The organism is Pseudomonas poae (genome assembly GCA_028869255.1).
GTDB classification, from domain to species: Bacteria; Pseudomonadota; Gammaproteobacteria; order Pseudomonadales; family Pseudomonadaceae; genus Aquipseudomonas; species Aquipseudomonas poae_C.
Genome location: CP110972.1, coordinates 4,891,696 through 5,005,707, shown reverse-complemented (window position 1 = coordinate 5,005,707; position 114,012 = coordinate 4,891,696). Strand labels below are relative to the sequence as shown.

Here is a 114,012-nt window from a genome sequence, read left to right as displayed (position 1 = left end):
AATTGATAAAGCACTTCTGCACTGACACGCTTTGAATCAAAGGGAATGTATGAGCCGGATTCTGAAGAAACACAGTGATGTGATGGACGAAGTCATTGCGCTATTGCGTGAAGGTGCAGTGGCTATTTTGCCGACTGATAATGTTTATGGATTGGTCACCAATGGCCAGATACAGGCGTCGGTAGAGCGCATCTACCGTTTGAAAGGGCGTGATAGTTCCAAACCGCTTTGTTATTACACAACGCCTGAAAGGGCCGCACAGTGGGGAAAGCTCGACGACCGGGCCCTCAGCATCATCAAGCTATGGCCGGGAGCGGTCAGTTTGATTGTGCCCAAACAGCCAACAGTGCCTGACTACATCACGCGCGGCATGGATTCAGTGCTGCTGGTTTGCATCGACGCCTTTGTCGAAGAGCTTGCCCGGCGCGCGGATTTCCCCCTCGTGGCGACTTCCGCGAACATTTCCAACGAACCTGCAATCACCGATTTCGAGAGCGCCCGTGAGCAATTCGAGGGCAAGGTCGACCTTATTCTGGACGGTGGCGTTTCCAGGGAAGGGCTCTCCAGCACCATCGTCAACCTGTCCGTGGTGCCGCCCTTTATTCAGCGACAAGGCCCTGTCTCGGCAGACAGTCTGAAAAAAATAATACCTGAACTTGTACAACCGTGACCTAGAGCTATTCAACGAGGGGATAACCATGGAACTCATCGCGCCAACAATTTTTGACAATGAGCTGATCGATTACTTTGCCGACAATGGAGTGACTTCCGTGTACGGCAAATTGCCCGTTGATTTTATGGGCGGTGGGCATGAAACCGCGATGTTGCGCAATGTCGGTTGGAAGGAGCTGAAGGAACATATCCAGCACTGCCAGAAATACGGCATGGACTTCAACTATGTGATGAACTCCACCTGCATGGGGCTTTCGGAATTTGATAATGATGCGCGGCGGCGGATCTTCAATTTCTTTGACTTGGTGTCGGAAGCCGGTGTGCGCTCGGTAACGGTCAGCAATCCCAATTTGCTGCAGATGATCAAGACCAATCATGAACATTTGAAGGTCAAGGTGTCCGCCTGTTGTTACGTCAAGTCAGTCGGCGAAGTGAAATATTGGGAAGACCTGGGTGCAGACATTATTGTTCTCGACCCGCTGCAAGTGAACCGGGACTTCAAGACACTCAAGGGTATTGCGCGGGTGGCGAAGGCCGAGCTGGAACTGATCGTCAACAACAACTGCTTCCAGTACTGCCCAGAGATTTACAACCATCAGAACTTTCTGTCGCATTCCTCGCACCATTCGCTCAAAAACTCGATTGAGCAGGATTACAGCTACAACTGGTGCAGCCGTGAACGATTGCGCGAGCCGGCAAACTTTCTGATCGCCGACTGGATCCGCCCGGAAGACGTGACGCATTACGAGCAAATCGGCTACAAGCGCTTCAAATTCACCGATCGAAATACCCCGGTCGAGTTTCTGAAGAAGCGCGCCGCAGCCTATCACGCGCGTCATTACGACGGAAATCTTCTGGATTTGATCCAACATTTTGCTTATCGGGATTCAGTCGAGGCCGATGCGTACTTGAGCAACATTCATATCGACAATCGCAAACTCGATGATTATCTGAAAATCTTCCTGCGCTCGGAGTGCAAGGCCAAGGATTGCGGCGACAAATGTCGGTATTGCTTTGATTACGCGACCGATGCGATCACCCGTGATGTAGCGTTCTGCGAAGCGCATGTCAGCGAGAAAATCCAAATCAATGATCAGAAAAACGCCAGGGATTATGTGATGAACAATAAACCCGTCACCTATATCCCGGCGGTGCAGCTTTGATCGCCGCTCATGTCTAGAACGTTCACATCGTTTAATCCGGCCGACGCCAATTCAGTGGTTGCCCGGTTTCGGGCAACCACTGTCGGTGAGCTTGATCAACGGGTTACAGCCTGCCGGGTGGCAGCGCAGGTCTGGAGCGGCCTTGAGTTGTCCCGGCGCGTTGAGCAACTGGCACAGTTGCCGGCAGCACTTGTGGCTGCCAGGGAGCGCCTCGCCCGTACCCTCTCAATGGAAATGGGCAAGGCGTTTTTCGAGGCCCTGGAGGAAATTGACGACGCCGTCGAGGAGTGCACTTATCTGCTCAACCGCGCGCCTTCTGTTCTGGGTGAGCAACCGTTGCCGCGCACAGCGGATGGCGAACATGTCGCGGTATGGCAGGGGCTGGGAACAGTTGCGGTGATCACGCCGTGGAATTATCCGGTGGAGATCGCGCTCTGGGGCATTGTCGGCGCGCTGTTGGCGGGCAATGCGGTGCTCTACAAACCGTCCGAGGTCACGCCGCTGACCGGTCAGTTGCTGTATGAACTGTTGCTGTTACTGGACTTGCCGCCAGGTCTGTTGGGGCTGGTGCAGGGCGATGGGCGGGAGGGGCAGATGCTGGTGGAGTCAGGCGTCGATGCCGTGTGGTTCGTCGGCAGCGAACAAGCCGGGCAGGACATTTACTGTCGGGCGGCCAAGACCATGAAGAAGTGCCTCTTGGAGTTGGGCGGAAGCAGTCCGACACTGCTGTTTGCCGATTTCGAGGTCAGTGACGAGTTGATTGACCTGCTGCTGGCTTCGCGTTTCACCAATGCCGGGCAGGTTTGTTCGGCCATGAAACGGTTGTACATCGAGCAGCCGATATTTGATGCGGTTGTTCGGCGTCTGAGTCAGCGACTGCAGAAAATTCGCGTGGCCGAGCCCTTTGCGATTGATTGTGGAATGGGGCCGTTGGCGTCAAGCAGCGCTTTTGACAGGCTGCAAGAACAAGTGAATCAGGCGCTGGCTTCAGGGGCCACAAGCCCACAGATCGAGGCCTGGCGCAGTACCGTCTCGCCTTTTTTCCACCCATGCTGTTGCTCGACGTCACTCCCACTATGTCGGTGGTGCATGAGGAAGTTTTCGGTCCTGTTTTACCCGTGATTCCGTTTTGCGGCGAAGAAGAGGCCATTCGGCTCGCCAATGCGAGTCGTTATGGCTTGTCCGCGTCGATCTTCTGTGCCGATGCCGCCAAGGCGGGTCGGGTCGCGGCACGGATTGACGCCGGCCGAGTGCTGGTCAATGCGCGAAAATCCGCCGGTATTGCTTACCCCGTCGAAGGGTTCAAATGCTCGGGGTTAGGCCGCCATCAGGGTGACTGGTTGCTGCTGGAAATGGCCCGCATGAAGTACATCAAGTTTGGACATGGCCCAGGCCCTGTAAATAATGACCGCTCTTAAAAGGCGAAGCAGGTAAATGAACACTATCATGGCGACCTATTCGCCCTTGGATTTTGAACCCTCCAGCGGTATCGGTGCGCACCTGGTTGGGCGTGACGGGCATGCCTGTCTTGATTTGATTTCCGGGGTTGGCGTGAACGGTTTGGGGCATGGTCATCCCAAGTTGGTGCCGGCATTGCAAGCGCAGGTGGCCAGGCTGATGCATTGTTCGAACTTGTATCGGATTGGCGAGCAGCATGAGTTGGCTGCGCGATTGTCCGAACTGTCCGGCGCGTCGGGAGTATTCTTCTGCAATTCCGGTTGCGAAGCGAACGAGGCGGCGATCAAGCTTGCTCGTTTGCATGGGCACAACCGAGGCATTGCCACCCCGAAAATTATCGTCATGGACGGTGCGTTTCACGGGCGCACCCTGGCGACCGTGGCGGCCACGGCCAGCCCCAAGGTTCGGGCAGGGTTTGCCCCATTGCCCGAAGGGTTTGTCCGCGTTCCCTACAACGACATTCCGGCCCTTGAGGCGTTGGACGATACCGAGTGTGTGGCGGTGTTGGTCGAACCTGTGCAGGGCGAAGGTGGCGTCAACCTGCCCGATACCGGATACCTGACGGCATTGCGTGAAGTCTGCAGCCGCAAGGGCTGGTTGCTGATGCTCGACGAGGTCCAGACCGGAGTCGGTCGAACCGGACGATGGTTCGCCCACCAGCATTCGCCCATTCGGCCCGACGTCATGACCATCGCCAAGGGGCTGGGCTCCGGCGTCCCCATCGGCGCGTGCCTCGCCTGGGGGGATGCGGCACATACATTCACCCCCGGTAGCCATGGCTCGACCTTCGGTGGCAATCCGCTGGCTTGCCGTGCCGGGCTGGAAACCCTGGCCATTATCGAAGCTGACGGCCTCTTGGAGCATGCACTGGAGCTGGGCGCATTTATCGTGCAGCAACTGCGCGACAAACTGGCAGACCTGCCCCAGGTCGTCCAAATACGAGGCTTGGGGCTGATGATCGGGATCACGCTCGATCGCCCCTGCCAGCCTCTGGTGGCTGAAGCGCTGCGCGAAGGCCTGTTGATAAATGTCACGGCCGAGCGCGTGGTGCGATTGCTGCCGCCGTTGGTGCTGAATCGCGAAGAGGCCACTGCGGGGATTGCAACGTTGACGCACTTGATCCGTAATCGGATACAGGACAGTGAGGGCGATTCTCGTGCTGCTGCTAGTATAGGAACGCCTGCAAACGACGGCCGGTAGTCAGTGGTTTACGATGTCGAATCCATCTCCAAGTTTTTTAGTCTTGCCATCTAAGGAATGATCTTGAACGAGCTAGAACTGTTCATCCCCGGCCCCACCTGGATAAGGCCCGAGATTCGCAAAGCCGGGAGTTACCCGGAGTTTGGTCATCGCGACACACAAGCAGTCGAGATTATCTCGAATATCCTGGACAACCTCAGGATCATTGCGCAGTTACCCGAGGGCTATCAGGCGGCACTGGTCAATGGCAGTGGCAGCAATGCCATGGAATGTGCCGTGCGTTCGCTGATCGCCGAGACGGATCGGGTGTTGTGCGTGTGCGTTGGCGCATTTGGCGAGCTTTTCCACACGCTTGCCACGGGCTTCAATGAACAGGTCGAGCGCCTGGATTTCGAGCCGGGTGCGGGTATCGACCTGCAAGTCCTTGAGCGTACCTTGGCCAAGGGCAATTTCGATGTGGTGACATTGACCCACAACGAAAGCTCAACCGGGGTTGCGACCAATATTGTTCGTGCCTGTGAGCTGATTAACGGGCAAGGGGCGCTGGCGATTGTTGACGGCGTGAGTATTTTTGCCGGTGCGCCCTCCGGGATCGCACAGGCACTTCCAGCGGCGTACGTCACGGCTACGCAAAAATGCCTGGCACTGCCTCCCGGCTTCGGGATTGTGTTCGTCAATGAGGCTGCCCTGGCCAAGGCTCACACTATAAAGAACAGGGTGTATACCCTGGATCTTTTGCGACATGTTGATATGGCGCGTCAAGGGCAGACCTTGACCACGCCCAACTGCACGCTGCTCAACCAGATGCACGCTCAACTTGACTACATCGTCCATCAAGAAGGGGTGCAGGCACGCTTTGCGCGGCATCGCCAACAGCGTGATCATGTACGGGGCTGGGTGCAGGCGCGACCTGAGCGTTTCAGGTTGTTCGCGGCACAAGCCGATGCGTCGCCATCGCTGACCTCGCTGTATGTCGATTCGCACGTTGACCTGTCACGCACCAAATCGCGGATGCGTGAAGCCGGTTATTTGATTGATACCGGCTACAGCAAGCTGAACAAGCGCCTGATGGCTGAAAGTGGACAGGTCATGATGCGGATTCCCCATATGGGGGATATCAGCCACTTGATGCTGGAGCGCTTTCTCGAGGTTCTAGATGAAATTACCGGCGAGTTTTCTCGCTAGACCGTCAGCTCGGCGGCGGGTAGTGCGTTTTGCTGTTTAGACGCCGCTTGCGCACAGTCCGTCATGCCTATGGGGCTTGCATGAAGCCTAGCGGGCGCGATGTTGCCAGGGCTGTCGGGTTTCGAGGTCAACATATTCGCGCTGCCGAATAATGCTTGGCAAGTCTTCTCGTCCAGATGAATAGTCAGGGCGATGGCTTGCTCGACACCTATACGCAATGCGGGCCCGAAGGGAACCATCGAGATGCCGGTTTTTCTCATCATCCGTTCCACGCCCACCGTGGTGACTGTGAGCAGTCGCTGGGCATTGCGGCGTAAAGCAAACCTGACGACTTCCCTGATTGCCTGCAACGTGATCTGCGAGAAGGTCGAATTGCCAGGATTTTGAGCGCGAACGACAAACCGGCTGAGTTCAAGGGTGCGGCTGTCCTGGGGCGCCGGCGCGCCATGCAGCAGGTCAGGAAATGTGTCTTTGAGCATGTAAGGACCGACAGTCTCCAGGATCCGCCAACAACCGATGACCTCACCCGCCGAGGGGGTGCTGATCAGCAGGTAATACGGATTTAGATCGTCGAACGCGTCCACTTCCCAACGATCCGAAACCACGACGTCCCACTGCTTCTTATCTTTGAATATTTGCGCCCTTAATTGGTGCATGCCGTTGAGAAGTGCAGCGCTTAGATGTTCGCGTCGAACAATGTCGATAACCATTTGATCATTCCATGATTGGGGGGTAATTATCCATTGGACCCCAATGCTGTACCACTATCAGTTCTAATAGCCAGTTCGCGACTGGATAAAATATTGACGCCATTAATTTATAGAGGGCGCAGTATTGGTGCAAATACTTGTCTATACCGTAAATCGATTTTTATCGAGTTTATAGTGGGTGAGGGTCGGTTGTTTAAATAGAATCATTATTATTTAAGTTGCTCAGGCCTTTTCAATATTGGGCTTGTGGCGGTTGGCGTGATCTATTAGCATTATTTTTGAATGTCGGGAGTGTTATGGAATAGGGAGGTTCGAGTGTTTACATTAGGCGATACGTGGGTGTTAAGTAGTGATGGCGGTGTCAGTAGTTGGTTTTCCCAACTTCAAAAAATAACCTCGGATCGTGGTTTTGACAAAGTTCTTTTCGGACTTGCACAACGCAATCATCAAGATCATGGCGCAGTATTGATAGTTGATAATTATCCTGTCCAATGGCGCGCTGACTATGACTCGGCCAAGTACACTACGATTGATCCAGTGGTGGCCGACAGTGCGCAACATTGTACGCCATTGGTCTGGGCCGACAGTATGTATAAGAATTCGGTACAACAGGCCTTCAGAGAAGAAGCGTATTCATATGGGCTTATCCATGGTGTGTCAATCCCCATGCACGGACCGCGTGGAGAGTTTGGTGTTTTCAGTCTCAGCCTGGATGCTGAAACGCCGGCAAGTGCGCGTTCCCATATTGCCCAGGAAATGTCTAATCTGGTTTTTATAAAAGATATCGTACTGCAAAGCGCGACCGCCTTTGCCTTCGACTCAGCAACCCCTAACATGCCGAGTTTGACCTCGCAGGAAAAAGATATTTTGCGGTGGTGTTACAACGGAAAAACCAGTTGGGAGATATCTGTAATATTTGGCTGTTCAGAAGCCAATATTAATTTCCATATTGGTAAAATAACCCGGAAGTTAGGCGTCAGTTCGCGCCGGGCGGCCGTTTTATTGGCTATCAATGCCGGGCTAATACTTCCCTAGTTGCAAGAAACCCCTGGCCGGAAGTCTTTTTTCAGCGTTTGGTTATTCGTGTATAGCGATCAAGGCTTTACCCGCCGCGCATCCAGGCTGTTTACGCCAGGTGTTTGGCCTAGTCCTGGGTCATGCCCAGGTAGGTGTACAGCGCATGGAAGTTTTCAGTGACATCGCCGCCGAAGTACGCCGGGTCATCCGAGTTCACCGGTGCAGGCGCTGGGTGGGATTCTTGGGCCTGCGATGGAGCGCATGGCCGAGGTCATCGGCGTGCCCCAGGCGCTGGCCGCGCAATCGGTGGTGGCTGCCTCGGCGCTGGCCACCCAAGGCCATGCGGGCTTATATCTCGACGGACGCAGTTATCCTCTGTCGCTGTACCTGATCACGGTGGCTGCGTCCGGTGATCGCAAGACTGCTGCGGATCGATTTGCATTGCTGCCAGCACGGCAATGGGAGCGTGAGCAGTGGCAGCGCTACCGCGAACAACTCGCCCGGTACCGTGTCGCGCAGCGACAGGCGCAACGTATCAACCCTGCCGAACCCGACTCCGCAAGCGGCGCGACGCTCGAAGCGGAACCCTCTGCACCCCGGCTGATCACCACGGACCCGACTATCGAGGCCCTCCTCGGACACCTGGCGGCTTGTGACTGAGCTGGGCTTCAATGTGGTCCGCTGGAAAACCGTGCTCGTTGAGTACGGTGCTTGCAATATGACGCAAGCCATGTCCAGTCTGTCGTCCTTCGTAACCAAGGCGCCTTAGCGCCATCAGAAAAACGGTATCGCTGCGAGGCTTGGTTCGATCGCTTCGACCAGGGAACAGCAATGAGTGCGGGAAGCTCTTCCAGGGAGACATGGGCGTAGTTCTCGGCCTTTCCCGATGAGAGAAATTTATGAACCCCCTCTAAGGGGTTGTTCATCGCCCTGCCGGTTACGCGAGCCAGGTCGTAAATGTCTTTGCAGTATGCCCTCACGCGACTCATCTGCTCGAGGATTTCCTGACGTTCGAGCCCTCTCAAAAGCTCCATCCACTCCATCGACATGATGGAGACATAAGGACGTTTTCCGACAAGAGGGAACACGTGACGCTCCAAGGCTCCAAGGACTCTTTTTGCTGTGCCGACATCCCAGCCAGCCAAGCGAGACGTATGCCATTCACGAGCCAACGCTTCAAAGGTTTCGTTTGTTGCTGCTACCTCCGCAGCTTTTCTAGCTTTCTTGGCGGCTATCGGATTTTTGCCTTCTGCTGCATCCGATCTCAATTCGGCAGCTTTTTGCCGAGCAAAGGCGCCGCTGACTTCTGGGTACCCGCCAAGCCCGAGCCACGACCATTTGCCGTCGGGCTTTTTATAGCGCAACTCCCATGATTTCTGCCCGTTAGGCTTACTCTGAAATACAGCCCCGAGCTTTCTAGCTCGCGGTAGGCCCCCGCTTCGGGAGCGAGATTGACTAGTGCGGTATCGGAGAGAGGGCGGCGTTTAATATCGCTGCGTTTGATCCGTGTATGCCTCCAGTTCAATTTTTATTGAAGCATACAGGGGGCATACAGGATGTGAAGGATGTGGGTGGATCAGTTTGGATGTCCAGACACAAGAAAGCCCGCACTAGGCGGGCTTCTTGAGGTGATTCATAGACTGCTGTAGACATCTATGGATCGGTACTTGGTGGCTACACAGGGACTTGAACCCCGGACCCCAGCATTATGAATGCTATGCTCTAACCAACTGAGCTATGTAGCCAAGTGGCGCGCATTATTCGCGTAGAACGGGAATGCGTCAAGCGTTTATTTTGAATTTTTATCTACGCTTTCAACTGTTTAACCGAAAACGCCGGGCCGGGCGACGAGTGGCGGGTGATTTGCTTGGGGTGTGGCGCGGCCTTGCCACAGGTTTTCTTGACGCGCAGGCGTGGGTGCCTGGCAATGTGAGGGACTGCCGGAGTCTTCTGGGGGGAGGTCGCAGCGGCGCTGCTGGTGATCTTCCTGGTGTGTACCGCAAAGCGTTGATCAAGTTGGGCAGATATCCCTGCCGCCCAACGCGTGGTGGTTGTTACGGGTAGGTCGAGTTCTGGGTGACGCGCTTGAGCTGTTCGCGCGCCCGCGACAGGCGTGAACGAACGGTACCGATGGGTATGTCCAGTACGTCGGCAGTGTCCTGGTAGCTGCCGTCGGTTTCCAGCGAGGCGTACAGCGTCCTGCGCATTTCTGCTGGCAGGTGGTCGATGGCCGTCAGGGTTTTTTCCAGTCGGCGATTGACCTCGAACGCCCAATCCAGATTGCTGCTTTCCTCCTGCCCATGCCACAGCGATTCATCGAATTCGCAATGCACCGGTTTGGCATAAAGGCGGCGGAAGTGGTTGCGGACCAAGTTCTGCGCGATGCCGCACATCCAGGTGCTGAGGCTTGCCTGGCCGCTGAAGCGCTCCCTGTTGCGCCAGGCCTCCAGGTACGTCAGTTGCAGGATGTCGTCTGCGTCTTCGTGGTTGAGTACGCGTTTATGAATAAATCGGCGGAGTTTTTTCTGCTGGTCGTCCGTCAGTTCGAGCATGAATTGAGGCGAGCCGCCAACGAGGTGCGCTAAAGCATCAATAGGGATATTCACGATTTTTTCCTCAGGGTAGACGCTGTCGAAATGGTTTCGACGAGAACCCCTTTAGCACCGGCTGTGCCAACCTGAAAAATCATGCAAGTACTTGATTTATATAAGTATATATATTGAATTGAAGCGTTTTTGCGCAGCTATTTGCAAAAGGCTTGAAAGGACCGTGCCGGTATTGTCAAAAAAGCCTTAGAGCTGATTTCGATGGAACCGCATGGCGTGTGCTTGCCACATAGGGAAACAAACCTCCTGTCCCGGCACGCCCATGAAAGTCGAATCCAACCATGATCTGCACAAAGTCCATAGTCTGGAGCAGCCTGTTTCCGAGCAGGTATCCCAAGCTAAAGCGCACGTTGGCGCACCGGGTATTGATGCACTCGCCGAGATTTTCAGCCAGGAAGTAGCCTCCTCCAGCAAAGCCCTGAGCCAGCGTTCGATAGGGTTGCGAGTGACGCCCACCGAGCAGCTCGCGCAAATCTATGATCAGTTGGGCCACCCAGCCCAGGTGAGCCTGGCAGCCATCACTCGCCAAGTCAGGCAGCATTTGTTGCAACAGCCCAGCGTCGAGAAGTTAGTGGACCTCACCGGCGGTGACCCGGCACGGACCTATGTGGTACTGCGCCAGATTACCGCTCAGGCCGAAGCGGAGGTGCGCAAGACCGAGGCCGCGCTGGCGCGTGATGCCCTGGCCAAGCTGGAGCTTCGTTATAAGCGGGAAATCCAGGCCGGCCTCAATATTGCCCTGGCGTTGCAGGCCAGCAGTGATGACCCGCAGGAGCGCCAGGCGGTGCGCGCGCTGTATTACGCCAACGTGGTCGTGCGCCAATCCCTGGCAAACATGATGCAATCGCTCTTGGGCATGTATGGCGGCGAGCAGTTCTCTATGGGGCTCAACATCATGCGTCGGGCCTTGGCAGACGACATCGCGGCCTATGCGTCGTCGCTTCCGACAGCCAAGTTGCGCACGCTGCTTCTGGGGTTGCAAAGCTGTGGCCAGTTGGGGGGCGTGTTGTCCAGTTGCCATACCTTGATCGAGCGTCTCAAGGTTGAGCACGATGCCGTTGCGCTGTTGCAGCGTCTGCTCGGTTACGCGGGTAACGGCATCGCATCGTCCGAGGTGCAGCGGCTTGCGGATGAGTTGGCCGGTGACCAGATGGCCAGCCAATTGGCTTCCCTCAATGCGGTTTACCCGGTGCTCAAAAATCTGCCGATGGCCTTGTGGCGTGATACCCGTGGGCGCCAGGAGGGCTTGCATAACTTCTTGCTGGTGATGGATGAATTCACCCGCCTGGAGAAGGGCCCGGCCCGGTTTGGCAATGAGCCTGGGGTTGCGGTGTGACCGTCCTGGCAACCCTCAACCGCTGGCTGCTCAAGATTGCACAGCGTGCCGAAGTCCTCGGCGCGGTGGTGGTCCTGGCCATTGTGTTTATTTTTATCGTGCCGTTGCCCACCTGGTTGGTGGATATCCTGATCGCGCTCAACATCTGCATCTCCTGCCTGTTGATCGTGCTGGCGCTGTACCTGCCGGGGCCGTTGGCGTTCTCGTCGTTCCCGTCGATTTTACTGTTGACCACCATGTTCCGCCTGGCACTGTCGATCGCTACCACGCGCCTTATCCTGCTGGAACAGGACGCCGGCGACATCGTTGAGGCGTTCGGTAATTTTGTCGTGGGTGGCAACCTGGCGGTGGGGTTGGTGATCTTCATGATCCTGACCCTGGTTAACTTCCTGGTGATTACCAAGGGCTCGGAGCGCGTTGCCGAAGTGGCGGCGCGTTTCAGCCTCGACGCGATGCCCGGCAAACAGATGTCCATCGACAGTGACCTGCGGGCCGGGCTGATCGACGGCCTGCAGGCCCGTGACAAACGGGACCAGTTGTCCCGCGAGAGCCAGTTGTTCGGGGCCATGGACGGGGCAATGAAGTTCGTCAAAGGTGATGCCATCGCCGGTTTGGTGATCGTGGTGATCAACCTGCTGGGTGGCTTTTCCACCGGCATGTTCCAGCACGGCATGAGCGCAGCCGATTCCATGGCGCTGTACTCGGTGCTGACCATCGGCGACGGCCTGATTGCCCAGATACCCGCGCTGCTGATCTCCCTGACCGCCGGCATGATCATCACTCGCGTGGCGCCGGACGGACGTAAGGGCGCCACCAACATGGGGGCTGAAATCGCCCGGCAGATGACCAGTGAACCCAAGAGCTGGATGATTGCGTCGGTGGGGATGCTGGCTTTTGCCGCATTGCCTGGCATGCCCACGCTGGTCTTCATCCTTATTTCGTTGACCACCGGCACCCTGGGCTTTTACCTCATGCGTCAACGTCAACGGCGCGAAGCGCCGCCCCCTGACGCTACCCAGGCTGTGCGCCCGGAAGAAAACGGTGAGGAAGACCTGCGCGGGTTCGATCCGTCGCGGCCCTATCTGTTGCAGTTTTCCCCCGTGTTGCGCGGCACTCCTGAGGTGATTGAGCTGGTTCAGGGGATTCGCCAGACCCGCAACGCGCTGGTCGCCAATATTGGTCTGACGTTACCGCCGTTCGAGGTCGAGCTGGACGACACGCTGGCGGATGATGAAATGCGCTTCTGCGTGCATGAGGTGCCGATGGTCAAGGCCTCGGTTGTGGCGCGTGTGGCCGTGGAGCGTAAAGCCTTGGCAGAGGTGCCTGAGCGCGCGGTGCCGGGTTTGGCCGAGCGCGATGAGCAGGACTGGGTGTGGTTGGAACCCGATGACCCTTTGCTGGATGATCCACAGTTGGAGCGCTTCAGTGCGACGCGTTTGATCATTGATCGCCTGAAACACGCCATGATGCTTACGGGCCCGCAGTTTCTGGGGATCCAGGAGAGCAAGTCGATCCTCGGTTGGCTTGAGCACAATCAGCCTGAACTGGTACAGGAACTTCAGCGGATTATGCCGCTGTCGCGCTTTTCGGCGGTGCTGCAACGCCTGGCGTCTGAAGGCGTGCCGTTGCGTGCGGTGAGGTTGATTGTGGAGTCGTTGATTGAGTACGGCCAGCATGAGCGTGAGCCGGACGCCTTGGCGGACTACGCGCGTATCGCCCTCAAATCGCAGATTTTCCACCAATACAGTGAGGCTGACGGCCTGCATGCCTGGCTGTTGTCACCGCAGACCGAAAACGTTTTGCGCGAGTCGTTGCGCCAGACCCAGACGGGGGTGTTTTTCGCCCTTGGCAACGAGAGCAGCGCATCGCTGATCCACTTGCTTAACCAGGCCTTTACCGTGCGCCCTAAAAGCAAAAGCGTGATGTTGGTCGCGCAGGATTTGCGCAGCCCCCTGCGTACTCTGCTGCTCGAGGAGTTCAACCACGTGCCGGTGATGTCCTTTGCCGAATTGGGGAGCACCTCGAAGGTGAAGGTACTGGGACGCTTTGACCTTGGCCAGGACGATCTGATGCGCGGGGAGGTGGCATGAGTACTCGGCCATTTTCAACCTGCGCGATGGCGCTGTGATGTTTGAACTGCGCGTGCTGGAAGGTCTGCATCAGGGGGCGGCATTGCCGCTGTTTGGTGAACAGTGGAGCATCGGTGCTCACCGTGACGCGGACCTTGTTCTGACCGATCCGGGCGTCGCCGAGCATCATGCGCGGCTGCGGCTTGACGGTTCGAACTGGTCCGTACAGGCCGAGGCAGGACTGTTGCAAGGGGCTGATGGACAGGTGCTGGCACAGATTTCGAGCCTGGCGCTGGATGAATCGTTCTGCGTGGGGGCCATCCGTCTGTGTGTCACCTTGGCAAATCAGCCCTGGCCCGAGGCGCCTGCTCCCACCCCTTTGCCCCAGGTTGCGCCCCGTGAGGCGCCGCAGACGTTGCGTTTGTCGTCCATCCCGCATTTTCAGCAGAAGCGACTGATCAGTGTAGTGCTGGCGGTGACGTTAATCATCACGGTGGTGGGCATTGTCTCCACCGGGGAGCGCGATGCCCAGGCATCCCTGATGCCCGCCGTGCCACAGAAAGTCGAACTGGTCTCGCCATTCGAGGTTCGCGAGCAATTGCTCAAGATGCTCAACGAGCGTGAATTGAGCCAGCGCGTCAGTTTGCAGGTGATCAATGGCCAGATTGCGCTCAACGGCGACGTTTCCCAGGACGACGTGGAGCTGGTGGCGCGCATGCTCAACCAATTCGGTGAAAAGTTCGACAGCGTTGTGCCGGTGATCAGCCGTGTGCGCCTGCGCGACACAGAATTGCCGCTCAAGATTGTGCAGATTGTCGGTGGGCTCAGCGGTCATGTGGTGCTGGAGGATGGCAGTCGAATATTTGTAGGCGACGAAGTGGATGGCTTGCGCCTGGTGTTGATTGACAACGCCAAGGTGGTTTTTGATGGTGCGCAGCGTTATGAGGTGCGCTGGTGAGTACGGACTTGCAAGCGCGTCTCGATGCCTGGCAGCGGCATCACTCCCAAGCGTTGGCCGGCTTTGCGCCGGTGACGATGCGAGGGCGCATCCAGCGCGTCAACGGTATGTTGCTGCAATGTCGGTTGCCCCAGGCACGCATAGGCGACTTGTGCCAGGTGGAGAAAGGCCCGGGTGATTACATGCTCGCCGAGATCATTGGTTTCGATCACCAGGATGCCGTGCTCAGTGCCCTTGGCAACCTGGAAGGTGTACGGGTGGGTGCTGGCGTGGAGCGCTTGGGAATGTCGCATCGAGTACAGGTCAGCGACCAATTGCTGGGGCAGGTACTGGATGGTTTTGGCCGCTCGATTACCGGCGACGGCCCTGGCGCTTTTGCCGAGGCTGATTCGCCGCAGGCAAGCGCTGTGTTGTGTGAAGCGCCCTTGCCCACCGATAGGCCGAGGATCAACCGCGCGCTGGCCACGGGTGTGCGTTCGATCGATGGCTTGCTGACATTGGGTGAAGGCCAGCGTGTGGGGCTGTTTGCCGGCGCGGGTTGCGGCAAGACCACGTTGTTGGCGGAGATCGCCCGCAATGTGGACTGCGACGTGATTGTGTTCGGTCTGATCGGCGAGCGGGGCCGGGAACTGCGCGAATTCCTTGATCACGAGCTGGATGATGAACTGCGTGCCAAAGCCGTGTTGGTCTGTGCCACGTCGGACCGCTCGAGTATGGAGCGGGCACGCGCGGCCTTTACGGCGACTGCGTTGGCCGAGGGGTTCAGGCGCAAGGGGAAGCGGGTGCTGCTGTTGATCGACTCCCTGACACGTTTCGCCCGGGCCCAGCGTGAAATCGGCCTTGCCGCCGGCGAGCCACTGGGGCGCGGTGGCCTGCCGCCCTCGGTGTATAGCCTGCTGCCGCGCTTGGTTGAGCGCGCCGGGCTGACCCGCGAAGGTGTGATCACGGCGATCTACACGGTGCTGATCGAACAGGACTCCATGAGCGACCCGGTGGCCGACGAAGTGCGCTCGCTGCTCGATGGCCATATTGTGCTGTCGCGCAAATTGGCTGAGCGTGGGCACTATCCCGCGGTGGATGTATTGGCCAGCCTTTCACGGATTCTGAGCAACGTTGCCGAGCCTGCGGATATCCAGGCCGGTACGGCGTTACGCCGTTTGCTGTCGGCCTACCAGCAGATCGAGCTGATGCTCAAGCTGGGGGAGTATCAGCCCGGCAGCGATCCCCTGACCGACCTGGCGGTAGACAGCCGAGGGGCGGTCGACGGTTTCCTGCGCCAGGACTTGCGTGAACCTACGCCGATGTCGACCACCCTGGAGCATCTCAAGGAGCTGACGGCCTATGTCCCATTCTGATGGGCTGTTCGGTGAAATCGAAACCTTGCGGCGCCTGCGCAGGCATCGGGCCGAGCGTGCCGAACGCGCGTTGCGCGAGGCAACGCGTGCCCGGCAAACCTTGCTGGTACATATCGAGCAGGCCCTGGCGTCGCTTGAGCAGACCCGCCTGGAAGAGGCGCGCCAATCGGCGCAATTGCTCAGTCAGCACCAAGGGCAGGTGCTCACCCTGAAAGACCTGAAATCGTGGGGGCAACAGGAGCTCTCTTTATCTGCAAGCACCCGGCGTGACGAAGGCCAGTTGCAGACCCTGTACGGACAGCGAGAGGAGAAAGAAATCCAGATTGGCAGCGCCCGCAAGCATGCGACCGAGTGTTTGCGCCAAGTGGAAAAACTTCAGGAATTGTCCAATTTGCTAGCTCAGGATCAGATATGAAACAGGTTTCAAATAGCCCTCCCGAGCGTCCACGGTTGCGTGACTCAAGGGAGCAGCGCGAACCGAACATGACGGCCATGGTGCCACTGGAGCAAGGCCGACTGTTCGCTCACCTGCTTGCAGACGATTCGGGAGAAGGCAGTTATGGCGCCTCTCGAGTGGACGTCAGGGCCTTGGTCGGTGCCGCCGGGGTCGAGGCGTTGGTCGAGCAATTGGTGCCTCGCATACAGATGAGCCCGCAGTGGCCGCTTCAGGCCGTGTTGTACTTGCCTCGACTCGGGCGGATCAACGCCACGGTGCGTCGTGAACAAGGCGCCTGGAGCATCGACCTGGAAGCGGATGATGCCGCAACGGGTCGCTGGCTCACTGGCGTACGGCAACAATGTCAGGACCGAGTCGCGGGGGCACTGGGCCAGCCGGTCAGGCTGAATCTGTCCAAAGTCGATGTGGCATGAAGGCGCCTTTTCTGACCTTGCCCCGGGTCAAGAGCTCCACCGTTGCTGCTCGCCTGAGGTTGGGGCGGGGGTTGCGTCTGCCGTTTCAGGTTGCCGGGCAGAACGGTGAATTGCTGCTCGAACCCGAGCGTGCTCCCGCCAGTGTAGAGGTGATGTGCTTCGAAACCGCGTGCGGTGTGCTGGCGCTCGCTGAAGCGGGGCCGCTGCTGAGCCTGATGGGCGAATGCCCGGTGCCTTTGGCTCAGGCCGGCAACGATCCGGATTCCTGGTTCTGGGCGTTGTTCCATCACCACCTGAGCGATCAGGTGCGGGCGCTGTTTGGCTATATGCGATTAGTGACGACCGAGCGCCCTGCAGGTTTCGGCTGCCGGTTGAGCGTGACCTTGGGCGCGTCCCGGGTCCTGGGCTATCTGTGGCTGGCGCCCGAGAGTTTTCTGATGATGTGCGAGGCCGCGCCATGGCGCTCTATCGCCGAGCCGGTGCCCGCCCTGTTTCAGCTGACGATTGCCGTGCCCCTAGGGCGCCTGCGATTGCCGATCGCGCAAGTGCGCACGCTGCGCGCCGGTGATGTGCTGATGCTCGAACACGCGTTTTTTCAATCCGAGGGCAGCGGCTACGTACAAGTTGGCAAGCAGCGACTGCACGGCTGCATTGACGATGATATCGGGCCGTTGCGCCTGACCCTTACTGCTATGGAGGACATGACTGTGGACGAGGAATTTTCGGCGCCTTATTACGCTGAACACGAGGAAGACCAGCCGGTGGTCGACGTATTTGGGCATGAGCCGTTCGATGAGTTGAGCATGGCGTTGAGCGTGCGCTGTGGAACGCTGAACCTGACGCTGGGCGAGCTACGCAATCTTGCTGCCGGTTCGGTCCTGGGCGTGACAGGTTACGCGCCGGGCATGGCCGGCCTTTATTACGGCGACCGGCCCATTGGGCAGGGGCAGTTGGTTGAAGTGGACGGGCGCTTGGGCCTTCAGATGTCCAGAGTGACGTTTTCCCGATGAGCTTCCAGGGGATAGATCCGTTCGTACTTGCACTTTTCCTTGGGGCGTTGTCGCTGATGCCCATGGCGTTGATCGTGTGTACGTCCTTTTTGAAGATTGTCATTGTGCTGATGATCACCCGTAACGCCATTGGGGTGCAGCAGGTACCGCCAAGTATGGCCATCAACGGCATCGCGCTGGCGGCGACGCTGTTTATCATGGCCCCGGTGGGTTATGAAATGGCCGAGAGCGTCAAGACCTCGCCACTGGACTTGAGCAGTGTGCAAATGGCTCTGCAGACGGCAGGGGAGGCCATCAAGCCGTTGCGTGCATTCATGTTGCGCAATATCGACCCGGATGTGCTGACGCACTTGCTGGAGAACACCGCACGCCTGTGGCCGGCAAAAATGGCGCAAGAGGTTCAGCGTGAAGACTTGATCCTGCTGGTTCCGGCCTTTGTCCTGTCACAACTGCAAGCGGGGTTCGAGATCGGCTTTTTGATCTATGTCCCATTCATCGTGATCGATCTGATTGTCTCCAACCTGCTGCTGGCATTGGGCATGCAGATGGTCTCGCCGATGACGATTTCCCTGCCGCTCAAACTGCTGTTGTTCGTGATGGTTTCCGGGTGGTCGCGGCTGCTCGACAGCTTGTTCTTTTCCTATCTTTGAGTGGCGTATGGAACCTATCGTGCTGTTCAAGCAGGGCATGTTGCTGGTCGTGGTGTTATCGGCGCCGCCGCTGATTGTGGCGGTAATCGTAGGCGTACTGACGTCACTGATACAGGCGTTGGTTCAGGTACAGGACCAGACGTTGCCATTTGGTATCAAGCTGGTGGCAGTGGGTATCACGCTGATCATGACCGGTCGCTGGATCGGCGTGGAGTTGATTCAACTGATCAATCTGACCTTTGACATGATTGCCCGTTCGGCCCTGAACTGAGGTTTACCCTTTGCTGCAGTATCTGGAGTACTTGCCGAGCCTGCTGGTCGCCATGGCGCGAATTTATCCGTGCGCCTTTCTGGTAGCAGCATTCTGTTTTCAACATATACGCGGCATGCCCCGCCACACCATTGTGATGGCCTTGGCGTTGATACCGGCGCCGGGCATTTATGCAACGTTCGCTACCGAGGAGTTTTCCACGCTCATGCTCAGCGCGCTGGTGCTCAAGGAGGCGACCCTGGGCGTGTTGCTGGGGGTGTTGCTGGCGATGCCGTTCTGGATGTTCGAGGCGGTGGGGGCGTTGCTGGATAACCAGCGCGGGGCCTTGGCCGGTGGCCAGCTCAACCCGTCACTCGGTCCGGATGCGACGCCCATCGGGCATATGTTCAAGGAACTGGCGATTTTTCTGCTGATTGCCACTCTGGGGCTTGGCGCGCTGACCCAAGTGATCTGGGACAGTTACCTGATCTGGCCGCCTACCGTGTGGTTTCCGCTTCCCCAGCCCAATGGGTTCGGTGCGTTTCTCGATTTGCTCGGCGACACGTTCGTGCACATGATGCTCTACGCCGCGCCGTTTATCGCGGTGCTGCTGTTACTGGAGTTCGGGATTGCGTTGCTGGGGCTGTATAGCCCGCAGCTGCAGGTGAGTACGCTGGCCCCGCCGGTCAAGTGCCTGGCGGGTATTGGTATTTTGCTGCTGTATTTTGCCTTGTTGCAGGACCTGATTGTCGGGCGGATGGGGCTGCTGGGCGATCTGAAACATACGCTTGGGCTGATGTTCAAGGCGCCCATGCCATGAGTGATTCCGGCGAAAAAAAGCATCCGGCCAGTGCCAAGAAACTGCGTGATCAACGCAAGAAAGGCCAGGTTTCCCAGAGCCAGGACGTCGGTAAGTTATTGGTGTTGACCGCCATCAGCGAAATTGCCCTGTTCACGGCCGACACTAGCATGCAGCGCTTCCAGCAATTGATGGTGTTACCGATGTCGCGGTTCGGCCAGCCATTCGTGCGCGCCTTGGAAGAGGTGTTGATGGAGGCCTTCGTGCTGTTCTTTTCATTCGCCTTGTTGATGGTCGGGGTGGCGATTACGGTAAAGCTGATCAGCAGCTGGCTTCAGATCGGGCTGCTCTTTGCACCGGAAGCCCTCAAGCTGGATTTCAATCGCCTCAACCCGCTCAATCAAGCCAAGCAGATGTTCTCTGCTCAGTCGCTGATGAACCTGCTGATGGGGGTCGCCAAGGCGCTGTTGCTGAGCCTGATTCTGTATGTGGTGATCACCCCGTCACTGAACGGTCTGATCAACCTGGCCAACAGCGACCTGCAAAGCTACATCCTGGCGCTGATCGCCGTGTTCCGTCATTTGCTGCATGTGTGTCTGGGCCTGCTGCTGGTGCTGGCGTTGATCGACCTGACCTTGCAGAAGTATTTCTTTGCCAAGCGCATGCGCATGACCCAGGTCGAGGTCGTCAAGGAGTACAAGGACATGGAAGGCGACCCCCACGTCAAGGGGCAACGGCGCCAGCTGGCGCACCAAATGGCCCAGGAAGAGCCCAAGGTCAAGCTGCCCAAGCTGGAGGAGGCGGACATGTTAGTCATCAACCCGACGCACTTTGCCGTTGCCTTGTATTACCGGCCAGGCAAGACCCCACTGCCGTTATTGGTCGACAAGGGAACCGATGCACAAGCCCGGCAATTGATCGTACGTGCTAAGGCCGCGGATGTACCGGTCATCCAATGTGTGTGGTTGGCCCGTACGCTGTATCAGAACAAATTGGGGGCGAGTATTCCTCGCGAAACATTGCAGGCTGTGGCAGTTATCTATCGAACCTTGCGCGAGCTGGATGATGCAGCCAAGCGCGAAACCCTTGAGTTGCCGGAGCTTGATAAACCCTGATCAGCGAATGACCCGCTCATCCAGTGCTTCAAGGTTAGCCAGCGACAACATCCGGCTGATTGTCTGATTCAATACCGTACGTTGCGCAGGCAGTGCATGCCAGATCACCAGTGCATCCTGGGCATCGAGATAGACAAAGCAGCCGTCGAATGCGATGGACTGCTCAAAGCGGCGCTCCAGTATCCGTTGCACCTGCCCGGCTTGTAGCGCCTTACGGGCTATGTGCAGGCTCAGACCCTGGTCGGCGCCGGCGCTCATGGCGCACAGTTCGATTCCCGGGCACAACTGCAGGTGAGCGGCCTCTGCGCTCACCAGGCTGTCCAGGAACGCCTGGCGATTCACCTCGTCGTCAGGCGGTCCCATGGCGTTCATCGTTCCAGCGACACCGTCTGATGGTCCGAACGTTCCCCGGACGGGCCGGGTTCGACGCGCATCTGCTCAGGCCACCAGACCACCATTTTGTCCGCACTCGATTGTGGGCGTGTGCAGGAATCGCCCTTGCAGGTGGGGGTGCAGGCGGTAACGAGCAGCGTCGCGCCGATCAGGGTAGCGCTCAATAGTCGGTATTTCATGGCGTGGTCTTCTGGGCGGGAGGGAGGAGAGACGGACGTGATACACCGATGTGTTCATCCTTCACCACGGGGCGCATAGCGATGAACACTTCCGCTTCTTCACCGGGTTTGAGCCAGGCGCGCGGCCAGACGCTGACCGCCAGGGTCTGCGAGTTGCTGCATTCCTTTTCATCGATGCGCACATTGCGTTTGAACTGGTTGCGCAGCACCACCACCGCCACATTGAAATCCGCGCCGGCGTACCACTGGCTGCGTTCGGTGTTGAGTGCCAGCAGGCTGCGGGTGGAGCACAAGGTGTCCAGCCCCAGCGGCATCGGTGCGGCCTTGAAGCCATTGGGCACTTGCCCGCTGACCAGGTGAGCCAGGGTGCTGGTGATGTCGCTGCGCTTGATCACCGGCGGGTGTGCGGCCATGCGGCGTGCCAAGGGTTTGAGGGCGGCCTGCAGTTCGGCCTGGTCCTCTTGGGGCAGGTAGCGTGAAGGGTCGGACTGATCGCCGATGACCCGTGGGGTCAGGATGAACAGGCGTTCACGGCGATTGTTCTGGCGTTCGGTCGAGGAGAATAAAGCTTTGCCCAGCAATGGAATGTCCCCCAGCAGGGGAACCTTGCTTTGCTTGTCTTTGCTGTCGGTCACATGGAACCCGCCGACCACTAGCGAGCGTTTTTCCGCCATCACCGCCTGGGTGCTGACCTTGCCGCGGCGCACATCCAGGCCGTCGAGCAGCGGGTTGGATTCGTCGAAATTGCCATCTTCAATATCCACCACCAAATCGATCTGGTGGCTGCCACGGCTGGTGATGACCCTTGGCACCACTTGAAAGCTGGTACCGACGGTGACGGGCAAAATGGTCGCATTTTCGATACCGGCCCTGAGGTACTGAGTGCGATTGAAGTCGATGACTGCCGGCTGGTTTTCCAGGGTCAGCACCGAGGGGTTGGAGACCATAGTGGCCAGGCCTTTGGCTTCCAGGGCGCGGATATCGGCATAAAAACGCTCGCGGTTGCCAATGGCCAGCTGTGATGAGGTGCCGGGCGCGACATTGGCACCACCGAAGAAACGGCTGTTTTGAAAGCCCCAGTTGATCCCGAACTCGCGCAGCTGCGTGCGTTCGATATCGAGGATGATCGCGTCGATCTCCACCAGCCTGCGCGCGACGTCAAGTTGGGTAATCAACTCGCGGTACATCGCCTGGCGCTCCGGCAAGTCGTAAATCAGCACCGCGTTGTTGCGCACGTCGGCCTCGACGCGAATTCGACTGGTTGAAGTCGGCGCACGCGGGGTGAGCGTTGCCCCCGTTGTCAGTTGCCCGGAGTTCGCCGCAGTACCGAGCATTTGCTCCAGCAGCGGGTTGTTCAGGCGGGGCATGTTCGGACCCACCATGGCCGCTTGTGACTGGGCGGCCGAAGAAGGCCTCACGCTTGAAATGGCAGAGGGCGAGCGCGGTTCCAGCAACCCGCGCAGCATCGTGGCGATGCCCGGGATGGTCAGCTTTTCACCGCGATAATCGACGAAGCGGTCAGCCGCGTTGGCGAACTTGAGCGGGTAGCTCAAGATGCTCTGTTTTTCATCCGGGGAACGGCGCTGGCTGCTGAACTGCTTGATCTGGTCGATGTAGCGCTTGGGGCCAGAGACGAGTACGACCCCATCGTCCGGTAACTCACCCCAGCCGAAGCGGCTGTCGAGCAGGCCGATATCGGTCAGGGCCTTCTTGAGGTCTGAAATGGATTCGGCCGAAACCTCCAAGCGTGCAGACTCTTGTTGATCCAGCGTGCTGATGTGCAGGGTATTGTTGTAGAGATACCACTGAAAGCGATGTTCGACGCCGAGTCTGTCGAGCATCGACTGGGGCGTGTTGGCGCGTATTTTGCCATTGACGACGCCTTCCAGCAGACCTTCGATCTGCAGCTGCGTGCCGAAGGTCTGGGCGAAATCTTCGAGTACTTCGCGTAGAGGCTTGAACTGCGCTTCATAGGCATAGGCCGTGTTCTTCCATTCCGCGGGTACGGCCGCGAGGGCGTCGCCGAGCGGAGTCAACAGGCAAGCCAAGGCAATCAGGCTGCGCCAGTCGGCTCGTTTTAACGGCGCGCAGGGCGAGCTGACAGGCAAGCGCTTGTAGGTAGGGTTGTCCATAAGGGTTCTCTGATTAGTAAAGCTGCGCACGCAGTGACGTGGGGACGGACTTGTGTGGGCGGCGAGCCATGCGCGCGATGATTGAGCGCCAGGTGTCGCGTTGGTTGGACAGGGCTTCGAGATGACGCAGCAGAACCTCCTGCTCGCATTCCTGTGGGGCGCATTGAAGAAGCCAGAGCTGTCCACTGGCAGGCTCGAGTGACAGGGCGCCCTGAAAATGCGCCAGGCTTGCATGCCCCAGTCGCAACCATGTTTGTGTTGTGGTGCCCTGTGGGCGATGAGTCAGTTGAACGCTGAGCAAAAAAAGGGTGGGTGACGACTCACACAGAGGGTGTCTTCGCCCTCGAACAGCGTGATCCTGTCCTCTGTCCCATCCCTCCATCGCGTGATGAGCCACGTCAGTTCATGGGGTGCCATTGAAGATCACTTTTCCTATTTCGGCCCTGTGAGTAAGAATCGCGCCCGCAGCGGTAGCCCCCAGACTCAAGGTTTGGCCCAGCGTGAATTGTTCTTCCATCAATGCTGAAAACTCCTGCGCGTCCAGCGCATCAGGCTGATTGAGTTTCATCAGGTCGGACTGTCGGTAGTTTTTACTCAGATCTCTGAAGATCTGCCCGCCCTCGCGTGCGTCGTATCTCATAAGGTGCTCTCCCGGTGGATGTGTATTTTTATGTGGCTGGCGCGTGGGAAGACGTTCCATCACTTGGGAAATATTTTGATGGCAATCATTGCTGTAATGGCTGGGGCTCGATCTACGCCTGTGCATAACGCTCTGTATCGGCGGTTAACAGCGCGTTGACTGACGACGTCCAGTCGATCCGGAAGCTGCCTTCCTCCGCCTCCAGGATCAACACGCTCGGCGCGATGGACTCGTCGCAATGCAGTTGCCAGACAGCCTCGCTATGGTGGTTCAGCCATCGTTCCACGTGGGGCTGATCCAGCGGGTTGCAGAGCAACTTGGCCTGGATTGCGGGGGCCTGTGCCGTGAGCAGTTGCTTAAGCATGGCGGACACGCGTTGAACCGGCGTCGTGTCGTCCAGCAAGCTACGGATGGCGTGGTGGGTGACCGAGGTGGCGATGGACTCAACGTTGTCGAGAACCGCCTGTTGTGTGGCTTGCCAGCGACTCAGTTGGCGGTTGGTGCGTTGCCAGAAATCATATTCTGCCTGCGCAAGCAGTTGATCACGCTGTGCATGGGCCTGGCGCAGGATCTCATCGGCCTGATCCTGGGCATGCCTCAGCAACTCGCCGGCTTGAGCGCAGTCCGCCAGGGCTTCGCGGGTGATCAGCGGGGAGGGGGCACCAGTGTGGGGCTGGCGTAACTCAATCGTGCGTTTGGGAAGCATTGTCATGAGGCTCGGCGCAAGGGCGGGGAAATCCAGAGGGGGTGTGCGAAGTGCCTGTACGCCATATCGCGGCTTTCCAGACGGTATCGAGCTTGTCGTGAAAATCGCGCAGCCTCGGGGTTCTTTCAAGGGTGAGTACCCGGCTGCGGTCGAAGCTCAATCGCAGGCGCTGCCAGACCTTGGGGTCTACCCAGGCGCGCAGGCATTGCAAAGCGTCCTCGGTGTCGGTTTGCACCGGATACGTGACCAGTGCCTTGGACAGGCGGGCACACCAGAGCTGGTGATCCTGGCTCAAGGGCGTGTCGCTCTTCATGTGGTACACACCGCCGACCAGCGCGAGCACAAGGTCGCGTTGGGCGGCATGTTGCAGTACAAGTTGCAGCAGGGCTGGCGGGGGTTCGATGGGCAGGCATGGCTCAATCTCCAATGCCGCGCCCATTGCGGCATGCTGGCTCTGGAAGAGTGTTTTCCAATAGCTCAGGGCCGGGTCGAACGGAGGCCAGGCGTGCAGGGAACCCAGCCATGGACGGGCCCACCACTGAGCCCAGGCGAGGCTTTCATGCGTCATACGCGCGTGGCTCTGCTGGCTGGGGCTGGTGTATACCGAATGGTTTACGCTGCGCCTTTTTGAACCAGAACACGGCTGCTGCGACCCCGACTACCAGCAATACCAGGACCCCGATAAGGGTGGTTTGCCAGAACGGCAGGTCATCCGTCTTGATCAGAAAAGGCCCCCAATACGTAAGTTGCTGCGTTTCCCGATACGCGGTTGCCGGAACGAATACCACGGTCAACTTTTGGTTATTGGAAACGGCCGATGCCATGCCCGGTATGCTGCTGGCCACCATCCGTCGTACGCGTGGCAGCAGGCTGTCGGGCTCAAGCTGTGGATCATGTTTGATAAAGACGGATGCCGATGCCGGCTGCACCGGTTCCCCCGGTGCGACCCGTTCGGGGAGTACTACGTGAACGCGAGCGACAATGACGCCATCGATATTGGACAGGGTCGCTTCCAATTCCTGAGACAAGGCATAGATATAGCGAGCACGTTCTTCCAGCGGGGTGGAAATCACCCCTTCCTTGCGAAAGACATCGCCCAATGTCGACCGCGCGGTCTTTGGCAGCCCGGCCGCTGCCAGCGTACGGACTGCGCGAGCAATGTCATCTGTTCGTACGCGAACTATCACGCCGTCTTTGGCCAGCTGCTTTTGAGCCCGAATGTGTTTGTCTGCCAGCTCCGCGATCACTTCATTGGCCTCCTGTTCGGATAACTGCCGATGCAACTCGACGCTTTCGCCGCAGCCACCCAGCAGGAGTACCAGGGGCAGCCATAAGAGGATAAAACGACAGCGATGCATGGCTCACCTATTGCAGGTTGGAGGTCTTTTCAACAAAGGACGCGCAGTGTTTTATGACCTTGACACCGATGTTGAGGATTTCCTTGGATCCAACCATCGCGTCTACGGCATTAGCTGCCTTGAGGTGATTTTTTTCATTGACGAAGTCACGCAGCAGTTTTGGAATGCTTTCGTTGCTTGACTTCAGCCTTTCAGAGTAGTCAGCCAGAGGGTTGCTTCCTGCGGAGGACGCCTGGGTGGGGCGCACAGTATTTTGCTCCAGGGCCGCACTGAAATACTGTGCGTCCTGGGCGTTTTCACTGCTGTTTTCAACGGCAAGGGGTGGGGCAATGGCATCGCTTTGCCGTTGCTGATCAAGCTTGATCTGCATGTGATACTCCAGCACGAAAAACAGGTTGGCTTCCTCTAATAAACATAGAGGAAGCCAGTGATATTTACTGCTGTTTCTGGATTAACGCAGTCCACTTGTTATTAAGCGATACTTCTTTGTCCTTCTCCGCCATTTTCGCGGAGTCGGCGTTTTTTGCCTGGCTTGTGCCTTCAAGGTTTTGTTCGAGCTGTTGGTTGGTCAAGCCACCGGAACCAAAGTTGCTAATTGGAGATACCATAAATATTCACCTGCTATTTATCGAATGATTGGGTTTGCTTCTGTTCGGTCGCCGGCCAAGGAAGTCACGCTACTCCTTGATAACTGGCGTCCGTGATCTAAGTGGCGAGTTCGACCGGCGCGGTTCCATTAATTGTTTGTTGCTGTTTTTTTGGGGGGCATGCGTTCATTGTGTAAAAGTGTCTTTCGTGCATGCCTAGCTATTTTCAGAAACACGGGGAGGTGCTGGAATTGAGTGAAATGCCCAATTGTTTCATCCTGTAATAGAGCGTGCGTTTGGCAACACTCAATTCGATCGAGACGGTATCCACGCAGTGGGCGTGACGGTGTAAAGACTCTTCGATCAGCGATTTCTCTATGTACTGCAATCGTTGCTTGAGGCTCATTTGGGCTTTTTCTGTCTCCGGCCTGGTCAGGGCTGTCAGCCCCAGCACGAACCGTTTGGCTGTGGAGCGCAACTCACGAATATTTCCCTGCCATGGATGGCACAGCAACTGCTGGAGCAATTCACCGGAGGGCGGTGGGGCAGGGCACTTGAAGTACTGGGCTTCCTGTTGAACCATGTTCAGAAACAAGGGGACGATGCGTTCGCGCCGCTCACGTAGCGCTGGAAGCTCGATATTGATGACGCTGAGGCGAAAATACAGATCCCGTCTGAAGGCCCCTTGCTCGACCATTTCATGCAGCGATTGCTGGGCAGAGGCGATGACGCGCATGTCTACTGGTATAAACCGGGTTGAACCCAGGCGCTCGACGCCCTCGACTCCAACGCACGCAGTAACTTGGCCTGCAACGAAAGCGGCATGCTGTCGATTTCATCCAGGTACAAGGTGCCCTGGTGCGCAGCTTCAATAAAACCTGCTCGTGACTGCACGGCGCCGGTGTAAGCACCACTGTTGACCCCGAACAACTGGCTCTCTGCGAGGCTCTCCGGAATGGCGGCGCAGTTCACGGCGACAAAGTTACCCCGACGTCCGGACAGGCGATGAATCCGCTGTGCCAGCGTGTCCTTGCCTGTACCGGTTTCCCCAAGTAACAGAATGTCAATATTTAGAGGCGCAGCGCTATTGATCGTATTTTCGATGTCTGGGCCTTCAATGAATGGAGTGTCCGTTTCATTATCATGTTGATAGGAGGCCGACATCGGATGGTACTCCACTACCGCGATTATTCACTGGTTAATAGGGATTCAGTAGAGCGCAAATTATAAAAGCTGTCATCGTGTCTGCGTGTAAGAGTAAGCCAGGTTGTCGTAGGAATAGTCATTCATTCAGTGGTTAAAGTTACCCGGCTTATTCGGGGGGTATGGGGCAATAGGGAAAGTCTTGGAGTTTACTGCGGGTGGGGATCAGGTGAGCGTCTTGTGTGGGTATAAGTCAGCGCGCACAAAAAAGCCGATGCACTGCATCGGCTTTTTATGTGCGATATAAACCGCAGGTAATGCTTACACGTTAAAACGGAAGTGCATCACGTCGCCATCCTTGACGATGTATTCCTTGCCTTCCAGGCGCCATTTACCGGCTTCTTTGGTACCGGCTTCTCCCTTGTACTGGATGAAGTCGTTGTAGGCGATGACTTCGGCGCGGATGAAGCCTTTTTCGAAGTCGGTGTGAATCACGCCAGCGGCCTGTGGTGCGGTAGCACCGACCTTGACGGTCCAGGCGCGGACTTCTTCGACACCGGCGGTGAAGTAAGTCTGCAGGTGCAGCATTTCGTAGCCGGCGCGGATTACACGGTTCAAGCCAGGCTCTTCCAGGCCCAGGGCCTCGAGGAACATGTCTTTCTCTTCGCCGTCATCCAGCTCGGCAATTTCTGCTTCGATCTTGTTGCACACCGGCACCACGATTGCGCCTTCTTCTTCGGCGATGGCCTTGACCACGTCTAGCAGCGGGTTGTTCTCGAAGCCGTCTTCCGCGACGTTGGCGATGTACATCACTGGCTTGGTGGTCAGCAGGTGGAAGCCTTTGATGACTGCCTTTTCGTCGGCATTCATGCTCTTCATCAGGCTGCGCGCCGGTTTGCCCAAGGTGAAGTGCGCAATCAATTGCTCCAGCAGGCCTTTCTGGACCACGGCATCCTTGTCGCCACCCTTGGCGTTACGCGCAACTTTCTGCAGTTGCTTTTCGCAGCTGTCGAGGTCGGCGAAGATCAGTTCCAGGTCGATGATCTCGATGTCGCGCTTCGGGTCGACGCTGTTGGAGACGTGAATCACGTTCTCGTCTTCAAAGCAGCGGACCACGTGGGCGATGGCATCGGTTTCACGGATGTTGGCCAGGAACTTGTTACCCAGGCCTTCACCTTTCGACGCGCCGGCCACCAGGCCCGCGATATCGACGAATTCCATGGTGGTCGGCAGGATGCGCTTGGGATTGACGATGGCCGCCAGCTCCTGCAGGCGCGGGTCCGGCATGGCCACGATGCCGCTGTTGGGTTCGATGGTGCAGAAGGGGAAGTTCTCCGCCGCAATACCGGACTTGGTCAGGGCGTTGAACAGGGTAGATTTGCCGACGTTGGGCAGGCCGACGATGCCGCAATTGAATCCCATGGTGTTTCCCCTCGGTAAGAGTCAGGCCTTCTGGCTGTGCAGGTTTTTCATCGCACGGTTCCATTCACCGGCGAAGATATCCGGCAGCACGCCGAGGGCAAAGTCGATGCTGGCATCGAGTTTTTCCTGTTCGGCGCGTGGCGCACGACCCAGGACGAAATTTGAAACCATACTGGCGACGCCTGGGTGGCCAATGCCGAGCCGCAGACGGTAAAAATTATTCTGATTGCCCAACTGCGCAATGATGTCGCGCAGGCCATTATGCCCGCCATGCCCGCCGCCCAGCTTGAGTTTGGCAACGCCGGGTGGCAAGTCCAGTTCGTCATGGGCCACCAGGATTTCTTCGGGTTTGATCCGGAAGAAGCCCGCAAGCGCCGCGACAGCCTGGCCGCTGCGGTTCATGTAGGTGGTGGGAATCAGCAGACGAACATCCTGACCCTGATGCGAGAAGCGTCCGGTCAGGCCAAAATATTTGCGATCGGCCACCAGGTTCACACCTTGGGCGTGGGCGATGCGCTCAACAAAAAGGGCCCCCGCGTTATGCCGGGTCTGTTCGTATTCGGCGCCTGGATTTCCCAGGCCAACGATCAGTTTAATGGCAGTCACGACAGGGGCCCTTCCTTTGGAGTTGTGGATAACATTGCCGACACCTGCGTGCGGCGAAAGTGGACGACAGGAGCTCACTTATCCAGAGATAAACTTCGCGTTGTCGCCCGCTTTCTCGCTACGTTTCGGTGCGCGATGTTTCCTCAAGCTCCGACGATGCAGAGAGAATTACTCTGCAGCGGTTTCGCCTTCTTCATCTTCAGCTACAACACGTGGCGCGTGGACGTTGGCAACAGCCTTGTCGTCGTTGTGAGCCAGTGCAACGAACTCAACGCCTTTAGGGGCTTTGAGGTCGGACAGGTGAATGATGGTGCCGATTTCAGCAGCCGACAGGTCGACTTCGATGAACTCAGGCAGATCTTTCGGCAGGCAGGTTACTTCGATCTCGGTAGTAGTGTGGGAAACAACGCCACCTTTCTTAACCGGAGCTTCTTCACCAACAAAGTGCACAGGCACGATAGCGGTCAGTTTCTGACCGGCAACAACGCGTACAAAGTCAGCGTGCAGCACGTGGCCTTTGGCCGGGTGACGTTGCAGAGCTTTGATGATTACGTTTTGCTTTTTGCCGCCAACATTCAGTTCGATAACGTGGCTGTAGGCAGCGTCGTTTTCGAGCAGTTTGGCAACTTCTTTGGCCAGCATGCTGATGGATTCAGGGGCTTTGTCGCCACCGTAAACTACAGCTGGAACCAGGCTTGCGAGACGACGCAGGCGGCGGCTCGCACCTTTCCCAGGTCGGAACGCAGTTCAGCATTCAAAGTAAAATCGTTCATGTTGTATCTCCAAAATAACCACATTCGCCCTAGCGTTTGCGACCAGCGCTAAAGGCGATATGGGCAAAAAAGCCCCGCCCCGGCAGTATGCTGGGGCGGGGCGCTTTTCGTCAGTGGGATGTTTCGTAAGGTTTGAGCCTTAACGGAACATCGCGCTGATCGATTCTTCGTTGCTGATACGGCGAACCGCTTCGGCAACTACCGGTGCGATATCCAGTTGACGGATACGCGAACAGGCTTGAGCAGCAGCGGACAACGGGATGGTGTTAGTCACCACCAGTTCGTCCAGCATGGAATTCTCGATGTTCTCGATCGCTCGGCCCGACAGCACAGGGTGTGTGCAGTAGGCGAAGACTTTAGCGGCACCGTGCTCTTTCAAGGCTTTTGCCGCGTGGCACAGGGTGCCGGCGGTGTCGACCATGTCATCAACCAGAATACAGGTACGCCCTTCGACATCACCGATGATATGCATCACTTCAGAGTGATTGGCTTTCTCACGGCGTTTGTCGATGATCCCGAGATCCACGCCCAGGGATTTGGCAACAGCCCGTGCACGCACGACGCCACCAATGTCTGGGGACACGATCATCAGGTTTTCAAAGCGCTGGTCTTCAATGTCATCCACCAAGACGGGGGAGCCGTAGATGTTATCTACCGGAATATCGAAGAACCCCTGGATTTGGTCAGCGTGCAGGTCAACCGTGAGAACACGGTCGATGCCTACCACGGTCAGCATGTCAGCCACGACTTTCGCGCTGATAGCCACACGTGCGGAACGCGGACGGCGATCCTGACGGGCATAACCAAAGTAAGGGATTACAGCTGTGATTCGAGTCGCTGAGGAGCGGCGGAAGGCATCAGCCATCACGACGAGTTCCATCAGGTTATCGTTGGTCGGAGCGCAGGTCGGCTGAATAATGAAGACGTCTTTACCGCGGACGTTTTCATTGATCTCGGCTGTAATTTCGCCGTCGGAGAACTTACCGACAGAGATGTCACCGAGAGGGATATGCAGCTGACGTACGACACGTCGAGCCAGATCGGGGTTGGCGTTCCCCGTAAAGACCATCATCTTGGACACGCGCAGTACCTAGAGGCTGAGGGTAACCTGGATGAGTATTAGAAAATGGCAGGGGCGGCTGGATTCGAACCAACGCATGGCAGGATCAAAACCTGCTGCCTTACCGCTTGGCGACGCCCCTGTATCTGTTGCAACGAGTGCCCAGCACTCGATTCCTTTTAGAGCAGACTTTGCAGCTTGCGATGCAACATCGAAACGTTGCTTCCCTTTGCTACAAACCCTGTAAGGGTCTCTGTAAGAAGGGCCGAGACTTTATCAGCTTCAGCTTTGCTTGGGAAGCCCCCAAACACACAACTTCCAGTTCCGGTTAATTTTGCTTCGGTAAATTTACCTAACAAATTCAAAGCGTTACGTACCTCTGGATAACGCCTTGCTACAACCGGTAAGCAGTCATTTCGACTGTTTCCCTTGGGAACGGGGCGCACTTTAATGGGAGGAGAGTTACGTGTCAACAGTGGATCTGAAAAAATTTCTGCTGTACTTACAGATACTTGCGGAACAAGCACGACATACCACGGCTCTTCGGGGTATTCCGGGGTAAGTTTCTCGCCCACGCCCTCTGCAAAAGCTGCGTGCCCGCGCACGAAAACCGGGACGTCGGCGCCCAGCGTCAGGCCCAGCGCTGCCAGGCGATCGTGGTCCCAGCCGAGCTGCCACAGGTGGTTCAGGCCCAGCAGTGTGGTCGCGGCATTCGAGCTGCCGCCACCGATACCGCCGCCCATGGGCAGGACTTTATCGATCCAGATGTCGATGCCGAGCGTGCAACCGGATTGTTCCTGAAGTTTTTTTGCGGCCTTCACAATCAGGTTGCTGTCGTGGGGCACGCCTTCGAATTCGGTGTGCAGCTGGATCACGCCATCGTCGCGTACGGCGAAGGTCAGTTCATCGCCGTAGTCGAGAAATTGAAACAGCGTCTGCAGCTCGTGGTAACCATCTTCACGGCGACCGAGAATGTGCAGCATCAGGTTGAGCTTGGCGGGGAGGGCAGAGTCAGCTTTTGTACGGTCACGTTTATTGCCCCAACTTGCGCGGTTGCCAGTCCTTGATCACCAACGTGACGTCCAGGTCGGTGCCATGCAGCTTGATGCGCTCGGGCAGCCAATAACCGTTCTGTTGCACGTAGCTAAGGTACTCGACCTGCCAGCCATCCTGTTCCAGGGTGGCCAGGCGGCTGTCGCCATTGAGGCTCAGGCGGCTCTTGCTGTCGGGGGCGGGCAGGCCACGGACCCACCACACAAGGTGGGAAACCGGCAACTTCCAGCCGATCTGCTGTTCGAGCAGTTCTTCCGGTGAGGCCGCTTCGTAGCGACCCTGGTTGGCCACTTCAAGGCTGACCTGGCCCGGGCGACCGGTCAGGCGTGCCGCGCCGCGGCCGAGCGGGCCGGACAGGCGAATGTCGTAATAGTCCTGGCGCTGCAGCCAGAACAAGGTGCCGCTGCCGGAATCTTTTGGCGCGCGCACCCCGACCTTGCCTTCGATCTGCCAGCCATCAATGCTGCTGAGCTGATCCTTGTGCTGTTGCCATTGTGCCGGGTTGCCCTGGCCCTCAACGGATTCACGGCTGCCTATGCCCGCACAACCGGCGAGCAGGGCGATGAAGCTGAAAACAATAACGTGGCGCAAGAACATAAGCTTAAAGGGTCTCGGATCCGGTCAGGCGCTTGATGGTGCCGCGCAGGATTGGGCTTTCGGGTTGTTCCTTGAGGAATTTTTCCCAGACTTGTCGTGCTTCGCGCTGTTTGCCGTTGGCCCACAGCACTTCGCCCAGGTGGGCGGCGACTTCCTGGTCGGGGAAGCGCTCCAGAGCCTGGCGCAGCAAACGTTCGGCCTCGTCCAGGTTGCCCAGGCGGTAGTTCACCCAGCCGAGGCTGTCGAGTACGGCCGGGTCTTCCGGGTTGAGCTTGTGCGCTTGCTCGATCAGCACCTTGGCTTCGGCGTAACGCGTGGTGCGGTCGGACAGGGTGTAGCCCAGGGCGTTAAGGGCCATGGCGTTGTCCGGGTCGCGCTTGATGATCAGGCGCAGGTCTTTCTCCATCTGCGTCAAGTCATTGCGTTTTTCCGCTTGCATGGCGCGGGTGTAGAGCAAATTCAAATCATCGGGGAATTGCAGCAAGGCTTGCTGCAAGACCTTCCAGGCGCGCTCGCCCTGATTGTTGGCGGACAAGGTCTCGGCCTGGATCAGGTACAGCTGGATCGCATAGTCCGGTTCGGCATCGCGGGCCGCGGCCAGGCGTTTTTCCGCCTCGTCGGTGCGACCGTTGCTCATCAGGATATCGGCCTGGCGCAACTGGGCCGGCAGGTAGTCGTTACCGGGGCCGACCTGGGCGTATTCGAGCAAAGCGGCTTGCGGGTCGTTGCGCTCTTCGGCAATCCGGCCGAGGTTCAGGTGCGCGGAGTCCACATGGCTTTCACGCTGGATCAGGTCTTCCAGGTAGCCCTTGGCCTCGTCCCAGGCCTTGGCTTCCAGGCATACCAGCGCCAGGGAGTAACGCAGTTCGTCGTCGTCCGGGTATTGCTGGACCAGGCCGGCGAACTGCACTTTGGCGTCCTCCATACGGTCCTGCTCCACCAGCGTGCGTGCGTAAGTCAGGCGCAGGCGCTTGTCTTCCGGATACTTCTTGATGCTTTTTTCCAGCAACGGAATCGCTTCCTTGCCGCGATTGAGGTTCTGCAGCAGGCGCGCACGCAGCAGGATCGGCGCGATCTCGCCGTCCTCCGGCGGGTTCTGTTCCAGCAGCTTCAGGGCGGCTTCGGCTTCATCATCCTGTTGCAGCAGCAGCGCCTTGCCGAAAATCAGCTGGCTGTTCTTCGGGTGTTTTTGCAGCAGGCGGTCAAAACTCTTCATCAGGCCATTGCGCGTGTCCTGGTCGGTGTCGGCGGCCGACAGCGCGAGGAAATCGAAATGGGTGTCACCTTTGCCCTGCAAGACTTTTTCCATATAAACCATGGAGTCGTCATAGCGCCCGGCGCGGGCCAACTGAATAGCCGCTGCGCGCTGTGCTTCCAGGTCGTCCGGCGCGTTTTTAGCCCAGATCAGCGAGGTGTCCAGCGCGGCCTGATCGGCTCCCAGGTACTCGGCAATGCGGAAGGCCCGCTCGGAAATGCCCGGATCCTGGGTGTTGATGGCCTGAGTCACGTAGTTATCCAGCGCAATATCGAAACGATTGCGTTGGCCGGCCAGCTCCGCGCTCAGCAGGCTGAACACCGTTTCTTCACTGAATGAGGAATAAACCTTGGGCTTTTCAGGGGCTGGGGTGCTGTCTTCTACCGGCGGCGTACCGTCCGGCGACACGGGGGCCATGGCCTGGCAGCCGCTGAGGAAGACAAAAGCAAGGAGCAACGCGGAAGATCTATTCATATAGGAAGAGGACGACTAACCTGCGGTCGGATCATCATGACACAAGCCTTCGGCCAAACATAACCGAGTCTCAGTGGATGCCTTTATAGACACAAGGCATTAGGACAATAGACGACGGTGGTTGTTCTGAATCTTTCGAAGTAGGACAATTGTCGGCTTCCCGACATCATCAGCGATATTGAATGGCCTTCCTCGCACTCGGTATTAACCACAAGACTGCAACCGTAGACGTGCGCGAGCGCGTGGCGTTTACGCCAGAGCAGTTGGTTGAGGCCTTGCAGCAGCTCTGCCGGCTCACCGATAGCCGCGAAGCTGCGATCCTTTCGACCTGCAATCGCAGCGAGCTTTATATAGAGCAGGAACATCTTTCAGCGGATGTCGTCTTGCGCTGGCTGGCCGATTACCACCATTTGAGCCTTGAGGACCTGCGCGCCAGTGCTTATGTGCACGAAGACGATGCGGCAGTTCGTCACATGATGCGTGTGGCAGCAGGGCTCGACTCGCTGGTGTTGGGCGAGCCGCAGATTCTGGGCCAGATGAAGTCGGCCTACGCCGTGGCGCGTGAGGCCGGCACCGTCGGTCCGCTGCTGGGCCGGCTGTTCCAGGCTACGTTCAATTCCGCCAAGCAGGTGCGCACCGACACGGCTATCGGCGAAAACCCGGTGTCGGTGGCGTTTGCCGCCGTCAGCCTGGCCAAACAGATTTTCAGTGACTTGCAGCGCAGCCAGGCGCTGCTGATCGGCGCCGGTGAAACCATCACCCTGGTGGCCCGCCACCTGCATGACTTGGGCGTGAAGCGAATTGTGGTCGCCAACCGCACCCTGGAACGTGCCAGCATTCTGGCCGAGCAGTTCGGTGCCCACGCCGTGCTGCTGTCGGATATCCCGGCCGAACTGGTGCGCAGCGATATCGTGATCAGCTCCACCGCCAGCCAATTGCCGATCCTCGGCAAAGGTGCGGTAGAAAGCGCGCTGAAACTGCGCAAGCACAAGCCGATCTTTATGGTGGATATCGCCGTTCCCCGGGATATCGAACCAGAAGTCGGCGAGTTGGACGACGTTTACCTCTATAGCGTCGACGATCTGCATGAAGTGGTCGCCGAAAACCTCAAGAGCCGCCAGGGTGCTGCCCAGGCTGCGGAGGAGATGGTCAGCACCGGCGCCGAAGATTTTATGGTGCGCCTGCGTGAACTGGCGGCGGTGGATGTGCTCAAGGCGTATCGTCAGCAAGGTGAACGCCTGCGTGACGAGGAGTTGCTCAAGGCCCAGCGCCTGCTGGCCAACGGCAGCAGCGCCGAAGAAGTGCTGATGCAACTGGCGCGTGGCCTGACCAACAAGCTGCTGCATGCGCCCAGCGTACAATTAAAAAAGCTTACCGCCGAAGGCCGCCTCGATGCGCTGGCCATGGCCCAGGAACTCTTTGCCCTCGGTGAGGGCGCGTCAGATAGCTCTTCGGATAAAAAACCGCAATGAAAGCGTCACTGCTCAATAAACTGGACGTGCTCCAGGACCGTTTCGAAGAACTGACCGCCTTGCTCGGCGACGGTGAGGTCATCTCCGATCAGACCAAGTTCCGTGCTTATTCGAAGGAATACGCCGAAGTTGAGCCGATTGTGACGACCTACAAAAATCTCACGAAGGTGCAGGCCGACCTCGAAGGCGCCCAAGCGCTGCTCAAGGACAGCGACCCGGACATGCGTGAAATGGCCGTGGAAGAAGTCCGCGAAGCCAAGGAAAAGCTCGCCGAGCTGGAGGGCGACCTGCAGCGCATGCTGCTGCCCAAAGACCCCAACGATGGGCGCAACGTGTTCCTCGAAATCCGCGCCGGCACCGGTGGCGACGAGGCGGCGATTTTCTCCGGCGACCTGTTCCGCATGTATTCGCGGTATGCCGAGCGTCGCGGCTGGCGGGTCGAGATCCTCTCCGAGAACGAAGGCGAGCATGGCGGCTATAAAGAGGTCATCGCTCGGGTTGAAGGCGATAACGTTTACGGCAAGCTGAAATTTGAATCCGGCGCGCACCGTGTGCAGCGGGTTCCGGCCACCGAATCCCAGGGCCGCATTCACACCTCGGCGTGCACCGTGGCGGTGTTGCCCGAGCCGGACGAGCAGGAAGCCATCGAGATCAATCCGGCGGACTTGCGCGTCGACACCTACCGCTCGTCGGGCGCCGGTGGTCAGCACGTCAACAAGACCGACTCGGCGATCCGCATCACCCACTTGCCGTCGGGCATCGTGGTCGAGTGCCAGGAAGAACGCTCCCAGCACAAGAACCGCGCGCGGGCCATGTCCTGGCTGTCGGCCAAGCTCAATGACCAGCAGACCAGCGCCGCCGCCAACGCGATTGCCAGCGAGCGTAAGTTGCTGGTGGGTTCGGGCGACCGTTCCGAGCGCATCCGTACCTACAACTTTGCCCAGGGCCGGGTCACCGACCATCGGGTCAACCTCACCCTGTATTCCCTGGACGAGATTCTTGCCGGTGGCGTGGATGCGGTGATCGAGCCGTTGCTCGCCGAGTACCAGGCTGACCAACTCGCGGCGATAGGTGAATAAATGACCATCATCGCCAGCCTGTTGCGCGCCGCCGACCTGCCCGACTCGCCTACCGCACGTCTGGATGCCGAGTTGCTGCTGGCAGCTGCCTTGGGCAAGTCCCGCAGCTACCTGCACACCTGGCCGGAAAAAATCGTCAGCAGCGAAGACGCGCTGACCTTTGCCGGCTACCTGCAACGCCGTCGCGGCGGTGAGCCGGTGGCCTATATCCTCGGCCAGCAGGGTTTCTGGAAGCTCGACCTGGAGGTCGCGCCCCACACGCTGATCCCGCGCCCGGACACCGAGTTGTTGGTGGAAGCGGCGCTGGAACTGTTGCCGGCCACGCCCGCCAAGGTCCTCGACCTGGGCACCGGCAGCGGCGCCATCGCCCTGGCCCTGGCCAGTGAACGTCCGGCCTGGCAGGTCACAGCCGTCGACCGCGTGCTGGAAGCCGTGGCCCTGGCCGAGCGCAATCGCCAGCGGCTGCGCCTCGATAACGCCACGGTGCTGAACAGCCACTGGTTCGACGCGCTGCAAGGGCATACCTACGACTTGATCATCAGCAACCCGCCGTATATCGCCGATAACGATCCGCACCTGGTGGCGGGCGATGTGCGCTTTGAGCCGGCCAGCGCGCTGGTGGCGGGCCATGACGGTTTGGACGACTTGCGCCTGATCATTAAACAGGCCCCGGCCCACCTGAACGCCGGAGGCTGGTTGCTGCTGGAGCACGGTTACGATCAGGCCGCCGCGGTGCGTGACTTGCTGCTGAGCGAGGCATTTGAAGAGGTGCACAGCCGTATTGACCTCGGCGGCCACGAGCGCATCAGCCTTGGACGTCGGCCGTGCTGACCGATCAGGAGCTGTTGCGCTATAGCCGACAGATTCTGTTGCAGCATGTCGACATCGAGGGCCAGTTGCGCCTGAAAAACAGCCGCGCCCTGATTGTCGGCCTTGGTGGCCTGGGCGCGCCGGTGGCGTTGTACCTGGCCGCTGCCGGTGTGGGCGAACTGCACCTGGCGGATTTCGATACCGTCGACCTCACCAACCTGCAACGTCAGATCATTCATGACACCGACAGCGTCGGGCAAACCAAGGTCGATTCGGCCCTGCGCCGCCTGAGCGCGATCAACCCTGAAGTCAGCCTGATTGCCCATCGCAGCGCGCTGGATGCCGATTCCCTGGCAGCGGCAGTGGCGGCGGTGGACGTGGTGCTCGATTGCAGCGACAACTTTTCCACCCGCGAAGCGGTGAATGCCGCCTGCGTCGCCGGCGGCAAGCCGTTGATCAGCGGCGCGGCGATTCGCCTTGAGGGGCAGTTGTCGGTATTCGACCCGCGTCGTGCCGACAGCCCGTGCTACCACTGTTTATACGGGCATGGCAGCGATACCGAACTCACCTGCAGCGAAGCCGGCGTGGTGGGCCCGTTAGTAGGGATGGTTGGCAGCCTGCAAGCGCTGGAAGCCTTGAAGCTGTTGGCCGGTTTCGGTGAGCCGCTGGTGGGCCGCTTGTTGTTGATTGACGCGTTGACCACGCGTTTTCGCGAATTGCGCGTCAAGCGTGACCCCGGTTGCAGTGTCTGCGGGACGCAGCATGGTTAAGAGCGCGCCCATCGGTGTGTTCGATTCCGGCATCGGTGGCCTGACCGTGCTGGACGAAATTCAACAGCTATTGCCCCAAGAATCGCTGCTGTATGTGGCGGATTGCGGGCATATCCCCTATGGCGAGAAAACCCCGGCTTTCATTCTTGAGCGCTCTCGGTCGGTCGCCGAGTTTTTCCGTGCGCAGGGCGCCAAGGCGTTTGTGATTGCCTGCAACACCGCGACGGTCGCGGCGGTCGCGGAGTTGCGCCAGGATTACCCCGATTGGCCGCTGGTGGGCATGGAGCCCGCCGTCAAACCTGCCGCCGCCGCCACGCGCAGTGGTGTGGTCGGCGTGCTTGCCACCACCGGGACCCTGCAAAGCGCCAAATTCGCCGCGTTGCTGGACCGCTTCGCCACGGATGTGCGGGTGGTAACCCAGCCCTGCCCGGGCCTGGTCGAGCTGATAGAAACCGGCGACTTGAACAGCGCGGCGCTGCGCCAGCTGTTGCAGGGCTATATCGACCCGTTGCTCAGCGCGGGCTGCGACACGATTATCCTCGGCTGTACCCACTATCCCTTCCTCAAGCCGATCCTGGCGCAGATGCTGCCCCCCAGCATTATCCTGATCGATACGGGCGCCGCCGTGGCGCGCCAACTCAAGCGTTTGCTCGGCGAGCGCGACCTGCTGGCCAGCGGTAATCCGCAGCCTGCGCAGTTCTGGACGAGTGGCGATGTGTATCACCTCAGAAATATCCTACCGACACTATGGAAACATAACGGAGTTGTGCGAAGCTTCAGCGCGTGAAAAATTCGTGAAATATCGCGGATAGAAGCTGAACTTCTGACACTGCGTCGGCTTCTATAGCCAGATTGCCTGTACAAAACCATATAACTTCGTTCGGAAAGGATGTTTCTTATGAAGCGCTTGTTCTGTTTGGCCGCGATTGCGGCCGCTGTGGTGGGACACTCTTTTTCGGCGCAAGCGGCCGGCCTTGAGTTTGGCCTGGGGGCCACCAGTGATTCGACGCTCACCTATCGTTTGGGGCTGACGTCCGATTGGGACAAGAGCTGGATGCAGAGCGATGTCGGTCGCCTGACCGGTTACTGGAGCGGCGCCTACACCTATTGGGAAGGTGACGACCGTGCGGGTGCAAGCAGCCTGTCGTTCTCGCCGGTGTTTGTGTATGAGTTTGCCGGGCAGTCGGTCAAACCCTACATCGAGGCCGGGATCGGTGTGGCGGTGTTCTCGCGCACTCGCCTGGAAGACAACAACATCGGGCAGGCTTTTCAATTCGAAGACCGCTTGGGTTTCGGCCTGCGCTTCACCGGTGGGCATGAAGTGGGCATTCGCGCCACGCACTACTCCAATGCAGGCATCAGCAGCAACAACGATGGGGTAGAGAGCTACTCGCTGCACTACACCATGCCGCTGTAATTCTTCAGAGCACGGCTAAACCCCTGTGGGAGCTGGCTTGCCTGCGATGCGCACACCTCGGTTTAACCGATTGACCGAGGTGATCCAATCGCGGGCAAGCCCGGCTCCCACAGCGTGTTAGCGATACGCCGTCGCAATCCCTTCTCGCTCGGTCAAGCACTCCGGCGCGCCCATCTCGAATTCCCTGCAAATCAGCGGCCGCCGCTCGTAGATCGTGCACATCATCGTGTCCCGATCCAGCGCCGCGCACCAGCCGTCGTCCAGACGCAGCATGACTTCGCCACCCCAGTCGTCCGTGTCGATATAGCGTTGCGGCACACCGGTGTCGGTGATCAGCATCACCTCCAGCTGGCAGCAGCAGGCCGCGCACGTCGAGCATGTGACGGCGGGTTCGGTGATTTGGGTGTGCGGGATGTTGGTCATAGGCGCGCAGTGTAAGGCAAGCAGGTGTTACGCGTATGAATGCTCTGACGGGCGTCAGTGTGCCAGCTGCGCGGCGACCCAATGCAACAGGGGAAACAGCAGGGCCCAGAGCAGCGCCAGGCCGATCAGGGTTGGCGTGGTGCCATAACCGAAACTGACCCCCGCCAACTGGCTGCCGGCGTAATAAGACAGTGGCCCACCTAACGCACCCAACAGGCTGGCTCGCCACCAGGGCTCTGCACTCCAGGCCAGGCAGTGGCGCAAGGTCGTGGCCAGCAGCGCCCACAGCAGGATCAGCCAAACGGGAATTACAGGCCCCGGCATCGTAAAGTGAAACACGCCAAAGGTACGCAGCAAGGTGTCGACCACCGTCCCCAGCAAGGTCACGGCCAGGATCACCTGACCCTCTTTGGACCCGCCGCTTATCCACAACAGGTGAACCGCCAGCACTGCCAGCCCCACCAGCAGCCAGCGGCTGTCCCCGCCCAGCACGCAGGCAAACCAGCCGCACTGAAAGAGCACGGCATTGGCCAGCGTCTTAAGCACTGAAGCGCCCGAGCAACGGTGGGTTGATGGCCGACGGTTTGGCCAGCAGCAGTTGTGCGGTACCGATGGTGCGCTCCATAAACCCACCCTCGCAGTAGCACAGGTAAAACTCCCACAGGCGCAGGAAATACTCGTCGTAGCCCAATTCCGTCAGGCGGCCGTGAGCCCGGCGAAAGTTCTCATGCCACAGGCGCAAGGTGCGTGCGTAGTGCAGGCCGAAATCTTCCATGTGCAGCAGGTTCATGTCGGTATCGCGGCTGACGATCTGCAGCATGTTCTGCACGCAGGGCAGGGCGCCGCCGGGGAAAATGTAGCGCTGGATAAAATCCACGCTGTTTTTGGCCTGCTCGAAACGTTGCTCACGGATGGTGATGGCTTGCAGCAGCATCAGGCCATCGCTCTTGAGCAGGTGCGCGCACTGTTTGAAGTAGGTCGGCAGGAAGCGATGGCCCACCGCCTCGATCATCTCGATCGACACCAGTTTGTCGTATTGGCCGGTGAGGTCGCGGTAGTCCTGCAGCAGCAAAGTTACCTGGCCTTGCAGCCCCAGGGCTTCGATACGTTTTTCGGTGTAGGCAAACTGCTCCTTGGAGAGCGTGGTGGTGGTGACCTTGCAGCCGTAATGCTGCGCGGCGTACAGCGCCATGCTGCCCCAACCGGTGCCGATTTCCAGCAGATGGTCGCCGGGCTTGAGCGCCAGCTTCTGGCAGATGCGTTCCAGCTTGTTCAGCTGCGCCTGTTCCAGGGTGTCATCGGCGGTGAGAAATTGTGCGGCCGAATACATCATGGTCGGGTCGAGGAATTCTTCGAACAGGTCGTTGCCCAGGTCGTAGTGGGCGGCGATGTTTTTTTGCGAGCCTTTGCGTGTGTTGCGGTTGAGCCAGTGCAAACCCTGGGTGAAGGGCCGTGCCAGTCGCGCCAGGCCACCCTCCATCGCGTCGAGTACGTCGAGGTTGCTCACCATCACGCGCACCACGGCGGTCAGGTCCGGGCTGCTCCAGTAACCGTGGATAAATGCCTCGCCCGCGCCGATCGAGCCGTTGGCCGCCACCAGGCCCCACACCGCCGAATCGAGGATGTGGATTTCCCCCAGCAGGTGCGCTTCGCGTGCGCCGAATACCTGCCGTTCGCCATCCTCGATCACCACCAGTTGGCCGTGGCGCAATTGGCTCAGTTGGCGCAGCACGCCCTTGCGCAGCAGCGCACTGGTCATGCCGTTGACGTTCAGGCGGTTGCTTTTGACCGATAAACTAGGGGATTTCATGGCGGCGATCCTTGGTATACCCGACTGCTGTACGAGAGGCGCCGTCGGCAGCCTGATGGGAAAAAACCGGTGTGCGTTTGAGCAACAGGCGCAGGGCCTGCCAGTAAATCGCCAGGCAGGTCTTGGCGGTCATCCAGGGGAAGCGCCACAGGTAGCGGTGCAGGCTGGCGCGGTTCAGCGCTTGCTTTTGCAGGCTCAGGGTGGCGTCGAAGACTTTTTGCGCGCCTTGCCAGTCGGCCATGTGCACGCCGAGCCTGGCGGCGGGCGGGCTGAAACTCATGCGATATTCCAGGTCACGCGGCAAAAACGGTGACACATGAAACGCCTTGGCCACGGCGAAGTGCTGGTGTTCATCGGCGCCCAGAGGCTGGGCTGGGAGCACATAATGGTAGCGCTCGCGCCATGGGGTGTTGGTCACTTCACACAGGATCGCGGCCAGTTGCCCATCGGCCTCGAAACAGTAGAAGAAACTCACCGGGTTAAAAGCCAGGCCCCAACTGCGGGCCTGGGTCAGCAGGCAGATAACGCCCTGGGGTGTGTGCCCCAGAGCCTTGCCGACTTCCTGACGCACGGCGTCGCTCAAACTCATGCCGTGGCGTGTGAATTCACGCAGGTAATCCTGCTGGCGAAACCCGAAGGGTGCCAGGCGGCTGGTGCCGGCCAGGGGCGACAGCCCGAGCACTTGGTCCTGTTCGCTCAAATCCAGGTACAGCAGGCCGATGCGGTAGCGAAAGGCGTGAGCCTTGGGCGTGAACCGGCGATGGGCGATCCAGCCGCTGTACAGGGCGCTGTTCACAGGGTTTCCCCAAACGTCTGGGCCACGCGCAGGGCGCTGACCACGCCGTCTTCGTGAAACCCGTTGGCCCAGTACGCGCCGCAGTAAAAGGTGTTGCGTGCGCCGCACAATTCTTCCCAGCGGCCCTGGGCGGCCACCGCCGCCAGGCTGTATTGCGGGTGGGCGTAGGTGTAACGGGAGATGACCTTCAACGGGTTGATCATCGACGTCTGGTTGAGGCTGACGCAAAAAGTGGTGGCGCTGTCGATGCCTTGCAGGATGTTCATGTCGTAGGTGACGGCGGCCTGGGTCTGCGCATCGCCGGTCAGCCGATAATTCCAGCTGGCCCAAGCCAGCTTGCGGTCCGGCAGCAGGCGGGTGTCGGTGTGCAGCACCACATCGTTGTCGGCGTACGGCAGAGCGCCGAGGATCTCCTGTTCGGCCTGGCTGGGGTCGGCGAGCAACGCCAGGGCCTGGTCACTGTGGCAGGCAAACACCACCCGATCAAAGGTCTCGCTGCCGGCGGGGCTGTGGATAACCACGCCATCGTCGGTGCGCGCAACGTTATGCACAGGGCAATTGAGGCGGATCTGCTCGCGAAAGCTGCGCGTCAGCGGCTCGATGTAACTACTGGACCCGCCTTCGATCACACACCATTGCGGCCGGTTGTTCACTGACAGCAACCCGTGGTTCTTGAAGAAGCGCACAAAGAACTGCAACGGGAAACCCAGCATGTCATTCAGGGACATCGACCAGATCGCCGCGCCCATCGGCACGATGTAATGCCGGATAAACCGTGGGCCGTAGCCCCCGGCTTCGAGGTAGTCGCCCAGGGTCATGTCGGCGCTGATGCGCTGCTCTTGCAGGTCCAGCGGTGCCTGGCGGTTGAAGCGCAGGATGTCACGCAACATGCCCCAGAAACCCGGCGACAGAATATTGCGACGCTGCGCGAACAGGCTGTTGAGGTTGTTGCCGTTGTACTCGAAACCTTCGTTCTGGTCGCACACCGAAAAGCTCATTTCGGTGGGTTTGAACTTCACCCCGATCTGCCCCAGCAGGCGGATGAAGTTGGGATAGGTCCAGTCGTTGAACACAATGAAGCCGGTGTCCACCGCGTAGCTTTTATCCTCCACCGTCACGTTGACCGTGTGGGTATGCCCGCCGATGCGGTCGCCTGCCTCGAACAGCGTGATCTCGTGGCGACGGCTGAGCAGGTACGCGCTGGTGAGCCCGGCGATGCCGCTGCCGATAATGGCGATCTTCACAGGTCGTCCTTTTGTGGCGGCGGACTGCGCAGCATGCGTTTGCCGATGATCAGTTGCGCCCGGTTGGGCAGCTTCGACAGGGGCCACAGGGTGGCGATAAACATTGCGGGAAAGGCGATTTCCAGTGGGCGTTTTTCCAGCTTGGCAAAGATATGTTTCGCGGCCTTGGCAGCCGACCAGCTCAGGGGCATCGGGAAGTCATTGCGCTCGGTCAGCGGCGTGTCGACAAACCCCGGGCTGATCACCGTAACGTCGATATTCTCCGGCGACAGGCTGATGCGCAGGGATTCGAACAAGTAGCGCAGCCCGGCCTTGGACGCGCCGTAGGCTTCGGCCCGTGGCATCGGCAGGTACGTCACCGCGCTGGCAACGCCCACCAGATGCGGGGTACGCCCGGCGCGCAACAACGGCAATGCGGCTTCGATGCAATAGCTGCTCGCCAGCAAGTTGGTGCGCACCACATGTTCGACAATCGATGAATCGAATTGCCTGGCATCGACATATTCACAGGTACCGGCGTTGAGGATCACGGTGTCGACCGCGCCCCAGGCCGCGCCGATCCGCTCACCGATTTCGCGCACGGTCTGGCTGTTGGTCAAGTCACCGGCCACTACCAGCACTTGCCCCGGGTAACGTTGGGCGAGGGCTTCCAGCGGGCCTTTGGTGCGCGAGCTGAGGGCCACGTGAGCGCCGCTGTTGAGCAGCTCCACGGCCAGCGAGGCACCTATGCCACTGCTGGCGCCGGTCAGCCAATAACGGCGGGGCGGTGTAAGGCTCATCCCATTCTCCTTTTCAGCCAACTGATGACGCGGCCGAGTACCGGCAGGTGTTCGTAGAGCAGAGCGCCGGCATCGAAATAGTCACGATGGCGGTACACCTTGTTGTCGCGCCACAGCAGGTGCGAACAGCCTTCCACGCGGATCACTTTGCCGCTATTAAGTCGCGGGTGGCAAAAACTCATTTTCCAGCGCAGGTAGCCACTGCCTTCGGCGATCTGGTCGAACCCGTGGAAATCGAAGCGCAACTGGCTGACGTTGCCGTACAGCTCGGCGAAGTACTGGTGCAGTGCGGGCAGCCCGTGGACTTCATGCAGCGGGTCGGTGAAGGCAATGTCCTGGCTGTACAGGCCGTCGAGCAGACGCAGGTTGTGCTTGTCCAGGGTGGCAAAGGCTTGGGCGAAACGCTGCAGGAAGTCACTCATGCTCGGCGACCTCCTGGCGTGACGGCAGGCTGCGGAAGGCGGCCAGGGCGCGTTCGCGGGATTTCTTCAGGTCGACAATCGCGCGCGGGTAATCCGCCACGCCGAACAGGCCGCCAGCCGCTTCGGGGTTGTGCACTTCCTTTTTATTCAGCGCGGCCAGTTCGGGCAGCCAATGCTTGATAAACACGCCTTCTGCGTCGAATTTTTCCGATTGGCTCAGCGGGCTGAAAATCCGGAAGTACGGCGCCGAGTCGGTGCCGGTGGACGAACTCCACTGCCAGCCGCCGTTGTTGGCCGCCAAGTCGCCATCGATCAAGTGGCGCATAAAGAAGCGTTCGCCCTCACGCCAGTCGATCAGCAGGTTTTTGGTCAGGAACATCGCCACCACCATGCGCAGGCGGTTGTGCATCCAGCCGGTTTCCAGCAGTTGGCGCATGGCCGCGTCGATGATCGGCAGGCCGGTGCGGGCTTGCTGCCAGGCGGCGAGGTCCTTGGGTGCATCGCGCCAGGCCACGGCTTCGGTCTCGGGGCGGAAGGCACGGTGGCGCGATACACGTGGGTAGCCCACCAGAATATGTTTATAGAACTCGCGCCACAGCAGTTCGTTGATCCAGGTAATGGCGCCGATATCGCCACTTTCGAATTCGCCCTGGTTGGTTTGCAGCGCGGCATGCAGGCATTGGCGCGGTGACACCACGCCCGCCGCCAGGTAGGCGGAGAGCTGGCTGGTGCCGGGCTTGGCCGGGAAATCGCGCTCGTCTTTGTAGTAGCTGATCTGCTGGTCGGCAAAGGCGTCGAGGCGGCGCCGGGCTTCTTCTTCACCCGCAGGCCACAGGGCGCGCAAGGTGTCGCTGGGTGGGGCAAACCCTTCGACCTGCGTGGGGATCGGGTCGCTGTTCAGCTGGACCGGTTGCTGGGCCTTGGGTGTTGCGACCAGGCGCGGCAAGGCGCTGTGCAGGCGGCTGTAGCAGACCTTGCGGAACTGGCTGAACACTTGGAAGTAGGTGCCGGTTTTGGTCAGCACGCTACCGGGTTGGAAAAACAATTGGTCCAGGTAGCTATGGAACGTCACGCCCTCGGCTTGCAGTGCCTTGGCTACCGCCACATCGCGGCGGCTTTCGTGAATGCCGTATTCCTCGTTGACGTGCACCGATTCCACCGCCAGCTCGCGGCACAATTGGCGCATTACGGCGGGCGCCTGGTCCCAGGTGGCGGCATGACGGATCAGCACGGGGATATTCAGCTCGCCCAGCGCCCGGCTCAGGTGTTTGAGGTTACGCAGCCAGAAGTCCACTTTGCACGGTGCATCATCGTGGTCCAGCCATTGCTGCGGCGTGATCAGGTACACGGCCGCAACGGGACCACGCTGGCAGGCGGCGGCGAGGGCGGTGTTGTCGTGTAGGCGCAGGTCGGTGCGCAGCCAGATCAAGTGCATTTAAAGAAGTCCACGCTGGATCAGTATCTGGTGGGCCGACAACGGGTCTTCGGCCACGAACAATTCAGGGGTGTCACGGGTTAATACGCCCAGCTCGGCCTGGTGGATGCATACCGTTGGTCCGACGATCAACTTTGGGCAACCGACGCCACCCAAAAGTTTTGCGAGCGCCGACAAATGGAGGGTTTTGCTCGAATACAGCAGCACGGCGCGCGGTTGCAGGTGCTCCACCGCCAGCGCCAGCTCACCGGCGGGCAGCGGCCAGTCGAACACCTCCACCGGGCAATCGGCACTGCTGGCCAGCCAGGCACTGAGCCACAAGTGTGGCTCCAGGGGCAGGTCGGACTGGTTGACCAGCAGCAGCGGCGCGCCGTGCAACTGGCGGTTGTTGTGGTAGATGCGTGCACCGAACTTGCTGCGCAGCCAGGACAGGAAAAACACCCGCTCCATCTGCGCGCCAAACTGGCCCTGCCAGCGCTGTTCCAGCTCTTGCAGCAGCGGCAATAGCAGTTGCTCGCACAGGGTGCGCGGCGGGTACAGCGCCATGGCCTGGTTGAAAGCGTCGTCGACCCGGCGTTCGGTCAGTTCGCTGATGGCGTTCACCAGGGTCTGGCGCAGGGCATGCCACTCGTTCTCGACGGTATCGGGCAGGGCTTGGGCGGAGTCGATCAGCCCCTTGACCTGGCTGACCGGCACGCCGCGATTGAGCCAGGTCAGGATGGTGTGGATGCGTTGTACATGTTCGGCGCTGAACAGCCGATGCCCCTTCGGCGTGCGCTGGGGCACGATCAGGCCATAGCGGCGCTCCCAGGCGCGCAGGGTCACGGCGTTGACGCCGGTTTGGCGCGCCACTTCGCGAATCGGCAGCCAGCCGTCTTCGAGGGCTTGGGCGATGTCTTCGCCTGGGGTGTCTTGCAGGGCAGCTTTCATGGTCTAGATCGCATTACGCAGGCTGAGGTTTTCCGGGTGCGGTTGCAGGTAGGCCTGTTGCGCGATGTAGCGGTCCGGGTGTTGGCGAAAGTGATGTTTGAGCAGGGTCAGCGGCACCACCAGCGGCACGATGCCTTGGTGGTATTGGCCGATGACGGTTTGCATTTCCTGTTTGTCATCGGCGGTGATGGCCTGCTTGAGGTAGCCGCTGATGTGTTGCAGCACATTGGTGTGGGTGCCACGAGTGGCGCATTTTTTCAGGCCGGTCATCAGGTCGCTGAAATAACACGCAGCGAGTTCATCGAGATCGGTGCCCTTGCCCATGCTGCCCAACAAGTGGCCAAGGCTTTTGTAGTGCGCCGGGCTGTGGGCCATCAGCAGGTATTTGTAGCGCGAATGGAAAGCCAGCAACCGGTGACGGCTCAGGCCCTCAGTCTGCAGTTGCTGCCAGCTGGCGTACACGAAGACGCGGGTCAGGAAGTTTTCGCGCAGTACCGGGTCATTCAGCCGACCGTCTTCTTCAACCGGCAGGTTGGGGTGGCGTGCGCAAAATGCCTGGGCGTAGATGCCACGCCCGCCGCCGTCTACCGGCGTGCCGTTGTCGCGGTAGACCTTGACCCGTTCCAGGCCGCAGGACGGCGACTTCTGCATAAAGATGTAGCCGCACAGGTCGGTGTGCGCCGCAGCCATTTGTTGGCCGTAGTCGTCCAGCGGTTGGGTGACATTCAGCTCGCGGTGCACTGTGCCCACGGCTTGTGGCTGGGCGGGGTCGCCCACCAGGCGGATCGGCTCGCGGGGGGTGCCCAGGCCGATGGCGACTTCAGGGCATAACGGCACAAAGTCGAAATAGTCGGCGAGGGTCTGGCTGCACAGCAGGGATTGTTTATGTCCGCCGTTGAAGCGCACGTTCTCGCCGAGCAGGCAGGCGCTGATGGCGATCTTGGGCTTACCGGTGCTGGACATGGCCAAACCTCTACAAAATTCCTGTACAGGCTGGAAAGTCTGTACAACTAAATCTCATCATAGGTTTGATGCTGTACAAGTCAAATATTTTGTACAAGTATTTGCAGAAGAGCTACTTCCAGCCGATCCGCCAAGCCTCGGCATTTTGCAGGGTTTGCCACGCCAGGCGCTCTGCGCGCCGGGTCATCACGGCTTGCAGCTCGATTTCGAGCACGGTGCCTTCGTCGTCACGAAACAGTTCGGTGACCAGAAAGTGTTTTTCCTTGTTGCGCGGATGGGCTGCTGTCCACTTCGACAGCAGCAATTTGGCGGGGTTGATACGGTTCATTGCAGGTGTTCGATCAAGCGCCGCGCCGCTTCCTGGCCACTGAGCCAGGCGCCTTCCACGCGGCCCGACAGGCACCAGTCACCGCACACATACAGGCCCAGGTCGGCGTCGGCCAGTACGCCGAACTCATGGGCACCGGACGGTCGCGCATAGAGCCAGCGGTGTGCCAGGCTGAACGACGGCGCCGGCATGGCGCTGTGCAGCAGTTCGGCGAAGGCGCCGTGCAGGTGTTCGATCACCGCCTCTTTGGGCAGGTCCAGATGCGCCTTGCTCCAGGCGCTGGTAGCGTGCAGAACCCAGGTGTCGAGTATGGCGTCGCGCCCCGGCTTGCTGCGGTTGCGCGCCAGCCAGTCGAGTGGGCTGTCTTGCACGAAGCAGCCTTGCATCGGTGTATCCAGCGGCTTGTCGAAGGCCAGCGCGATGGCCCAGGTGGGGTCCATTTTTACCCCGGCGGCGGCACTCGCCAGCTTGGGCGCAGCCGCCAGCAGTGCGGTGGCCTGTGGCGCGGGCGTGGCGATGATCACGTGGCTGAACGGGCCGTGGTTTTCGCCGTCGGCATCCAGCAGGTTCCAATGATGTTTGCCCTGGAACACTTCGGTGATGCGGCAACCGAACTCCACCGGCAAGTCATCCAGCAGGGCGCGGGTGATCGCGCTCATGCGCGGTGTGCCGACCCAGCGGACTTGTTCATCGGGGGAGGGGGTGAGCTGGCCGGATTTGAAGTTGTACAGCTGGGGCTTCCATTGCTCGGCCCAGCCATTGCTTTGCCAGCGCTGTACTTCGTTGACGAAGCGCCGGTCGCGGGCGGTGAAGTATTGCGCGCCCATGTCCAGTGCGCCGGCATCGCTGCGCTTGCTGGACATGCGGCCACCACTGCCGCGGCTTTTATCGAAGAGTTGTACAGCGTGCCCAGCGTCTCGTAACGCTCGGGCGGCGGAGAGACCGGCGATGCCGGTGCCGATGATCGCGATAGGAACAGTCATGGAGGGCCTCGTTTTACCGTTGGGTACAGACTACGCCGACACCAATAGCTGTACAATATTGTTTTTTGGTATAAGTTTTGGCGTGCCTGTTCTAACGGCGTGACCTATGGTTAAAGCTGAGGCTTAAACCAACGTCACGCCCGATTACAAAATGTCCCTGCTTATAAAATAGACTAGCGACGGGCGGCAAACGTTACATGAGGAGTGTCCCATGCACATTTTGCTGACCGGCGGTACGGGTCTGATCGGCCGCCAACTCTGCCAGCACTGGCTGGCCCAAGGGCATCGCCTGACCGTGTGGAGCCGCGAGCCGGAAACGGTTGCCCAGTGGTGCGGTGCTCAAGTCGTGGGTGTAGGCCGCCTGGAGGACGTGAGCAGTCCCGTGGACGCGGTGGTCAACCTGGCCGGGGCGCCTATTGCCGATCGCCCCTGGACCAAAAAGCGCAAGGCATTGCTGTGGAGCAGCCGCATCAGCCTCACTGAAACCTTGCTTGCGTGGCTGGAGACCCTGGCGCAAAGGCCGGCGGTGCTGGTTTCCGGTTCGGCGGTGGGCTGGTATGGCGACGGCGGCGAGCGTGAATTGACCGAAGCCAGCGGCCCGGTGCAGGACGACTTCCCCAGCCAGTTGTGTATCGCCTGGGAAGAAACCGCGCTGCGCGCCGAAGCCCTGGGCATCCGTGTGGTGCTGGTGCGTACCGGCTTGGTGCTGGCGGCCAAGGGCGGCTTTTTGTCGCGCTTGCTGCTGCCGTTCAAACTGGCGCTGGGCGGGCCTATCGGCAATGGTCGGCAGTGGATGCCGTGGGTGCATATCAAGGATCAAATCGCCCTGATTGATTTTCTTCTGCACAAGGAAGACGCCAGCGGTCCTTATAATGCCTGCGCGCCACACCCGGTGCGTAACCGCGAGTTCGCCAAGACGTTGGGCCAGGTGCTGCACCGCCCGTCGTTCATGCCGATGCCGGCCTTTGCGTTGAAGGTGGGTCTGGGCGAATTGTCCGGCCTGTTGCTGGGCGGGCAGAAGGCGCTGCCGGAGCGGTTGCTGGCCGCCGGTTTCACTTTCCAGTTCACTGAATTGCGTGCGGCCCTGGATGACTTGTCCAGCCGCCTCTAGAGATAGGATGTTGCATGACGGATCACGCGTTGTTACTGGTCAACCTGGGCTCACCGGCGTCCACTTCGGTGGCCGATGTGCGCAGCTACCTCAATCAGTTCCTGATGGACCCTTATGTGATCGACCTGCCGTGGCCGGTGCGGCGTCTGTTGGTGTCGCTGATCCTGATCAAGCGTCCCGAGCAGTCGGCGCATGCCTATGCGTCGATCTGGTGGGAAGAGGGCTCGCCCCTGGTGGTTTTGAGCCGTCGCCTGCAACAGCAAATGACGGCGCAGTGGACTCATGGCCCGGTGGAGTTGGCGATGCGCTACGGCGAGCCATCGATTGAAACAACCTTGACGCGCCTGGCCGCTCAGGGCATTCAAAAAGTCACCCTGGCGCCCTTGTACCCGCAGTTTGCCGACAGCACCGTGACCACGGTGATTGAGGAAGCCAGGCGTGTGGTGCGCGACAAAAAGTTGAACCTACAGTTTTCGATCTTGCAGCCTTTCTACGACCAGCCGGAATACCTCGACGCCCTGGCGACGAGCGCACGCGCCTATGTGGAGCAGGATTACGATCATCTTCTGTTGAGTTTTCATGGGCTGCCTGAGCGTCACCTGACGAAGCTAGACCCTACCGGCCAGCACTGTTTCAAGGATGCTGACTGTTGCCAGAACGCCTCGCCTGAGGTGCTCGCTAAATGCTATCGCGCGCAATGTTTCAGCGTCGCACGGGACTTTGCCGAGCGCCTGGGTCTGCCGGAGGGCAAGTGGTCGGTGGCGTTCCAGTCGCGCCTGGGCCGTGCCAAGTGGATTGAACCCTACACCGAGGCCCGCCTGGAAAGCCTCGCTCAGCAAGGCGTGAAAAAGCTGCTGGTGATGTGCCCGGCGTTTGTTGCCGATTGCATTGAGACGCTGGAGGAGATCGGTGATCGCGGGTTGGAGCAGTTCCGCGAGGCGGGGGCGAGGAGCTGGTGTTGGTGCCGTGTCTCAATGATGATCCGCAGTGGGCGGCGGCGTTGAATACGCTGTGCGAAAGAGCGCCAGTGACCTTGTAATCAAGTCGACTGAAGCGCCAATGTGGGAGCTGGCTTGCCTGCGATGCAGGCACCTCGGTCTTACAGACAAACCGAGGTGATCCTATCGCGGGCAAGCCCGGCTCCCACATTGTTTTTGCGCGGCCTATTACAGGTTGAGGGTCAGGCTGACGGTGAAGTTGCGAGGCTCCCCGGGGTTGACCCAGTAATTGCTGTAGGCGCGCTCGTAGTATTTTTCATCGAGCAAGTTGTTCAGGTTCAGGCCGACGGTGACATTCTGCGTGGCCTTGTAATGCGCCAGCAGGTCGACGGTGTGGTAGGCCGGTAACTCAAAACTGCTCCCAGCCTCGCCGGAGCGGTCGCCGACGTAGGTAAAGGCCGCGCCCAGGTCCGAGCCGCGCAGGAAGCCATCCTGGAACTCATACACACCCAGCAAACTACCGCTGCGCTTGGCCACGCCGAGAATTCGGCTGCCGGTGGGGATGGCCTTGTCGCCTTGAGTCACCTCGGCATCTATGTAGGCGAACGCGCCGATCACCCGAACCGCGTCAGTCACTTGGCCGCTCAGTTGCAGGTCAAAACCCTGGCTGCGTGCCTTGCCCATGGCGCGGTTGGTATTGGTGGCGGGGTCCAGGGCCAGTACGTTTTCCTTCTCGATATGGAACGCGGCGAGGGTGGCGCTCAGGCGGTCGTCGAACAGTTCGCTTTTAACTCCCACTTCATAGCCCACGCCTTCTTCGGGCTTGAAGGACTTGCCCTCGGCGTCCAGGCCGTTGTTGGGCTTGAACGAGGTTGAGGCGTTGGCGAATACGCCGACGTGCGGCGTCAACTGGTAGAGCAGGCCGGCACGCTGGGTCAGGGCATCGTGGGTTTGCCGGCTCTTGGCGTGGTTGCGGGCAAAATCGTCGGTGCTTTGTTCGAAATGCTCAAAGCGTGCGCCGATCATCCCGCGCAGGCGGTCGGTGAAGATGATCTGGTCTTGCAGGTTCAGCGCGTGGCTTTTGGTCTGCTCGAAGAAGTCCGTGCCGGAACGCGTGCCGTTGGGTTTGGGCTGGCCGTAGACCGGGTTGTAGATATCGATGGCGTAGGGGCTGCCGGCGATAGCGGTCACGCGCTCCTTCTTGCGGTAGTCCTCGTATTCGGTGCCGATCAGCAGCTCATGCTGCCAGCTGCCAATGTCGAACAGGCCGCGCAGTTCCAGCTGGGTGATGCTGTCATGCCAACCCGTGGAACGTTCGCGATAGCGGCGGTTGACGGTGTGACCATCGGCATTCAGCGCACGGCTTTCCGAGGCGTCGCCCCACAGGCTGCCTTGTTTGTAGTGGCTGGCGAGGCGCAGTTTCCAGGCGTCGTTGAGGTGATGCTCGAGGGTGGCCTGGATGCGGTTGTTATGGTTGTCGATATCACCGTCGTTGGGTTCGCCGAGGAAGGTGGAGCGGGATACGCCGCTGGCGTCGACGATGCCACGGTCGAAGGTGGAGCTGTGGCGAACGAATTCGCTTTCCACCAGCAGGCTGGTGTCCGGGTCCAGTTGCCAACTGAACGAGGGCGCGACGAACACCCGCTTGCTCTGTACGTGGTCGCGGAAGCTGTTGTTGTCTTCTACCGCCAGGTTGACCCGCGACAGCACGTTGCCCTCGCTGTCGAGCGGGGTGTTGAGGTCGACGGCGGTGCGGTAGCGGTCCCAACTGCCGGCGCTGGTTTGCAGGGTGGTAAAGGCTTCTGGCTGGGGCTTCTTGGTGACGATATTCACCGTGCCGCCGGGATCGCCACGCCCGTACAGGCTGGCGGCGGGGCCTTTGAGCACTTCGATGCGCTCGATATTGGCCGCGTCCGGCGTGCTCGGGTAGCCACGGTTGGCGCTGAAGCCGTCCTGATAGAACTCCGACGTGGTGAAGCCGCGCACGCTGTATTCGTACAGCGTCAGGCCGCCGAAGTTGTTTTGTTTGGACACGCCCCCGGCAAACTCCAAGGCGCGTTCGACGCTGGTGCTGCCCAGGTCCTTGAGCACCGTCGCGGGAATCACGCTGATCGATTGTGGGATGTCGCGCAAGGCGGTGTCGGTTTTGGTCGCGCTGGCGGAGCGGGTGGCGCGATAACCGTTGACCGGGCCGGTGGCGGATTCATACGCGTCGGTGGTGACGCTGATGGCCTCCAGTTCAACGGTGTTGTCATCGGCGTAGGCGGGGTCCAGCAACAGGCCCAAGGCCAGGCCAGCCAAGGGGGCAAATCTTCGAGACGGCATGATAGAGCGTTCCAATAGCGGTATTGAAACAATATAACATGACTAATGAGAATGGATTTTTTTGAAATATTAGGTTACAGGAGCCCGCGCACGGGCTCCTATCACCGTTATTCCTCTTCTTTCACCGGTGCAGGCGGTGGGCGCAGGCCGATTTCCGCCAGCAGCTTGATCTCTTTGCCGTTGCGCATCACCTGGATCGCCACTTTGTCGGTCGGCTTGATCCGCGCCACCTGGTTCATCGACTTGCGACCGTCCCCGGCCGGTTCACCGTTGATGCTCAGGATCACGTCGCCCAGTTGCAGGCCGGCTTTCTGCGCCGGGCCATCGCGGAAGATCCCGGCGACCACGATGCCAGGGCGCCCGGTCAGGCCAAACGACTCGGCGAGTTCCTTGGTCAGTGGTTGCACTTCAATCCCCAGCCAGCCGCGAATCACCTGGCCGTGTTCGATGATCGACTTCATCACTTCCATCGCCAGCTTCACCGGGATCGCAAAACCGATGCCCTGGGAGCCGCCGGACTTGGAGAAAATAGCGGTGTTGATCCCGGTCAGGTTGCCATTGGCATCCACCAGCGCGCCGCCGGAGTTGCCCGGGTTGATCGCCGCGTCGGTCTGGATGAAATCTTCGTAGCTGTTTAGCCCCAGCTGGTTGCGCCCGGTGGCGCTGATGATACCCATGGTCACCGTCTGGCCGACCCCGAACGGGTTGCCGATGGCCAGCGCCACGTCACCCACGCGCAAGCCATCGGAGCGGCCTAGGGTGATCGAGGGCAGGCTTTTCAAGTCGATCTTCAGCACTGCGAGGTCGGTTTCCGGGTCACTGCCCACTACGCGGGCCAGGGTTTCGCGGCCGTCACGCAGGGCCACCACAATCTGGTCGGCGCCGGTGGTCACGTGGTTGTTGGTCAGGATGTAGCCCTCAGGGCTCATGATCACGCCGGAACCCAGGCTGGATTCCATACGGCGCTGCTTGGGCCCGTTATCCCCGAAATAGCGGCGGAACTGCGGGTCTTCAAACAACGGGTGCGCCGGTTTGTTGATGACCTTGGTGGTATACAGATTGACCACGGCCGGCGCGGCGATGACCACTGCGTCGGCATAGGTCACCGGGCCTTGTACCACCGCGCTGGTTTGCGGTGCCTGTTGCAGGTTCACATCAAGGCTGGGTAAGCCCACCAACTGGGGATAACGCTGAATAATCAGCATCGCGATCAGCACGCCAGCCAGCAATGGCCATCCAAAAAAACGCAGTGCCTTGAGCATCAAGTAAGTCCTGACAGGTTGCAGGGGGCGGGAGAGCGCCCATAATGTCGCGCATTATACGAGGCTGCGACGCCTGCGAACGGGATATTTAGGAGTCTTTTATGGCCGTCCCCCTTACCACCCTCGTCGAGGAAGCGGACCGCTACCTTGGCAGCGCAAAAATTGCCGATTATTGCCCCAATGGCCTGCAGGTCGAGGGTCGCCCGCAGGTGATGCGCATCGTCAGCGGCGTCACCGCCAGTCAGGCCCTGCTGGACGCCGCCGTCGAAGCCCAGGCTGACCTGATCCTGGTGCATCACGGTTATTTCTGGAAAGGCGAAAACCCCTGCATCACCGGCATGAAGCAACGCCGCTTGAAAACCCTGCTCAAGCACGACATCAGTCTGCTGGCCTACCACCTGCCGTTGGACCTGCACCCGGATGTCGGCAATAACGTGCAACTGGCTCGCCAGCTGGACATCACGGTCGAAGGCCCGCTGGACCCGAATAACCCCAAGGTCGTCGGCCTGGTCGGCTCCCTGGCGGAGCCCTTGTCGCCCCGTGACTTCGCCCGCCGCGTGCAGGACGTGATGGGCCGCGAGCCACTGCTGATCGAAGGCAGCGAAATGATCCGCCGCGTCGGCTGGTGCACCGGCGGTGGACAGGGCTATATCGACGACGCGATTGCGGCCGGTGTCGACCTGTTCCTCAGTGGCGAGGCTTCCGAGCAGACCTTCCACAGTGCGCGGGAAAACCACATCAGCTTTATCGCCGCCGGCCACCATGCCACCGAGCGCTACGGCGTACAGGCGCTGGGCGATTACCTGGCGCGGCGGTTTGCCCTGGAGCATCTGTTCATCGATTGCCTCAATCCGATCTGAGCCACACCGTTGAACAACATGTGGGAGCGGGCTTGCTCGCGAAGGCGGGCTGTCAGTTGATACATGCGCTGGCTGACACACTGCATTCGCGAGCAAGCCCGCTCCCACCTTCGACCGAGTGGGGCCAAACCCGGCGATATATTGATATATCGTTTCGATCTAGCCGGCTCCCTGAATAGAAGAAGGTGCTGTGCTAGCATGCCCCGCTCGAACACGGCCCGCTGGCCGTCCATAAGATCGTTTTTCCGTGAGTAACCATGGTCGACAAACTGACGCATCTGAAACAGCTGGAGGCGGAAAGCATCCACATCATCCGCGAGGTCGCCGCCGAGTTCGACAACCCGGTGATGCTCTACTCGATCGGTAAAGACTCCGCCGTGATGCTGCACCTGGCGCGCAAAGCCTTTTTCCCAGGCAAACTGCCGTTCCCAGTGATGCACGTCGATACCCGCTGGAAATTCCAGGAAATGTACAAGTTCCGCGACAAAATGGTCGAGGAACTGGGCCTGGACCTGATCACCCACGTCAACCCCGATGGTGTGGCGCAGGGCATCAACCCGTTCACCCACGGCAGCGCCAAGCACACCGACATCATGAAGACCGAGGGCCTCAAGCAGGCCCTGGACAAGCATGGTTTCGACGCAGCGTTCGGCGGCGCCCGTCGTGATGAAGAGAAATCCCGCGCCAAAGAGCGCGTGTACTCATTCCGCGACAGCAAACACCGCTGGGACCCAAAGAACCAGCGCCCGGAGCTGTGGAACGTCTACAACGGCAACGTCAACAAGGGCGAATCGATCCGTGTGTTCCCGCTGTCCAACTGGACCGAGCTGGACATCTGGCAGTACATCTACCTCGAAGGCATCCCGATTGTGCCGCTGTACTTCGCCGCCGAACGCGATGTGATCGAGAAGAACGGCACGTTGATCATGATCGACGACGACCGCATCCTTGAGCACTTGTCCGATGAAGACAAAGCCCGAATCGTCAAAAAGAAAGTACGTTTCCGTACCCTTGGCTGCTACCCGTTGACGGGTGCGGTGGAGTCCGAAGCCGAAACGCTGACCGACATCATTCAGGAAATGCTCCTGACGCGAACTTCCGAGCGCCAGGGCCGTGTCATCGACCACGATGGTGCAGGCTCGATGGAAGATAAAAAACGTCAAGGCTATTTCTAAGGGGCTGTCATGTCGCATCAATCTGATTTGATCAGCGAGGACATCCTCGCCTACCTGAGCCAGCACGAGCGCAAGGAAATGTTGCGCTTCCTGACCTGTGGCAACGTCGACGACGGCAAGAGCACCCTGATCGGGCGCCTGCTGCACGACTCCAAGATGATCTACGAAGATCACCTGGAAGCCATCACCCGCGATTCGAAAAAATCCGGCACCACCGGCGACGACATCGACCTGGCCTTGCTGGTCGACGGCCTGCAGGCCGAGCGTGAGCAGGGCATCACCATCGATGTTGCCTACCGCTACTTCTCTACCGCCAAGCGCAAATTCATCATCGCCGACACCCCCGGCCACGAGCAGTACACCCGCAACATGGCCACCGGTGCGTCCACCTGTGACCTGGCGATCATCCTGATCGACGCGCGCTACGGTGTGCAGACCCAGACCCGTCGTCACAGCTTTATCGCCTCGTTGCTGGGCATCAAACACATCGTGGTGGCCGTCAACAAGATGGACATCAATGGCTTCGACCAAAGCGTATTCGAGCAGATCAAGGCCGATTACCTGAAGTTCGCCGACGGTATCGCCTTCAAGCCGAGCACCTTGGCCTTCGTGCCGATGTCGGCGCTCAAGGGCGACAACGTGGTGAACAAGAGCGAGCGTTCGCCGTGGTACACCGGGCAGTCGCTGATGGAGATCCTGGAAACCGTCGAGATCGCCAACGACCGCAACTACACCGACCTGCGCTTCCCGGTGCAGTACGTCAACCGTCCGAACCTGAACTTCCGTGGCTTCGCCGGCACCCTGGCCAGCGGCATCGTGCACAAGGGCGACGAAGTCGTAGTGCTGCCGTCAGGCAAGAGCAGCCGCGTCAAATCCATCGTTACCTTTGAAGGTGAGCTGGAGCACGCAGGCCCGGGCCAGGCCGTGACCCTGACCATGGAAGACGAGATCGACATCTCCCGTGGCGACCTGCTGGTGCATGCCGACAATGTGCCGCAAGTTACCGACGCGTTCGACGCCATGCTGGTGTGGATGGCCGAAGAGCCGATGCTGCCGGGCAAGAAATACGACATCAAGCGCGCCACCAGCTACGTGCCGGGTTCCATCACCAGCATCGTGCACCGTGTGGACGTGAACACCCTGGCCGAAGGTCCGGCGAGTTCGCTGCAGTTGAACGAGATCGGCCGGGTCAAGGTCAGCCTCGACGCCGCCATCGCTTTGGACGGCTACGACAGTAATCGCACCACGGGCGCGTTTATCGTCATCGACCGTTTGACCAATGGCACTGTGGCTGCGGGCATGATCATCGCGCCGCCGGTTACTCACGGCAGCGCGGCGCAGCACGGCAAATTAGCTCACGTGGCCACCGAAGAGCGCGCACTGCGCTTCGGCCAGCAACCGGCCACCGTACTGTTCAGCGGCCTGTCGGGCGCGGGCAAGAGCACCTTGGCCTATGCGGTTGAGCGCAAGCTGTTCGACATGGGCCGGGCGGTGTTCGTACTGGATGGCCAGAACCTGCGTCACGACCTGAACAAAGGCTTGCCGCAGGACCGTGCCGGGCGCACCGAGAACTGGCGTCGTGCGGCTCACGTTGCGCGTCAGTTCAACGAAGCGGGCTTGTTGACCCTGGCTGCGTTTGTTGCGCCGGATGCCGAAGGGCGTGAACAGGCCAAGGCGTTGATTGGCGCCGACCGCCTGCTGACCGTCTACGTGCAAGCGTCGCCGCTGGTGTGCGCCGAGCGTGATCCGCAAGGCTTGTACGCTGCCGGCGGGGATAACATCCCTGGCGAATCCTTCCCGTACGACGTGCCGCTGAATGCCGATCTGGTGATCGACACCCAGGCCCTGTCTCTGGAAGAAAGCGTCAAGCAAGTGCTGGAGCTGTTGCGTCAGCGCGGCGCGATCTAAACCTCGCGGCCACAAAAAAGCCCGCCACCGATCACTCGGTGGCGGGCTTTTTAATGTTTTCAAAACAACTCGGTCAACTGTGGGAGCTGGCTTGCCTGCGATGCACGCACCTCGGTCTGCCAGTTACACCGCGGCGATGCTATCGCAGGCAAGCCAGCTCCCACAGGCAAGTGTGTCCATATTGCGATCAGCGGCGTTCTGGGAAATCTTTGTGAAGTTGATCGAGCAAGTCATCTTTCTCTTCCCACAACCGGTTGATCCAGCCCTGGAACGCCAACCGATATTCCCCATCCTGCTCATAATTCTTGCCAATAAACTCGGCCGGGATCTGCACCTCTTCAAAGTGCACCACCACGTCCTTCACATTCCCGCAGAGCAAATCCCAATAACCAGGGCGCCCAGCCGGGTAGTGGATGGTCACGTTCACCAGTGACTTCAGCTGTTCACCCATGGCATCCAGCACAAACGCGATACCACCGGCCTTGGGCTTGAGCAGGTAACGAAACGGCGAGTTCTGCTGGGCATGCTTGCCTGGGGTAAACCGTGTGCCTTCGGCAAAGTTGAAAATGCCCACGGGGTTGTCGCGAAACTTCGCGCAGGTCTTGCGAGTGGTTTCCAGGTCTTTGCCTTTTTTCTCCGGGTGTTTCTCCAGATAGGCTTTGGTGTAACGCTTCATGAACGGAAAGCCCAGCGCCCACCACGCCAGGCCAATCACCGGCACCCAGATCAGTTCTTGCTTGAGGAAGAACTTCAGTGGGCGAATCCGCCGATTGAGCACGTATTGCAACACCATGATGTCGACCCAGCTCTGGTGGTTGCTGGTCACCAGGTACGAGTGCTGGTAATCCAGGCCCTCAAGGCCGGTCAGGTGCCAGCGGGTGCGGCACACCAGGTTCATCCAGCCCTTGTTGTTGGTCACCCAGGCTTCATGGGTGTGGTTCATCAGCCATTCGCTGAAGCGCTTGGCGAACGGCAGGGCCTTGAACAGCGCGACGATAAACAGGAACGAACACAGCAGGATCGTATTCAGTGCCAGCAACAGCGAAGCGATCACCCCGCGCACGGCGGCAGGTAGAAAACCCAACATTTAGATATCCATAGGTCGGTTGGCGGCTTGGATCGCAGTCAGCGCGATGGTGTACACGATGTCGTCGACCTGGGCGCCACGTGGCAGATCGTTGACGGGTTTGCGCAGGCCCTGGAGCATCGGCCCCAGGCTCACGCAATCGGCGCTGCGTTGCACGGCCTTGTGCGTGGTGTTGCCGGTGTTCAGGTCCGGGAACACGAACACGGTGGCCTTGCCCGCGACCAGGCTGTCGGGCGCCAGCTGTCGGGCGACGGCTTCGTTGGCGGCGGCGTCATATTGCAGTGGTCCGTCGATCAGCAGTGAGCTTTGCTGCTCGTGGGCGAGCAGGGTGGCTTCGCGGACTTTTTCCACTTCCTCGCCGCTGGCCGAATCGCCGCTGGAATAGCTGATCATCGCCACACGTGGGGTGATGCCGAACGCGGCGGCCGAGTCGGCGCTTTGCAGGGCGATTTCCGCCAGCTCGGCTGCGCTTGGGTGCGGGTTCATCACGCAGTCGCCGTACACCAGCACCTGCTCGGGAAACAGCATAAAGAACACCGACGACACCAGGGTGCAGCCCGGCGCGGTCTTGATCAGCTGCAGGGCAGGGCGGATGGTGTTGGCGGTGGAGTGGATAACCCCGGAGACCAGGCCGTCGACTTCGTCCAGGGCGAGCATCATGGTGGCGATCACCACCGTGTCCTCCAGTTGCTGCTCGGCCATCGGCGCATTGAGGCTCTTGCTCTTGCGCAGCGCGACCATCGGTTCGACGTAGCGCTGGCGAATCAGGTCCGGGTCAAGAATCTCCAGGCCCTCGGGCAGTTCGATGCCCTGGGCGCGGGCGACGGCTTCCACGTCCGCAGGCTTGGCCAGCAGCACGCAGCGGGCAATCCCCCGGGCCTGGCAGATGGCGGCGGCTTGTACGGTCAACGGCTCGCTGCCCTCGGGCAATACAATGCGCTTGTTGGCGGCCTGGGCGCGCTGGATCAGCTGATAGCGGAATACCGCCGGCGACAGGCGCATCTCCCGTGGCGTGCCGCAGCGTTGGTGCAGCCAGCGCGCATCGAGGTGGCTGGCGACAAAGTCAGTGATGATCTCTGCGCGCTCACGGTCATCGATAGGGATTTCCTTGTTCAGGCCATTGAGCTGGTTGGCCGTGTCGTACGAGCCGGAGCTCACCGACAGCACCGGCAGCCCGGCCTGGAATGCGCCGCGGCACAAATCCATGATGCGTGGATCGGGCAGGGTGTCGCTGGTCAGCAACAGGCCGGCCAGGGGCACGCCGTTGATCGCAGCCAGGCTGACGGCGAGGATGATGTCGTCGCGGTCGCCCGGGGTCACCACCAGCACGCCGGGCTTGAGCAGCTCCACGGTGTTACGCATGGTGCGGGCGCAGATGATGATTTTGGTCATGCGCCGGGTTTCGTAGTCGCCGGCGTTGAGGATCTGCGCGCCCATCAGGTCGGCCACGTCGCGGGTGCGCGGCGCGTTGAGTTCCGGCTGGTAGGGGATGCAGCCGAGCAGGCGGAAGTCACCGCTGCGCAACAGCGGCGAGTGCTCCTTGAGACGCGCCGAGAAGGCTTCAATGCTTTCGTCGGTGCGCACCTTGTTGAGGATCACGCCGAGCACTTTCGGGTCTTTCGGGCCGCCGAACAGCTGGGCCTGCAATTCCACGCGCCCTGATAGCTCGGTGAGCACTTCGTTTTCCGGGGCCGACACCAGGATCACTTCTGCGTCCAGGCTCTTGGCCAGGTGCAGGTTGACCCGCGCCGCATAGCTGGCGCTGCGGGTCGGCACCATGCCCTCGACGATCAGCACGTCCTTGCCGATGGCGGCCTGTTGATACAGGGTGATGATTTCTTCGAGCAGCTCGTCGAGCTGGCCGTCGCCGAGCATCCGCTCCACATGGGCCAGGCCCAAGGGTTGCGGCGGCTTGAGGCCGTGGGTGCGGGCCACCAGTTCGGTGGAGCGCTCGGGGCCGGTGTCGCCGGGGTGCGGCTGCGCAATCGGCTTGAAAAAGCCGACTTTCAGCCCGGCCCGCTCAAGGGTACGCACCAGCCCAAGGCTGATGGAGGTCAGACCCACACCAAAATCGGTGGGCGCGATAAAAAAAGTCTGCATGCGAATTCTCTGGAGGTGCATGGCTTCGGTGGCCGTCTATAGCTGATGGCCTACCGGGGGAATCAGCTGACAAGGTTATCTCTATCCGGGGCTTGAGCGCACCAGCCACACGCAAAGCGCTGACCTATTTTTTCAAGGCGTTGCGTGGGGTCCGTCACCCAGGCCCGGGATTGCCACGGCGGCTGATGACGCAAGTGCTGAGTGTGGCCGCAGGACAGTTCGACGACCCATTGCTGGTCCTCATCTTGATGAAAACCGGTGACGGTCGAGACGTTTGTTCGACCCCGTCCGTCCGGGTTCTGTTCGCTTTCGGGCAAATCCTTGTTTAGACTTGTCCGTTCTTCATTCTTATGCAAAAGGTCTCGCCCCATGACGATCGCCGCTAACAAGGCTGTCTCCATCGACTATACCCTGACCAACGACGCTGGTGAGGTCATCGACAGCTCCGCCGGCGGCGCGCCGCTGGTCTACCTGCAAGGCGCAGGTAACATCATCCCGGGCCTGGAGAAGGCGCTGGAAGGCAAGAACGTTGGTGACGAACTGACCGTCGCCGTAGAACCTGAAGATGCTTACGGCGAATACTCCGCTGAACTGGTCAGCACCCTGAGCCGCAGCATGTTCGAAGGTGTTGATGAGCTGGAAGTCGGCATGCAGTTCCACGCTTCCGCGCCGGACGGCCAAATGCAGATCGTCACCATCCGCGATCTGGACGGCGACGACGTCACCGTCGACGGCAACCACCCTCTGGCAGGCCAGCGCCTGAACTTCCAAGTGAAGATCGTTGCCATCCGCGACGCTTCCCAGGAAGAAGTGGCTCACGGCCACGTCCACGGTGAAGGCGGTCATCACCATTGATTGTGGTTTGATCAATCGGTAGCAAAAACGCCCCGACTGGTTCGGGGCGTTTTTTTGCCCGATAGTTAAGTCGAGTGCATCTTCTGTGGCGAGCGGGCTTGCCCGCGTTGGGGGCGAAGCGGCCCCAATAAATCCCCCGCGCCGTTTCAGACCGATCGCGGTCGCAGGTTTCAGGGCCGCTTCGCGCCCCAGCGCGGGCAAGCCCGCTCGCCACAAGAAGCCCGCTCACAGATAAAAGGGGTTTTTTGTGGGCAAACAAAAATGCCCCGGACCTTTCGGTACGGGGCATTTCTTAACTGTTACGCGACCTGGGCTGCGAGTCAGTTGTTACCACTTAGGCTGCAGCAGCGACGCTCAGAGCCTTGATGTGGCCATTCAGGCGGCTCTTATGACGAGCGGCCTTGTTCTTGTGGATGATGCCTTTATCGGCCATACGGTCGATAACTGGCACGGCCAGAACGTAAGCAGCTTGGGCTTTTTCAGCGTCTTTGGTGTCGATGGCTTTAACTACATTCTTGATGTAGGTACGAACCATGGAACGCAGGCTGGCGTTGTGGCTGCGACGCTTCTCAGCCTGTTTTGCACGTTTTTTGGCGGAAGGTGTGTTGGCCACCGTCGAGCTCCTCGAAAGACTTTTTAGGAAATAGCAAACAAAATAGGCCGCGAATCATGCCGATGACTTGATGGGTTGTCAAGGGCGGCTGATGCGAACTGCTGAGTGGTCGATCTGAAGAGGCGGGTGATTTATTTCCGGCGCTTGACCTGTAAACTCGCGAGCTTTGGCTCTGTGCTGTTGCAGGCGCGCAGTATCGCATAAGTAGGCGCACAGTTCGCCTGCTCTTTACCTATAGGCGCAAACTCTTTCAATGAATCTGCTCAAATCGTTGGCTGCCGTCAGCTCTATCACGATGATCTCCCGGGTATTGGGGTTTGTGCGAGACACCCTGCTGGCGCGCATTTTTGGCGCCAGCATGGCCACGGATGCGTTCTTTATTGCCTTCAAACTGCCCAATCTGTTGCGGCGTATCTTCGCTGAGGGCGCGTTTTCCCAAGCCTTCGTGCCGATCCTGGCCGAGTACAAGACCCAGCAAGGCGAAGAGGCGACCCGTACCTTTATTGCCTACGTCTCGGGCCTGTTGACCCTGGTGCTGATGCTGGTGACTGTGCTCGGCATGCTCGCCGCGCCCTGGGTGATCTGGGCCACCGCGCCCGGTTTCGCCAATACACCGGAAAAATTCGCGCTGACCACCGATCTGCTGCGCGTGACCTTTCCTTATATATTGCTGATTTCCCTTTCATCCCTTGCCGGAGCGATCCTCAACACCTGGAACCGCTTCTCGGTGCCGGCGTTTGTGCCGACCCTGCTGAACGTCAGCATGATTATTTTCGCGTTGTTCCTCACGCCGTACTTCGATCCGCCCGTGATGGCCCTGGGCTGGGCGGTATTGGCCGGTGGCCTGGCGCAGTTGCTCTATCAATTGCCGCACCTGAAAAAGATCGGCATGCTCGTACTGCCGCGTCTCAACCTCAAGGACACCGGCGTATGGCGCGTGATGCGCAATATGCTGCCGGCGATCCTTGGGGTCTCGGTGAGCCAGATCTCCCTGATCATCAACACCGCGTTTGCCTCATTGCTGGTGTCCGGTTCGGTGTCGTGGATGTACTACGCCGATCGCCTGATGGAATTGCCGTCCGGTGTGCTCGGCGTGGCCCTCGGCACGATTTTGCTGCCGACCCTGGCGCGTACCTACGCGAGCAAGGACCGCCAGGAGTACTCGCGCATCCTCGATTGGGGCCTGCGCCTGTGCTTTGTGCTGGTGCTGCCGTGTTCCCTGGCGCTAGGGATTCTGGCCGAGCCGTTAACGGTTTCGCTGTTCCAGTACGGCCAATTTGACGCGCATGACGCACTAATGACCCAGCACGCGCTGGTCGCGTATTCTGTCGGCCTGCTCGGGATCATCGTGATCAAAGTGCTGGCGCCAGGCTTCTACGCCCAGCAAAACATCCGCACGCCGGTCAAGATCGCGATCTTCACGCTGATCGTCACGCAACTGCTCAACCTGGTGTTTATCGGCCCGCTGGCCCATGCCGGCCTGGCCCTGGCCATTAGCGCCGGGGCCTGCATCAACGCCGGCCTGCTGTTCTATCAACTGCGCAAACAACAGATGTTCCAGCCGCAGCCGGGCTGGGGCCTGTTTGCGCTCAAGCTGCTGGTGGCGGTGGCGGTGATGTCGGCGGTGCTGCTGGGCCTGATGCACGTTATGCCCGCCTGGAGCGAAGGCCATATGCTGGAGCGCTTCATGCGTCTGGGCGTGCTGGTAGTCGCCGGTGTGGTGGTGTACTTCGGGATGTTGCTGCTGCAGGGCTTCCGCCTGCGGGATTTCAACCGCAAGTCACTGAACTAGAGAGTTTGCCGCGATAAAACGGGTGTTTTATCGATTCGATCCATTTGGGCTGCGCTGTTGCCTGTCGTCCGGGGCCGGGTGTGGTTATAATCGACCACTTTATGAGCAAGAAGCGCGTTATGCAGCTGGTTCGAGGTCTCCACAACCTGCGCCCCCAGCATCGGGGCTGCGTCGCCACTATTGGCAACTTTGACGGTGTTCACCGTGGCCACCAGGCTATCCTGGCCCGGCTGCGCGAGCGTGCAGTCGAGTTGGGCGTGCCCAGCTGCGTGGTGATTTTTGAGCCACAGCCGCGGGAATACTTCACTCCGGAAACGGCGCCGGCGCGCCTGGCCCGCCTGCGCGACAAGCTGCAACTGCTGGCCGAAGAAGGTGTGGACCGCGTCCTCTGCCTGGCCTTCAATCAGCGTTTGCAAAGCCTCAGCGCCGCCGAGTTCGTTGACCGTATCCTCGTCGATGGCCTGGGCGTGCAGCACCTGGAGGTCGGTGACGACTTCCGTTTCGGGTGCGACCGCGTCGGTGATTTCGATTTCCTGCAGCACGCCGGTATCACCCAGGGTTTTACCGTCGAAGCCGCGCAAACCGTCGAACTGGACGGCCTGCGTGTGAGCAGTACCCAGGTGCGTAACGCCCTGGCCGCTGCCGACTTCGCCTTGGCCGAGCGGTTGCTCGGCCGCCCGTTCCGCATTGCCGGGCGGGTACTGCACGGCCAGAAGCTGGCGCGCCAACTGGGCACGCCAACCGCCAACGTGCAACTCAAGCGCCGTCGTGTGCCGCTGACCGGGGTTTACCTGGTGAGCGTCGACATCGACGGCCAATCGTGGCCGGGAGTCGCCAACATAGGCGTCAGGCCCACGGTTGCAGGTGATGGCAAGGCCCACCTGGAAGTTCATTTGTTGGATTTTGCCGGTGATCTGTATGACCGGCGTTTGACGGTGGTATTCCACCAGAAGCTGCGTGAAGAGCAGCGTTTCGCCTCCCTTGAGGCGTTGAAAACGGCGATCAATGCGGATGTCGCCGCCGCCCGTGCACTAGCCGCACCTAGCGCCCATCGCTAACCGAAGAGCCTTAAATGACCGACTATAAAGCCACGCTAAACCTTCCGGACACCGCCTTCCCAATGAAGGCCGGCCTGCCACAGCGCGAACCGCAGATCCTGCAGCGCTGGGACAGTATTGGCCTGTACGGAAAGTTGCGCGAAATTGGCAAGGATCGTCCGAAGTTCGTCCTGCACGACGGCCCTCCTTATGCCAACGGCACGATTCACATCGGTCATGCGCTGAACAAGATTCTCAAGGACATGATCCTTCGCTCGAAGACCCTGTCGGGCTTCGACGCGCCGTATGTCCCGGGTTGGGACTGCCACGGCCTGCCCATCGAACACAAAGTCGAAGTGACCTACGGCAAGAACCTGAGCGCGGATAAAACCCGCGAACTGTGCCGTGCCTACGCTACCGAGCAGATCGAAGGGCAAAAGTCCGAATTCATCCGCCTGGGTGTGCTCGGCGAGTGGGACAACCCGTACAAGACCATGAACTTCAAGAACGAGGCCGGTGAAATCCGTGCCTTGGCCGAAATCGTCAAGGGCGGTTTTGTGTTCAAGGGCCTCAAGCCCGTGAACTGGTGCTTCGACTGCGGTTCGGCCCTGGCTGAAGCGGAGGTCGAGTACGAAGAGAAAAAGTCCTCGACCATCGACGTCGCCTTCCCGATCGCCGACGACGCCAAGCTGGCCGAGGCCTTTGGCCTGGCAAACCTGAGCAAGCCGGCAGCCATCGTGATCTGGACCACCACCCCGTGGACCATCCCGGCCAACCAGGCGCTCAACGTGCACCCGGAATTCACCTACGCCCTGGTGGACGTCGGTGATCGCCTGCTGGTACTCGCTGAAGAAATGGTTGAAGCCTGCCTTGAACGTTACGAGCTGCAAGGTTCGGTGATCGCCACCACCACCGGCACGGCGCTGGAGCTGATCAACTTCCGTCACCCGTTCTACGACCGTCTGTCGCCGGTTTACCTGGCTGACTACGTCGAGCTGGGTTCGGGCACCGGTGTGGTTCACTCCGCGCCAGCCTACGGCGTGGACGACTTCGTGACTTGCAAAGCCTACGGCATGGTCAACGACGACATCCTCAACCCGGTGCAGAGCAATGGCGTGTACGCGCCGTCGCTGGAGTTCTTCGGCGGCCAGTTCATCTTCAAGGCCAACGAGCCGATCATCGACAAGCTGCGTGAAGTCGGTTCGCTGCTGCACACCGAAACCATCAAGCACAGCTACATGCACTGCTGGCGCCACAAGACCCCGCTGATCTACCGCGCCACTGCGCAGTGGTTTATCGGCATGGACAAAGAGCCAACCAGCGGCGACACCCTGCGTGTGCGCTCGCTCAAAGCCATCGAAGACACCCAGTTCGTGCCGGCCTGGGGCCAGGCGCGCCTGCACTCGATGATCGCCAACCGCCCGGACTGGTGCATCTCCCGCCAGCGCAACTGGGGCGTGCCGATCCCGTTTTTCCTTAATAAGGAAAGCGGCGAGCTGCACCCACGCACCGTTGAACTGATGGAAGAAGTGGCCCAGCGTGTTGAACAGGAAGGCATTGAAGCCTGGTTCAAGCTGGACGCCGCCGAACTGTTGGGCGACGAAGCGCCGCTGTACGACAAGATCAGTGACACCCTCGACGTGTGGTTCGACTCGGGCACCACCCACTGGCACGTGCTGCGCGGTTCGCACCCGATGGGCCACGAGACCGGCCCGCGTGCCGACCTGTACCTGGAAGGCTCGGACCAGCACCGTGGCTGGTTCCACTCCTCCTTGCTGACCGGTTGCGCCATCGACAACCACGCGCCGTACCGCGAGTTGCTGACCCACGGCTTCACCGTCGACGAGACGGGCCGCAAGATGTCCAAGTCGCTGAAGAACGTGATCGAGCCGAAAAAGATCAACGACACTTTGGGCGCCGACATCATGCGTCTGTGGGTCGCTTCCACCGACTACTCGGGCGAGATCGCCGTCTCCGACCAGATCCTGGCTCGTAGCGCCGATGCCTACCGCCGCATCCGAAATACCGCACGCTTCCTGCTGTCGAACCTGACCGGTTTCAACCCGGCCACCGACATCCTGCCGGCCGAGGACATGCTCGCCCTGGACCGTTGGGCCGTGGACCGTACCCTGTTGCTGCAGCGCGAGTTGCAGGAACACTACGGCGAATACCGCTTCTGGAACGTGTACTCGAAGATCCACAACTTCTGCGTGCAGGAGCTGGGTGGTTTCTACCTCGACATCATCAAGGACCGCCAGTACACCACTGCGGCCAACAGCACGGCGCGCCGCTCGGCGCAGACCGCGCTGTACCACATCTCGGAAGCGCTGGTGCGCTGGATCGCGCCGATCCTGGCCTTCACCGCCGATGAGCTGTGGGAGTACCTGCCGGGCGAACGTAACGAATCCGTGATGCTCAACACCTGGTACGAAGGGCTGACCGAACTGCCAGCCGACTTCGAGCTGGGCCGCGAGTACTGGGAAGGCGTGATGGCCGTCAAAGTTGCGGTGAACAAGGAGCTGGAAGTGCAACGTGCGGCCAAGGCCGTTGGTGGCAACCTGCAAGCCGAAGTCACCCTGTTTGCCGAGGATGGCCTGACCGCCGACCTGGCCAAGCTGAGCAACGAACTGCGCTTCGTGCTGATCACCTCCACCGCGAGCCTGGCGCCGTTTGCCCAGGCCCCGGCGGACGCGGTCGCGACCGAAGTGCCCGGCCTTAAGCTCAAAGTGGTCAAGTCGGCCTTCGCCAAGTGCGCCCGTTGCTGGCACTGCCGTGAAGACGTCGGCGTGAACCCTGAGCATCCGGAAATCTGCGGTCGTTGCGTCGACAACATCAGCGGTGATGGCGAGGTTCGCCACTATGCCTAATGCCGCCGGCCGTTTCGGACGTCTGGGCTGGCTCGTCTTGAGCTTGCTGGTTCTGGTCATCGACCAGGTCAGCAAGGCTCACTTCGAGGGCTCCCTGGAAATGTTCCAGCAGATCGTGGTCATTCCTGACTACTTCAGCTGGACCCTGGCCTACAACACCGGCGCGGCGTTCAGCTTCCTGGCGGACAGCGGCGGCTGGCAGCGCTGGCTGTTCGCCCTGATCGCCGTGGTGGTCAGCGCGGTGCTGGTGGTGTGGCTCAAGCGCCTGGGCCGTGATGACACCTGGCTGGCCATCGCCCTGGCTCTGGTGCTGGGCGGCGCGCTGGGCAACCTGTACGACCGCATCGCCCTGGGCCATGTGATCGACTTCATTCTGGTGCATTGGCAGAACCGCTGGTACTTCCCGGCGTTCAACTTTGCCGACAGCGCCATCACCGTCGGCGCAATCATGCTGGCGTTGGACATGTTCAAAAGCAAGAAAACCGGAGAGACCGTCAATGACTGATCAGGTATTGGCTGAGCAACGCATCGGCCAGAACACGGAAGTCACTTTGCATTTCGCATTGCGCCTGGAGAATGGCGACACGGTCGACAGCACGTTCGACAAAGCGCCGGCGACCTTCAAGGTCGGCGACGGCAACCTGCTGCCGGGTTTTGAAGCGGCCCTGTTCGGCTTCAAGGCCGGTGACAAGCGCACCCTGCAGATCCTGCCGGAAAACGCCTTTGGCCAGCCCAACCCGCAGAACGTGCAGATCATCCCGCGTTCGCAGTTCCAGGACATGGACCTGTCGGAGGGCCTGCTGGTGATCTTCAACGATGCGGCGAATACCGAATTGCCCGGTGTGGTCAAAACCTTCGATGACGCGCAAGTGACCATCGACTTCAACCACCCGTTGGCCGGTAAAACCTTGACGTTTGACGTTGAAATCATCGACGTTAAAGCGCTCTGATCACCGAAACCGGCTCCTGTGAGAGCAGGCTTGTGTGGGAGCTGGCTTGCCTGCGATAGCATCACCCCGGTGTAGCTGATACACCGGGTCGTTCGCATCGCAGGCAAGCCAGCTCCCACAAGATCCAATTTCTTGCCGAGCAAGACACGAGGCACAGCATGCAAATCAAACTCGCCAACCCCCGTGGCTTCTGCGCCGGCGTGGACCGGGCGATCGAAATCGTCAATCGCGCCCTGGAAGTCTTCGGGCCGCCGATTTATGTACGCCATGAAGTCGTCCACAACAAGTTCGTGGTCGAAGACCTGCGTGCGCGTGGCGCCATCTTTGTCGAAGAACTGGATCAGGTGCCGGACGACGTGATCGTCATCTTCAGCGCCCACGGGGTTTCCCAGGCAGTGCGTACCGAAGCGGCAGGCCGTGGCCTGAAAGTCTTCGACGCCACCTGCCCGCTGGTCACCAAAGTGCATATCGAAGTCGCACGCTATAGCCGCGACGGCCGCGAGTGCATCCTCATCGGCCATGCCGGCCACCCGGAAGTCGAAGGCACCATGGGCCAGTACGACGCCAGCAACGGCGGCGCGATCTACCTGGTGGAAGACGAAAAAGACGTCGCCAACCTGCAGGTACACAACCCCGAGCGCTTGGCGTTCGTGACCCAGACCACGTTGTCCATGGACGACACCAGTCGCGTGATCGACGCGCTGCGCAGCCGTTTCCCGGCCATCGGTGGGCCGCGCAAGGACGACATCTGCTATGCCACCCAAAACCGCCAGGATGCCGTCAAGCAGTTGGCTGATGAGTGCGATGTGGTGCTGGTGGTTGGTAGCCCCAACAGTTCCAACTCCAACCGCCTGCGCGAGTTGGCTGAACGCATGGCGACACCGGCGTACCTGATTGACGGTGCCGAAGACATGCAACGCAGCTGGTTCGATGGCGTTGAGCGTATCGGCATCACGGCGGGCGCTTCGGCCCCTGAAGTGCTGGTGCGTGGTGTTATCCAGCAGTTGCACGCCTGGGGTGCTACCGGCGCCGATGAGCTGGCCGGGCGTGAAGAGAACATCACCTTCTCCATGCCCAAGGAGCTGCGTGTTCGCTCGCTGCTTTGAGTGCCAGGGTGCCGGAGTAGCTCCGGCACAGCGCCTGCTCGGCTCTGTCGCTGCGCAGGCTGATACGCCCGCTCGGCGCCAGCACGATTTGATACAGGCTTTGCGCTTGGTCCGCGCACACATGCACCGTGCCGGCCCGAAACCCCCCGCCTGAAAATACCGGTTCGCCCAACCCGCTGAAGCGCACCAGGCTCTTCACCGGCCCGTTGCCCACCATTGCAACGCGCCCGCTGTCCTGGCGCTCCAGCAGCACGGGATTGTTATCGTCCAACTGGCCGCGCCCGCTTACATCCAGTATTACCCGCCAACCCTGACTCCAGTCATCGTCCAGCGCCTGAATGACTACGCCCCGGTTGTGTGCGATCGCTTGCGTGCGTGCATAACGCAGCCCATTTGCCAGCGATTGGGCGGCGTTTTGTCGTTGATGGGATTCCAGCAAACTCTTGAAGTTGGGCACTGCCAGGTGCGCCAGGACGCCACTCAGGACCAGCCCGATGAGCAGTTCAATCAAAGTGAAACCACGTTGTTGCATGGACCGTCCCTCCGTGGACGCGGTTGAGCGTATGGGTGCAGTCCTAGGTATAGCGCCTCGGTAACGGCGCTGGATGATGGCCTTTATGTCCAAAGTATTACCCTTTGTTCCGGGAGCAGCGCGGGCCGAAAACCGGCGTTAGTCTTGGGCCGCACAGCAGGGTTTACCTGCTTTTTTCGGCCCTCGACACGGATGACGACGGTAATGCTTGCCTGCCTGAACACTTGTTTCCCCCCTGTATTGCCTAGGGCCCAGACCGGTATGACGCTGATCGAAGTGCTGGTGGCGGTGCTGATTCTCGCCATCGGCCTGCTGGGCGCGGCGGTGATTCAGCTCAATGCCCTCAAGTACACCGACAGCTCAAGGATGACCAGCCAGGCCAGTTTCATTGCCTACGACATGCTCGACCGGATTCGCGCCAATTCCGGCGCCGACTACACATGGCGTCGAAGTGCGCGTGCCCCGGCCAGCAGTCTCGGCGCCAGCGTGCGTGACCTCGACCTGCATGATTTCGAAGCCAATATTCGTGGCTTTGCCGGGGAGAGTGCCGACGGTTCGGTGGTGATCAGCGCGGAGGAGGTGACTGTCAGCATCAGCTGGGATGATCAGCGTGGCACGAATGCTGCGGGCGCCCGGGAAACGTTCACCCTCACCAGCCGCATCAGTGACGAGCAAGGGGAGGTGCAATGAGAGGTTTCAGCCTGATCGAGTTACTGCTGGCCCTGGCCGTCGGGCTGGTGCTGGTACTGGGCGCCAGCCAGGTGGCGATCAGCTCGCGGATGACCCACGCCAGCCAGCAGGCGGCGATGCTGCTTCAGGATGATGCGCGGTTTGCCTTGGGCAAGTTGATTCAGGATATACGCCAGGCGGGCATGTTTGGCTGTTTGGCCACGGCCTTTATCGAGAACGCCCCGCCGGCCTTTGATCGGCCTGTCGCGTGGAATGCCGGGGGCGGCTCCAGGTCGCTGACGCTTATCACACCTGACCCTGGCGGCGGCAAGCCTGACTGGACAGTGCTGTCGGACTGCACAAGTACCGCCCATGCCTACACCGCAAATTCCCCGGTACCGGCGCCTGGCCAGACCCGGTTTGCAATACGCCAGCTCACCTACACCTTCGAGGCGGGCCAGTTAAAGGTCAGCACGCCGGCAGCGCCGGCCAAGGCGGTGCTGGTCGATAACGTGCAGAGTTTTGACATCAGCTTCGGCGTGGCCGCCACGCCTGCATCGACGCGGGTGGCGCGCTACGACGCAAGCCCGGCCGACGCGTCGTTGATACGCAGTGTGCGCATCCGGATGACGCTGCAAGACCCCACAGGCCGGGTAAAAGACCAAACCTACAGCGTCGTGGCGGCGCTGCGAAACCGGCTGGGGTAGGGCGAGCATGCAGCGTTGCGAAGGTTTGTATGCGCGGCAGGCGGGCATGGCCCTACTGATCAGCCTGGTGTTTCTGCTGTTGTTATCGCTGGTCGGCTTGTCGTCGATGCAAGGGGCTGTGACGCAACAAAAGGTCGCCGCCAGCCTGTGGCATCGCAACCAGTCATTTCAACAGGCTGAAAGTGGCGTGAGGCTGGGCGAGGCGAGGGTAACGCAGGGCGCTGCGGCGTTGCCGTTGTGCCGGTCGATTGCCAGCTGTGCGCCGCCGGGGGAGGCGTTGTCGGTGATGGGCGCCGGGTTCAACCCGGTCTCGGGTGTGACTTGGGTTGCCCTGAAAGGCGGTCTTTACGGTGTGCAATCTCTGGGGCTTGGCGTGGGGCTCGCACATTTGCCGCCGCAAACCCCGGCCGCGGTGTATCGGGTGACGGCTGTGGGGCTGAGCGGCCAATCGCGCACGGTGCTGGAGAGCGTATTTGCGCGGGTAGAAGACGAGGGCGGCTCGCGGTTTCGACGAGTGATGTGGCGGCAACTTCAATAAGGAGCAATAAAATGGGCATGGATAGCTGGGGCTTTAGCCTGATCGAGTTACTGATCGCGGTAGTGATCACCGCGTTGCTGGCCGGGATCGCTTACCCCGGGTATACCGGGCATATGAAAAAGGCGTATCGCGCACAAATTGTCGCCCTGTTGAGTGAGCAGGCTCAGCATCTGGAGCGCTTTTATATGAAGAACGGGACTTTTATTGACGCAAGCGGCGTCAGTTCCGGCAATGATCGCTATAGAATCACCGCTGCATTGAACCCTCAGGACTTCCACTTGGTGGCCACGCCGGTCCTTGACTCGGTGATGGCGGGCGACCCTTGCGGCGAGTTCAGCCTGACCAGCACCGGTGCGCGGGCCAACCCTGGCGCGGCGCCGCACATGTCGCGTCAGACGTGCTGGGGGCAGTGATGCAGATGCTGGATGATTGGGCGCCCGGTGCGCTTGTCCCTATTTATCGGCTGGATCGAATGATGGCTAAGCAACAGCAGGTGGTGATTGTCGGTGGCGGAGTCATCGGCTTGTTGACGGCGTACAACCTGGCGACCCAAGGGCAGGCGGTAGTGTTGCTGGAGCGGTCAGGGCTGGGACAGGAATCTTCCTGGGCGGGCGGTGGCATTGTTTCGCCCCTGTACCCATGGCGCTATAGCCCGGCAGTCACAGCGCTGGCTCACTGGTCCCAGGATTTTTACCCGCAATTGGCGGAGCGCTTGTTTGCTGCCACGGGCATCGACCCCGAGGTTCACACCACAGGTTTGTACTGGCTGGACCTGGATGATGAGACCGAGGCCCTGGCTTGGGCGGCCCGTGAAGGTCGGCCCTTGAGCAAAGTGGATGTATCCGCCGCCCATGATGCCGCCCCGGTGTTGGGCAGCGGGTATTCCCAGGCGATCTATATGGCCAACGTGGCCAATGTGCGTAACCCGCGCCTGGTCAAATCCCTCAAGGCGGCGCTATTGGCGTTTCCCGATGTGACGATTCACGAGCAGTGCGAGGTCCTCGGGTTTGTGCTGGATGGCGCCAGCGTAGTCGGCGTAAACACGGCGGCTGGTCCGATCCTCGGGGATCAGGTGGTACTGGCGGCCGGGGCGTGGAGCGGTGAGCTGCTTGGCACGCTGGGCTTGGCGTTGCCGGTGGAGCCGGTCAAGGGGCAGATGATTCTGTACAAATGCGCCTCGGACTTCCTGTCGAGCATGGTTCTGGCCAAGGGGCGTTATGCGATTCCACGGCGTGACGGGCACATCCTGATCGGTAGCACTCTGGAGCATGAAGGCTTCGACAAGACGCCGACTGAAACCGCGCTGGAAAGCCTCAAGGCTTCGGCGGTCGAGCTGATTCCCGCACTGGCGGATGCAGAGGTGGTGGGGCATTGGGCCGGTTTGCGCCCCGGCTCACCCGAAGGTATTCCCTATATTGGTGAGGTGTCGGGGTTCAAGGGGTTGTGGCTCAACTGTGGGCATTACCGCAACGGCCTGGTGCTCGCGCCGGCATCCTGCCAATTGTTTACCGACTTGTTGCTCAAGCGTGCGCCGATTATTGACCCGGCACCTTATGCGCCCGCCGGTCGGCTCAACGCTGGATAGACTTCGGCCCTTGTTCCAGATGCGCCTGGGTGCAATACCACTCCTGGCGTGAGTTGAGTGCGCGATCCTGCGGCAAGTGCACGCCGCAGTGGGCGCAGCGCACCATCATGGCTGCGCCGGGCTCGCTGGCACGTTGCTGTTTAGCGGCCGGGCTTTTGAATTTGCGCCAAAACCATACCGCGGCAGCAATGACGGCAATCCAGAACAGTAGACGAACCATGATAGGTAGTTTCTCGACAGGGAATGCGCCAGTTTAGCCAAGGACGTGGCAGGCGCACAGAGCAATAATGCTGGCCCATAAAAAAGGGAGCCCCGAGGGGCTCCTTTTGCGTCGCGCCGACTGATCAGTCGAACACGCCGAAGGTCATGTAGCTGAACCACGAACGGTCCTGGTTGTTGCCCAGGGCCTGCGGTTCTTCCTCTTCGATCACGTCGCCGTTCTCGTCGTGAGGCTTGAGTTCCGAAGGAATGGCTTCCTTGGCGTCCTGGTACTGCTTGATCACGTCCTGGTTGGCGCGGGTTTCGCCCGGCGGCAGCGGTGGACGGGACTCGATCAGGCCCAGGGTGTATTTGCTCAGCCACGAACGGTTGTCTGCCTCGGCCACCTGAGGCACGAACTGGCCGTCCTTCAGGCTTGGGTGGTCCGGGTAGTTGAGTTTCAGGGTTTCCAGGCTGGTGTTGGCCAGCTCGTCCAGGTGCAGACGCTGGTAAGCCTCGGTCATCACTGCCAGGCCGTCACCCACCGAAGGGGTTTCCTGGAAGTTTTCCACTACATAACGACCACGGTTGGCGGCGGCGACGTACGCCTGACGGGTCAGGTAATAGTGCGCCACGTGGATCTCGTAGGAGGCCAGCAGGTTGCGCAGGTAGATCATGCGCTGCTTGGCGTCCGGCGCGTAGCGGCTGTTGGGGTAGCGGCTGGTCAACTGGGCGAACTCGTTGTAGGAGTCGCGGGCAGCGCCCGGGTCACGCTTGGTCATGTCCAGCGGCAGGAAGCGCGCCAGCAGGCCAACATCCTGGTCGAACGAAGTCAGGCCCTTCATGTAGTAGGCGTAGTCGACGTTCGGGTGCTGCGGGTGCAGGCGGATAAAACGCTCTGCGGCAGACTTGGCAGCCTCAGGCTCGGCGTTCTTGTAGTTGGCGTAGATCAGCTCGAGCTGGGCCTGGTCGGCGTAACGCCCGAACGGATAGCGCGACTCCAGTGCCTTCAGCTTCGCTGTGGCGCTGGTGTAGCTATTGTTGTCCAGGTCTTTCTGAGCCAGTTGGTACAACTCGACTTCGCTCAGGTTTTCGTCGACGACTTCCTTTGTTGACGAGCAAGCAGCAGTCATGGCGAGGATGGCGATCAGCAGCAGGTGTTTCACTTGCATGGCGGCTTGCGTCCCTATGACGGCCGCTGTCTTGGGCGGGGCCGTCCTGTTATGATGAGCGCCCCGTTGAAAGCCTCGGGGCAAAAGACGCCGTATTTAACCACAAGCGCGCAGCCGAAACCAAAGGCTGTGCCACGCCTAGTCTGAGCATGTCCGATAAAATTGAACTTCGCGCAGAGGTGCCGTCCGAATTGGGCGGCCAACGCCTCGATCAAGTCGCCGCACAATTATTCGCTGAGCACTCGCGCTCGCGCCTTTCCGCCTGGATCAAAGACGGCCGCCTGACTGTGGATGGAGCGGTTATCCGCCCGCGAGACATAGTGCATGGCGGTGCGATTCTTGAGCTGACTGCCGAGCAGGAAGCCCAGGGAGAATGGGTCGCCCAGGACATCGAGCTGGATATCGTCTACGAGGACGATGACATCCTGGTCATCAACAAACCCGCAGGTCTGGTGGTTCACCCGGCCGCCGGGCACGCTGATGGCACCTTGCTCAATGCCCTGCTGCACCACGTGCCGGACATCATCAATGTCCCGCGCTGCGGCATCGTGCACCGCCTGGACAAAGACACCACCGGCTTGATGGTGGTAGCCAAGACCATTCAGGCGCAGACGCAGTTGGTCACACAATTGCAGAGCCGCAGCGTCAGCCGGATCTACGAATGCATCGTGATCGGTGTGGTAGTGGCGGGTGGCAAGATCAACGCGCCGATCGGTCGCCATGGCCAGCAGCGCCAGCGTATGGCGGTGATGGAGGGCGGCAAGCAGGCCGTCAGCCACTACCGTGTGTTGGAGCGTTTCCGCTCCCACACCCACGTGCGGGTCAAGCTGGAAACCGGTCGTACTCACCAGATTCGTGTGCACATGGCCCACATCAACTTCCCGTTGGTCGGCGATCCGGCCTACGGTGGTCGCTTCCGTATTCCTCCGGCGGCGAGCCAGACCATGGTCGAATCCTTGAAATCCTTCCCGCGCCAGGCACTGCATGCACGCTTCCTGGAGCTGGACCATCCGACGAGCGGTAAGCGGATGAGCTGGGAATCGCCTCTGCCGGACGATCTGGTCTGGTTGTTGTCGCTGCTCAAGCAGGATCGCGAGGCGTTTATCGGATGAGTGACTGGCTGATTCCTGACTGGCCTGCGCCGGCTCGGGTCAAGGCCTGCGTCACCACCCGTGCGGGCGGCGTCAGTCTGGCGCCGTTCGACAGCCTGAATCTGGGTGATCATGTCGAGGACAGCCTGGAGGCGGTCCTTGAAAATCGCCGTCGTCTTACCGATGCCTTTGATATTCAGCCTGCGTGGCTGCGCCAGGTTCACGGCACAACCGTGGTCGAGGCTGACCCGTCGCATACCGCTGAAGCCGATGGCAGTTGGACCAGCACGCCCGGTGTCGCCTGCACCTCGATGACCGCCGATTGCCTGCCCGCGTTGTTCTGCAACCGTGCCGGCACTCGCGTGGCCGCGGCCCATGCCGGATGGCGTGGGCTGGCGGCGGGCGTGCTGGAAGCAGCCTTTGAGAGCCTGGAGGCTGAGCCTGCCGATGTACTGGTCTGGCTGGGCCCCGCAATCGGCCCGCAAGCCTTTGAAGTCGGGCCGGAAGTGCGTGAAGCCTTTATGCAGCAGTTGCCGGTTACTGCCGAGGCCTTTGTGCCGAGCCGCAACCCCGGCAAGTTCATGGCTGACATCTACCAGCTGGCGCGCCTGCGTCTGGCCGCACGCGGCATCACCGCCGTATATGGCGGCGGTTTCTGCACCGTGACCGACCCTCGTTTCTTTTCCTACCGCCGCAGCCCTCGCACCGGTCGGTTTGCCTCCCTTATCTGGCTTGAGCGCTAGACTCTTCTGATCTGCGTCAACGCTCTGTAGCTTGAATCTCCCAGAATCGACCGCATCTATAGGGGTATCTGGCAGGTTTCTTCATTCAGGAAGTGTGTTTATAGCTCCGGCCTGCTCAAAAGGAAGGTGACTAATGCGTATTGATCGTTTAACCAGCAAATTGCAGTTGGCTTTATCGGACTCCCAGTCCCTGGCGGTGGGCCTCGACCACCCGGCCATCGAGCCTGCGCACTTGATGCAGGCACTTCTGGATCAGCAAGGTGGTTCTATCAAGCCCTTGTTGATGCAGGTGGGCTTTGACGTTAACAGCCTGCGCAAGGAGTTGAGCAAAGAGCTCGACCAACTGCCGAAAATCCAAAATCCTACCGGCGACGTGAATATGTCGCAGGACCTGGCACGCCTGCTCAACCAGGCCGATCGCCTGGCCCAGCAGAAAGGTGATCAGTTCATCTCCAGCGAACTGGTGCTGCTCGCCGCGATGGACGACAACAGCAAGCTTGGCAAATTGTTGCTGGGCCAGGGCGTGAGCAAGAAAGCCCTGGAAAACGCCATCAACAACCTGCGTGGCGGCGAGGCGGTGAATGACCCCAACCATGAGGAGTCGCGCCAGGCCCTGGATAAATACACGGTCGACCTGACCAAGCGCGCCGAAGAAGGCAAGCTTGATCCGGTGATCGGCCGTGACGATGAGATTCGTCGCACCATCCAGGTCCTGCAGCGCCGTACCAAGAACAACCCGGTGCTGATCGGTGAGCCAGGTGTGGGTAAAACCGCGATTGCCGAGGGGCTGGCCCAGCGCATCATTAATGGTGAAGTGCCAGACGGCCTTAAAGGCAAGCGCCTGCTGTCGTTGGACATGGGGTCGTTGATCGCCGGTGCCAAGTTCCGTGGCGAGTTCGAAGAACGCCTCAAATCCCTGCTCAACGAGCTGTCTAAGCAGGAAGGGCAGATCATTCTGTTTATCGACGAACTGCACACCATGGTCGGCGCCGGTAAAGGCGAAGGCTCGATGGACGCTGGCAACATGCTCAAGCCGGCATTGGCGCGGGGTGAGCTGCATTGCGTCGGCGCGACCACGCTCAACGAGTATCGCCAGTACATCGAGAAGGACGCGGCCCTTGAGCGGCGTTTCCAGAAAGTGCTGGTGGAAGAGCCGAGCGAAGAAGACACCATCGCGATCCTGCGCGGCCTGAAAGAGCGTTATGAGGTCCACCACAAGGTGGCGATCACCGACGGTGCGATCATTGCGGCGGCCAAATTGAGCCATCGCTATATCACCGACCGTCAGCTGCCGGACAAGGCCATCGACCTGATCGATGAAGCGGCCAGCCGTATTCGCATGGAAATCGACTCCAAGCCGGAAGTGCTCGACCGCCTGGATCGGCGCCTGATTCAACTGAAAGTCGAATCCCAGGCCCTGAAAAAGGAAGAGGACGACGCGGCGAAGAAACGCCTGGAAAAACTTCAGGAAGAAATCGTGCGTCTGGAACGCGAGTATTCGGACCTCGAAGAAATCTGGACCTCGGAAAAAGCCGAAGTGCAGGGCTCGGCGCAGATCCAGCAAAAGATCGAGCAGTCCCGTCAGGAGCTGGAAGCCGCGCGCCGTAAAGGCGACCTGAACCGCATGGCCGAGTTGCAGTACGGGGTGATCCCCGATCTGGAGCGCAGCCTGCAGATGGTCGACCAGCACGGCAAGGCTGAAAACCAGTTGCTGCGCAGCAAGGTGACTGAGGAAGAAATTGCCGAAGTGGTTTCCAAGTGGACCGGCATTCCGGTGTCGAAAATGCTCGAAGGCGAGCGCGACAAGCTGCTGAAAATGGAAAGCCTGTTGCACCAGCGCGTCATCGGCCAGGAAGAGGCCGTGGTCGCGGTGTCCAACGCGGTCCGGCGTTCGCGGGCCGGCTTGTCCGACCCGAACCGTCCGAGCGGCTCGTTCATGTTCCTTGGCCCGACCGGCGTGGGCAAGACTGAGCTGTGCAAGGCCCTGGCCGAGTTCCTCTTTGATACTGAAGAAGCGATGGTGCGGATTGATATGTCCGAGTTCATGGAAAAACACTCGGTGGCGCGTCTGATCGGCGCTCCACCAGGCTATGTGGGCTACGAGGAGGGCGGTTACCTGACCGAAGCCGTGCGGCGTAAGCCTTACTCGGTGATCCTGCTGGATGAGGTCGAGAAGGCCCATCCGGATGTGTTCAACATCCTGCTGCAGGTACTGGAAGATGGCCGTCTGACTGACAGTCACGGGCGTACCGTGGATTTTCGCAACACGGTGATCGTGATGACCTCCAACCTGGGCTCGGCGCAGATCCAGGAACTGGTGGGTGATCGTGAGGCGCAGCGCGCTGCGGTAATGGATGCGCTGACCTCGCACTTCCGCCCGGAATTTATCAACCGGGTCGATGAAGTGGTGATCTTCGAGCCTTTGGCGCGGGATCAGATCGCGGGCATTACCGAGATCCAGTTGGGCCGCCTGCGTGGTCGTCTGGCGGAGCGCGAGCTGTCGCTGGAGCTGAGCCGCGAGGCGTTGGACAAGTTGATCGCGGTCGGTTACGACCCGGTGTATGGCGCACGGCCGTTGAAACGTGCGATCCAGCGCTGGATCGAGAACCCGCTGGCGCAGTTGATCCTGTCGGGCAGCTTCATGCCGGGCACCAGCGTTACGGCAAGCGTGGAAAACGACGAAATCGTCTTCCACTGAGCCCCGCCGCTACGGCAATAAGAGAAGGCCTCGCATTGCGGGGCCTTTTTTTTCGATAGGGCGTTGAACTGTAAGGCAAAGGCTTGTAAAGTGCGCCCCGCAGCAACGTCAGCCCACGGGTTTCTTCTCCCCAAGAAGAAATCAGAAACAAGCGCAAATCATTGTCTTAAAAGCAATTTAAAGGGTTGACAGGGGTTTTTAAGATTGTAGAATAGCGCGCCTCAGACACATGAACGTAGCGATACGGACAAGTCGAAGAGAAGGTAGTAAGCAGTAAAAGTTGTACATTTGAAATATGTAGTTCCGTGATAGCTCAGTCGGTAGAGCAAATGACTGTTAATCATTGGGTCCCAGGTTCGAGTCCTGGTCACGGAGCCAATTTCAAAACCGGGGTATAGCGCAGTCCGGTAGCGCGCCTGCTTTGGGAGCAGGATGTCAGGAGTTCGAATCCCCTTACCCCGACCATATTTGGGTCGTTAGCTCAGTTGGTAGAGCAGTTGGCTTTTAACCAATTGGTCGTAGGTTCGAATCCCACACGACCCACCATTTTTTGAGACCAGTTAACGCTGGAATCGAATCTTAAGATCAGAGGCCAAAAGCGCTGATCGAAGAAGGCGACTGAGAGGTCGCCTTTTTTTTACCGGGGTATAGCGCAGTCCGGTAGCGCGCCTGCTTTGGGAGCAGGATGTCAGGAGTTCGAATCCCCTTACCCCGACCATATTAAAAATCCTCGTATCGAAAGATACGGGGATTTTTTTTGCCTTCTGAAAACCTCAAATACGACGCAAAAAATGTGGGAGCAGGCTTGCCTGCGATAGCGGTCTGTCAGCCAACATGGTTGCTGCTGATCCACTGCTATCGCGGGCAAGCCCGCTCCCACACTGTTTCGTGTGGTTAGTGCAGCTTGAGCCTGGGCTCGGTGCCACGCCCGATCTTGCTGCCCAGCATCAGCATCGCCGTGCGGAAGAAGCCATACAGCGCCATCTGGTGCATGCGGTACAGCGACACATAGAACATCCGCGCCAACCAGCCCTCGAGCATCACGCTACCGGTGAGGTTGCCCATCAAGTTACCCACAGCCGAGAAGCGCGACAGCGAAATCAGCGAGCCATAGTCGGTGTACTTGTAGGAGGGCAAGTCCTTGCCTTCGATCCGCAGTTTCAGCGACTTCGCCAGCAACGAAGCTTGCTGGTGAGCGGCCTGGGCACGCGGTGGTACGTTGCGGTCGGTGCCGGGTTGCGGGCAGGCGGCGCAGTCACCGAAGGCGAAGATGTTTTCGTCACGGGTGGTTTGCAGCGTCGGCAGTACTTGCAGTTGGTTGATGCGGTTGGTTTCCAGGCCGTCGATGTCCTTGAGGAACCCCGGTGCGCGAATACCGGCCGCCCATACCTTGAGGCTGGCTGGAATCACCTGGCCGCTGCTGGTGATCAGGGCGTCGACGGTTACTTCGCTGACGGCTGAGTTGGTCAGCACGGTCACCCCGAGTTTCTCCAGGGTTTTATGCACAGGCCCGCCGATGCGCTCGGGCAGGGCAGGCAAGACGCGTGGGCCGGCTTCGATCAGGGTGATGTGCATGTTTTCCGGCTTGATGCGGTCCAGGCCATACGCCGCCAGCTCATGGGCCGCGTTGTGCAGCTCGGCGGCCAGCTCAACGCCGGTGGCGCCGGCGCCAACGATGGCGACGCTGATCTGCTCAATGGTGTCGGTCTGCCCGGCATGGGCGCGCAGGTAGTGGTTGAGCAACTGTTGGTGGAAGCGTTCGGCCTGTTTGCGGGTGTCGAGGAACAGGCAGTGCTGCGCCGCGCCCTCGGTGCCAAAATCGTTGGTGGTGCTGCCGACCGCGATCACCAGGCTGTCATAGCCCAGCACGCGTGCAGGCACCAGTTCACGGCCTTCTTCGTCGAGGGTGGCGGCCAGCTGGATTTTCTTCTGCTCGCGGTCGAGCCCACTCATGCGCCCCAGTTGGAACTCGAAGTGGTTCCATTTGGCCTGGGCGACGTAATTGAGTTCGTCTTCTGAAGAGTTCAGCGAGCCAGCAGCCACTTCGTGCAGCAGTGGCTTCCAGATATGGGTCAGGTTGGCGTCCACCAGCGTGATGCTGGCGGTGCCGCGCTTGCCCAGAGTCTTACCCAGGCGGGTAGCCAACTCCAGGCCGCCGGCGCCGCCGCCGACGATAATAATACGATGGGTCATGGGGATATCTCGCAAGGCTAAAAGAAATCGGAGCAGTTACCCCCGCGAGCGCCAGGCAGCTCATAGCGTCAGGTAACTCAAAAGGCGGCTCAGCAGACCGAGCCCGACCACCACTACAAGCACCACACCAAGGAGCAGCCACGGCCGGAAAGGCTTGCGCTCGACTCGGTTCTGGGAGAGTTGCAGGTACTCTTCGACATGCTGTTGGTCATCGGGGTTCAGGCGGCTGGTCATATAAGGCCTCGTCAGGTAGACGTTGCTGAAGGGCGCCACGTTACAGTCCGGGGGATCAGAGGCTGATGCCCACATCGAACACTATGCTGCGCCCCAGGTTGTTGCGCAAGAAATCCGGCGCGTCCGGATGCGCGAACAACACCCGCGCAAAGGTCGGCCCCACCAGCGACAGCGAGCGCCAGCCCTGGCGCAGGTATTCGGTGGGGGGCGGGAAGTGGCTGTTGAGGTCCAGTACTTCGCGTTTGAGGCTGGTGAAGGCGACGATATCCAACTCACCCAGGTCCATCCCGCGCTCTTTGTAGTTGTGCGCCTTTTTGCGCAGGGTTGGCGCCAGTCGCAGCAAAAATTCATGCGCCGGAATGCGCCGCGGCTTGGCTTCGCGCCGCACCAGTTGGCTCAGGGAGAACGCACTGCGCCGACGCAGCAACTCATCGCGCCATTCGTCGTTCAGTCGTCGGCCTTCATCCAGCACGAAAAATACCTCGAAACTGGCATCGCGAAACAGCACGTCCGGCGGCTCTTGCCCGGCGGCATGAAACTCTTCGGCACGGTAGGGCACGTTCAAGCCTTGCAACAGGCGCTGGCAGACCCAACGCTCACGCTCCCATTTGCGGGCATTGGACAGGAACGCGTTGGCTTGTTCGGCTGCTACGGTGAGCAGGCGCAAGTAATCTGAGTCATCCATATTGGCAGCTTAGCGTTCAAATGATGACTGTAGGAAGTCTTGCTTTAAAGCGTCGGTGTAGACTGGTCGCTCGATAGCAAACCCAAGGATGAGGTGTGTGGTGAGGCTTAGTGTGAAGGGGTTGCAAGCGTGATCAGCGCCGCTGTTCTGGCACCGGAAACCCTCGGCATCGGCTGGCTGCTGTACGCGCCGCTGTTGCTATGGGCCATCCTGCGCTCGCCTTGGGTCGAGTTGTTTGCCGACCGGCGGCGCCAGCACTTGCTGTTCGGCACGGTGTTCGCCTTGTTCATGTTGTGGCTGGTGCGGCGTGATTTCGATACCGGCGTTTCCTACCACTTTATCGGCATGACGGCCGTGACCTTGCTGCTGGATTGGCCGCTGGCGATTGTCGGTGGGTTTGCCGCGCAGCTTGGCTTGATGGCGCTGGGGCGTCAGGACCTGGCAGCCCTTGGCGTCAACGGCCTGCTGTTGGTCGGGTTGCCGGTGCTGGTTACCGAAGGCTGCGCGCTGCTGGTAGAGCGGGCGCAACCGCGCAACCCCTTCGTTTACATCTTCTGTTCCGGCTTTTTCGCCGCCGCGCTGTCGGCGTTGTTGTGCCTGTTGGCGGCGCTGGGCCTGCTGTGGTTCGACGGCCGCTTCGCCATGCCGGAATGGCTGGAGGACTTTATCGGTTATCTGTGGCTGATCATCTTTCCCGAGGCCTTTATCAACGGCATGGTGATCAGCGCCCTGGTGGTGTTTTGTCCGGAATGGCTGGAGACGTTCAACCGCACGCGCTACCTCTCGGCCCCCTGGAAGGATGATGATTCGCAGCGTTGACCCAGATCAAATCCCGCGTGGCCAGGCGGGCTCATGCTCTGCGAAATTTACCCAGGCAAGGTGGGAGCACCGATCATGAGTGTGTATGAATGGGCACGGCAGGAGTTGCGCAGAAGCCAGGACGCGGCACAGGAAATCGGCTTTGACCCGGGCTTGACCCTGCGCGCCATGCTTAGCGCAGTGGTGCAGCAGAGCAAGGGCGTGCGCAGTTTCGAAGACCTGGCCGACGAGCTGCAATACCTTGCAGAAAACCTCGACGACCAGCAGGAATATGCCTTTATGCGGCCTTAATGGCGCGGCGGCAGGTCTTCGGAAAACAGCTCGTCTTCAGCGTCCGGCGCTACCGGGATCTTATGTTCCTCAGCGGCCCAGGCACCCAGGTCGATAAGTTTGCAGCGGTCCGAGCAGAACGGCCGGTTGAGGTTGGTCGCTTTCCATTCCACGGGTGCACCGCAGGTTGGGCAGTCGACGGTCAAGGGTTGGCTCATGATCGGCCTCCACGCAAAGTAAGGTAAAAGTGGTGCAGTCGCTCGACCTCGCTGTGCAGCCAGGCGAGGTCCTGGTCATTGACCAGCACGTCATCGGCATGGTTCAGGCGGTCTTCGCGGCTGGACTGCGCCTTGAGGATCGCCTGCACTTGCTGTTCGCTGATGCCGTCGCGCTGCAGGGTACGCTGAATCTGCAGTGATTGCGGCACGTCGATCACCAGGATGCGCTGGGTCATGCTGTACTGCCCGGACTCGATCAGCAACGGCGACACCAGAATCGCATAAGGCGACCGGGCGCGGGCCAGATGGCTGCGAATCTCCTCGCCGATCAACGGGTGCAGCAACGCTTCGAGCCAGCGGCGCTCCTCGGGTACTTCAAAGATCAGCTTGCGCAGGGCGGCGCGGTCCAGTTGGCCGTCAGGCTGCAATACACCGGCGCCAAAATGCTCGGCGATACGTGCCAGCGCCGGGCGGCCGGGTTCGACCACCCAACGGGCCGCGTGATCGGCGTCCACCAGGTCAATGCCCAGGTCGATAAAGTGCTGGGCCGCCGCGCTTTTGCCGCTGCCGATGCCGCCAGTCAGGCCAAGAATCCAGGGTGTTGCAACAGAAGTGGTCATCTGAAACCGACAGACTGCAAATAGAAGTCGGTTATTTGACCACCCCAGAGCAATGCAATCCAGCCGGCAATCGCCAGATATGGACCAAACGGCATGGGTGCCGAGGCGTGAGTCTTGCGCAAACGCATCAGGATCAGCCCCGCAAACACGCCCACCAGTGACGACATCAACAACGTCATCGGCAGAATCTGCCAACCGCCCCAGGCACCGAGCAGTGCCAGTAACTTGAAGTCCCCATGGCCCATGCCATCCTTGCCGGTAGCCAGCTTGAACAGCCAGAACACGGTCCACAAGCTCATGTAGCCGATCACCGCGCCCCACAGGGCATCCGGCAATGTCGTCAACAGGTCGAAGCCATTCACGATCAGCCCCAGCCACAGCAACGGCAGCACCAGCACATCCGGCAGCAACTGGTGGTCCATATCGATCAGGCTCATCGCCAGCAGCCCCCAACTCACGATCATCACCGCTGCCGCTTGCCAGCCGAAGCCGAAATGCCAGGCCACCAGCGCAGAGATCAATCCGCACGCCAGTTCGGTCAGCGGATAGCGGGCGCTGATCGCACCCTGGCAGTGGGCGCAACGGCCTCTGAGGAATAAATAGCTGAGCAGCGGGATATTTTCCCACGGGCGAATCGGATGATCGCAGCGCGGGCAGCAGGAGTTGGGCCGCATCAGGTTATAGGTCGGCCCGGCAGGTTCTGCCGGCAAACCGAGCACTTCATGGGCCTGGGCACGCCATTCGCGCTCAAGCATTTTCGGCAGGCGCCACACCAGCACGTTGAGAAAACTGCCGACAATCAGCCCCAGTACGCACGCCATCACGACAAAGGCCCAAGGGTATTCACTGAACAACAGGCTCAAAACGCACTCCCCAGTTGGAAGACCGGCAAGTACATGGCGATGACCAGTACCGTGACAATGCCCCCCAGCAGCACCATGAGCAGTGGCTCCATCAAGCGTGTGAGGTTATCGACCTGATCGTCGACCTCGGTCTCGTAGTGGCTGGCGACTTTCTCCAGCATGCGGTCAAGCGTGCCGGACTCTTCGCCGATCGCCGTCATCTGTATCGCCATGCGGGGAAACAGGCCGCAGTCGGCCATGGATTGATTCAGCGGCATGCCGGTAGATACATCGTGTCGCATATGCTCGATCGCCTGTTTGAACGGCCCTGAACCTGCGGCACCCGCCACGCAGCCCAGCGCTTGCACCAGTGGGACACCTGCGGCAAAGGTGGTGGACAGCGTGCGGGCATAGCGGGCCACTGCGGATTTTTGCAGCAGTTTGCCTGCCAGCGGCACTTTCAACAAACCGGCGTCCAGCCAGTGGCGAAAACCGACGCCGGTGCGATAGGCATGCCGCAGCCCCAGGGCGCCCGAGCCCAGGCCCAACGCCAGCATCCACCAGGCGTGCTGCATGAACTCGGACAACCCGATGACCCGCAAGGTCAGCCCGGGCAGCTCGGCGCCGACCCCGGCGAACAGGGCCTTGAACTGCGGCACTACGTGGATCAACAGCACGCCGGTGACCAGGCTGGCCACCACCAGCACGGCGGTCGGGTAGGTCATGGCTTTTTTGATTCTGGCTGTGAGCTGTTGGCTTTTTTCCCGATGGATCGCCACGCGTTCCAGCAAGGTTTCCAGCGCCCCAGCGTGTTCGCCGGCAGCCACCAGGCTGCAGTACAAGTCATCGAAGTGGCGCGGGTATTTGCGCAACGCCTCGGTCAGGCTGGTGCCGGCGGCGATATCCTGTTTCAAACCCTGCACCAGCGCACGCATGGAGCGATGGTCGAAGCCTTCGCTGATGATGTCGAAGGCTTGCAACAGGGCAATCCCGGCCTTCAATAGCGTGGCCAGTTGGCGCGTGAACAGGGTGATGTCCGCCGGTTTTATCGGCGAGGTGAAGTTCACCAGCATCGGGGATTTCTTGCGCACCCGCCCGGGGCTGATGCCTCGCTGGCGCAGTTGCGCCTTGATCATGGCGGGGCTCTGCCCGCTGGTTCGCCCGGACACTTTGCGTCCTTTGCGGTTGATGCCTTCCCAGGCGTAAATCGTCGAGGCGTGGTTCATGTCGCGGTTCCGCACTCAGGTCGTCGAAGATTTATAGCTTAGTCAGGTGACGGATTCGGGCTGGCGCTTGCTCAAGGATAAAATGTCAGAATGTGCGACTTGGGCGCGATTGACCGCTTGCGGATGAGTACACTGGTGCCGCTGCACGATACGGGGCGCAGGAAGCGCCTTGTCATAAGTTCTATTCTGGAGAGTGAATGTGATGCGTCAAAAAGGCTTCACCTTGATCGAGTTATTGATCGTCGTGGCGATCATCGGCATTTTGGCCACCATCGGCCTGCCCATGTACACCACCCACCAGGCCAAGGCCAAGTTCACCGCCGGCCTGGCTGAAATCAGCGCGTTGAAGGCCGGTTACGAAGACACCCTCAACCAGGGCACCGTCCCCACCCTGGCATTGATCGGCGGCACCAGCCCCACCGCCAACTGCAAAATCGACGTGGCAGGCGACGTTGCCACGGGCGCGGGCTCCATCAGTTGCGAAATACTCGACGCCCCGGCGCCGGTGCTGGGCAAGACCATCAGCCTCACGCGCAACGCCACCACTGGCTGGAAATGCACCACAACCGCCGACGCAAAATATGCAGCCAAAGGTTGCGGCGCCGACGGGGCATAACTGCTAAACCATCCACATGGACGTAGAGGTGGCCGATGTCGTTATCCGTACAGCAGCGCGGCAGTGTTTTCCTGGTGGTAGCGGTGTGTTTGCTGGTTACAGGGGTAAGTGCGCCATTCGGCGGGCATGACGTGCAGCGAACGCTGCAGATTGCCATCGCAGTGTGTGCGGTGCTGTATGGGCTGTCGGTCTGCCCGGTGGAGCGGTTGGTGGATCGGCCCACGGCGCTGGGCCTGGCGCTGGTTATCGGGTTGGGCCTGGTGTCTTCGGCACTGGCCCATCAGCCGCTTTGGGCGCTTGCCGAAGTGGCGTTGTTTGTCGCTTGCGCGGCGATCGCCGTGGCGTTTGCGGTGCTGCGGCGCCATGGCGGTGAGCCGCTGGATCGTGTTCTGATCCTGCTGGTGCTGTTGTTGTGCCTGATCAAGTCCATCCAGTACCTGTATGCCGGTGCGCTGGCCTTCACCAGCGCAGAGCGGGTACTGGACCCTGAAATATTGCTGTCCGGCTTTTCCAACAAGCGCTTTTACGGCCAGTTCCAGACGTTCACCCTGCCGCTGCTGGCGCTGCCCTTGTTGTTGCCCACACTTTCCCGCCCTCTAAGAGGCGCGGTGTTCGCGTTGCTGTGTGTCTGGTGGATGATCGCGATCAGTGGCGGCACGCGCGGTACGTGGCTGGGCATGGGCGCGGCAGGCGTGGTGCTGGCGGTGCTGGGGCCCTGGGGGCGGCGCTGGCTGGGCTGGCAGCTGGCCGCGGTGCTGGTCGGTCTGCTGCTGTATTGGCTGGTCTTCACGGTGTTGGCCGGTTACCTGGGGGTTGAGGTCTCGGATGACGCGGCTGATCGCCTCACCACCTCGCTGTCGGGCCGTGGGCTGATTTGGTGGCAGGCGTGGCAAATGCTCCTCGAGCGCCCTTGGCTGGGCTTCGGCCCGATGCATTTTGCGGATATCGCCAACAAGATTGCCGCTCATCCGCACCAGGCCATCCTGCAGTGGGCCAGCGAATGGGGCGTGCCATCGGCTGTCTGTGTGGCGGCGCTGGCGTGGCGCGGCGGCTGGGCTACGTTCGGTGTTCTGCGCGAGCGAGCACTGTGCGCTGAGCGTGTGGACCTGCTGCGGCTGTGCCTGTTTGCGGCGCTGGTCGGTGCGCTGGTGCAGTCCATGGTCGACGGTGTGATGGTGATACCCAATTCCCAGGTCTGGCTGGCGCTGGTAGTGGGCTGGCTGATGGCGCTGCACCTGTGGCAATCGCCGATAGCTGCACGCTTGCCGCTGGCGTGGGCTGCCTGGAAAACCCTGAGTGTCTTGGCCGTTGGTCTGTTGGTATTTATCGCGGTGCGCGACGTACCTCACATCACGCAAGCCCAGCAGCAGTACCTGCGCGCCCATGACAACTTGCTGCAGCCGCGCTTCTGGGCGCAGGGCGTGATCGCCCGCTGAGGGCCACAAGTTGCCGGACGCCCGATGCGGTGCTAGCTTTAGCCCACCGCCCGTGTAGCTCAGCCGGTAGAGCAGCGCACTCGTAACGCGAAGGTCGCAGGTTCGATTCCTGTCTCGGGCAAAGAGGCAACACTGTTACAAAGGCAGCACTGTTTTCAGATGATCCCAGAATGGTTCTGAAGGCCAGACGAGTCGGCATTCGTGCCCGCTCTTTTGTATCTGCGCAACCTTGATGACCCAGATGCATCCCCATTCCTTGATCTAAGAGAACAACATGACCACGACAGAGATGACCCAGGAAGTTCGGCATCAAGCAGCCCTCGAAAAATACCTCGAGGAATCGCCGCAACTTAAAGAAGAGATCAAGGACCTGAGCGCCGATGATCAGCGCGACCAGATTCAGTGGGCATTCGAGGACGAGGCTGAAAGCCAGGGTTACCAGCCCTGGGAGCTGACCCTCAAGTACACCTCGACACCGCAAGAGTTTGAAGCGGCACGGCTGGCCTTGCACAAAGAGGCGGCCGAAGTGCTGGATGTCGAGTGGGAAGAGTATTGCGAGATGAACAACCTTGTAGTTTAAAGGCAGCTGCAAGTTTCAAGCTGCAAGCTGCACGTTGTTACGCAGCCCCCTTGCAGCTTGAAGCTTACCGCCTGCAACTCCTCAGATACTGAGGCGCATCGACAGATCCACCGCCTTCACATCCTTGGTCATCGCCCCGATGGAGATGTAGTCCACCCCGGTCTCGGCGATGGGCAGCAGGGTGCTTTCATTGATCCCGCCGCTGGCCTCCAGCTTGGCCTTGCCGCCGTTCAGGCGCACCGCTTCACGCATATCGTCCAGGCTCAACTCATCCAGCATGATGATATCGGCGCCTGCCGCCAGTGCTTCGCGCAGTTCCTCCAGGCTTTCCACTTCGATTTCCACCGGCTTGCCCGGGGCGATCTTGTGGGCGGCCGTGATGGCCTGGGCAATTCCGCCGCAGGCGGCGATATGGTTTTCTTTGATCAGGAACGCGTCATACAAACCGATCCGGTGGTTGTGGCAGCCGCCGCAGGTCACGGCGTATTTCTGTGCCAGGCGCAGGCCCGGCAGGGTTTTGCGTGTGTCCAGCAACTTGACCTGGGTGCCGGCCACAAAGTCCGCCAAATACTGGGCGCGGGTGGCCACCCCTGACAGCAACTGCAGAAAATTCAGCGCGCTACGTTCGCCGCTGAGCAGCGAGCGCGCCGGGCCTTCGAGGTGGAACAGCGCCTGATTGGGGCTGACGCGCTCCCCGTCGGCCACCTGCCAATGCACGGCGACCCGTGGGTCCAACTGGCGGAACACCGCATCCACCCAGGCTGTACCGGCGACCACTGCGTTGTCGCGGGTAATGATGGTGGCGGTGGCCAGCCGTTCGGCCGGGATCAACTGTGCAGTGATGTCGCCGCTGCCGATGTCTTCCAGCAGTGCGCGGCGCACGTTGGCTTCGATTTCGGCGGTGAGGTCGGCAAGACGGAGGTTCGGCATAACAGGCTCCACAAACAAAGTGCCCCGATTATAGGGGCAGTGTGCGTTCGAACCCACACTCGCCGCTCATTTACAGCGCATTGGCAGAGTTTGCTGGCGCAACCCACCTCATTTGCAAGATAATCTCGCGCCTTGCAATTGGCGTCATAGCTTTGACGTCCAGGTAATCACCGGTTACCCACCGGCAAAAAAGGCCCGTAGCCGTTCTTTGCCCCACTCAATACCGCCGTTTCAGGAGGCCAGGATGCACAATGACGGAAAGGTGGTGCCGATCAACCAGGCACAGGCCACGCCATCGCCGCTCGCCCGACTGCCGGTGGTGTTGCTGCAGGTCCGCGACAAGGCGGCGCAACAGTTGCAGCAAGGTCTGCAGGAATTGTTCGATAACGCCGACGACACATTGTTCGAGATGGCTGACAAGGCCCGTAACAACGTCGACCACCATATTTTCTTTGAAGCCATGCGCGACCTGCGCCTCAAACGCAAGAATTTCGAGCGGGTGTTCATGGAGCGGCTGTTCGAAGCGTTCGCCGGTCTGAGCCTCGCGGGGCAGGGCGAGCTTCAGCTGGTGCCGGTGGTGTCCTATGACGCGGCGCCGGGTACGTCCAGGGATGAGCTGGAAAAAGCGCTGGCGCTGGAGGCCATGCTGGGCCGGGTACACCACCGCGACGGCCTGGCGCTGTCACAACTCACCGCCCGCTTGAGCGCATTGCTGGGCAACCGCCTGGACGACCGGGAGAACCCCCTGGGGCCGGCGCTGTTGTGCGAGTCGTTCCTGCGGGCGGGGCGCAGCCTGGGCGTGGAGATTCGGGTAAAGCTGATCATGCTCAAGCTGTTTGAAAAGTACGTGCTCAGCGACGCCGACCAACTGTACGGCGAGGCCAACCAATTGCTGATCGCGACGGGGGTGTTGCCGGAGCTCAAGGCTGTGCCATCGCGTCGGCCCGGTGGGCGTGCTGCCCGCGAGCTGCCGAGCCATGATGCACAGCCGAGCGCCGGCCAGCCCGTCGACGAAAATGGCCAGGAAGCCTTCGCCGCCTTGCAGGCGTTGCTGGCCACGCTGCGCGGCAGTGTCGCGCCCACCCTGGAGGCCAGCGCTGAGCCCCTGCCGATTGCCACCCGTGACTTGCTGCGCCTGTTGTCCCATTTGCAGCAATACGTGCCGGAGCCGGAGGCGGAGGATGATTTCGACCTGCGCAACCAGCTAGAGCAGTTGCTCACCCGCGTCAGCGTCAAGAGTGGCAAGTCGCGGGTCGTGGAGGAGTCGGACGAAGACGTGATCAACCTGATCGCGCTGTTGTTCGAGTTCATCCTCAGCGACCGCACGGTGCCCGACGCCTTCAAAGCCTTGATTGCCCGCTTGCAGATCCCGATGCTCAAAGTCGCGGTGCTCGACAAGAGCTTTTTCAGCCGCGCCGGCCACCCGGCACGCCGCCTGCTGAACGAAATCGCTGCCGCCGCCATGGGCTGGAGCCCGAGCGATGGCTACCAGCGCGACAGCCTGTACCTGCGCATCGAGCAGGTGGTGCAACGCCTGCTTAACGAATATGTCGAAGACCCGGCGATTTTTTCCGAGTTGCTGGCGCAGTTCAGCGCGTTTGCCGCCGATGAGCGACAACGCAGCGAGCTGCTTGAACAGCACACCCGCGATGCCGAAGCCGCGCGCATGCGCACCGAAGCGATCCGCGAGCGGGTGGCGCAGGTGCTCAGTCGGCGCCTGATGGGCAAGGTCCTGCCGCGAGCGGTGGTGCAATTTGTGCAGCACGCCTGGAGCCAGGTGCTGGTACTGGCCAGCCTCAAGCACGGCGAACAGTCGGTGCAATGGCAGGCGGGGCTGCGCACCCTGGATGAGTTGGTCTGGAGCGTCAGCCTGCAACACGACACAGAGGCTGGGCGCCACTTGCAGGAGCAACTGCCGGGGTTGCTCAAGGCGTTGCGCGACGGGTTGGCCAGCGCCGCATTCGACCCGTTCAGCACCCGTGAGTTTTTTGTCCGGTTGCAGGCCCTGCATGTGCAGCTGCCGAGGGGCGTCGACGAGTTGATCGAGGTGCGCGAGCCTTTTGTGTTGAGCACGATTGCGCATGATCCCGCAGCAGACCTGCCGGCCAACGATCCCGGGCTGCTCAGGGCCCACTCGTTGCGAATCGGCACCTGGATGCTGTTCCAGCCAGACACAGGCAGCACCCTGCGCTGCCGGCTGACTGCGATCATGGCTCCGGCCAACCGCTACATTTTTGTCAGCCGCACGGGGCTCAAGGTGCTGGAGCAAAACGCCGGCCAACTGGCACTCGCGTTCAAGCGCGGCACTCTGCAAACCCTGGACGATGGGCCGTTGTTCGAGCGTGCGCTGGCGGCGGTGATGGGCAAGCTGCGTCAACTCAATCGCGGCAAGTGATCGCAACCACAGGGGCGAACGCGGCATACTGGTAACACGTTGTCTCGTTCAAGGAACCTGTATGCAGTTGGACCCCACCAGCGGTTGGTGCCAGGGCATCCGTCATTGCCCATCGCCCAACTTCAATGAGCGCCCCGCAGGCGAAATCTCACTGTTGGTGGTGCACAACATCAGCCTGCCACCGGCACAGTTCGCCACCGGCAAAGTGCAGGAATTTTTCCAGAACCGTCTGGATGTCACGGAACATCCCTACTTTGAGGGGATTGCCGACCTTCGGGTATCCGCGCATTTTCTGATTGAGCGCGACGGTGCGGTGACGCAGTTTGTGTCCTGTATCGACCGGGCCTGGCATGCCGGGGTCTCGCGCTTCGAAGGGCGTGAAACCTGTAATGATTTTTCCCTGGGCATAGAGCTGGAAGGCACGGATGACCTGCCGTTCACCGACGCCCAATATGTGTCGCTGATCGACCTGACCCGTCAGCTGCTGGCGGCCTATCCAGGCATTACCCCACAGCGTATTTGTGGCCACAGCGATATTGCTCCGGGGCGCAAGACCGATCCCGGCCCCGCTTTTGATTGGACGCGCTTTCGCAGCGCCCTGCTGGATGGAGGACACGCACGATGAGTTTTCTGGTGTTGGTGCTGGCCGTGTGGATCGAGAAATTCTCGGCCCTGCGCCGGCGGTTGCAGCGCGATGGCGGCTGGTTGCGCGAGCTGGCCAAGCTTGAATCGAGCCCGCGCCTGGGCAAGCAGCCCTGGCTGATCCTGGTGCTGCTGGTGTTGTTGCCGGTGGCGCTGCTGGCGCTTCTGTTGTTGGTGCTGGAACCGGTGGCTTATGGCCTTTTGGCACTGCCGGTGCACCTGCTAGTGGTGATTTACAGCCTGGGGCGCGGTGATCTGCTGGCCGGGCTCGGCCCGTTCCGCGATGCCTGGCGGCGTGGCGATCTGCAGGCCGCCGAGCATGTGGCCGAGCGTGATTTGAACCTGAGCGCCGACAGTGGTGAACAGCTGCTCGAGCGCGTGCAGGGCCATTTGCTGTGGCAGGCTTACCAGAGCTTTTTCGCGGTGATTTTCTGGTACTTCCTGCTGGGGCCGGTTGCCGCCCTGGCTTATCGCTTGTTGGCCTTGGCCAGCGAACACAGCAAGAACCCGCTGGTGGCCGAGCGCGCCGGGCAGTTGCGCCACGCGTTCGACTGGTTGCCGGTACGCTTGCTGGCGGCCAGCTTTGCCTTGGTGGGCAACTTTGTCGCGGTCAGCCGCGTCATGCTCCACGAGCTGTTGAGCTGGGACATCAGCGCCGCGCAACTGATGGAAAAAGTCGGGCTGGTGGCCGCCGAAATCCCGCCGCCGGCAGTCGGTCCCGACGGCATCAACAGCCTGGACCGACTATGGGAACTGCTGCTGCGCGCTGCGGTGCTGTGGTACGCCGGGTTTGCCATCTGGACTGTATTGCCTTAATCCAGTGAGCACGGTCAACAATGTGTGAGGGGGCTTGCTGCCGATAGCGGTGCAAGCCCCCTCCCACAGCTCGTTAACTTTACGTTACAAAACTCCCTTTCAATTTGAGCTATACAGACAGAGCGCCAAATAGTGGCTTTCTGCCGCCGCCCTGCGCCTCAAATAAAAATAATTAAAGGGGAGTTCACCTGTGAAGAGCTTGCTCTATCCCGCTGTCGCGCTGATGAACCGCCTGAGTTTCGGCATGAAATTCAGCCTGATCAGCGTGCTGTTCCTGTTGCCGATGCTGGCGACCAATTTTTACCTGGTGCGCGATTCGTGGCGCGAATTCCAGGGCACCCGCATCGAACTGCAAAGCCTCGATTTGCTCGGCAGCAGCCTGGCGCTGCGCCGTGACCTGGAAACGCTCAACAACCAGCTGCAGATCAACGCGACCCTCGGTCAGGCCGGCAAGGCCGGTGACCTGGAGGGCAAGATCACGGCCCTGGAACAAAGCGTACTGAGCCGCCTGCAGAGCCTCAGCGCGATGGTCACCGAGCCGGAACAAATCGCCGCTTTCGAGGCTAAGCGCGACGAGTTGGTGGCCGCCTTCAAGGCCCAGCAACAAGAAACGTCGCTGTTGAGCAAAAGTGCGCTGATCGGCAAGTTGCTGAACAAGGCGCAAATGCTCAGCCAGATCATCGCCAGCCAGGCTGGCTTGAGCCGCGATCCCCAAAGCGATCTGCGCCAGCTCAGCGAGTTGATCACCAGCGTCACCCCGCAAGTCACCCAGACCCTGGGCGAAGGTCGGGCGATGGGCGCGTATTCCCTGGGCCAGGGCTTTCTCAATTCATCCTCCAGCACGCGCTTTGACGAGCTGCTGCAACAGCTGGAAAAACTCCAGGCCGAATACGGCTTGAAGTTGCAGGACGCCCTCGGCGCCAGCAAGGCCGCCCATGCGGCCCTCGACAGTTTAGCCAAAGCCAGTAACGCCAGCCTCAAGCAAGGCAGCGAGCTGTTTGAAGAACAGGTGGTGATGGCCGAAACCCTGGACGCGCCCTGGCAGGGTTTTTACGACAGCGTCAGCCAGTTGATGGCGCAGACCTATCAACTCGATGAGGCCACCCTGGCCTTTATCGGCCAGCAGCTGGAGCAACGTCTGGCGCAGAACCGCATGCACATGGTGGTGTTGGTTTCGGCCCTGACGGCGGTATTTTTGCTGATCTTCTACTTGTACGCCGGTTTCTACGCCTCCACGCGCACCACCTTGCGACGCCTGGGTGCGATGATGGACAAGGTGGCGGCCGGTGACATGACCGTCACTTTTGTCGCCCAGAGCCGCGATGAACTGGGTGATCTGGGGCAGGTATTCAACGGCACCGTGGCCAAGATCCATGACTTGATCGAGCGCGTCGGGCACACCGTCACCCAGGTCGAACTCCAGGCGGGCCAGGTGGAAGCGGTCTCGGCCCGGAGCAACCAGGCGGTCGCCGGCCAGCGCAGCCAGATCGAGCAGGTTGCGACGGCCATGAACCAGATGTCGTCCACCGCCCAGGAAGTCGCACGCAGTGCGGCAGCGGCCGTCAGCAGTGCCCACAGCGTCAATGACGAAACCGTCAGTGGCCGTGGCCTGGTGCAGTCCCAACAAGGCAGCATCGTGCGGTTGGCCTCGGAGATCGACCAGTCGGTGCAGGTGATCAACCAGTTGGCCACCGACAGCCAGTCCATCAGCAGCGTGCTGGAGGTGATCAAGAGCATTGCCGAACAAACCAATCTGCTGGCCCTCAATGCGGCCATCGAAGCTGCGCGGGCCGGTGAGCAGGGGCGCGGGTTTGCGGTAGTGGCCGACGAGGTACGCACCCTGGCCCGGCGTACCCAACACTCCACCGAAGAAATCGAACAGACCATCCTGCGCTTGCACAGCGGTGTGGCGGCGGCGGTGAAGGCGATGGGCACCAGCCATGCCATGGCCAATGGCACAGTTGGGGAGTCGGAAAAAGTCCAGCAGGCCCTGGAAAATATCCTCGGCGCCGTCGGTATGATCGTCGATCAGAACCAGCAAATTGCCGCCGCCGTGGAGCAGCAGACCGCCGTCGCCCACGATATCGACCAGAACATCGTCGCGATCAACCGCGCCGGTGAGCATGCGGCCGAGGGCGCGCATCAGACCGAAGCGGCGAGCCGCCAGCTGTCGACCCAGGTGATAGAACTGAAGCACTTGATCGGTGCGTTTCGGGTGTAAGGCGCCGACGTGAGAATTGTCTCCATCTGTCGTGGTGCTTTTCTTGATTTCCCAGCGACTCTTTTCTCGTCGCATAAATGGGCGAGACTTTGTCTCGATCAAGTTCAGGCTCAGGGGAGTACGGCGATGACCCGCGCAATCGGCATCCGGGGGCACTGCACCCATTGCGGCATCAGGTTTGAACTCAAGCCCTGGCAGTTGAATGCGATCGCCATCGAGGAGCCCTTCGACTGCCCCGACTGCCACCGGATATTGCAGTTGCGCTGCCCGCGGCAGATGCACCGGTTCAAATCGCTGGACCACTGGGCCATGGTACGCCCGAGCATGAGGGTGTTGACCTGCGTGGTGCTGATCGTGGCCCTGGTGGCGGAGTGGGTAGGTTTGATCAGCATAGTCGGCCAGCTCAATGTGTCACTGGTGGTGATGCTCGTGCATTTCCTGGCATTGCGTTATGCGCGCTATCGGCAGCGGATCACCCTGGACCTGCAAGTGGTGGCCGCCGCCCTACCAGTTGAACAGTTCACACGCATTGCGTGTGCTCGCCTCAGCCAGCAATAGCGGGCTGGTACCCATGCGCTCGGCCAGGGCGCTGCAGATGGCCGGCAGGTGCTGCGGGCTATTGCGCTGGCCGGGGTACATGGCGGGCGCCATATCGGGCGAGTCGGTTTCCAGCACTACCGCGTCCAACGGCAACTGCGTCAGCACCTTGTGCATGCGCAGCGCCTGTGGCCAGGTCGGGGCACCGCCCAGGCCGAGCTTGAAACCCAATTTGATGTACTCGCGGGCTTCTTCCCGGCTCCCGGCAAACGCGTGGATGATGCCGCCGCGTGGCAGGCGAATGCGCTTGAGGGTGGCGATCACCGCCGCGTGGCTGCGGCGCACGTGCAACAGCGCCGGCAGTTGAAAATCCACCGCAAGCTTGAGCTGAGCTTCGAACAGCTGTTGCTGGCGCTCGCGGTCGAGGGTTTCGACGAAGTAATCCAGGCCGATCTCGCCGACCGCACACACCTGCCGATGGCCCTGCAAGCGGGTCAGCCAGTCACCGAGTTCCGTCAAGTGGGCGGGGTGGTGGTCCTCGAGATACACCGGGTGCAGCCCGAATGCGGCGAATAAACCTGCATCGGTTTGCACCAGATCCCACAGGCGTTGCCAATTGTGCTGATACACCCCCAGCACCACCATGCGCCTTACGCCCAACTCTCGGCTGTGGACGAGGACTTCGCGGCGATCGTGGTCGAAATCCGCAAAGTCCAGGTGGGTGTGGGTGTCGATCAGCTCCACATTCAGGCCTCGTGGATACGCTGCTTGAAGGTCCGCCCGATGGCGTGCACGCCGGGTTGATAGTGTTCCTCTTCAATGGCCGCCAGGGCCAGGCGCAGGGCGGTGTCGGCGATCAGCTGGTGTTGCTGGGCCATGGCGTTGACCGGCAGCGGCAGGAAATCCAGCAACTGAGTATCACCAAAAGTGCCCAGGCGCAGCGGCCGCGACTTCAGTGGGAAGTCATGCAGCGCATCGAACACACCTTGCAGCAGCACGTAGGAAGTGGTCACCAAGGCGTCAGGCAAATGCCCCAGGCGTTGCAGCAATTGCTCCATCAACTGTCGGCCACAGTCGCGACTGAACGCTTCGCCGTGTTCAACCAGCACCTCGCCGGTGAAGCCTTGCAGCGCCTCGCGAAAACCTGCGGCGCGTTCCTGGCTGATGCTCAGCTCGGGCCGTGCGCCGATCAGCACGATCTGTTTGGGCACGGGTTGCAGCAGGCTGCTGGTCAATTGCTGGCACGCCTGGCGGTCGTCGCTGACCACCGAGCAGAACTGCCCCGCTTCCATCACCCGGTCAATCGCGATCACCGGCAGGCCCTTGGCTTGCAACTCGCGGTAGCTGTCATCGCCGGCCGGCAGGCAGCTGGCGACGAACAGCGCATCGCAACGGCGGGCGCGGAATAGCTGCAGCAATTGGCGCTCGCTACCGGCCTCATCGTCGGAACTGGCGATCAGCAACTGATAGCCACGGGCGCGGGCGCCTTGCTCCAGCAGCTTGGCGATGCGTGCGTAACTGGGGTTTTCCAGGTCGGGCAGGATGAAACCCAAGGTGCGCGTATGCCGACTGCGCAGCCCGGCTGCCTGGGGGTTGGGGGTAAAGCCATGGGCCTCGACGATCGCACGCACCCGTTCGACGGTGGCGTTGCTGATCCGTTGCTGTTCGGCTTTGCCGTTGATGACGTAGCTGGCGGTGGTCACGGACACACCGGCGAGACGTGCGATATCACTGAGTTTCAAACCGGGATTTCCTTGTTTTTTGGAGCTTGCCCCGACACTTTGTCCAATCGTAACCGATTACGGCACACGACCAATGTCCTGGCTCAAATGCCGAGCGGTCCTTCAAGGATGCGCAATTAACGCGTAATCTGCCATAAATTCTAGATTAAACGTTTCAGCCAGCGTATTTTTACGACGTTCGCGACTGAGTGCCTACTGCCAATTGACTGCTCAGTCAGTTATTTATGAACACCCATTACACTGTTTGTTTAAAACAATACCTAGTGCGCCACTGCACTAACTAGGAGAACGGCATGCTTGAGCTCACTGTAGAGCAGATTTCCATGGGCCAGACGGCTGTGGACAAATCTGCTGCCTTGCACCTGCTCGCTGACAAACTGGTGGCCGACGGCCTGGTCGCCGAGGGATACCTCAGCGGCTTGCAAGCCCGTGAAGCTCAGGGCTCGACCTTTCTCGGGCAAGGTATTGCGATCCCCCACGGCACCCCCGAAACCCGCGACCAGGTGTTTTCCACCGGCGTGCGCCTGCTGCAGTTTCCCGAAGGGGTGGACTGGGGCGACGGCCAGATTGTCTACCTGGCCATCGGCATTGCCGCCAAATCCGACGAACACCTGCGCCTGTTGCAGCTGCTGACCCGCGCCCTCGGTGAAACCGACCTGGGCCAGGCACTGCGCCGTGCCGGCAGCGCCGAAGCCTTGCTGAAACTGCTGCAAGGCGCGCCGCAGGAGCTGGCACTGGACGCACAGATGATCAGCCTGGGCGTGTCCGCCGATGACTTCGAAGAATTGGTATGGCGCGGCGCTCGTTTGCTGCGCCAGGCCGATTGTGTCAGCAATGGTTTCGCTGCTGTGTTGCAGCAGGTGGACGCGCTGCCCCTGGGCGATGGCCTGTGGTGGCTGCACAGCGAACAGACCGTCAAGCGCCCGGGCCTGGCCTTTGTCACCCCGGACAAACCCATGCGCTACCTCGGCCAGCCGCTCAACGGCCTGTTTTGCCTGGCCAGCCTCGGCGAAGCGCATCAAACACTATTGGAGCGCCTGTGTGCGCTGCTGATCGAAGGTCGCGGCCAGGAGTTGGGTCGCGCCACCAGCAGCCGTGCGGTGCTCGAAGTGCTCGGCGGCGAACTGCCGCCGGACTGGCCCAGCGCACGCATCACCCTGGCCAATGCCCATGGCCTGCATGCACGGCCGGCGAAAATTCTTGCGCAACTGGCGAAAAGTTTTGAGGGCGACATCCGCGTGCGCATCGTCGATGGCCCGGTGGGTGCCGTGTCGGTAAAAAGCCTGAGCAAACTGCTGAGCCTCGGCGCCCGGCGTGGCCAGGTGCTGGAGTTTGTCGCAGAACCGGCGATTGCCGGCGATGCGCTGCCGGCCCTGTTGGCGGCGGTCGAAGAGGGCCTTGGCGAAGAGGTCGAGGCATTGCCGACGGTGAGTGCCCAGGCCGCCACCCTCGATATCGAACCCGTGGTCAGCGCACCGCAGGCCGGCAGCCAGGTCCAAGCGATTGCCGCCGCGCCCGGCATCGCCATCGGCCCTGCGCATATTCAGGTTCAGCACGTGTTTGATTACCCGTTGCGTGGCGAGTCCTCCGCGATTGAGCGCCAGCGCCTGCAGAACGCGCTGGCCGAGGTCCGCCGCGACATCCAGGGCCTGATCGAACGCAGCCAGGCCAAGGCCATCCGCGAGATTTTCATCACCCACCAGGAGATGCTCGACGACCCGGAACTCACCGACGAAGTCGACACCCGTCTCAAGCAAGGCGAAAGCGCCGAAGCGGCGTGGATGAGTGTGATCGAAGCCGCCGCCAAACAGCAGGAGTCGCTGCAGGACGCCTTGCTCGCCGAGCGCGCCGCCGACTTGCGCGACATTGGCCGCCGCGTGCTGGCGCAACTGTGTGGCCTCGAAACCGCCCAGGAGCCGAGCGAACCTTACATCCTGGTGATGGATGAAGTCGGCCCGTCCGACGTGGCGCGCCTGGACCCGGCGCGGGTGGCCGGCATCCTCACTGCCCGTGGCGGCGCCACGGCCCACAGTGCCATTGTGGCCCGCGCCCTCGGCATTCCGGCGCTGGTCGGCGCAGGTGCAGCGGTGCTGCTGCTGGCCGCCGGCACGCCGTTGTTGCTCGATGGGCAACGCGGCCGTCTGCACGTGGACCCCGACGCCGCCACCCTGCAACGCGCCACCGTCGAGCGCGACACCCGTGAACAGCGCCTGCAAGCCGCTGCGGCCCAGCGCCATGAGCCGGCCCTGACCCGCGACGGCCACGCCGTGGAAGTGTTCGCCAATATCGGCGAAAGCGCCGGTGTGGCCGGCGCGGTGGAGCAGGGCGCCGAAGGCATTGGTTTGCTGCGCACCGAACTGATTTTCATGGCGCACCCGCAAGCGCCCGACGAAGCCACCCAGGAAGCCGAATACCGCCGTGTGCTCGACGGCCTCGGGGGACGCCCGCTGGTGGTGCGCACCCTGGATGTGGGCGGCGACAAACCGTTGCCCTATTGGCCGATCGCCCAGGAAGAAAACCCGTTCCTCGGCGTGCGCGGCATTCGTTTGACCTTGCAGCGCCCGCAGATCATGGAAGCCCAGCTGCGTGCGTTGCTGCGTTCGGCGGACAACCGCCCGCTGCGCATCATGTTCCCGATGGTCGGCAGCGTGGATGAATGGCGCGCCGCCCGCGACATGACCGAGCGCCTGCGCCTGGAAATCCCGGTGGCGGACCTGCAACTGGGGATCATGATCGAAGTTCCGTCGGCAGCCTTGCTCGCGCCGGTGCTGGCCAAGGAAGTCGACTTTTTCAGCGTCGGCACCAACGACCTGACCCAATACACCCTGGCCATCGACCGTGGCCACCCGACCTTGTCGGCCCAGGCCGATGGCCTGCACCCGGCGGTGTTGCAACTGATCGACATCACCGTGCGCGCCGCCCATGCTCATGGCAAATGGGTGGGCGTGTGCGGCGAGTTGGCGGCGGACCCGCTGGCGGTGCCGGTGCTGATCGGCCTGGGGGTGGACGAGTTGAGCGTGTCGGCCCGCAGCATTCCCGAAGTGAAGGCGCGGGTACGTGAATTCAGTCTGAGCGAGGCCCAGGGCCTGGCGCAAAAAGCACTGGCGGTGGGTTCGCCCGCCGACGTGCGTGCCCTTGTGGAGGCCGTGTAAATGGCGAAGATTTTGACCCTGACGCTGAACCCGGCGTTGGACCTGACAGTACGCCTGGCACAGCTGGAACCCGGTGAAGTCAATCGCAGCGAAGCGATGCTGACCCACGCGGCGGGCAAGGGCGTGAATGTGGCCCAGGTGCTGGCCGACCTGGGCCATCAAGTGACCGTGGGCGGCTTTCTCGGCGAGGACAACCCGCAGGCGTTCGAGGCGCTGATCGCTCGCCGTGGGTTTGCCGATGCGTTTATCCGCGTGCCCGGTGAAACCCGCAGCAATATCAAAATTGCCGAGCAGAACGGTCGCGTCACCGATGTGAATGCGCCGGGGCCGCTGGTCAGCGTTCACGCGCAGCAAGCGTTGCTCGATCAACTGGCGCGCATTGCGCCCGGTCACGATGCAGTGGTGGTGGCCGGCAGCCTGCCACGGGGTGTCAGCGCGCAGTGGTTTGAAGGTGTGCTGGCGCTGCTGAAAAACCTCGGTTTGAAAGTCGCCCTGGACACCAGCGGCGAGGCGTTGCGCGCCGGTCTGAAGGCCGGCCCGTGGTTGGTCAAACCCAATACTGAAGAGTTGGCCGAAGCCCTGGATAACGCCAGTGATGCCGTTAGCCAACTGCACCAGCAGGGTGTGGAACATGTGGTGGTGTCCGACGGTGCCGCCGGCGTGAGCTGGTACAGCTCAGGGGCAACGCTGCATGCCACACCGCCCAAGGTCACGGTGGCCAGTACCGTCGGTGCCGGCGATTCGCTGCTGGCCGGGATGCTGCACGGGTTGCTCAATGGCGATACGCCGGAGCAGACCCTGCGCCGCGCCACTGCGATTGCCGCGATGGCCGTCACGCAGATCGGTTTTGGCATCAGCGATGACGCGCAATTGGCGCGCCTCGAAAGCGGCGTCCATGTACGCACGCTGACAGAACAATAAGAGGGTTTGTGATGAAGTTAGCCATTGTTACCGCCTGCCCGAACGGCATGGTCACCAGTGTGCTGTGCGCCCGCTTGTTGGACGCCGCCGCGCAGCGCCAGGGTTGGAGCACCAGCGTTGAGGTGGTGGATGTACAGCGCCCGGAACGCCAGTTGTCCCAGGCCACACTCGACGACGCCGAATGGGTGTTGCTGGTCAGCAGCACGCCGCTGGACATGCAGCGGTTTGTCGGCAAGCGTGTGTTCCAGAGCACACCGGCCCAGGCGTTGGCGGATGTCGACGCGGTGTTGCGCCGTGGCGCCGAAGAGGCCGAGGTCTATGTCGCGACGGAACCCGCGGCAGCGGCCAAAAACGCCCCGCGTATCGTGGCGGTCACGGCCTGCCCAACCGGCGTAGCGCACACCTTTATGGCGGCCGAAGCCTTGCAACAGACGGCCAAACGCCTGGGTTACGACTTGCAGGTCGAGACCCAAGGCTCGGTGGGCGCCCGCACGCCGTTGAGCCCACAAGCGATTGCCGATGCCGATGTAGTACTGCTGGCGGCGGATATCGAAGTGGCCACCGAGCGTTTTGCCGGCAAGAAGATTTACCGCTGCGGCACCGGTATTGCCCTCAAACAGTCCGAAGCGACCCTCAACAAGGCCCTGGCCGAAGGCACAGTGGAAAGTGCCGCCGGCGGTGCGGTGGCCAAGAAGTCGGAAAAAACCGGCGTCTACAAACACCTGCTCACCGGCGTGTCGTTCATGTTGCCGATGGTGGTGGCGGGCGGCTTGCTGATTGCGTTGTCCTTCGTGTTCGGCATTCACGCGTTTGAACAGGAAGGCACCCTGGCCGCCGCCCTGAAAACCGTCGGCGACCGGGCCTTTATGCTGATGGTGCCGTTGCTGGCGGGCTACATCGCCTACTCGATTGCCGACCGCCCAGGCATTGCGCCCGGCATGATCGGCGGCCTGTTGGCGGGCACCTTGGGCGCGGGTTTTATCGGCGGGATCTTTGCCGGTTTCCTCGCCGGTTACTGCGTCAAGCTGATCACCCGAGCAGTGAAGCTGCCGCAGAGCCTGGAAGCGCTCAAGCCGATTCTGATCATCCCGTTGCTGGCGAGCCTGTTCACCGGCCTGGCGATGATCTACCTGGTGGGCCCGCCGGTGGCGCGCATGCTCACTGGCCTTACCGACTTCCTCGCCACCATGGGCACCACCAACGCGGTGCTGCTGGGCATCCTGCTGGGCGGCATGATGTGTGTCGACCTGGGCGGGCCGATCAACAAGGCGGCGTACGCGTTTTCGGTCGGTTTGCTGGCGGCGTCGAGCGGCGCACCGATGGCGGCGACCATGGCCGCCGGCATGGTGCCGCCGATCGGCATGGGCATCGCTACGTTCCTGGCGCGACGCAAATTCGCCCAGACTGAACGCGAGGCCGGCAAGGCGGCGATGATTCTGGGGATGTGCTTTATCTCCGAGGGCGCGATTCCGTTCGCCGCCAAGGACCCGTTGCGCGTGATCCCTGCCAGCATCGCCGGTGGCGCGCTGACCGGCGCGCTGTCGATGTATTTCGGCTGCAAACTCGCCGCGCCCCACGGCGGCCTGTTTGTACTGGTGATCCCGAATGCGATGAACCATGCGCTGCTGTACTTGCTGGCGATTGTCGCCGGCAGCCTGCTGACCGGTGTGGTGTACGCGCTGATCAAACGTCCGGAAGCAGTCGAGTTGGCGGTCACCTCGGCCCAAGCCTGACACAGTTCAAAAATGTAGGAGCGGGCTTGCTCGCGAAAGCTGGGTGTCAGGCAATACATCCTTGACTGATACACCGCTTTCGCGAGCAAGCCCGCTCCCACATTGGATCTCCAGTGCCTGTGGCTATGTCACATGGGCTTCATCCCCGCATGCTTTAGTGGCCCTTTTGATACTCAAGAGGGCACCTGCATGAGCCACTTCGACCTCGGCCGCCGCCGCGTGATGCAAGCCGTCGGCGCCGGCCTGTTGCTGCCGGGCCTGGCGCCGGCCGTGATCGCTTCGGTCAAGGACCGTCCGCAACTGACCGATGGCGTGCAGTCCGGCGACCTGCTGGGCGACCGCGCCATGATCTGGAGCCGCAGCGACCGCCCCGCGAAGATGGTGGTGGAGTGGGACACCCGCAGCGTGTTCAGCAACCCGCGCAAATTCGTCTCGCCGCTGGCCGACAGCCGCACTGATTTTACCGCCCGCGTCGAACTCACCGGCCTGCCCGTCGACCAGGCGATTTTCTACCGCGTGCACTTTGAAGACGCCCAGACCGGCGTTGCCAGCGAGCCCTGGTTCGGCCACTTGCGCAGCGTGCCGCAACAGCGTCGCGACCTCCGTTTTGTGTGGAGCGGCGACACCGTGGGGCAGGGCTTCGGCATCAACCCGGACATCGGCGGCATGCGCATTTACGAAGCCATGCGCCTGCGCCTGCCTGACTTTTTTATCCACAGCGGCGACACCATCTACGCCGACGGCCCGGTGCCCGCGCAACTGGCCACCGAAGGCGGGCGCGTCTGGCGCAATATCACCACCGAAGCCAAGAGCAAAGTCGCCGAAACCCTGGATGAGTATCGCGGCAATTACCGCTACAACTTGCTGGATGAAAACGTGCGGCGCTTCAATGCCGAAGTGCCGCAGATCTGGCAGTGGGATGACCACGAGGTGGTGAATAACTGGTCGCCGAGCAAGCAACTTGACGAGCGCTACCGGACCAAGGACATCAACACCCTGGTGGGCCGCGCACGCCAGGCCTGGCTGGAATATTCGCCGATGCGTCGGCAGAACGCCGACGGCGGCGGGCGCATTTACCGCAAGCTCAGCTATGGCCCGTTGCTGGACGTGTTTGTGCTGGATATGCGCAGCTATCGCGGCCCCAATGACGACAACCTGGGGGCGGAAAAACCCTTCCTCGGCCGCGAGCAATTGGACTGGCTCAAGCGCGAGTTGAAGGGCTCCCAGGCCCAGTGGAAGGTGATCGCCGCCGACATGCCGATCGGCCTCGGCGTGCCCGACGGTGAAGTCAGCCCCGGCGTGCCACGCTGGGAAGCCATCGCCAACAATGACCCGGGCCCGGCGCAAGGCCGCGAGCTGGAAATCGCTGAGCTGCTGGGGTACCTGCGGGCGCAACAGGTGCGCAACCATGTGTGGCTGACGGCGGATGTGCACTACTGCGCGGCGCATCACTACCATCCGGATCGCGCTGCATTCCAGGATTTCGAACCGTTCTGGGAGTTTGTCGCCGGGCCGTTGAATGCCGGGAGTTTCGGGCCTAACCCGCTGGATAAAACCTTCGGCCCGCAGGTGGTGTTCGAGAAGGCCCCGCCCGCGCAAAACACTTCGCCGTTTGCCGGGTTTCAGTTTTTTGGCGAGGTGCAAATTGATGGGCAGACGGCGGAGTTGACCGTTACCTTGCGCGACCTGGATGGGGTTTCAGTCTTCGAGCAAAAGCTGCAACCGGTCTGATTTGAAATGCATTCAACACTGTGGGAGCTGGCTTGCCTGCGATAGCGGTAGTGAATTCACCACCGCTATCGCAGGCAAGCCCGCTCCCACGTTTCGATTTGCGTAACTTCAGGAATCAGTACACATCCCGACGATAGCGGCCTTGCTCAATCAAGCGCTCCACCGCTTCGCTGCCCAGCACATCGTGCAGCACCTGATCCACCCCCGATGCCATGCCCTGCAAGCTCCCGCACACATAAATCGCCGCGCCGTCCGCCAGCCATTTACGCAGCACATCGGCGGATTCGCGCAGGCGGTCCTGCACGTAGATTTTCTCTTCCTGGTCGCGGGAAAACGCCAGGTCCAGCAAGGCCAGGTCACCGCTGGCGAGCCAGCCTTGCAGCTCGTTCTGGCAGAGGAAATCGTGGGCGATATTACGTTCGCCGAACAACAGCCAGTTGCGCTGCTGGCCATCGGCAATCCGCGCCTTGAGCAAACTGCGCAGGCCGGCCAGGCCGGTGCCATTGCCCAGCAGAATCAACGGCACCGGCGCATCCGGCAGGTGGAAGGCACTGTTGCGGCGCAGGCGCAGGCTGATGCCCGAACCCACGGCCGCGTGTTCAGTCAGCCAGCCGCTGGCCACGCCGAGGCTGCCGTCCGGATGGCGTTCCTGGCGCACGATCAGTTCCAGCACCCCGTCACCGGCAATCGAGGCGATGGAGTATTCGCGCATGCCCAACGGCGCCAGCGCGTTCACCAGCGCCTGGGCGTGCAGGCCCACCAGATGGGCGCGGTTGTCCGGCAGTTGGCGCGTCGCCAGGGCCTGGCTGAGGGTGTGCGGCAGGCCGTCGATCAGCACGCCGTCGCTGCCGGCCAGGCCCAGGCCCTCGAGGAAGTGCTCGATGGTCCAGGGGCAGTTGCGCGGCAGGACTTCCACCAGGTCACCGGCCTCCCAGCGCTGCGGCGAGGCGCTCGTCAGGCCCAGCAGGTACACATCGGAACCGCTGCTGTCACGGTTGAGCAGGGTGCGCTGGCTCAGCGTCCAGTGCTCATACTGGGCGGTCGGCCATGCCGCCGCCGGTGCCTGGCCGGTGAGTTGGCCCAGCTGTTGTTGCCAGTTCAGCAGCGCCGCGCTGTCGCCGCTGTCCACTTCCACCGGGGCAAACAGCGGGTTGCCGCCCTGGTTGGTCAGCCAGAAATGCAGGCGCCGGGCAAAGCCGCAGAAGTGTTCGTACTGACGATCACCCAGGGCCAGTACCGAATAGTTCAGGCCCTTGAGGGGCAGGTCCTGGCCGAGCACGCTGCGCTCGAAACCACGGGCGCTGTCGGGGGCTTCGCCGTCGCCGAAGGTGCTGACTACAAACAACGCGTTTTGCGACTGGCGCAGGTCCTCCTGGCTGACACTGCCCAAGGGCTGCACTTTCACCGGCAGGCCGGCCGCCTGCAATTGCCCAGCGGTCTGCCAGGCCAGTTGTTCGGCAAAACCGCTCTGGCTGGCAAAGCCGATCAGCCAGGCCGGCGCATCACTGTGGTTGGCACTGAGCCCCTTGCGTGCATCGCGGACCTGGCGTTTTTTGCGGCGACGGTCCAGGTACAGCAGCCAGCCGGTGATAAAGAACAGCGGCATCAGCAGCGAGGTCACGGTGAGGATAATCCGCCCCGCCAGGCCGAAATAACTGCCGGTGTGCAGTGCATAAATGCTGGTCAGCAACTGGGCCTTGACGCTTTTGCTCGCGTATTGGTCATGGGATTTGACCTCGCCGCTGGCCGGGTCCAGGTTGATCTGGTTCAGCGCCCGGTCATGCGGCGAGTTTTTCAGCAGGTAGTAGACGGTGGCCGGTTGCCCCGCAACGGCCGGCATGCGGATGTTATAGGCACTCAGGCCTGGGCCTGCGTTGCTGTAGATGCTGCTCCAGATCGCGTCGTAGTTGGCCACCGGTGCCGGGCCTTCGGGCGCCGGGCCACGCTTGCGCACCCGTTCATTTTGCGGCGCGTCGGACAGCAGCTTGGTCAGGCCCTGGCTGTACCAGTCGTAGGACCAATACAAACCGGTCAGCGCCGAGAGCAGGTACGCCAGCAGGCACCACGTGCCGAATACCGAGTGCAGGTCCCAGTTGAAGGCACGACCCTTCTTGCGCCAGTCCAGCGTCAGCCAGGCACGCCAGCTCGCCACTTGGCGCGGCCAGCGCAGGTACAGGCCGGAGAGGCAGAAGAACACCAGAATCAGCGTGCAGGCGCCGGTGATGTTGCGCCCTGTATCACCCATCACCAGGAAACGGTGGAATTGCAGCAGGAACCCGAAGACGTCCTGGCCGACCACGTCGCCCATGTAGTCGCCCGTGTAAGGATCGAAATAGCGCAACTGGCCGCGGCGCTCACCGGGCGGTGGGGTGAAGAACACGCGGGCGGCGTTGCCGCTTTCACTTTCCACGAACAGCATGGCCACGGTCTGGCCTTCGGTGGCTTCGAGCTTGCGCACCAGCTCGGCGGGCGGCAGTACACCGGCCTCGCGTTTTTGCACGGTCAGTACGCTCGGGTTGAGCGCCCGCAGTATTTCATCCTGAAACGAGACCGCAGCCCCGGTTATCCCCATCAAGGCCAGCACCAGCCCGGCTGTAATGCCGAAGAACCAGTGCAACTGGAACAGGGTTTTCTTCAACACGTCTGACGCCTCGTCTATCTGGATATGTAGGGCACGGCGCGCATTATGCCGTGGGTTAACGAGAAAAATTCTGTTTTACACGCAAAAGCCCCACGCATCCGATGCGTGGGGCTTTTTGCTGTGGGTTGCTGCGTTTAGAAGTGGAAACTGGTGGACAACAGTGCCGTACGACCGGCCGCCTGGTTGGCGAAGTGCGAGGCGTACGCCTTGTCGTAGTAAGTCTTGTCGGTCAGGTTCTGCACGTTCAATTGCAGGTCGACGTTCTTGGTCAGTTTGTAGCTGGCCATAGCGTCGTAGCGGGTGTAGGACGGCACATACACAGTGTTGGCCGCATCGCCGTAAACCTGGTCGACATAGAACGCGCCGCCGCCGAGGGTCAGCTTCGGGGTCACGTCATACGTGGTCCACAGGCTGAACGAATGCTCTGGCGTGTTGGGCATCTGATTGCCTTTGTTGGAACCGGCCTGGACCACGCCCTGGCGGTTACCGTTCTTGCCGGGGTCAACCAGCTCGGCTTTCAAGTAGCTGTAGCCGGCGAACACTTGCCAACGCTCGGTGAGCTTGCCGCTGGCCGACAGCTCCAGACCATCAACGCGGGATTCGCCGGCGGTTTCGTAGGTGTTGGAATCCACCAGGATGCGCGTGTTTTTCTTCTCGGTACGGAACACGGCAGCGGACAGGGATAGACGGTTGTGGAACAGGTCCCACTTGGTGCCCAGCTCGTAGTTGACGGTTTCTTCCGGCTTGAGGTCGCTGGTGTTGATACCGGTCGGGATCGCGTTGCTGTCCACGCCTTCACCCACCAGGCCGCCGGCCGGCGAGGCCGAGGTGGCGTAGGAGGTGTAGATACTGCCGTTGTCCAGCGGCTTCCAGACCAGGCCCGCCTGCCAGTTGAAGAACTGGCTGTCGTCCTTGACCTTGCTGCGCGCCTGGACGGTGGCGGTTGGCACGGCGTTGGTATTGGCTTCGGTGTCGAAGGTGTCGTAGCGCAGGCCGACGTTCAGCAGCCATTTCGGGTCGAGTTCGATGGTGTCGAACACATACGCGGCGCGGCTGGTGGCTTTGGTGTTGGTGCCGTTGTAATTGCGTGCGACGCTGCCGTTCCAGGCGTCGTCCGGGTTCGGGTTGGCGAGCGAGGTGCACTGCCCGCCACGGCTGCCGCCAGCCACGGTGCAGGTGGGGTTGGCGTTCGGGCTGACGGTATAGCCGCTGACGCGGGTTTCTTCACCGGTAAATTCCAGGCCGGTGGAGTAGCTGTGCTTGAAGCCCAGGGCCTGGAAGCTGCCGAACAGGTCGGTCTGGTTAGTGGTGGTCGTCGTGGTCGACACACGGGTGTTGGCGCGACGCCACACGGTGCCGAAACGGTTGACGTTGCGCTGACTGTCATCCGGCTGGGTGAGCACGTAGTCCTGGCCGGTGCTGCCATGGCGCAGGGTGTTTTTCAGCGTCATGGTGTCGCTCAGGTCGTGCTCGACGGAGACCGTGCTGATGTCGGCGCGGGTCTTGCGGAAATCGCGGCTTTTCAAACCGTAGAAGTTATTGCTGTCGCCGCCGTCGGTGGGTTTGTCGTGCCCGTGGGCGGTGGCGGTCGGTGAGCTGTAGCCGTAGGGAATGCCCGAATCCGGCAGGTCGTTGCTTTCCATGTGGTAGTAGCTGAGGTTGACGCGGGTCGGCGTGCCGAGGCCGAAGGTCAGCGACGGCGCGACGCCCCAACGGTCGTAATTCACCGCGTCGCGGCCGGCGACGTTCTGTTCGTGGCTCATCAGGTTCAGGCGGAACGCGGCGCTGTCGTCGAGGAACTGGCGGTTCACGTCGAGCACGTAGCGGCGGGTCTGGTCGGAGCCGTAGGTGAAGCCGCCGTTGGTGAAGTCCCGCGCTTGTGGGGTTTTGCTCACCAGGTTGAGGCTGCCGCCGGCCGAACCCCGGCCGCCGAACGAAGAGTTGGGGCCTTTGCTGACTTCGATGGATTCAATGTCGAAGATCTCGCGGCTCTGGCCGCCGGTGTCGCGCACGCCGTCCAGGTAGGTGTCGCCCTGGGCGTCAAACCCACGGATAAACGGGCGATCGCCCTGGGGGTTGCCGCCTTCACCGGCGCCGAAGGTGATCCCCGGCACGGTGCGCAAGGCATCCTGCAACGAGGTGGCAGCGGTGTCCTTGAGCACTTGTTGCGGCACCACGGTCACCGAGCGCGGTGTGTCCACCAGCGGCGCGGTGTACTTTTGCGAGGAGGCTTTTTCGACCTGGTAGGACGTGTTGTCCTGTTCTTCGCCGGTGATGCTGGTGGCGCCCAGGGAGATGCTGTTGCGCTGGCCTTTCTGTTCGGTGTCTTCGGCCGCCTGTGCCAGGTGGGCAGCAGAGCTGGCGCTGAGGGCGACGCCGATGGCCGAAGCCAGCATGCGTGGTGAACCGGCAGGTATTTTTGTAATGGTGC

109 protein-coding genes, 7 tRNA genes and 4 pseudogenes (2 of these 120 cut by a window edge) are annotated in these 114,012 nt (G+C 60.6%); 65 read left to right on the top strand and 55 right to left on the bottom strand.

What is annotated here, in order from left to right:
* The 7 genes from LRS56_22830 to LRS56_22800 all read left to right on the top strand — a co-directional run.
* Positions 1–25, top strand: partial view of a thiamine pyrophosphate-dependent enzyme gene (locus tag LRS56_22830; GenBank protein ID WDU61620.1) — the 3' end only. Its footprint begins 782 nt before the window's first position; 25 of the gene's 807 nt are visible here — the last part of the coding sequence; the start codon falls outside the window, past its left edge; its stop codon occupies positions 23–25.
* A gap of 24 nt (positions 26–49) precedes the next feature.
* Positions 50–670 (top strand): L-threonylcarbamoyladenylate synthase, encoded by a 621-nt coding sequence (locus tag LRS56_22825; protein ID WDU61619.1) that lies wholly within the window; start codon positions 50–52, stop codon positions 668–670.
* Positions 671–698: 28 nt separating this feature from the next.
* Entirely contained in the window at positions 699–1,835 is a 1,137-nt protein-coding gene (locus tag LRS56_22820) for a U32 family peptidase (GenBank protein ID WDU61618.1), read from the top strand.
* Positions 1,836–1,844: 9 nt separating this feature from the next.
* On the top strand, positions 1,845–2,957 hold the full coding sequence (locus tag LRS56_22815; GenBank protein WDU61617.1) for an aldehyde dehydrogenase family protein: 1,113 nt from the start codon (positions 1,845–1,847) through the stop codon (positions 2,955–2,957).
* Positions 2,912–3,253: an aldehyde dehydrogenase family protein gene (locus LRS56_22810; protein WDU61616.1), complete on the top strand. Its 342-nt coding sequence runs from the start codon at positions 2,912–2,914 to the stop codon at positions 3,251–3,253. The genes LRS56_22815 and LRS56_22810 overlap by 46 nt, the downstream gene beginning before the upstream one ends.
* A 16-nt stretch (positions 3,254–3,269) precedes the next feature.
* Entirely contained in the window at positions 3,270–4,493 is a 1,224-nt protein-coding gene (locus LRS56_22805) for an aspartate aminotransferase family protein (GenBank protein ID WDU61615.1), read from the top strand.
* A 63-nt stretch (positions 4,494–4,556) separates the two neighbouring features.
* Positions 4,557–5,678: an aminotransferase class V-fold PLP-dependent enzyme gene (locus LRS56_22800; protein ID WDU61614.1), complete on the top strand. Its 1,122-nt coding sequence runs from the start codon at positions 4,557–4,559 to the stop codon at positions 5,676–5,678.
* Here the strand turns inward: LRS56_22800 and LRS56_22795 are convergent.
* Entirely contained in the window at positions 5,675–6,388 is a 714-nt protein-coding gene (locus LRS56_22795; GenBank protein WDU61613.1) for an acyl-homoserine-lactone synthase, read from the bottom strand. The genes LRS56_22800 and LRS56_22795 overlap by 4 nt on opposite strands.
* 315 nt (positions 6,389–6,703) lie before the next feature.
* Between LRS56_22795 and LRS56_22790 the strand changes: the two genes are divergently transcribed.
* Together LRS56_22790 and LRS56_22785 are read left to right on the top strand one after the other, a co-directional pair.
* The gene (locus LRS56_22790; GenBank protein WDU61612.1) at positions 6,704–7,423 is read left to right on the top strand and encodes a LuxR family transcriptional regulator; all 720 of its coding nucleotides are present in this window, start codon (positions 6,704–6,706) and stop codon (positions 7,421–7,423) included.
* 243 nt (positions 7,424–7,666) lie between these two features.
* A complete protein-coding gene (locus LRS56_22785) occupies positions 7,667–8,065 on the top strand; it encodes a DUF3987 domain-containing protein (protein WDU61611.1) in 399 nt (132 codons plus the stop codon).
* Here the strand turns inward: LRS56_22785 and LRS56_22780 are convergent.
* From LRS56_22780 to LRS56_22770, 3 genes and pseudogenes are all read right to left on the bottom strand, one after another.
* Positions 8,037–8,909, bottom strand: a pseudogene (locus LRS56_22780) (integrase arm-type DNA-binding domain-containing protein). The gene LRS56_22785 and the pseudogene LRS56_22780 sit on opposite strands and share 29 nt — an antisense overlap.
* Positions 8,910–9,073: 164 nt before the next feature.
* Positions 9,074–9,150 (bottom strand) — tRNA-Met (locus tag LRS56_22775).
* A gap of 309 nt (positions 9,151–9,459) precedes the next feature.
* Complete coding sequence (locus LRS56_22770) at positions 9,460–10,011, bottom strand: RNA polymerase sigma factor (GenBank protein WDU61610.1); 552 nt, start codon at positions 10,009–10,011, stop codon at positions 9,460–9,462.
* Between the two features lie 262 nt (positions 10,012–10,273).
* Here LRS56_22770 and sctW point away from each other — a divergent pair, with 262 nt between their 5' ends.
* From sctW to sctU, 11 genes are read left to right on the top strand one after another with little or no spacing between them, the layout of a single operon-like run.
* Positions 10,274–11,347: a type III secretion system gatekeeper subunit SctW gene (sctW, locus tag LRS56_22765; protein WDU61609.1), complete on the top strand. Its 1,074-nt coding sequence runs from the start codon at positions 10,274–10,276 to the stop codon at positions 11,345–11,347.
* Positions 11,344–13,437: a type III secretion system export apparatus subunit SctV gene (sctV, locus tag LRS56_22760; GenBank protein WDU61608.1), complete on the top strand. Its 2,094-nt coding sequence runs from the start codon at positions 11,344–11,346 to the stop codon at positions 13,435–13,437. The genes sctW and sctV overlap by 4 nt, the downstream gene beginning before the upstream one ends.
* Before the next feature lie 37 nt (positions 13,438–13,474).
* A complete protein-coding gene (locus LRS56_22755; GenBank protein WDU61607.1) occupies positions 13,475–14,374 on the top strand; it encodes a type III secretion protein in 900 nt (299 codons plus the stop codon).
* Between the two features lie 8 nt (positions 14,375–14,382).
* Positions 14,383–15,729 (top strand): FliI/YscN family ATPase, encoded by a 1,347-nt coding sequence (locus LRS56_22750; GenBank protein ID WDU65800.1) that lies wholly within the window; start codon positions 14,383–14,385, stop codon positions 15,727–15,729.
* Entirely contained in the window at positions 15,716–16,144 is a 429-nt protein-coding gene (locus tag LRS56_22745; protein WDU61606.1) for a YscO family type III secretion system apparatus protein, read from the top strand. Before LRS56_22750 ends, LRS56_22745 begins: the two co-directional genes overlap by 14 nt.
* Positions 16,141–16,599 carry a type III secretion system HrpP C-terminal domain-containing protein gene (locus tag LRS56_22740; GenBank protein WDU61605.1) on the top strand — a complete coding sequence of 153 codons (459 nt, stop codon included), beginning with the start codon at positions 16,141–16,143 and terminating at the stop codon, positions 16,597–16,599. The genes LRS56_22745 and LRS56_22740 overlap by 4 nt, the downstream gene beginning before the upstream one ends.
* On the top strand, positions 16,596–17,609 hold the full coding sequence (locus LRS56_22735) for a FliM/FliN family flagellar motor switch protein (GenBank protein ID WDU61604.1): 1,014 nt from the start codon (positions 16,596–16,598) through the stop codon (positions 17,607–17,609). The genes LRS56_22740 and LRS56_22735 overlap by 4 nt, the downstream gene beginning before the upstream one ends.
* On the top strand, positions 17,606–18,259 hold the full coding sequence (gene sctR, locus LRS56_22730) for a type III secretion system export apparatus subunit SctR (GenBank protein ID WDU61603.1): 654 nt from the start codon (positions 17,606–17,608) through the stop codon (positions 18,257–18,259). The genes LRS56_22735 and sctR overlap by 4 nt, the downstream gene beginning before the upstream one ends.
* 7 nt (positions 18,260–18,266) lie before the next feature.
* Positions 18,267–18,530: a type III secretion system export apparatus subunit SctS gene (gene sctS / locus LRS56_22725; GenBank protein ID WDU61602.1), complete on the top strand. Its 264-nt coding sequence runs from the start codon at positions 18,267–18,269 to the stop codon at positions 18,528–18,530.
* A 10-nt stretch (positions 18,531–18,540) separates the two neighbouring features.
* On the top strand, positions 18,541–19,329 hold the full coding sequence (gene sctT, locus LRS56_22720) for a type III secretion system export apparatus subunit SctT (GenBank protein ID WDU61601.1): 789 nt from the start codon (positions 18,541–18,543) through the stop codon (positions 19,327–19,329).
* Positions 19,326–20,423 (top strand): type III secretion system export apparatus subunit SctU, encoded by a 1,098-nt coding sequence (gene sctU, locus LRS56_22715; GenBank protein WDU61600.1) that lies wholly within the window; start codon positions 19,326–19,328, stop codon positions 20,421–20,423. The genes sctT and sctU overlap by 4 nt, the downstream gene beginning before the upstream one ends.
* On the opposite strand, the gene LRS56_22710 is transcribed toward sctU, so the two are convergent.
* The 18 genes and pseudogenes from LRS56_22710 to LRS56_22625 all read right to left on the bottom strand — a co-directional run bounded on the left by LRS56_22710 (position 20,424) and on the right by LRS56_22625 (position 34,801).
* Complete coding sequence (locus tag LRS56_22710) at positions 20,424–20,795, bottom strand: transcriptional regulator (GenBank protein WDU61599.1); 372 nt, start codon at positions 20,793–20,795, stop codon at positions 20,424–20,426.
* On the bottom strand, positions 20,792–20,995 hold the full coding sequence (locus tag LRS56_22705; protein ID WDU61598.1) for a type III secretion protein: 204 nt from the start codon (positions 20,993–20,995) through the stop codon (positions 20,792–20,794). The genes LRS56_22710 and LRS56_22705 overlap by 4 nt, the downstream gene beginning before the upstream one ends.
* Positions 20,992–23,127 (bottom strand): type III secretion system outer membrane ring subunit SctC, encoded by a 2,136-nt coding sequence (gene sctC, locus LRS56_22700; GenBank protein WDU61597.1) that lies wholly within the window; start codon positions 23,125–23,127, stop codon positions 20,992–20,994. The genes LRS56_22705 and sctC overlap by 4 nt, the downstream gene beginning before the upstream one ends.
* 403 nt (positions 23,128–23,530) lie before the next feature.
* Complete coding sequence (locus LRS56_22695) at positions 23,531–23,767, bottom strand: hypothetical protein (protein ID WDU61596.1); 237 nt, start codon at positions 23,765–23,767, stop codon at positions 23,531–23,533.
* A 112-nt stretch (positions 23,768–23,879) separates the two neighbouring features.
* Positions 23,880–24,479 (bottom strand): type III secretion system stator protein SctL, encoded by a 600-nt coding sequence (gene sctL, locus LRS56_22690; protein ID WDU61595.1) that lies wholly within the window; start codon positions 24,477–24,479, stop codon positions 23,880–23,882.
* On the bottom strand, positions 24,451–25,041 hold the full coding sequence (locus tag LRS56_22685; GenBank protein WDU61594.1) for a type III secretion protein: 591 nt from the start codon (positions 25,039–25,041) through the stop codon (positions 24,451–24,453). The genes sctL and LRS56_22685 overlap by 29 nt, the downstream gene beginning before the upstream one ends.
* On the bottom strand, positions 25,031–25,831 hold the full coding sequence (sctJ, locus tag LRS56_22680; protein ID WDU61593.1) for a type III secretion inner membrane ring lipoprotein SctJ: 801 nt from the start codon (positions 25,829–25,831) through the stop codon (positions 25,031–25,033). Before sctJ ends, LRS56_22685 begins: the two co-directional genes overlap by 11 nt.
* Before the next feature lie 7 nt (positions 25,832–25,838).
* The gene (locus tag LRS56_22675) at positions 25,839–26,201 is read right to left on the bottom strand and encodes a hypothetical protein (GenBank protein WDU61592.1); all 363 of its coding nucleotides are present in this window, start codon (positions 26,199–26,201) and stop codon (positions 25,839–25,841) included.
* Positions 26,202–26,265: 64 nt separating this feature from the next.
* Positions 26,266–26,439 (bottom strand): hypothetical protein, encoded by a 174-nt coding sequence (locus LRS56_22670; protein WDU61591.1) that lies wholly within the window; start codon positions 26,437–26,439, stop codon positions 26,266–26,268.
* A 205-nt stretch (positions 26,440–26,644) separates the two neighbouring features.
* Positions 26,645–27,582 (bottom strand): annotated as a pseudogene (locus LRS56_22665) (sigma 54-interacting transcriptional regulator).
* Between the two features lie 300 nt (positions 27,583–27,882).
* Positions 27,883–28,983 carry a redox-regulated ATPase YchF gene (ychF, locus tag LRS56_22660; protein WDU61590.1) on the bottom strand — a complete coding sequence of 367 codons (1,101 nt, stop codon included), beginning with the start codon at positions 28,981–28,983 and terminating at the stop codon, positions 27,883–27,885.
* 21 nt (positions 28,984–29,004) lie between these two features.
* The gene (gene pth, locus LRS56_22655) at positions 29,005–29,589 is read right to left on the bottom strand and encodes an aminoacyl-tRNA hydrolase (protein ID WDU61589.1); all 585 of its coding nucleotides are present in this window, start codon (positions 29,587–29,589) and stop codon (positions 29,005–29,007) included.
* Positions 29,590–29,757: 168 nt separating this feature from the next.
* Positions 29,758–30,362 (bottom strand): annotated as a pseudogene (locus LRS56_22650) (50S ribosomal protein L25/general stress protein Ctc).
* 139 nt (positions 30,363–30,501) lie between these two features.
* Entirely contained in the window at positions 30,502–31,443 is a 942-nt protein-coding gene (locus LRS56_22645) for a ribose-phosphate pyrophosphokinase (GenBank protein WDU61588.1), read from the bottom strand.
* Positions 31,444–31,489: 46 nt separating this feature from the next.
* Positions 31,490–31,564 (bottom strand) — tRNA-Gln (locus tag LRS56_22640).
* A gap of 37 nt (positions 31,565–31,601) precedes the next feature.
* Positions 31,602–32,405 (bottom strand): 4-(cytidine 5'-diphospho)-2-C-methyl-D-erythritol kinase, encoded by an 804-nt coding sequence (gene ispE / locus LRS56_22635; GenBank protein WDU61587.1) that lies wholly within the window; start codon positions 32,403–32,405, stop codon positions 31,602–31,604.
* A gap of 49 nt (positions 32,406–32,454) precedes the next feature.
* Positions 32,455–33,072: a lipoprotein insertase outer membrane protein LolB gene (gene lolB / locus LRS56_22630; protein WDU61586.1), complete on the bottom strand. Its 618-nt coding sequence runs from the start codon at positions 33,070–33,072 to the stop codon at positions 32,455–32,457.
* Between the two features lie 4 nt (positions 33,073–33,076).
* The gene (locus LRS56_22625) at positions 33,077–34,801 is read right to left on the bottom strand and encodes a tetratricopeptide repeat protein (protein ID WDU61585.1); all 1,725 of its coding nucleotides are present in this window, start codon (positions 34,799–34,801) and stop codon (positions 33,077–33,079) included.
* 182 nt (positions 34,802–34,983) lie between these two features.
* On the opposite strand from LRS56_22625, the gene hemA reads away from it, so the two are divergent.
* The 6 genes from hemA (at position 34,984) to LRS56_22595 (ending at position 40,349) form a co-directional block, all read left to right on the top strand.
* The gene (gene hemA / locus LRS56_22620) at positions 34,984–36,273 is read left to right on the top strand and encodes a glutamyl-tRNA reductase (GenBank protein WDU61584.1); all 1,290 of its coding nucleotides are present in this window, start codon (positions 34,984–34,986) and stop codon (positions 36,271–36,273) included.
* Positions 36,270–37,352, top strand: coding sequence for a peptide chain release factor 1 (gene prfA / locus LRS56_22615; protein WDU61583.1), 1,083 nt, complete (start codon positions 36,270–36,272; stop codon positions 37,350–37,352). The genes hemA and prfA overlap by 4 nt, the downstream gene beginning before the upstream one ends.
* On the top strand, positions 37,353–38,183 hold the full coding sequence (gene prmC / locus LRS56_22610; protein ID WDU61582.1) for a peptide chain release factor N(5)-glutamine methyltransferase: 831 nt from the start codon (positions 37,353–37,355) through the stop codon (positions 38,181–38,183).
* Entirely contained in the window at positions 38,177–38,932 is a 756-nt protein-coding gene (locus tag LRS56_22605; GenBank protein ID WDU61581.1) for a molybdopterin-synthase adenylyltransferase MoeB, read from the top strand. The genes prmC and LRS56_22605 overlap by 7 nt, the downstream gene beginning before the upstream one ends.
* A complete protein-coding gene (gene murI / locus LRS56_22600; protein WDU61580.1) occupies positions 38,925–39,719 on the top strand; it encodes a glutamate racemase in 795 nt (264 codons plus the stop codon). The genes LRS56_22605 and murI overlap by 8 nt, the downstream gene beginning before the upstream one ends.
* Positions 39,720–39,830: 111 nt before the next feature.
* Complete coding sequence (locus tag LRS56_22595; protein ID WDU61579.1) at positions 39,831–40,349, top strand: acyloxyacyl hydrolase; 519 nt, start codon at positions 39,831–39,833, stop codon at positions 40,347–40,349.
* Positions 40,350–40,466: 117 nt separating this feature from the next.
* Here LRS56_22595 and LRS56_22590 read toward each other — a convergent pair whose 3' ends face one another.
* From LRS56_22590 to LRS56_22535, 12 genes are all read right to left on the bottom strand, one after another.
* Complete coding sequence (locus tag LRS56_22590) at positions 40,467–40,772, bottom strand: YkgJ family cysteine cluster protein (protein ID WDU61578.1); 306 nt, start codon at positions 40,770–40,772, stop codon at positions 40,467–40,469.
* Between the two features lie 54 nt (positions 40,773–40,826).
* Positions 40,827–41,318 (bottom strand): DUF2878 domain-containing protein, encoded by a 492-nt coding sequence (locus LRS56_22585; GenBank protein ID WDU61577.1) that lies wholly within the window; start codon positions 41,316–41,318, stop codon positions 40,827–40,829.
* Complete coding sequence (locus LRS56_22580) at positions 41,311–42,582, bottom strand: cyclopropane-fatty-acyl-phospholipid synthase (GenBank protein WDU61576.1); 1,272 nt, start codon at positions 42,580–42,582, stop codon at positions 41,311–41,313. The genes LRS56_22585 and LRS56_22580 overlap by 8 nt, the downstream gene beginning before the upstream one ends.
* The gene (locus tag LRS56_22575; protein ID WDU61575.1) at positions 42,569–43,378 is read right to left on the bottom strand and encodes a DUF1365 domain-containing protein; all 810 of its coding nucleotides are present in this window, start codon (positions 43,376–43,378) and stop codon (positions 42,569–42,571) included. Before LRS56_22575 ends, LRS56_22580 begins: the two co-directional genes overlap by 14 nt.
* Positions 43,375–44,622, bottom strand: coding sequence for an FAD-dependent oxidoreductase (locus LRS56_22570; protein ID WDU61574.1), 1,248 nt, complete (start codon positions 44,620–44,622; stop codon positions 43,375–43,377). Before LRS56_22570 ends, LRS56_22575 begins: the two co-directional genes overlap by 4 nt.
* Positions 44,619–45,401 carry an SDR family NAD(P)-dependent oxidoreductase gene (locus LRS56_22565; GenBank protein ID WDU61573.1) on the bottom strand — a complete coding sequence of 261 codons (783 nt, stop codon included), beginning with the start codon at positions 45,399–45,401 and terminating at the stop codon, positions 44,619–44,621. The genes LRS56_22570 and LRS56_22565 overlap by 4 nt, the downstream gene beginning before the upstream one ends.
* Entirely contained in the window at positions 45,398–45,823 is a 426-nt protein-coding gene (locus LRS56_22560; protein ID WDU61572.1) for a nuclear transport factor 2 family protein, read from the bottom strand. Before LRS56_22560 ends, LRS56_22565 begins: the two co-directional genes overlap by 4 nt.
* Positions 45,816–47,258, bottom strand: a complete 1,443-nt coding sequence (gene phrB / locus LRS56_22555) for a deoxyribodipyrimidine photo-lyase (protein WDU61571.1) — start codon at positions 47,256–47,258, stop codon at positions 45,816–45,818. Before phrB ends, LRS56_22560 begins: the two co-directional genes overlap by 8 nt.
* Entirely contained in the window at positions 47,259–48,188 is a 930-nt protein-coding gene (locus LRS56_22550) for a MerR family transcriptional regulator (GenBank protein WDU61570.1), read from the bottom strand.
* 3 nt (positions 48,189–48,191) lie between these two features.
* Positions 48,192–49,151, bottom strand: coding sequence for a DUF523 and DUF1722 domain-containing protein (locus LRS56_22545; protein ID WDU61569.1), 960 nt, complete (start codon positions 49,149–49,151; stop codon positions 48,192–48,194).
* A 112-nt stretch (positions 49,152–49,263) separates the two neighbouring features.
* A complete protein-coding gene (locus LRS56_22540) occupies positions 49,264–49,479 on the bottom strand; it encodes a TIGR02450 family Trp-rich protein (protein ID WDU61568.1) in 216 nt (71 codons plus the stop codon).
* Entirely contained in the window at positions 49,476–50,462 is a 987-nt protein-coding gene (locus LRS56_22535; protein WDU61567.1) for an FAD-dependent oxidoreductase, read from the bottom strand. Before LRS56_22535 ends, LRS56_22540 begins: the two co-directional genes overlap by 4 nt.
* Before the next feature lie 211 nt (positions 50,463–50,673).
* Between LRS56_22535 and LRS56_22530 the strand changes: the two genes are divergently transcribed.
* Together LRS56_22530 and hemH are read left to right on the top strand one after the other, a co-directional pair.
* A complete protein-coding gene (locus LRS56_22530) occupies positions 50,674–51,573 on the top strand; it encodes a TIGR01777 family oxidoreductase (protein WDU61566.1) in 900 nt (299 codons plus the stop codon).
* Positions 51,574–51,587: 14 nt separating this feature from the next.
* Positions 51,588–52,612, top strand: a pseudogene (gene hemH / locus LRS56_22525) (ferrochelatase).
* A 127-nt stretch (positions 52,613–52,739) separates the two neighbouring features.
* On the opposite strand, the gene LRS56_22520 reads toward hemH, so the two are convergent.
* Both LRS56_22520 and LRS56_22515 read right to left on the bottom strand, forming a co-directional pair.
* The gene (locus LRS56_22520; protein WDU61565.1) at positions 52,740–54,836 is read right to left on the bottom strand and encodes a TonB-dependent siderophore receptor; all 2,097 of its coding nucleotides are present in this window, start codon (positions 54,834–54,836) and stop codon (positions 52,740–52,742) included.
* 107 nt (positions 54,837–54,943) lie between these two features.
* The gene (locus tag LRS56_22515; protein ID WDU61564.1) at positions 54,944–56,098 is read right to left on the bottom strand and encodes a trypsin-like peptidase domain-containing protein; all 1,155 of its coding nucleotides are present in this window, start codon (positions 56,096–56,098) and stop codon (positions 54,944–54,946) included.
* A gap of 101 nt (positions 56,099–56,199) precedes the next feature.
* Here LRS56_22515 and LRS56_22510 point away from each other — a divergent pair, with 101 nt between their 5' ends.
* From LRS56_22510 to cysN, 3 genes are all read left to right on the top strand, one after another.
* Positions 56,200–56,958, top strand: a complete 759-nt coding sequence (locus LRS56_22510; protein WDU61563.1) for a Nif3-like dinuclear metal center hexameric protein — start codon at positions 56,200–56,202, stop codon at positions 56,956–56,958.
* Between the two features lie 257 nt (positions 56,959–57,215).
* The gene (gene cysD / locus LRS56_22505) at positions 57,216–58,133 is read left to right on the top strand and encodes a sulfate adenylyltransferase subunit CysD (protein WDU61562.1); all 918 of its coding nucleotides are present in this window, start codon (positions 57,216–57,218) and stop codon (positions 58,131–58,133) included.
* A gap of 9 nt (positions 58,134–58,142) precedes the next feature.
* Positions 58,143–60,041: a sulfate adenylyltransferase subunit CysN gene (gene cysN, locus LRS56_22500; GenBank protein ID WDU61561.1), complete on the top strand. Its 1,899-nt coding sequence runs from the start codon at positions 58,143–58,145 to the stop codon at positions 60,039–60,041.
* 187 nt (positions 60,042–60,228) lie between these two features.
* On the opposite strand, the gene LRS56_22495 is transcribed toward cysN, so the two are convergent.
* From LRS56_22495 to LRS56_22485, 3 genes are all read right to left on the bottom strand, one after another.
* Entirely contained in the window at positions 60,229–61,128 is a 900-nt protein-coding gene (locus tag LRS56_22495; protein ID WDU61560.1) for an acyltransferase, read from the bottom strand.
* Positions 61,129–63,228, bottom strand: coding sequence for a phosphate acetyltransferase (gene pta / locus LRS56_22490; GenBank protein WDU61559.1), 2,100 nt, complete (start codon positions 63,226–63,228; stop codon positions 61,129–61,131).
* Between the two features lie 62 nt (positions 63,229–63,290).
* Complete coding sequence (locus LRS56_22485; protein WDU61558.1) at positions 63,291–63,629, bottom strand: DUF3565 domain-containing protein; 339 nt, start codon at positions 63,627–63,629, stop codon at positions 63,291–63,293.
* Between LRS56_22485 and LRS56_22480 the strand changes: the two genes are divergently transcribed.
* Positions 63,598–64,083, top strand: coding sequence for a peptidylprolyl isomerase (locus LRS56_22480; protein ID WDU61557.1), 486 nt, complete (start codon positions 63,598–63,600; stop codon positions 64,081–64,083). The two genes, LRS56_22485 and LRS56_22480, sit on opposite strands and share 32 nt — an antisense overlap.
* Before the next feature lie 334 nt (positions 64,084–64,417).
* On the opposite strand, the gene rpsT is transcribed toward LRS56_22480, so the two are convergent.
* Complete coding sequence (gene rpsT / locus LRS56_22475; protein ID WDU61556.1) at positions 64,418–64,696, bottom strand: 30S ribosomal protein S20; 279 nt, start codon at positions 64,694–64,696, stop codon at positions 64,418–64,420.
* Between the two features lie 253 nt (positions 64,697–64,949).
* Here rpsT and murJ point away from each other — a divergent pair, with 253 nt between their 5' ends.
* The 6 genes from murJ (at position 64,950) to ispH (ending at position 72,448) form a co-directional block, all read left to right on the top strand.
* Positions 64,950–66,488: a murein biosynthesis integral membrane protein MurJ gene (murJ, locus tag LRS56_22470; GenBank protein WDU61555.1), complete on the top strand. Its 1,539-nt coding sequence runs from the start codon at positions 64,950–64,952 to the stop codon at positions 66,486–66,488.
* A 119-nt stretch (positions 66,489–66,607) separates the two neighbouring features.
* Complete coding sequence (gene ribF, locus LRS56_22465; GenBank protein ID WDU61554.1) at positions 66,608–67,546, top strand: bifunctional riboflavin kinase/FAD synthetase; 939 nt, start codon at positions 66,608–66,610, stop codon at positions 67,544–67,546.
* 14 nt (positions 67,547–67,560) lie between these two features.
* Positions 67,561–70,392 carry an isoleucine--tRNA ligase gene (gene ileS / locus LRS56_22460; protein WDU61553.1) on the top strand — a complete coding sequence of 944 codons (2,832 nt, stop codon included), beginning with the start codon at positions 67,561–67,563 and terminating at the stop codon, positions 70,390–70,392.
* Positions 70,385–70,897, top strand: coding sequence for a signal peptidase II (gene lspA, locus LRS56_22455; protein ID WDU61552.1), 513 nt, complete (start codon positions 70,385–70,387; stop codon positions 70,895–70,897). Before ileS ends, lspA begins: the two co-directional genes overlap by 8 nt.
* Positions 70,898–70,904: 7 nt before the next feature.
* Complete coding sequence (fkpB, locus tag LRS56_22450; GenBank protein WDU65799.1) at positions 70,905–71,342, top strand: FKBP-type peptidyl-prolyl cis-trans isomerase; 438 nt, start codon at positions 70,905–70,907, stop codon at positions 71,340–71,342.
* 158 nt (positions 71,343–71,500) lie between these two features.
* The gene (gene ispH / locus LRS56_22445; protein WDU61551.1) at positions 71,501–72,448 is read left to right on the top strand and encodes a 4-hydroxy-3-methylbut-2-enyl diphosphate reductase; all 948 of its coding nucleotides are present in this window, start codon (positions 71,501–71,503) and stop codon (positions 72,446–72,448) included.
* Here ispH and LRS56_22440 read toward each other — a convergent pair.
* Positions 72,402–72,980 (bottom strand): GspH/FimT family pseudopilin, encoded by a 579-nt coding sequence (locus LRS56_22440; protein ID WDU61550.1) that lies wholly within the window; start codon positions 72,978–72,980, stop codon positions 72,402–72,404. The genes ispH and LRS56_22440 overlap by 47 nt on opposite strands.
* Positions 72,981–73,184: 204 nt before the next feature.
* Between LRS56_22440 and pilV the strand changes: the two genes are divergently transcribed.
* From pilV to thiO, 5 genes are all read left to right on the top strand, one after another.
* On the top strand, positions 73,185–73,670 hold the full coding sequence (gene pilV / locus LRS56_22435) for a type IV pilus modification protein PilV (GenBank protein ID WDU61549.1): 486 nt from the start codon (positions 73,185–73,187) through the stop codon (positions 73,668–73,670).
* A complete protein-coding gene (locus LRS56_22430) occupies positions 73,667–74,356 on the top strand; it encodes a prepilin-type N-terminal cleavage/methylation domain-containing protein (GenBank protein WDU61548.1) in 690 nt (229 codons plus the stop codon). Before pilV ends, LRS56_22430 begins: the two co-directional genes overlap by 4 nt.
* 7 nt (positions 74,357–74,363) lie before the next feature.
* A complete protein-coding gene (locus LRS56_22425; GenBank protein ID WDU61547.1) occupies positions 74,364–74,894 on the top strand; it encodes a PilX N-terminal domain-containing pilus assembly protein in 531 nt (176 codons plus the stop codon).
* 11 nt (positions 74,895–74,905) lie between these two features.
* Positions 74,906–75,307: a prepilin-type N-terminal cleavage/methylation domain-containing protein gene (locus LRS56_22420; protein WDU61546.1), complete on the top strand. Its 402-nt coding sequence runs from the start codon at positions 74,906–74,908 to the stop codon at positions 75,305–75,307.
* 62 nt (positions 75,308–75,369) lie between these two features.
* A complete protein-coding gene (thiO, locus tag LRS56_22415; protein ID WDU61545.1) occupies positions 75,370–76,479 on the top strand; it encodes a glycine oxidase ThiO in 1,110 nt (369 codons plus the stop codon).
* On the opposite strand, the gene LRS56_22410 is transcribed toward thiO, so the two are convergent.
* Together LRS56_22410 and LRS56_22405 are read right to left on the bottom strand one after the other, a co-directional pair.
* Positions 76,466–76,699, bottom strand: a complete 234-nt coding sequence (locus LRS56_22410; protein WDU61544.1) for a PP0621 family protein — start codon at positions 76,697–76,699, stop codon at positions 76,466–76,468. The two genes, thiO and LRS56_22410, sit on opposite strands and share 14 nt — an antisense overlap.
* 124 nt (positions 76,700–76,823) lie before the next feature.
* Positions 76,824–77,849 (bottom strand): outer membrane protein assembly factor BamD, encoded by a 1,026-nt coding sequence (locus tag LRS56_22405; protein ID WDU61543.1) that lies wholly within the window; start codon positions 77,847–77,849, stop codon positions 76,824–76,826.
* A gap of 149 nt (positions 77,850–77,998) precedes the next feature.
* On the opposite strand from LRS56_22405, the gene rluD reads away from it, so the two are divergent.
* The 7 genes from rluD (at position 77,999) to LRS56_22370 (ending at position 83,099) form a co-directional block, all read left to right on the top strand.
* Complete coding sequence (gene rluD / locus LRS56_22400) at positions 77,999–78,961, top strand: 23S rRNA pseudouridine(1911/1915/1917) synthase RluD (protein ID WDU61542.1); 963 nt, start codon at positions 77,999–78,001, stop codon at positions 78,959–78,961.
* Entirely contained in the window at positions 78,958–79,683 is a 726-nt protein-coding gene (pgeF, locus tag LRS56_22395) for a peptidoglycan editing factor PgeF (protein ID WDU61541.1), read from the top strand. Before rluD ends, pgeF begins: the two co-directional genes overlap by 4 nt.
* A 133-nt stretch (positions 79,684–79,816) precedes the next feature.
* The gene (gene clpB / locus LRS56_22390) at positions 79,817–82,381 is read left to right on the top strand and encodes an ATP-dependent chaperone ClpB (GenBank protein WDU61540.1); all 2,565 of its coding nucleotides are present in this window, start codon (positions 79,817–79,819) and stop codon (positions 82,379–82,381) included.
* A gap of 302 nt (positions 82,382–82,683) precedes the next feature.
* A tRNA-Asn gene (locus LRS56_22385) sits at positions 82,684–82,759 on the top strand.
* Between the two features lie 10 nt (positions 82,760–82,769).
* Positions 82,770–82,846 (top strand) — tRNA-Pro (locus LRS56_22380).
* A 5-nt stretch (positions 82,847–82,851) separates the two neighbouring features.
* Positions 82,852–82,927: transfer RNA gene (locus LRS56_22375), tRNA-Lys, on the top strand.
* 95 nt (positions 82,928–83,022) lie between these two features.
* Positions 83,023–83,099 (top strand) — tRNA-Pro (locus tag LRS56_22370).
* A 176-nt stretch (positions 83,100–83,275) separates the two neighbouring features.
* On the opposite strand, the gene LRS56_22365 is transcribed toward LRS56_22370, so the two are convergent.
* Genes LRS56_22365 through LRS56_22355 form a run of 3 tightly spaced genes read right to left on the bottom strand, consistent with a single transcriptional unit; the run spans position 83,276 to position 85,493 of the window.
* Entirely contained in the window at positions 83,276–84,574 is a 1,299-nt protein-coding gene (locus tag LRS56_22365; GenBank protein ID WDU61539.1) for an NAD(P)/FAD-dependent oxidoreductase, read from the bottom strand.
* A gap of 60 nt (positions 84,575–84,634) precedes the next feature.
* Complete coding sequence (locus tag LRS56_22360; GenBank protein ID WDU61538.1) at positions 84,635–84,808, bottom strand: DUF3094 family protein; 174 nt, start codon at positions 84,806–84,808, stop codon at positions 84,635–84,637.
* Positions 84,809–84,863: 55 nt separating this feature from the next.
* The gene (locus LRS56_22355; GenBank protein WDU61537.1) at positions 84,864–85,493 is read right to left on the bottom strand and encodes a DUF1780 domain-containing protein; all 630 of its coding nucleotides are present in this window, start codon (positions 85,491–85,493) and stop codon (positions 84,864–84,866) included.
* Positions 85,494–85,622: 129 nt separating this feature from the next.
* Here LRS56_22355 and LRS56_22350 point away from each other — a divergent pair, with 129 nt between their 5' ends.
* Both LRS56_22350 and LRS56_22345 read left to right on the top strand, forming a co-directional pair.
* A complete protein-coding gene (locus tag LRS56_22350; protein WDU61536.1) occupies positions 85,623–86,312 on the top strand; it encodes an energy-coupling factor ABC transporter permease in 690 nt (229 codons plus the stop codon).
* Positions 86,313–86,387: 75 nt separating this feature from the next.
* Positions 86,388–86,603: a hypothetical protein gene (locus tag LRS56_22345; protein WDU65798.1), complete on the top strand. Its 216-nt coding sequence runs from the start codon at positions 86,388–86,390 to the stop codon at positions 86,601–86,603.
* Here the strand turns inward: LRS56_22345 and yacG are convergent.
* The 4 genes from yacG to LRS56_22325 are packed head-to-tail and all read right to left on the bottom strand — an operon-like array spanning position 86,600 to position 89,488.
* A complete protein-coding gene (gene yacG / locus LRS56_22340; GenBank protein WDU61535.1) occupies positions 86,600–86,800 on the bottom strand; it encodes a DNA gyrase inhibitor YacG in 201 nt (66 codons plus the stop codon). The two genes, LRS56_22345 and yacG, sit on opposite strands and share 4 nt — an antisense overlap.
* Positions 86,797–87,420, bottom strand: a complete 624-nt coding sequence (gene coaE / locus LRS56_22335; GenBank protein ID WDU61534.1) for a dephospho-CoA kinase — start codon at positions 87,418–87,420, stop codon at positions 86,797–86,799. The genes yacG and coaE overlap by 4 nt, the downstream gene beginning before the upstream one ends.
* Positions 87,417–88,241: an A24 family peptidase gene (locus LRS56_22330; protein WDU65797.1), complete on the bottom strand. Its 825-nt coding sequence runs from the start codon at positions 88,239–88,241 to the stop codon at positions 87,417–87,419. The genes coaE and LRS56_22330 overlap by 4 nt, the downstream gene beginning before the upstream one ends.
* A gap of 38 nt (positions 88,242–88,279) precedes the next feature.
* Positions 88,280–89,488: a type II secretion system F family protein gene (locus LRS56_22325; protein ID WDU61533.1), complete on the bottom strand. Its 1,209-nt coding sequence runs from the start codon at positions 89,486–89,488 to the stop codon at positions 88,280–88,282.
* A gap of 199 nt (positions 89,489–89,687) precedes the next feature.
* Here LRS56_22325 and LRS56_22320 point away from each other — a divergent pair, with 199 nt between their 5' ends.
* The 4 genes from LRS56_22320 to LRS56_22305 all read left to right on the top strand — a co-directional run bounded on the left by LRS56_22320 (position 89,688) and on the right by LRS56_22305 (position 92,120).
* Positions 89,688–90,104 carry a pilin gene (locus tag LRS56_22320; GenBank protein ID WDU61532.1) on the top strand — a complete coding sequence of 139 codons (417 nt, stop codon included), beginning with the start codon at positions 89,688–89,690 and terminating at the stop codon, positions 90,102–90,104.
* Positions 90,105–90,139: 35 nt separating this feature from the next.
* Positions 90,140–91,540, top strand: a complete 1,401-nt coding sequence (locus LRS56_22315; GenBank protein ID WDU61531.1) for an O-antigen ligase family protein — start codon at positions 90,140–90,142, stop codon at positions 91,538–91,540.
* A gap of 48 nt (positions 91,541–91,588) precedes the next feature.
* Positions 91,589–91,661, top strand: a tRNA-Thr gene (locus LRS56_22310).
* Between the two features lie 153 nt (positions 91,662–91,814).
* On the top strand, positions 91,815–92,120 hold the full coding sequence (locus LRS56_22305) for a DUF6388 family protein (GenBank protein WDU61530.1): 306 nt from the start codon (positions 91,815–91,817) through the stop codon (positions 92,118–92,120).
* Between the two features lie 81 nt (positions 92,121–92,201).
* On the opposite strand, the gene nadC is transcribed toward LRS56_22305, so the two are convergent.
* Positions 92,202–93,050, bottom strand: a complete 849-nt coding sequence (nadC, locus tag LRS56_22300) for a carboxylating nicotinate-nucleotide diphosphorylase (GenBank protein WDU61529.1) — start codon at positions 93,048–93,050, stop codon at positions 92,202–92,204.
* Positions 93,051–93,294: 244 nt separating this feature from the next.
* On the opposite strand from nadC, the gene LRS56_22295 reads away from it, so the two are divergent.
* From LRS56_22295 to LRS56_22275, 5 genes are all read left to right on the top strand, one after another.
* Positions 93,295–95,445: a DUF1631 domain-containing protein gene (locus tag LRS56_22295; protein WDU61528.1), complete on the top strand. Its 2,151-nt coding sequence runs from the start codon at positions 93,295–93,297 to the stop codon at positions 95,443–95,445.
* A 61-nt stretch (positions 95,446–95,506) separates the two neighbouring features.
* Positions 95,507–96,070, top strand: a complete 564-nt coding sequence (gene ampD, locus LRS56_22290; GenBank protein WDU61527.1) for a 1,6-anhydro-N-acetylmuramyl-L-alanine amidase AmpD — start codon at positions 95,507–95,509, stop codon at positions 96,068–96,070.
* Positions 96,067–96,903 carry a regulatory signaling modulator protein AmpE gene (gene ampE / locus LRS56_22285; protein WDU61526.1) on the top strand — a complete coding sequence of 279 codons (837 nt, stop codon included), beginning with the start codon at positions 96,067–96,069 and terminating at the stop codon, positions 96,901–96,903. Before ampD ends, ampE begins: the two co-directional genes overlap by 4 nt.
* Before the next feature lie 190 nt (positions 96,904–97,093).
* A complete protein-coding gene (locus tag LRS56_22280; protein WDU61525.1) occupies positions 97,094–99,124 on the top strand; it encodes a methyl-accepting chemotaxis protein in 2,031 nt (676 codons plus the stop codon).
* A 126-nt stretch (positions 99,125–99,250) separates the two neighbouring features.
* Positions 99,251–99,682 carry a hypothetical protein gene (locus LRS56_22275; GenBank protein WDU61524.1) on the top strand — a complete coding sequence of 144 codons (432 nt, stop codon included), beginning with the start codon at positions 99,251–99,253 and terminating at the stop codon, positions 99,680–99,682.
* Here LRS56_22275 and LRS56_22270 read toward each other — a convergent pair.
* Both LRS56_22270 and cra read right to left on the bottom strand, forming a co-directional pair.
* The gene (locus LRS56_22270) at positions 99,629–100,405 is read right to left on the bottom strand and encodes a TatD family hydrolase (protein WDU61523.1); all 777 of its coding nucleotides are present in this window, start codon (positions 100,403–100,405) and stop codon (positions 99,629–99,631) included. The genes LRS56_22275 and LRS56_22270 overlap by 54 nt on opposite strands.
* A gap of 2 nt (positions 100,406–100,407) precedes the next feature.
* Entirely contained in the window at positions 100,408–101,403 is a 996-nt protein-coding gene (cra, locus tag LRS56_22265) for a catabolite repressor/activator (protein ID WDU61522.1), read from the bottom strand.
* Between the two features lie 293 nt (positions 101,404–101,696).
* Between cra and ptsP the strand changes: the two genes are divergently transcribed.
* The 4 genes from ptsP (at position 101,697) to LRS56_22245 (ending at position 108,940) form a co-directional block, all read left to right on the top strand.
* Complete coding sequence (gene ptsP / locus LRS56_22260) at positions 101,697–104,555, top strand: phosphoenolpyruvate--protein phosphotransferase (GenBank protein ID WDU61521.1); 2,859 nt, start codon at positions 101,697–101,699, stop codon at positions 104,553–104,555.
* Positions 104,556–105,476, top strand: a complete 921-nt coding sequence (gene pfkB / locus LRS56_22255) for a 1-phosphofructokinase (protein ID WDU61520.1) — start codon at positions 104,556–104,558, stop codon at positions 105,474–105,476.
* Between the two features lie 11 nt (positions 105,477–105,487).
* Positions 105,488–107,209, top strand: a complete 1,722-nt coding sequence (locus LRS56_22250; protein WDU61519.1) for a PTS fructose-like transporter subunit IIB — start codon at positions 105,488–105,490, stop codon at positions 107,207–107,209.
* 189 nt (positions 107,210–107,398) lie between these two features.
* Positions 107,399–108,940 carry an alkaline phosphatase D family protein gene (locus LRS56_22245; GenBank protein WDU61518.1) on the top strand — a complete coding sequence of 514 codons (1,542 nt, stop codon included), beginning with the start codon at positions 107,399–107,401 and terminating at the stop codon, positions 108,938–108,940.
* Positions 108,941–109,055: 115 nt separating this feature from the next.
* On the opposite strand, the gene LRS56_22240 is transcribed toward LRS56_22245, so the two are convergent.
* Positions 109,056–111,581, bottom strand: coding sequence for a sulfite reductase flavoprotein subunit alpha (locus LRS56_22240; GenBank protein ID WDU61517.1), 2,526 nt, complete (start codon positions 111,579–111,581; stop codon positions 109,056–109,058).
* 134 nt (positions 111,582–111,715) lie between these two features.
* Positions 111,716–114,012, bottom strand: partial view of a TonB-dependent siderophore receptor gene (locus tag LRS56_22235; GenBank protein WDU61516.1) — the 3' portion only. 7 nt of this gene lie beyond the right edge of the window; the window shows 2,297 of its 2,304 coding nt (coding positions 8–2,304); the start codon falls outside the window, past its right edge — the gene reads right to left on this strand; its stop codon occupies positions 111,716–111,718.

Bases quoted from the DNA above. Each gene is read 5' to 3' on its own strand.
- LRS56_22825 (WDU61619.1), top strand. From the start codon at position 50: ATGAGCCGGATTCTGAAGAAACACAGTGATGTGATGGACGAAGTCATT.
- LRS56_22820 (WDU61618.1), top strand. From the start codon at position 699: ATGGAACTCATCGCGCCAACAATTTTTGACAATGAGCTGATCGATTAC.
- LRS56_22815 (WDU61617.1), top strand. From the start codon at position 1,845: ATGTCTAGAACGTTCACATCGTTTAATCCGGCCGACGCCAATTCAGTG.
- LRS56_22810 (WDU61616.1), top strand. From the start codon at position 2,912: ATGTCGGTGGTGCATGAGGAAGTTTTCGGTCCTGTTTTACCCGTGATT.
- LRS56_22805 (WDU61615.1), top strand. From the start codon at position 3,270: ATGAACACTATCATGGCGACCTATTCGCCCTTGGATTTTGAACCCTCC.
- LRS56_22795 (WDU61613.1), bottom strand. From the start codon at position 6,388: ATGGTTATCGACATTGTTCGACGCGAACATCTAAGCGCTGCACTTCTC.
- LRS56_22785 (WDU61611.1), top strand. From the start codon at position 7,667: ATGGCCGAGGTCATCGGCGTGCCCCAGGCGCTGGCCGCGCAATCGGTG.
- sctW (WDU61609.1), top strand. From the start codon at position 10,274: ATGAAAGTCGAATCCAACCATGATCTGCACAAAGTCCATAGTCTGGAG.
- LRS56_22755 (WDU61607.1), top strand. From the start codon at position 13,475: ATGTTTGAACTGCGCGTGCTGGAAGGTCTGCATCAGGGGGCGGCATTG.
- LRS56_22745 (WDU61606.1), top strand. From the start codon at position 15,716: ATGTCCCATTCTGATGGGCTGTTCGGTGAAATCGAAACCTTGCGGCGC.
- LRS56_22740 (WDU61605.1), top strand. From the start codon at position 16,141: ATGAAACAGGTTTCAAATAGCCCTCCCGAGCGTCCACGGTTGCGTGAC.
- LRS56_22735 (WDU61604.1), top strand. From the start codon at position 16,596: ATGAAGGCGCCTTTTCTGACCTTGCCCCGGGTCAAGAGCTCCACCGTT.
- sctR (WDU61603.1), top strand. From the start codon at position 17,606: ATGAGCTTCCAGGGGATAGATCCGTTCGTACTTGCACTTTTCCTTGGG.
- sctS (WDU61602.1), top strand. From the start codon at position 18,267: ATGGAACCTATCGTGCTGTTCAAGCAGGGCATGTTGCTGGTCGTGGTG.
- sctU (WDU61600.1), top strand. From the start codon at position 19,326: ATGAGTGATTCCGGCGAAAAAAAGCATCCGGCCAGTGCCAAGAAACTG.
- LRS56_22710 (WDU61599.1), bottom strand. From the start codon at position 20,795: ATGAACGCCATGGGACCGCCTGACGACGAGGTGAATCGCCAGGCGTTC.
- LRS56_22705 (WDU61598.1), bottom strand. From the start codon at position 20,995: ATGAAATACCGACTATTGAGCGCTACCCTGATCGGCGCGACGCTGCTC.
- sctC (WDU61597.1), bottom strand. From the start codon at position 23,127: ATGGACAACCCTACCTACAAGCGCTTGCCTGTCAGCTCGCCCTGCGCG.
- LRS56_22695 (WDU61596.1), bottom strand. From the start codon at position 23,767: ATGAGATACGACGCACGCGAGGGCGGGCAGATCTTCAGAGATCTGAGT.
- sctL (WDU61595.1), bottom strand. From the start codon at position 24,479: ATGACAATGCTTCCCAAACGCACGATTGAGTTACGCCAGCCCCACACT.
- LRS56_22685 (WDU61594.1), bottom strand. From the start codon at position 25,041: ATGACGCATGAAAGCCTCGCCTGGGCTCAGTGGTGGGCCCGTCCATGG.
- sctJ (WDU61593.1), bottom strand. From the start codon at position 25,831: ATGCATCGCTGTCGTTTTATCCTCTTATGGCTGCCCCTGGTACTCCTG.
- LRS56_22675 (WDU61592.1), bottom strand. From the start codon at position 26,201: ATGCAGATCAAGCTTGATCAGCAACGGCAAAGCGATGCCATTGCCCCA.
- LRS56_22670 (WDU61591.1), bottom strand. From the start codon at position 26,439: ATGGTATCTCCAATTAGCAACTTTGGTTCCGGTGGCTTGACCAACCAA.
- ychF (WDU61590.1), bottom strand. From the start codon at position 28,983: ATGGGATTCAATTGCGGCATCGTCGGCCTGCCCAACGTCGGCAAATCT.
- ispE (WDU61587.1), bottom strand. From the start codon at position 32,405: ATGCTGCACATTCTCGGTCGCCGTGAAGATGGTTACCACGAGCTGCAG.
- lolB (WDU61586.1), bottom strand. From the start codon at position 33,072: ATGTTCTTGCGCCACGTTATTGTTTTCAGCTTCATCGCCCTGCTCGCC.
- LRS56_22625 (WDU61585.1), bottom strand. From the start codon at position 34,801: ATGAATAGATCTTCCGCGTTGCTCCTTGCTTTTGTCTTCCTCAGCGGC.
- hemA (WDU61584.1), top strand. From the start codon at position 34,984: ATGGCCTTCCTCGCACTCGGTATTAACCACAAGACTGCAACCGTAGAC.
- prfA (WDU61583.1), top strand. From the start codon at position 36,270: ATGAAAGCGTCACTGCTCAATAAACTGGACGTGCTCCAGGACCGTTTC.
- prmC (WDU61582.1), top strand. From the start codon at position 37,353: ATGACCATCATCGCCAGCCTGTTGCGCGCCGCCGACCTGCCCGACTCG.
- murI (WDU61580.1), top strand. From the start codon at position 38,925: ATGGTTAAGAGCGCGCCCATCGGTGTGTTCGATTCCGGCATCGGTGGC.
- LRS56_22595 (WDU61579.1), top strand. From the start codon at position 39,831: ATGAAGCGCTTGTTCTGTTTGGCCGCGATTGCGGCCGCTGTGGTGGGA.
- LRS56_22590 (WDU61578.1), bottom strand. From the start codon at position 40,772: ATGACCAACATCCCGCACACCCAAATCACCGAACCCGCCGTCACATGC.
- LRS56_22580 (WDU61576.1), bottom strand. From the start codon at position 42,582: ATGAAATCCCCTAGTTTATCGGTCAAAAGCAACCGCCTGAACGTCAAC.
- LRS56_22565 (WDU61573.1), bottom strand. From the start codon at position 45,401: ATGAGCCTTACACCGCCCCGCCGTTATTGGCTGACCGGCGCCAGCAGT.
- LRS56_22560 (WDU61572.1), bottom strand. From the start codon at position 45,823: ATGAGTGACTTCCTGCAGCGTTTCGCCCAAGCCTTTGCCACCCTGGAC.
- phrB (WDU61571.1), bottom strand. From the start codon at position 47,258: ATGCACTTGATCTGGCTGCGCACCGACCTGCGCCTACACGACAACACC.
- LRS56_22550 (WDU61570.1), bottom strand. From the start codon at position 48,188: ATGAAAGCTGCCCTGCAAGACACCCCAGGCGAAGACATCGCCCAAGCC.
- LRS56_22545 (WDU61569.1), bottom strand. From the start codon at position 49,151: ATGTCCAGCACCGGTAAGCCCAAGATCGCCATCAGCGCCTGCCTGCTC.
- LRS56_22540 (WDU61568.1), bottom strand. From the start codon at position 49,479: ATGAACCGTATCAACCCCGCCAAATTGCTGCTGTCGAAGTGGACAGCA.
- LRS56_22535 (WDU61567.1), bottom strand. From the start codon at position 50,462: ATGACTGTTCCTATCGCGATCATCGGCACCGGCATCGCCGGTCTCTCC.
- LRS56_22530 (WDU61566.1), top strand. From the start codon at position 50,674: ATGCACATTTTGCTGACCGGCGGTACGGGTCTGATCGGCCGCCAACTC.
- LRS56_22520 (WDU61565.1), bottom strand. From the start codon at position 54,836: ATGCCGTCTCGAAGATTTGCCCCCTTGGCTGGCCTGGCCTTGGGCCTG.
- LRS56_22515 (WDU61564.1), bottom strand. From the start codon at position 56,098: ATGCTCAAGGCACTGCGTTTTTTTGGATGGCCATTGCTGGCTGGCGTG.
- LRS56_22510 (WDU61563.1), top strand. From the start codon at position 56,200: ATGGCCGTCCCCCTTACCACCCTCGTCGAGGAAGCGGACCGCTACCTT.
- cysD (WDU61562.1), top strand. From the start codon at position 57,216: ATGGTCGACAAACTGACGCATCTGAAACAGCTGGAGGCGGAAAGCATC.
- cysN (WDU61561.1), top strand. From the start codon at position 58,143: ATGTCGCATCAATCTGATTTGATCAGCGAGGACATCCTCGCCTACCTG.
- LRS56_22495 (WDU61560.1), bottom strand. From the start codon at position 61,128: ATGTTGGGTTTTCTACCTGCCGCCGTGCGCGGGGTGATCGCTTCGCTG.
- pta (WDU61559.1), bottom strand. From the start codon at position 63,228: ATGCAGACTTTTTTTATCGCGCCCACCGATTTTGGTGTGGGTCTGACC.
- LRS56_22480 (WDU61557.1), top strand. From the start codon at position 63,598: ATGACGATCGCCGCTAACAAGGCTGTCTCCATCGACTATACCCTGACC.
- LRS56_22485 (WDU61558.1), bottom strand. From the start codon at position 63,629: ATGGAGACAGCCTTGTTAGCGGCGATCGTCATGGGGCGAGACCTTTTG.
- murJ (WDU61555.1), top strand. From the start codon at position 64,950: ATGAATCTGCTCAAATCGTTGGCTGCCGTCAGCTCTATCACGATGATC.
- ribF (WDU61554.1), top strand. From the start codon at position 66,608: ATGCAGCTGGTTCGAGGTCTCCACAACCTGCGCCCCCAGCATCGGGGC.
- ileS (WDU61553.1), top strand. From the start codon at position 67,561: ATGACCGACTATAAAGCCACGCTAAACCTTCCGGACACCGCCTTCCCA.
- lspA (WDU61552.1), top strand. From the start codon at position 70,385: ATGCCTAATGCCGCCGGCCGTTTCGGACGTCTGGGCTGGCTCGTCTTG.
- ispH (WDU61551.1), top strand. From the start codon at position 71,501: ATGCAAATCAAACTCGCCAACCCCCGTGGCTTCTGCGCCGGCGTGGAC.
- LRS56_22440 (WDU61550.1), bottom strand. From the start codon at position 72,980: ATGCAACAACGTGGTTTCACTTTGATTGAACTGCTCATCGGGCTGGTC.
- pilV (WDU61549.1), top strand. From the start codon at position 73,185: ATGCTTGCCTGCCTGAACACTTGTTTCCCCCCTGTATTGCCTAGGGCC.
- LRS56_22430 (WDU61548.1), top strand. From the start codon at position 73,667: ATGAGAGGTTTCAGCCTGATCGAGTTACTGCTGGCCCTGGCCGTCGGG.
- LRS56_22425 (WDU61547.1), top strand. From the start codon at position 74,364: ATGCAGCGTTGCGAAGGTTTGTATGCGCGGCAGGCGGGCATGGCCCTA.
- LRS56_22420 (WDU61546.1), top strand. From the start codon at position 74,906: ATGGGCATGGATAGCTGGGGCTTTAGCCTGATCGAGTTACTGATCGCG.
- thiO (WDU61545.1), top strand. From the start codon at position 75,370: ATGGCTAAGCAACAGCAGGTGGTGATTGTCGGTGGCGGAGTCATCGGC.
- LRS56_22410 (WDU61544.1), bottom strand. From the start codon at position 76,699: ATGGTTCGTCTACTGTTCTGGATTGCCGTCATTGCTGCCGCGGTATGG.
- LRS56_22405 (WDU61543.1), bottom strand. From the start codon at position 77,849: ATGCAAGTGAAACACCTGCTGCTGATCGCCATCCTCGCCATGACTGCT.
- rluD (WDU61542.1), top strand. From the start codon at position 77,999: ATGTCCGATAAAATTGAACTTCGCGCAGAGGTGCCGTCCGAATTGGGC.
- pgeF (WDU61541.1), top strand. From the start codon at position 78,958: ATGAGTGACTGGCTGATTCCTGACTGGCCTGCGCCGGCTCGGGTCAAG.
- clpB (WDU61540.1), top strand. From the start codon at position 79,817: ATGCGTATTGATCGTTTAACCAGCAAATTGCAGTTGGCTTTATCGGAC.
- LRS56_22365 (WDU61539.1), bottom strand. From the start codon at position 84,574: ATGACCCATCGTATTATTATCGTCGGCGGCGGCGCCGGCGGCCTGGAG.
- LRS56_22360 (WDU61538.1), bottom strand. From the start codon at position 84,808: ATGACCAGCCGCCTGAACCCCGATGACCAACAGCATGTCGAAGAGTAC.
- LRS56_22355 (WDU61537.1), bottom strand. From the start codon at position 85,493: ATGGATGACTCAGATTACTTGCGCCTGCTCACCGTAGCAGCCGAACAA.
- LRS56_22345 (WDU65798.1), top strand. From the start codon at position 86,388: ATGAGTGTGTATGAATGGGCACGGCAGGAGTTGCGCAGAAGCCAGGAC.
- yacG (WDU61535.1), bottom strand. From the start codon at position 86,800: ATGAGCCAACCCTTGACCGTCGACTGCCCAACCTGCGGTGCACCCGTG.
- coaE (WDU61534.1), bottom strand. From the start codon at position 87,420: ATGACCACTTCTGTTGCAACACCCTGGATTCTTGGCCTGACTGGCGGC.
- LRS56_22330 (WDU65797.1), bottom strand. From the start codon at position 88,241: ATGGCGTGCGTACTGGGGCTGATTGTCGGCAGTTTTCTCAACGTGCTG.
- LRS56_22325 (WDU61533.1), bottom strand. From the start codon at position 89,488: ATGAACCACGCCTCGACGATTTACGCCTGGGAAGGCATCAACCGCAAA.
- LRS56_22315 (WDU61531.1), top strand. From the start codon at position 90,140: ATGTCGTTATCCGTACAGCAGCGCGGCAGTGTTTTCCTGGTGGTAGCG.
- LRS56_22305 (WDU61530.1), top strand. From the start codon at position 91,815: ATGACCACGACAGAGATGACCCAGGAAGTTCGGCATCAAGCAGCCCTC.
- nadC (WDU61529.1), bottom strand. From the start codon at position 93,050: ATGCCGAACCTCCGTCTTGCCGACCTCACCGCCGAAATCGAAGCCAAC.
- LRS56_22295 (WDU61528.1), top strand. From the start codon at position 93,295: ATGCACAATGACGGAAAGGTGGTGCCGATCAACCAGGCACAGGCCACG.
- ampD (WDU61527.1), top strand. From the start codon at position 95,507: ATGCAGTTGGACCCCACCAGCGGTTGGTGCCAGGGCATCCGTCATTGC.
- ampE (WDU61526.1), top strand. From the start codon at position 96,067: ATGAGTTTTCTGGTGTTGGTGCTGGCCGTGTGGATCGAGAAATTCTCG.
- LRS56_22275 (WDU61524.1), top strand. From the start codon at position 99,251: ATGACCCGCGCAATCGGCATCCGGGGGCACTGCACCCATTGCGGCATC.
- ptsP (WDU61521.1), top strand. From the start codon at position 101,697: ATGCTTGAGCTCACTGTAGAGCAGATTTCCATGGGCCAGACGGCTGTG.
- pfkB (WDU61520.1), top strand. From the start codon at position 104,556: ATGGCGAAGATTTTGACCCTGACGCTGAACCCGGCGTTGGACCTGACA.
- LRS56_22250 (WDU61519.1), top strand. From the start codon at position 105,488: ATGAAGTTAGCCATTGTTACCGCCTGCCCGAACGGCATGGTCACCAGT.
- LRS56_22245 (WDU61518.1), top strand. From the start codon at position 107,399: ATGAGCCACTTCGACCTCGGCCGCCGCCGCGTGATGCAAGCCGTCGGC.